Genomic DNA, 114,935 nt, shown 5'->3' with positions numbered 1-114,935 from the left:
CAGACGGCGCTGCCGATGGACGGCGCGGTGCAAGGCGAACTGACCCGCGAAAGCGAACGCGTCACGACCAACGACTATTTTCTCGACAGCTACACGATCACCGGCAATGCCGGAGACCGGGTTGCGATCTCAATGCAGGCCGAATTCGATACACTGCTGGAAGTCGGCCGCACCGTCGGCGGCGAGTTCCAGCAGATGTTCGTGGACGATGATGGCGGCGACGGCCTCAATTCCCGCCTCGTTTTCACCTTCCCGGAAACGGGAACATTCACCGTTCGAGCAAGAACCTTCGGCGCCGACACAGTCGGCGACTACACGATCGAGGTAAGCGAACTCGCCCCGCCACCACCACCGCCACCGCCGATCCGCATTCGTGCCGGTCGAACGGCAGACGGCAGACTGACGATGGACAGCCCGACCTATTCTTCGGACAATTATGGCGGAATGGACCGTCACTATGCGCTCTATGAATTGCGCGGACGGGCCGGCGACACCCGCGTCGTCACCCTCCGGTCGGCCGATTTCGACGCCTTCCTGGAGATTGGCGGCCTGACGCCACTCGGCTTTGCAGTCGTCGAGAGCAACGATGACGGCGCTGCGAATGACGACGAGGAATCGCTGGGGCTTGATTCCCGGCTCACCGTGACCTTCCAGCAATCGGGCATGCTCTTGATCCGGGCGACAACGCTCGGCGGCGGGGCAACGGGCGCTTATTCCCTCAGCGTCGAATAACGCCGCTCCCTTCTCAGAATTTGCCCGGCAGGACTCGCTTCTGCCGGGCTTTTCTTTCTTTACAATCGGTTGGCAGGCAATCGCGGCGGTGCGCCTCTACATCACTACGCCCATTCTTCCCTATACTTCGGAACCATGACACAGGGATTCAGGTCATTTACGCAACAACTCGGGAAAACCTTTCAGAAACCTTGAACTGCGATCAAAAAGCTGACACGAATACAAACAAGAAGACATACAGCTAGGGGGCTTCCACAATGTCAGCCAAATCAAATCATATTCTTTCACTCGCAACTTCTACGGCCTGTGGCGCGTTGGCGCTGGCGCTGGCCGCTCCGGCGCAAGCCATCGTGCCGAATGACAATTTTACGCCTGCGGATATTATCGACGACACCGGCCCAAATGGCGTCGGCATGTTTTTCCGCAATGACGGCTTTGTCTGCACGGGTACGCTGATCAACCCGCGTACGGTTTTATTTGCTGCGCACTGCGTGAACGACCGCCCCGCCACCGACTATGAAACTGGCGGAACCATCTCGTCAGCATTCTCCTTCGACGACAACGCGCTTCCCGGCTTTATTAACTGGATCAACAACGGCTTCAGCAGCAACCCGCAGGCGTTTGTCTACAATATCAGCCAGATCGTATACGATCCGCGCTCGCTTGCCGATCCGAATGCGTTCGGGTTCCTCGAAGCCGATATCGCGATGGCGACCCTCGACACGCCGGTAGCCGACATCCCGACTTGGGCCCTGCTCTTCTCGGCGCTGCCGACCCCCGATGCGATCGACGACACAACCGGTACAGGCTATCATGTCAACGTAACGGGCTATGGCCGTTCCGGCAGCGGAACGACGGGCGCATCGCAGGGCATCGACTGGCGCCGCAGGCTTGCCGAAAACTATATCGGTGCGCTGACCTCTTTCGACGAGCGCAACCAGTTCCTGTTCGGCAATCCTTTCGGTGATCTGCCGCAAAGCCTGTATCGTCTCGATTTTGACGATCCGAACAAGACCAATCCGTTCGACTTTAACCTTTACAAGGACGAGCCGACCACTCGCGAAGCCACGACGGCTGGCGGCGACTCCGGTGGGCCCCTGGTTCTTGACGCGGCGAATAACGATCTGAGCGACGAAGATCTTGTCGTTGGCGTTCTTTCCGGCGGCAGCCGCTTCTTCGGCCCGCAGGTCTTTTCGAGCTATGGTACGGAAAGCTTCTACCAGCCGCTTTATCTCTATTGGGACTATATCGTTGCCAACAGCCCATATCGCTACGTTGGAGCGACCGCTGGCGACGGCAACTGGGAAGATCCCAACCACTGGGTTACCAATCTCGACCCGGCTTTCCGGATTATCGATGCCGACGGTAATGTCGTAAACGGCCTGCCGAGTTCGCCGGGTCTTGGCCCGGAGGGCGGTTCGCCTGATTTCGGCGAAGTATGTTTCGACCCTGAAGGGGCCAATCCGGGCGATGGATGCCAGGATCTCGGAACCGGCGACCCGACGCCGCCGGCACGGGAAATCGGCGATACGCTGGTTTCGGGTATCGGACAGGCTAATATTGACGGCCAGCCGGCCGCAGCCGATGTGGATCAGGCGGCAGACGATTCCGTAGCCGTTGCTCCCAATGCTGTTGCAGCATCGGAGAGTGCACCGGCGGAACAGGTCGCTTCGGCCTCTGCTCCTGGCGCACGCGCTGGCATGATCCTGGGTGCTGAACATCAGGCCCATGGCAATGGCGTGGATTTCGCTATCGAAGCCCCGCACAATGGCGTCGAAATCGCCGATAATCAGGCTCAGGGCGATGGCGCCGAGACGGCGGAAGAACAGCCTCAGGGCATCAGCGGCGGTTCACCGGAATTCGCAGCGGGCCCGAACCCAGCTCCGACGCTGGATAACGGCCTTCCCGGTGCAACCGGTTTCGTCCCCGACAATATCGATCCCGTTGCCGCAGCGGGCACGCCCGGTCGCTATTTCGATGTTTCGCTCACCGCCGATGGCGTAACCACATTGTCGAGCACCGTGACGATTGATCGCCTGACGGTTGGCGGCAATGCGGGTCTCGATGTGGCGGCAGCCGGAGACCTGACTTCGCTGATCGATATCACGCAGGTCGGCGGCGGCATCAATGTCGATGGCAATTTGCGGTCGGTCGGAGACTATCTGCTCATGGGCGGCATCCTGACCGGTACGGGTACAGTACAAACGCCGTTCCTGACCAACATCATGGGCGGCATCGCTCCGGGCGGCGTCGGCACGGTCGGTACGCTGACCGTTGACGGCAGCCTTGTTGCCTCTTCGGGTTCGACCCTGATGTTCGACCTTGGCAATGCGCCGACGTCCGATCTGCTCGCCGTAACCGGCGGCGCAAATCTCGGCGGTACGATCGCCTTTGCCCCGGTAGCCGGCACGACGCCGCTTAACGGCGACGTCTATACGGTCATCACTGCCGCGGGCGGTGTGACGGGCACGTTCGACACCGTCGGTCAGATCAGTGCGATCCTCGGTGCCGATGTGGCTTACAATGCGAACAATGTTCGCATAACTATCGTCGCCGGAAACTATGCCGATGTCGTCGATGGCAGCTCGCAAGTGCAGACATCGTTCGCCAACATCTTCGATGCAAATCGCGGCGGCGCCGGTCTTGGGCCAGTCTATAGCTATCTCGACCTTGCCTCGGCGGCCGAGATTCAACAGGTCTTCGAAAACCTGGCTCCGCTCACGGAATCGACGCGGACCGGCCTGGGCATTGCGGCCTATGAGCAGGCATCGCGCTTCATGCGAGATCGTCTGTCGGCCATTCGCAGCAATGGTTATAATGGCGGTGGCACGATCAGCATGGTGGGTGAACCGGTTCAGGTTGCAGCTCTGGCTTCCAGCGGTGCCGGCAGTGCGCCGTGGCAGAACCAGATTATGTCAGACACTGATGCCGGCGGCAGCTCCATGCATGATCATGGCATTGATGACAGCATGGCGATTTTCCTCGCCGGCGGGTTTATCGATGGCAGCCTCCGCTCTATGCCGGCGGCAATTGCCACTGGCCGTGACCAGTTCGACGGTTATTTCCTGGCTGGCGGCCTCGAACATATGCCGAGCCACAATTCGGTTATCGGTATTTCGGTATCCTACACCGATCTCGATGGTCAGGCATCGGCAGGGCAAACTGCTGAAGGCCAGCTGTTCCAGGGCACGATTTATGGCTCTGTGACGACACCCGGAGGCTTTATCGTCTCGGGTCAGACAAGCCTGGGTTCCTTTGAAAGCAGTGCCCGCCGGACGGTCGCGATTGGACCGAACAACTTCAATCTCGCACTGGAGGATGATGCTCTGACCTTCTCGACCGAGGCAATGGTCGGCAAGGAACTGGGCAGCGGTAACTTCTCGTTGGTGCCGAATGTCGCTCTTCGTTACGGCATGATCGATTTTGACCGGGCCAATGAAACGGGCGGCGCAATTGCGTTGCAGTTCCAGCGTCCGCCGAGCTCGCTGGACAGCTTCCAGGGCCGGTTCGGCTTCGATCTCGGCTTCGGCTCCGCATCGGTGCGTCCGCGCTTCAATGCAACCTATGTCCATGATTTCTCCGACAACCCTGCGATCTTCCAGGCCAATTTCGTCGGCGGTCCGGCAATCGGCAGAGCACCCTTCGCCCTCGGCGTAGGACAGGACAGGGACTGGGTCGAAGTCAGCGGTGGCATTCAGATCACAACCGGCTCGATTGATCTGGACATCGCTGCCGATACGACAGTCTGGCGGAATGATGTGCGTAATCAATCTTATCGCGCCACAGCGACTTTCCGCTTCTAAGCAGAAAGCCTTACAAGAAAGGGCTCCGGCGAATTTCCGCCGGGGCCCTTTTTCTATGGGCCAACCGGGCACGGGAGCAATCAGGCGCCGATGAAGGGCGGCAACCGGTGCAATGCCGTCTTGCCCGGTCCTCGCTGTGCTGCATCACAATAGGCAGGAGCGGGCCACAGTCCTGTCAGGCGAACCTTGCACCGCCATGCAAAAAGGCCCCGGCAATATCCTGCCGAGGCCCCTTGTCTGTTGAAGATCGTTGCTCCGTCCGGCGGAGCGCCAATCGCCGGTGAACTAGTCCTGATTGGGCTCAAGATTCACAGCGGCATGCTTGCCGCGGCGATCGACCTCAAGTTCAAAGTTCAACCGATCGCCCTCATTCAGCGTCGGCATACCCGCCCGTTCGACCGCGCTGATGTGAACGAAAGCATCAGGCTGGCCGTCATCGCGCTGGATGAAACCAAAGCCCTTCATGCTGTTGAAGAATTTAACCGTACCGCTGGCTTTTTCGCCCGTCAGTTCGCGCTGCGGTCCACCGCCACGCCCCTCATTTTCGGGAACCGGCAAAGGGTCGCCATCGATAACGAGATCGCTGGCGGAAACCTTGCCGTTACGATCAACCAGGTTGAAGCTCAAAGGCTGACCTTCGGCCAGGCCGGTCAGGCCGGCCTGCTCGACGGCGCTGATATGAACGAACACATCCTCGCCGCCATCGTCGCGAACGATGAAACCGAAACCCTTCTGGCCGTTGAAAAACTTCACAACGCCCTTGCCTTCGCCGACAATCTGCGCGGGCATCCGGTCGCCGCCACCGCGGAAACCTCCGCCACCGCCGCCGCGGTAACCGCCGCCACCTCCGCCGCGATTGTCGAAGCCGCCCGAATCCTGGCGTCCGCCAAAACCGCTTGGTTCGTTATATCCTTGGTAGTTTTCGTCGCCGAAACTGTCGCGCTTGTCCTTCCGGCGTCCACGCCGGTCTTTGTCGAAACTCATATTTCCTAAAGTCTTCCCGTTCGCCCAAAGCTCTCAATCGAAGACCGTGCGCCGGGCGGGGCGCAACCCCTTCATGGCACGAATCTGCCGTACCGTGATTCGGTATAGCTGAAAAACACCGCTTTCGCGAGCTATTTACACCAACCATGTTCCGGGATTGGGCATCGGCTCACGATTGGACGCGCGGACGAGAGACATGATGGACCGGACGAGCACCCAAATTACCGCCAAAAAGAGCATCGGAATCCCGATCAGCGCCCCGATTATCGTTACGATAAGGATGAAAGAGAGTATCGTGGTTCCCAGCCAGAGCAGGAATGTCAGGATGTGATACTGATAGTGGGACTGCTCCCACTCCTCCCCCGGTTCCGATTTCCAGACCAGCGCCAATATGAACGCGACCAGACCGGTCAGCCCTACCAGAACGCTGGTCAAATAGAGGATGGAAAGGATCATCGGCTTGTTCGTGCCGGTTGCGGCCGCGGCATATCGGCGGGTGCCTGGCTCCGGATTCCCGGCCTGTCCGGAGCGCTGGCCCGGACCGGCTGGCCGGGGGCGCACCGTCTCCCTTTCTTCGGGCGACGGACGCGACATGCTTGGTGGGTCAAATTCCAATTTTCCCCGTCTGCCGCGGCCTTCCCCCATTTTCGTTGCTCCCGTCACCGATAGTGTTGTCATCATGCTTGCACCGCAGCCGCGGTCAAGGCAATGATCGGCACCATGGAAAGCCTGATCGCCGTATTCGCGGATCCCGCCAACATTGCTGCTCTCGTCACCCTGATCGTGCTCGAAGTGGTGCTGGGGATCGACAATCTGATATTCATATCGATCCTCTCGAACAAATTGCCCGAGGGACAGCGCCAGAAAGCGCGGCGTATAGGCATATCGCTTGCCCTGATATTGCGACTTGCCTTGCTGTCGATGATCGCCTGGATCGTGCAGGCCACCCAGACTGTTTTCGATCTTGGCCTGGTTGGCCCGGCGGGAGCATATGGCGAACCGACTTTCGAAACAGCCTTTTCCTGGCGTGATCTTATCCTGATCGCCGGCGGCCTGTTCCTCCTTTGGAAGGCGACAAAGGAAATCCATCACGCGATGGACCCGGAAATTTCCGGCACGATGCTCGACAAAAAGGGCAAGGCGACGATGAGTTTCGCCTCTGTGATCGTGCAGATACTCTTGCTCGACATGGTCTTTTCCGTGGATTCGATCCTCACTGCCGTTGGCATGACCGATCACCTCCCGATCATGGTCGTGGCGGTTGTCGTCGCGATTGTGGTCATGCTGATCGCAGCCGACCCCTTGGCAGAGTTTATCGACCGCAACCCGACCGTGGTGATGCTGGCCCTATCCTTCCTGCTGATGATCGGCTTCGTCCTCATCGCAGACGGGTTCGGTGTGCATATCCCCAAAGGCTATATCTATGCCGCCATGGCGTTTGCGGCCGGGGTGGAGACGCTCAATATTCTGGCTCGCAAGGCACGTCAGAGACGCATCGACGGGGCAAATTCGCAGACGGAGCATAGCGGAAGCCATTGAGCGGCCCGCCCATTGCGCCTATGTGCGCAGGCATGACCGTATATTTCCACGAAGAAGATATTCCCGCAGACGCACTGGGAAGCGGAGCGATCGCCGTCGATACCGAGACGATGGGGCTGCAAACACCCCGCGACAGGCTTTGTGTCGTTCAGCTTTCCGATGGCGGGGACGACGAGCATCTCGTTCGCTTCGCGCCCGACAGCGACTATGCAGCGCCCAATCTGAAAGCCGTGCTGAGCGACCCCGATCGCATCAAACTCTATCATTTCGCGCGCTTCGATCTCGCCGCGATCGAACATTATCTCGGCGTCACCGCGGCGCCCGTTTATTGCACCAAGATCGCTTCACGGCTGGTGCGGACCTATACCGACCGGCACGGCCTGAAGGAGATTTGCCGCGAGCTGCTGGGTGCGGATATATCCAAACAGCAGCAATCATCGGACTGGGGCGCGCCCGAGCTCAGCGATGCACAGAAAGAATATGCCGCGTCCGACGTACGTTTTCTGCACCGGCTGAAAGAGGTGCTCGACACGCGTCTCGAGCGTGAAGGGCGGATGCACCTGGCCCAGGCCTGTTTCGATTTCCTCCCGCACCGTGCGCGCCTAGATCTGGCAGGCTGGCCAGAAATCGACATTTTCGCCCATGTCTGAGGCTGCCCGGGAACGGCTGGGCAAGCGCCAGAGCTGGGCCGCGCCGGGTGGGCGGCATGACCGCCTCGTCAAATATTTGCAGATCATCCTGCCGGTCGCGATCGGCGTACTCGCCGCATTTTTGACCATGGCGCCGCTGCAGAAGAGCAATGAGCTGAGCTTCCTGCTCTCCCGCGACAATGTGGATATCGCACCCGAAAGGCTTCGCGTCGAAGCAGCCCGCTACAGCGGCGCAGACGGAGCGGGCCGTCCATTCGAACTGAACGCGGCATCGGCCCTCCAACGAACCTCGTCGACGCCCATCGTCGAACTTGAGGACCTGTCCGCCCAACTCGAACTGGATGACGGACTCGCCTTCATCGTGGCCAATCGCGGACTTTATGACCTGGAGGAGGAAGTCGTCTCGATCGAAGGCCCCCTCGAATTTCGCGCCGCCGACGGCTACCGGTTGCAGACTAGCAACGTCCTGGTACGGCTGGACCAGCGCGAAATGCGAAGTGCGGGAGAAGTGGACGGCCAGATTCCTCTGGGCGCGTTCAGCGCGGAACGGATGCGAGTCGATATGCCGAGCCGCACAGTTTTCCTGGAAGGGCGCGCGCGCTTGCGCATCGTTCAAGGTCAAGGCAGATAGCAATCATGACCCGATCCTTCCTTTTGCCCGCTGCCGCCGGATTCGCACTGATGATGCTGGCCGCCGTGCCGGCTTCTAGCCAGTCTGCCCTTGGGGGCCTCAACACCAATGCCCCCGTCGATGTGGCGGCCGACCGGATAGAAGTACAGGACAGAGCCGATCGCGCGATATTCTCCGGCAATGTCCAGGTTCGCCAGGGCAATCTCTCGCTTGACGCCGCGCGTATCACGGTCGCCTATTCCGGCAGCGTAACCGGCGGCGTGGAAGTGAGACGGCTCGATGCAAGCGGCGGCGTTTTCGTCCGCAGCCCGAGCGAAACCGCGCGCGGCCAGTTTGGTGTATATGATCTCGATCGGCGACTGATCACGCTGATAGGAGGCGTTGAGCTGAATCAGGGCGGCAACGTCATCCGTGGCGGCCGGCTGGTGATCGATCTCGATACCGGCCGGGCGGTAATCGACGGACGGTCGCAAGGGGGCAACGGTATTGTGACAGAAGGTACGTCGACAGGCCGGGTCACAGGCCGGTTCACGGTACCGCAGCGGAACACCCAACCCGATCAATAGACCGATACAGCCCTGTGGAAACAAGGTCTGCGCTTCCCAACATGCACAGATGATGCCAAAAAGCGATCCGATGAACAAAGCCGAGACAATCGATCCTCCCGAGGCCCATTCCGGCCTCCAAATCGAGACAGAGGGCCTGTCTGTCGTCTCGATTGCAAAATCCTATGACAAAAAGCAGGTTTTGTCGGATGTTTCACTGCATGTGGGGCGCGGCCAGGTCCTCGGGCTGCTGGGCCCGAATGGTGCCGGCAAGACGACATGCTTCTATTCGATTATGGGACTGGTACGGCCGGATTCAGGTCGGATCATGCTTGATGGCGCCGACATTACCGGCCTTCCCATGTATCGCCGGGCGATTCTCGGTCTCGGATATTTGCCGCAGGAAACCTCCATTTTCCGGGGGCTGAGCGTCGAGAAGAATATCGCGGCCGTCCTTGAAATGAGCGAACCCGACAGCGATGCCCGTGCCGAGCGGCTCGAACAATTGCTCGACGAGTTTTCAATCGGTCATTTGCGCGATTCTGCGGCGATGGCCCTGTCAGGCGGCGAAAGGCGGCGCTGCGAGATTGCCCGCGCTCTGGCCGCCAACCCGTCCATCATGCTGCTAGACGAGCCGTTCGCCGGGATTGATCCGATCTCAATCTCCGACATCCGCGATCTCGTTGCCGATCTCAAAAACCGCAATATCGGTGTGCTGATTACCGATCACAATGTCCGCGAGACGCTGGGCATCGTCGATCAGGCCTGCATCATCTATGACGGCAAGGTTCTGTTTTCCGGTTCGCCCGACGATCTGGTCGCCAACGATGAGGTCCGGCGGCTTTACCTCGGCGAAGGGTTCACTCGTTAGGGTGCCGATATGGCACTAGGACCGCGCCTCGACCTCAGGCAGAGCCAGTCTCTGGTAATGACGCCGCAACTGCAGCAGGCAATAAAGCTGCTGGCGCTATCTAATCTCGAAATCGAAGGCTTCATCGCCGAAGAGCTGGAGAAAAACCCACTGCTCGACACAGCTGGCGAAGAGCAGCGCGACGATGGAGCGCCGACCGATAGCGACGGCTCGAACGACTCCCCGGAACCGGCGACCGCAGACAGTCTGCTGCAAAATGGCGGCGCGGAGAATGAAGCCCGGCTCGATATCGAGGACAGTGCCCTTTCCGACGATACCGGATCAGATGCCGGGATGGACGGCGCACTCGGTATGGCGAATATCCAGGGTAGCGGCGGCGAAGCCGGGCCTGAGCTGGATTTGCTCGCCGAGAGCGATATGTCGCTGCACGATCATCTTCTGGCACAGGCAGGCAGCTGCCTTTCCGGACAGGACCTGATGATTGCGGGCCAGTTGATCGAACGGATCGACGAAACCGGCTATTTGCGAGCCGATTTGCTCCGTCTCTCCCGCCAGCTGGGCGTGCCGGTTGCCGCGCTCGAGCAGGGGTTGGAGACCATCCAGAGCTTCGAGCCCACAGGCGTCGGAGCCCGCGACCTTTCGGAGTGCCTTGCGATCCAGGCCCGCGAATCCGACCGCTACGACCCGGCTATGGCGAGGCTGATCGACAATCTGGATCTTCTGGCGCGCGGAGATCTCGGCCGGTTGAAACGAATGTGCCGCGTCGACGATGAAGACATGGCCGATATGATAGCCGAACTGCGTGACTACGACCCGAAGCCCGGCTGCCAATATGGCGGCGATCCGATACAGGCCGTGGTGCCGGATATCTTCGTTGCGCCGGCCAAAAGGGGATGGGCGATCGAGCTCAATAACGCCACACTACCCAAGGTCATTATCAACCGCAGCTATTATCATGAGATGTCCGAGGCGGGGAATGACGCGCAGAGCAAGGCCTGGCTCAACGAATGCATGGCCAACGCCAATTGGCTTACCAAAGCGCTCGACCAGCGCGCGCGGACGATCATCAAGGTTTCGAGCGAAGTCGTGAAGCGCCAGGCGGATTTTTTCCGCAAGGGGGTGACGCATCTCAAGCCCCTCACCCTGCGTGAAATCGCGGACGCAATCGACATGCATGAATCAACGGTGAGCCGGGCGACATCCAACAAATACCTGTCCTGCGACCGCGGGATATTCGAGCTCAAATATTTCTTTACCAGCGGCATCAAATCGGGTGAGGAGGGCGAGGCAGCGTCGTCGGAAGCTGTGAAAAGCCATATCCGAGCCCTTATCGAGGCGGAGGACAAGATTCTCTCCGACGACAAGCTGGTCGCACTGCTGAAAGAGAAGAACTTCGATATCGCGCGGCGCACAGTCGCCAAATATCGCGAAGCGATGGGGATCGGCTCTTCGGTGGAACGGCGGCGCCAGAAGAAACTCGCGAACCGCGCTGCCTAGCGATCTCGCCGAAAGGGCCAACGGGTGCGGGCGTGCAGATAGTAATTGACGATACCCAGGATGAAGGCGCCCACCGACAGGGCGACAAGCAGCATTCCCGATAGCGTATCAATCCGCGGCATGCCGACGGCCGACAAGATACCGGCGGCGGCAAGGCACAGGAACATGCGGATGACGGGCGTCACGATGCCGCTCGGCTATCTTCCGCGTTTTGAACCGCTGAGAAAATACCAGACGACATAGCCGACAAGCAGCAGCGCCAGACCATAGAATACCAGCGATATGATTGACGTGAAAACCTTCACGGCAATGACCAGCAGAACAATCGCGGCGATGACAGACAGGATGATCTTTAACACGAATATTCTCCACTAGGTGTATTACACATATAATACATCAAGCGCGGCTATTCAAGTATCGTCGGAAATGCTGGCCTTGGATCTTTGCGCAAGGAGCTTGTCGATCTTGCGGCCATCCATATCGACAACCTCGAAGTTCCAACCGTCCTTTTCGAACAGTTCGCCGGTTATCGGCAGGCGTTTGAATACGGAAAGCGCAAAACCAGCCACGGTTGCGTAATCGCGGTCGTCCGGCAGGTCGAATCCCAGCTTTTCCGCCATATTGTCTGCCGAGAGCGAACCGGAGAACAGCCAGCTGCCGTCAGCGCGCTCCACAAAGGACGGATCGGTGCCGATTTCCTGATCCGAGACGAATTCACCCGTTATCGCGATCAGCAAGTCGAGAGGGGTCATGATCCCTTCGAAATGCCCATATTCGTCATGGACCAGCGCCATCGGAACATCAGATTCGCGCAGTGCTTCCAGCGCATCCATTGCATCGACCTGGTCGGGCACAATCGGGGCGGCCCGCATAAGTGCCCGCAAATCCAAAGACCGGCCTTCGAATAGTGCCGACACGATATCGCGCGCCTGAACGACACCGATAATCTCGTCGACCGATCCCTCGGCGACGGGCAGCCGGGTATGCGGGGTCGCCAGCAAAGCTTCGCGGATTTCATTGGGGTTCGACGAGGCTTCGATCCAGTCGACTTCGGTGCGCGGGGTCATCACCTCGCGCACGGGGCGATCGGCCAGCCGCACGACGCCGGAGATAATCGCCCGTTCGCTTTCCTCGATCACGCCGGACTTGGTCGCCTCGGCAATAAGCATGTGCAGCTCTTCAGCGGTAACGCGCGATTGCGGATTGCGGCTCAGCCGCATCAGGCGGAATATCAGCGCACTCGTCCGGTCCATCAACCAGACAAGCGGTGCCGTGAACGTCGCGAGCCAGCGCATCGGAAGCGCCACAAACACGGCAACGCGCTCCGGATTGCGCAGCGCCAACTGCTTGGGGACGAGCTCCCCGATGACGAGCGAGGCATAGGTGGTTAGGACAATGACCAGTGCAAAGCCAAGCGTCTGCGCCAGTGCCGGTTCGACACCGACGAACGCGAGACGCTCGCCAACGGGTCCGCCCAGGCTTGCGCCTGAATAGGCGCCGGCAAGAATACCGATCAGGGTGATCCCGATCTGCACCGTCGACAGGAAACGCCCGGGATCGGCTGCCAGATCAAGCGCCGTCTGCGCGCCCGCGCGGCCATCTTTCGCCATTGCCTGCAGCCGCGCCCGACGCGACGATACGATGGCCAGCTCGGACATCGCGAACACACCGTTCAGCAGGACCAATGCAAAAATGATGCAGAGGTCGAACCAGGGAAAGGGGGATAAGTCGGGTGGCATGATCGGGGTTGTTGCCGTCATTTGCCCGCTTTTGATAAGCGGGACAAGCGCATGATCAGCTTCTGTTCACGATAAGTTGGGAACAAGTGGGGTTCGTCAACGGTTAATGGACATATTATTTGTGCGGAGGAAACACGGAATGACAAAACTCAAACAGGTCACAGCCAGGAAGCTTTTGGCGGGATCGGCAATCGTCGGCATGATCGGTGCCACGGCAGCATGCACGACCAATCCGGAAACCGGTAACCAGCGGATATCCCGCGCCGCCATTGGCGGCGTCGCCGGCGCTGTCGGTGGCTATCTGATCGGCGATCTGGTCGGCGGTCGGCGCGACCGTACCGAACGCATCGTGGGCGCAGGGCTTGGCGCTGTCGCGGGGATCGCCATCGGCACCTATATGGACCGACAACAGCGCGAGCTGGAACAGGCAACCGCGGGAACCGACACCAATGTGATTCGCGATGGCGACAATCTCTATCTGCAAATGCCCGGCTCGGTCGCCGAATTCGATGTTGATTCCAGCACCGTGCGCCCGCAGTTTCGCGCTACGCTCGATGAAATCGCGCAAACGCTTAACAGCTATCCGGAAACCTATATCGATATTTACGGTCATACCGATTCGGACGGATCGGACGGTTATAATCTCGACCTGTCAAACCGGCGCGCCCAGTCGGTGGCTGGTTATCTTGCCAGCCGCGGCGTCAACCGGGCCCGGATGGCCACCGAGGGCTTCGGCGAAAGCCAGCCCATTGCAAGCAATGCCACGGCTGCCGGAAAGCAGCAGAATCGCCGTGTCGAAATCCGTATCGTTCCGATTACCCAGCAGGATGTGAACGCCGCGGGCAACTAATCTCCACCGTTGAGGCAGAACGTCATGGGCATGAAAGGGCGTCCGGCGAACACCGGGCGCCCTTTTCAGTCTCGCCGTTCGCGGAAGAAATCCGTCAGCAGCGCCGCAGATCGCTCCTGCCCCATGCCGGAGTAGACATCCGGGCGGTGATGGCAGGTAGGCTGCCCAAAAAATCGCGGACCATGTTCGACAGCACCGCCCTTCGGATCGGGCGCCGCATAATATAGCCGGGCGACCCGGGCATGGGCAATTGCACCGGCACACATGGCGCATGGCTCAAGCGTAACCCAGAGATCGCAGCCGTCGAGCCGACCCGTACCCAGCAAGTCTAGCGCCGCACGAATCGCGCGCATTTCCGCATGATCGGTGGGATCGCCGCTTGCTCGCATCCCGTTGGCAGCCTCGGCTATCTGCCGCTCTCCCTGCATAATGACCGCGCCGACGGGCACTTCGAATGCTTGCGCGGCCTGTTCCGCGAGCGCCAAGGCGCGTTGCATGGGAAGGGGCAGCGGAAAGACCATGGTTCCGCCTAGCCCCTGGCCGACCCTCTAAACAAGATGATTGTAAACTACTGCCGACAGGGTTTCCCGCTAGTTGCGTGCGCCGACCGGCATTGTTCCGGTTGACGAAAGCACATGATCGGGCTATTTGCCCCGCTTTCCGGGCAACCCCGAGATTTCAGGACTAAAGATTATGTCGCGTATTTGCGAGCTGACCGGCAAGGGCCGGATGGTGGGAAACAATGTGTCCCACGCCAATAACAGGACCAAGAAAACATTTCTGCCGAACCTGCAGAATGTGACCCTGATGTCCGAAGCGCTGGAGCGGAGTTTCAAATTCCGGGTCTCGACCACCGGCCTGCGGTCGGTCGAGCATGTCGGCGGACTCGATAACTGGCTTATCAAAACAGCCGACGACAAGCTCAGCGCCAATGCCCGCAAGGTCAAGCGCGAGATCGCCAGCAAACAAGCCGCCGCCTAGTCGTGCGGCTGTCGCTTGCTCTGGCCGCTGCATTATGCATGACGGCCAGTGCAGCGACCGCGCAAACCAGCGCCCGGGACCGGGCGACCGTGCTCATGTCCGAATCGGAGGACATGCGCGCTATCCAGCAGCAGATCGGTTTTAACGACGCCATCGTCACCGATGACGGACATGTCTATTTGTCCGGAATCGTCGTTTCGCTTGCGCCTGGCGACAGCGACATCGAATCGGCCTTTGCCGAGACCTATACCGAAATCGGAACCATCCTCGAACGCGCCGGCGCCGGCTGGGGCGATATTGTGGACATCCTCAGCTTTCACACCGATCTTTCATCCCAGATGGAACCGATGATCGCGGTGCAACAGCGCTATATCGCCGAACCCTTCCCCGCCTGGACGGCGATCCAGATCGAACGACTCATTCCGGATCAGGGTATAACCGAGATCAAGATCGTCGCGCGCATACCGGCGCGCAACTAGCGCCTGGCAACCAGCTCGAACTTGAGCAGCAAGGTCCGCTGGAGCGGATTGAAATTGTCGTCCGACGCCATCCAGACGATCGTGCGGCCATCCTGCTCTTCAACGGCCAGCGCCTCCATATTGTCGATCGTGACTGGCGGATCGAGCCGGGCGACAATTTCGCTCTCCAGAATCGTCCCGGCCACCAATGTGTCCAGCGAGGTGATGGACAGGATTACCGAGACCCCGCCCATGATGCTGAAGTCGCGATTGAGGATCAAAAGCCGCCCGTCCGGCAAAAGCGCGGCGTCGGTAATCCGATGCGCATCCGGCGGACGGTAGCCGAGGCGCAGCGGCGCCAGGCCGCCCTCGACCGGATCGCCGGCGAACAGCAACACTTCGCGCGAATCGCCGGGCCCGTTTCCGGCTTCCGAGAATATGAGGAACCGGCCATCGTCCAGCCTGACCATCGCCTCCGCTCCGCCATTGGAAGGCCAGTCCGCCATCGCTTCCGGTGCAGCGTTGGCCTCGGATCGGTCAAAGGCCCCATCGAACCGCCAGAATCCGTTGGCCCGCTCGAAGGCCACCCAATAACGACCGGTTTCCGGATCTCGCGCCAGCGCCTCGGCATCCCGGTCGCGCTTCCGCACGTCACCGCCATCGTCCGGAATCGGGCCTGCCGGCAGCTCGGCAATATCGGCGCGCATTATCGCGCCAGCATCGTCGAGCGCGAAACGGAACAGTCCGCCAGCATCGCCAATCGCAACAAAACCGTCGCCCTCCAGAACCATGGCGGAGATACCGCCGAAATCGGGATTTTCGCTCGTCAACACCCAGCCGCCGAGATAGTGCAGCCCGCCAATATCGCGGCGGGAGGGATTCCCGCCATCGAGCGCTACCGGTGCGGCATGAATCGCAAATGGCCGATTCGCCGTATCGCCCTGCCCTCCGGAAAGGATCAGGGTCGAACCTGCAATGAGCAGGATCAGCAGCGAGGCAACGATACGGCGGAACATCGCCGCCTTCTATCATTGGCACAACGTTGCGCACAGCCGAAAGACAGCGCAAGCTGAACAACAGACAACAGTATCGTTCAGACGAGGTTCCGCTAACCATCGGCATAAGGGCAATCGGTTGGTGGAAGCCGTTTGGACAGATAGCCCGCCGCACAGGATCTGACACGGGTTTGCAGGCGCTTTGGAGAATTCGAGATGGCATTGAAGAAAATCACATTGGCAGCTCTCGCCGGAGCGATGCTGCTTCCCGCAGCGGCCCATGCTGGGGATCGCTACTATAATGACGGCTATAATGGTGAGCGCTACTACGAAAGCCGGTATGATGATCGCTACGACCGGCGCGAGTATCGGCGCGGCGACTATTATGAAGGTCGCCGTTATCGGCGCGGTGATTATTATGACGGGCGTCGGTACAGCCGCCGGGACCGTCGTCGCGACCGCCGCTATTATCGCGGACGATGCCGGGACAATGGCACGGGCGGAACGATCATCGGCGGCATCGCCGGCGCGCTGCTCGGCAATGAGATCGCCGAGGGGCGCAGAGGCCGGGGCGATGGCACCGCCGGCGCAATCATCGGCGGTGTCGTCGGGGCTCTTGCCGGCCGGGAAATCGACCGCGACTGCTAGAAAGACGCAACACGAATTACATAGTCTAGTCCTCGCGTAGCGTACCGAGGATGAGGGGGTCGGCGCGCGTATCTGCTCCGGCCCCCGAATTTTGTGCCGGCAATTCTATTTTGACGCCTCGTCAAACAGCCCCGCCAACTGCTCGACCATCGTGCCGCCGAGTTGTTCGGCATCCATGATCGTCACGGCGCGCTCATAATAGCGGGTAACGTCATGGCCGATACCGATCGCGCAAAGTTCAACCGGCGAGCGGGTTTCGATCCAGGCGATAACCTGCCGCAAATGCTTTTCGAGATAGCTTCCCGAATTCACCGACAGCGTCGAATCGTCGACCGGTGCGCCATCGGAAATCACCATCAGCACCCGGCGCTCCTCGGACCGGGCCATTAACCGGTTATGCGCCCATAACAGCGCCTCCCCGTCGATATTCTCCTTGAGAAGCCCCTCACGCATCATCAGACCCAGACTCTTGCGCGCGCGGCGCCAGGGCTCATCCGCCTGCTTGTAGACGATGTGGCGCAAATCGTTGAGCCTGCCGGGATGCGCCGGGCGCCCTTCGGCCAGCCACTGCTCGCGGGACTGCCCGCCCTTCCAGGCCCGGGTCGTGAACCCCAATATCTCGGTTTTCACCCCAACCCGCTCGAGCGTTCGCGCCATGATATCGGCGGAGATGGCGGCGATCGAAATCGGCCGCCCACGCATCGAACCGGAATTGTCGATCAGCAGGGTGACGACGGTGTCGCGAAACTCGGTATCGCGTTCGATCTTGTAGGAAAGCGAATGGGCGGGGTTGACGATCACTCGCGAAAGCCGGGCCGCATCCAGCGTGCCCTCTTCCTGGTCGAAATCCCAGGAGCGCAGCTGCTGCGCCATCAGCCGCCGTTGGAGCCGGTTCGCCAGCTTGGTAACCGCGCCCTGCAGATGGACAAGTTGCTGATCCAGATAGGCGCGCAGGCGGGTCAGCTCCTCCTCGTCGCACAATTCAGTGGCGGCGATCTCCTCGTCAAACTGGGTCGTGAACGCGCTATAACTGAACTGCGGCGTCAGATCGCTGAACGGCCGGTTCGGGCGAACGGGGAGCATCCCCTCTTCGCCGTCATCCATTGGATCGCCGTCCATGTCGCCGAATTCGTCGTCCAGCGAATCGCCCTCGCCCTCTTCTCCGGCTTCATCGGACTCTTCGGCGCGCGCATCGACCTGGGACTCGGCGCCGGCGTCGCCTTCTTCCTGATCGTCGGTATCGTCATTCTCGTCGGGGTCTTCCCCCTCATCCTCGTCGCCGCCCTCATCGCCATCGTCTGGCTGAAGATCGCCATCGATCAGCTCGAGATCCTCAAGCAGGCGCGTCGTCAGCTCGGCAAAGCCGCGTTGATCGTCGAGCAGCATCTCAAGCGCATCGAGGTCGGCTCCGCCCTTTTCCTCGATCCAGTCGCGAACAAGATCGAGCCCGGTCTGGGCGCGTTCCGGTGCCACCTCTCCCGTCAGACGCTCGCGCACCATCAGCGCGATGGCCGAAGCCAGGGGGACTTCGTCGCGGTTGCGGGCCTTTGATATCGGATCGGATTTGAGCCGCATATCGAGCGCCTCGGCGAGATTTCCGCGGACTCCAGCATAATACCGCGCGCCCAGAGCCTCGACCCGGGCCTTTTCAACCGCGTCGAAGGCCGAGCGTGCGATCGCGTCCGCCGGCTGGGCAGACGCATGCACGGCATCGTCATGGTGACGCAGCATCAGGGCCGCAGCATCGGCGAAACCCCGCGCCTCGGCCACCTGATCGGGTGGCAGCGCGCGGGACGGCATCGGTACCTTGATATGGCGCCCGTTGGAGATCGGAATATCGGCAGTAAAGGCAAGCTCCACCTCCGGATCCGCCGCCATGGCGCGCGCCGCGCCGGACAGTGCCGCTTTCAGATCGTCGAGAGGATTGGAATCGGCCATCAGTCCGGGTCTATTCAGACGCCCCGACAACGCTCTCCGGCAGGTCCGTACCGAAAACACGCTGATAATATTCGGCAACCAGAGATCGCTCCGCCTCATCGCATTTGTTGAGGAAAGAGAGGCGGAAGGCGAAACCGATATCGCCAAAAATTGTTGTATTCTGGGCCCAGGTAATCACCGTCCGCGGGCTCATGACGGTGGAGATATCGCCGGCCATAAAGCCCTGCCGCGTCAGCTCGGCCACCTTGACCATATCCGCAACCATCTTGTGTCCGGCCTCGGTGTCGAAATCCTCATTCTTGGAGAGGACGATCTTCGCCTCGGTGGCGGCAGGCAGATAGTTGAGTGTGACGACGATATTCCAGCGGTCCATCTGGCCCTGGTTGATCTGCTGCGTGCCATGGTAAAGGCCTGTCGTATCGCCGAGCCCGACCGTATTCGACGTGGCAAACAGGCGAAAATAGGGGTTGGGGCGGATCACTCGATTCTGATCCAGCAGCGTCAACTTGCCATCGGTCTCCAGCACACGCTGAATCACGAACATCACATCGGGACGGCCCGCATCATATTCGTCGAAAACCAGCGCCGTGGGCGTCTGCAACGCCCAGGGAAGCAGGCCCTCGCGAAACTCGGTAACCTGCTGGCCATCGCGCAATACGATGGCGTCGCGGCCGACCAGATCGATCCGGCTGATATGGCTATCGAGGTTGATCCGGATGCACGGCCAGTTGAGGCGCGAGGCGACTTGCTCGATATGCGTCGACTTGCCGGTGCCGTGATAGCCCTGAATCATGACTCGGCGGTTGAAGGCGAAGCCAGCAGCAATGGCAAGCGTCGTATCCGGATCGAAAACATAACTTTCGTCGCGATCGGGAACGCGCTCGTCGGCTTCGCTGAAAGCGGGCACTTCCATATCCGAATCGATACCGAAAAGCTCACGCACTTTCACCATCTTGTCCGGCTCGGCCATGATGGGTTCGGCCCGGCTATCGGGCTGCGTGTTGGCTATGCTGTTCATCGTAATTCCAGTGTCTCGCTTGGGGTTTCTCGATCGTGATGTCCCGACAGCGCTTGCGCCAATCAGGAAAATGCAGGGGTAACCTTGAGTTGCGTATAGGCGTCGATAACACGCTGCAACATCTTCTCATGACTCCGGTCACCGCCATTTTTGTCAGGATGATATTTACGAACCAGCGCGGCATAGCGGCGCCGTAGCGTCTTTCGGTCGGTATTCGCGTTCAGTCCGAGAATCTGCAAATTTTCCCGATCACGGTCGGAAAGCGGTTTGCCATCGTCCCTGGGCGTACGGACGCCGGTTCTGAATCGCGCGCCAATGGCATCCAGCGGGTCGGTAAAATCCGCCCATCGCGGAGTCGGACTGGCACCATTACCGGCAAAAGTACGCGTTTCCCGGTCCCATCCGGACCATGGCCGCTGTTGGCTGTAGATTTCGTCCCGGCTCATGCCATCGAAATAATCATAGCCTGCATTGAAGCGGCGGACATGCTCCAGACACAGCAAGAAATAGTCGCCCGGCCCATCGAAACCGCCGCGGCGATGCCCGGTTTTGGGCGCACGAAACTCTCCCAGTTCGGCGCAGTCGGGATGCTCACACATCCGTTCGCTGTCATCCAGCCGGCCATGAAATTTTTCGTGTCTCGGGTTCGAGGCCAAGGGTGCTCCTTTCGTGCAACATGCCTATATAGGAGCCATGACCCAGGAATCGAAAGGCCCCGTCGCGGCCGAAATTGAAAAGCGACTAACCGAGACCCTCGCCCCCGTGCATTTGCGGGTCATCAACGACAGTGCCCAGCATCGCGGCCATGCTGGGGACGATGGCAGCGGCGAAAGCCATTTCACCGTCGAGATCGTGGCGCGGCAGTTCGAAAATCTGAGCCGGGTCGACCGGCAGCGCGCGGTTAATTCGGCATTGGGCGACATGATGAAAGAGCGCGTCCACGCCATGCAGATTCGGGCGAAGGCTCCAAGCGAGATTGCGAAGTAGCGGAACGCGGCCGCTCCGTTAGAGCAGCCAATCCACCACTGCTCCGTGTGGATGACCGTCGGCAAGATGAAGGTCTTCACCCGATGGCCAGAGCTTCAACCGCAATTCAAACGCCTTCCTCACATCGTCGAATTCGTAGGAAAGCCAGCCAAAAGGCTTATCTTCAGTCGCCCGAGCGGCCGCAGCAGCGATGGCGGCGTGGAATCGGCGTTTTTGATCCTCCGGCAGATATTGAAGAGTGATGGTGTGGAAGATCAGGCGCAACACGCCATCGACCTGCGGTGCAACAAGCTGGTCCTCGACCCAATCACCGGCCTCGCCGGCAACAATCGGCGGCGGGAACGCCCGTGCCAGCGCGATCGCCTCCTCGGCGCGCTCAATGCGATCCGCCTGATCCGGCCAGATATAGGCGATCAACTTCTCGGCGGCTTCCTGCGACCCCAGATAGACCGGGTTGCGGTCCACCCCGCGCTGGGAGATCAAGCTGATCGTGCTGGCCGGCGGCGGCCCACCGATCCAACGCGGGGCAAGCAGAAGGGGCGATGTCGGTTCGCCCGCCTCCACGCCGCCAAGATCGTAGCGATAGCGATTGAGATTCAGGACCAGGCCAGCACTCGACCCGACTTCCAACAAATCGATCGACATGGGATAGCGCGCAGCGGCAACCATCAGCCCGGCCATGACATAGGCCGCCCTTGCTGGCTCATTGGTCTGGGGTGGTGAATCCAGCCAGCCGACCAGCACCTCGTCATAAGCCGCAAGCGATGCGCCCACGGCTTTCGCAAGATCGCCTTCCCCACGATAAGCGGTCGCCAGAACCTCGTCCCGGCCGGATCGGGCCAGCGCATGGAGCCCGCCGGCAAGCCGCAGGGCTACCGCTTCGCCTGCGCCTTCCAGATCGCCCTCCATCGCCATTATCTGCGCGCCCACGCCGCTTTCGGGATCGATGTGTCCGGCAATCGCGTCGAGGATATCTGCTGTAAGCGGCGAGCCATTGTCGCGGCAAAAAATGGCCTGCCGCCCGAAGGCGGTTCGCACACTGGAAAATTTATCGTCCATAGTCCTAGCTTGCCCGCTGCACCGCCCCCAAGTAAAGCGCTCCCGCCATGGCCAAACCGATAATCTTCGCCATCCCCAAGGGACGTATCCTCGATGAAGCGCTACCGCTGCTCGCCGAGGCAGGAATCATACCCGATGCGGATTTCCACAATAAGGACAGCCGCGCGCTGCGCTTCGGCACGAACAACCCGGACATCGACATCATTCGCGTCCGTGCCTTCGATGTCGCAACCTTCGTCGCGCACGGCGCTGCTCAGCTTGGCATAGTCGGCTCCGACGTGTTGGAAGAATATAGCTATTCGGAGATCTACGCGCCGGTCGATCTGGATATCGGCCATTGCCGGCTGTCGGTGGCCGAGCCCGCGGATCTCGCGGCCAGCGACGATATCAGCGAATGGAGCCATGTCCGGATCGCAACCAAATATCCCAATTTCACCCGCCGCCATTTCGAGGCCAAGGGCGTGCAGGCCGAGTGCGTCAAATTGAATGGCGCGATGGAGATCGCCCCCGCGCTGGGCCTTACCCGGCGAATTGTCGACCTTGTGTCGAGCGGCGGAACGCTGAAAGCCAATAATCTAGTCGAAGTCGATATTCTCTGCGAGATCACATCCCGCCTCATCGTCAACCGTGTGGCATTCAAGACACAGCCCGAAATTCGGCCTCTGGTGGAGCGGTTCCGCGAGATTGTAGGCGGCAGCGATGCCGCTTAGGCTGGCCGCTTCCGACAGCGATTTCGAGACCCGCTTTACCGCGCTGGTAGAAGCCCGGAGGGAAACCGATACCGACATAGCGCGCGACGTTGCTGCGATCATCGCCGATGTCCGAGCGCGCGGTGACGACGCGGTCGCGGAATACACAGAGAAATTCGACGGGTTCAGCCTGAACGAGACGACATGGTCCGTCGACCGGGAAGAACGGACCTCCGCTCTTGACCGGCTGGACAAAGATCTTCGCGATGCCCTCGAGCTGGCCGCGGGCCGTATCCGGACGTTCCACGAAAAGCAGCGGCCACAGGACAGCCAGACAATTGATGCGGCAGGCGTGCGCATGGGATCGCGCTGGTCAGCCGTCGAAACGGCCGGACTCTATGTCCCCGGCGGCCGCGCCGCCTATCCGTCATCGCTGCTGATGAACGCGATTCCGGCGCTCGTCGCCGGTGTTGAGCATATTGTAATGGTCACGCCGACTCCAGGAGGCGAGATCAATCCGTTGATCCTGGCCGCCGCCGAGATTGCCGGTGTCGGCGAGATATACCGGATCGGCGGGGCACAGGCTGTCGCCGCACTGGCCTTTGGCACCGACACAGTTCCGAGCGCGGACGTGATTGTCGGCCCGGGTAATGCCTGGGTCGCTGAAGCCAAACGCCAGCTATACGGAACAGTGGGCATCGACATGGTTGCCGGACCTTCCGAGATCGTCGTGATCGCAGACAGGGACAACGACCCGGACTGGATCGCCGCGGACCTGCTGTCGCAGGCCGAGCATGACCCGACGAGCCAATCCATCCTGTTTACCGACTGCGTGGAATTCGCCGATGCGGTCGACAGGGCCGTGGAAACGCAACTTGCCATGCTGACGACGGAGGAAACCGCCCAAACAAGCTGGGCAAACAATGGCGCGATCATCTGCGTCGACACGCTTGACGATGCCCTGCCGCTTTCGGACCGACTTGCGCCGGAGCATCTCGAACTGGCGGTGGCCGATCCCGACGCCCTTTTTTTGCGCGTCCGTCATGCCGGATCGGTCTTTCTCGGCCGCCTGACCCCCGAAGCCATTGGCGATTATGTGGGCGGCCCCAACCATGTATTGCCCACCGGGCGCCGAGCTCGCTTTTCGTCCGGGCTTTCGGTACTCGATTTTATGAAGCGTACGAGTTTTCTTCGCTGCGACGAACAGTCTCTTGAAGCAATCGGCCCGGCTGCCGTGCGACTGGCCGAGGCGGAAGGCCTGCCTGCCCATGCCCGTTCGGTCGCGATGCGGCTACCACGACGAGAACCCGAAAACAGGAGCGACTGATGAGCATTTCGCTGTACGACGCCGTCATCCCGGCCAATCTTCAAATCATCGGCTCTGTATCGGGCCTTCTCGACAAGGCGAAGGCGTTCTGCGCTGCCGAGAGCCGTTCGGAAGAGGATATGCTGCAGGCCAAACTGATCGAAGACATGCTGCCCTTTGCCTATCAGGTGAAAGCGGTCGCCGAACATTCGCTCGGCGCGATCGAGGGCGTGCGAGCGGGTAACTATTCACCCGATCTCAGCGCGCCGCCGGCAAATTTTGCCGGTCTGAAAGCCAAGCTCGCCGCTGCGGCTTCAGCGCTCGAGGCCCTCGACCGGGCTGAAGTCGATGCTTTTGCCGGAAATGATATGCAATTCTCCTTCGGCGAGATGGTTATCCCTTTCCTGGCCGAGAATTTCCTGCTCTCCTTCGCCCAGCCCAATTTCTATTTCCACGCGACCACGGCCTATGACATTTTACGGGCCGAGGGAGTTTCCATTGGTAAGCGCGATTTTCTTGGCCAGCTACGGATGAAAACCGCCTCATGACCCAACGTTCAAAATCCCGTTCCGCCGCCCGACTGGCCGCCGTTCAGGCACTCTATCAACAGGAAATGGAGGGCACACCGCTTGCCCGGCTGCTAAAGGAATTTCACGATTACCGGCTCGGTGCGACGGTCGAGGATGTCGAATTTGCCGAAGCCGAAGTCGATTTTTTCGACGATGTAGTTTCGGGTATCAACAAAAGGCGCGCCGAAATCGATGCCCTGATCGAAGGAAAGCTTGCCAAGGGCTGGTCTCTCGACCGGCTGGATCGCCCCCAGAAACAGATTTTGCGCGCCGGTACCTATGAATTGCTGGCACGGGCCGATGTACCGGTTGCCGCGATCATCGGCGAGTATATCGATGTCGCCGATGCCTTTTACGACAAGCGCGAAAAGGGTTTCGTCAACGGCATGCTCGATGCCATCGCCAAGGATGTTCGCGGCTGACCCGTCTCAACCTTTTGTAGAGATATTGCGCTGAAATCTCTGCTAGCCAGAAGCGTATGACCAGCGAATCGGCCTTTATCGACAAGCTTCGCGCTTTCGCGACCCATCCTGCGGCCCGCGGCTTGACGGACGATGCGGCAACCCTCACCCATGCCGGACGCACCATCGTGCTGACCCATGACACGATCGTCGAAAACGTGCACTTCCTGCCGGGCGATCCGCCCGAAGATATCGGCTGGAAACTGGCTGTCGCCAATCTTTCCGACCTGGCCGCCAAAGGCGCGAAGCCCATCGCCTCGCTGATGGCGTATAGCCTGTCGGGCGACGGGGACTGGGATGCGCGTTTCGCGGCGGGCCTGGGCGAGGCGCTGACCAGATATGGTTGTCCGCTGATCGGCGGCGATACGGTGCGCGTTCCCGAGGGCTCGGCCCGGCACTTCGGCATGACCGCGATCGGCGAAGCGGAATTCGTGCCCGGACGCGATGGTGCATCACCGGGCGACGATCTGTGGGTCAGCGGTACATTGGGCGATGCCGGGGCTGGCCTTGCAATTGCAAAAGGAGAGCTGGAGGGACCGAAGGAATTGCTTCAGGCCTATCGTCGACCGGTGCCGCAGCTCGAACTCGGCCAGAAACTGGCGCCGCTCGTTTCTGCAATGATGGATGTGTCGGACGGCCTGTTGATTGATGCCGGACGCATGGCGGAAGCCAGCAATGTCGCCATTGCGATCGAAAGCATCGATGTGCCGCTTTCTTCCGCCTTTGTCGGCGTACGGGGCGATACGCGAGAAGCCTCGATTGAAGCGGCGACCGCCGGCGACGATTACGAACTGCTCTTTGCGGCCCCGCCCCGGTCCCGCCGTCAGATCGAAACCGTTGCCGAGGGGCTGGACGCTCACATCCAGTGCGTCGGACTTGTCGAGGCAGGCAAAGGCCTTTCCTTGCAGGAAGGGGGACGCCCCCTGCCGCTGCCCGAAACCCTGGGCTGGGAACATTGACGGCAAACGGCCAGAGCCGGTAGCGGCGACGAACCGGCTTGCAAAAACCCCAGCTGTCCCTCTATAGCCAGCTTAACTCCGCTGCGTCCGTTTCGGGCGTATTTTTCTATGCGGAACACGCTTTCAAAGGGGGCTTTGAGCCAAATGACTATTGAACCGATGACGATTGTTGTCGCAGCCATTGTGTGCGGTTTTCTTGCCGTTCTCTATGGCATTGTGACAAGCCGCCAGGTGCTTGCGGCAAGCGCCGGTAACGAAAAAATGCAAAGCATTGCCGGCGCTATTCAGGAAGGCGCGCAAGCCTATCTGGGCCGCCAGTACCGTACGATCGGAATGGTCGGCATTGTTGTCGCCGCCCTGGTCTGGTTTTTCCTCGGGAACCTCTCCGCGATCGGCTTTCTTATCGGCGCTATCCTGTCTGGCGTTGCAGGCTATATTGGCATGAACATTTCGGTTCGTGCCAATGTCCGCACGGCTCAGGCCGCAAGCGACAGCCTCCAGAGCGGTCTTACCGTGGCTTTCCGGGCAGGCGCCGTTACGGGCATGCTCGTTGCCGGTCTTGCGCTCCTCGCCATCTCGGTATTCTTTTACGTTCTCGTCTTTTCGATGGGCATCGAAGCCAATAGCCGCGAAGTGATCGACGCTCTCGTGGCCCTCGCCTTTGGCGCGTCGCTGATTTCGATCTTTGCGCGTCTCGGCGGCGGTATCTTCACCAAGGCCGCTGACGTCGGTGCCGATCTCGTCGGCAAGGTAGAAGCTGGCATCCCCGAAGACGATCCCCGCAACCCGGCCACCATTGCGGACAATGTCGGCGACAATGTCGGCGACTGTGCCGGTATGGCTGCCGATCTTTTCGAAACCTATGTCGTGACGGTTGGCGCAACCATGGTGCTGCTGGCACTGCTGCTCAGCGAAGCGGTTTCCGCCGCTGCCCTCACCAGCCTGATGGTTCTTCCGCTGCTGATCGGCGGCGTGTGCATCATCACCTCGATCATCGGCACCTATATGGTCCGCCTCGGATCGGGAAATTCGATCATGGGTGCGCTTTATAAGGGCTTCCTGACGACCGCGATTCTTTCGATCCCGGGCATCTATTTCGCCACCCAATATACACTTGGCGATATGGGCACGGCCATTGTCTCCGCTTCGGACGGCAGGGTTGGCTTTACCGGCATGGATCTGTTCTGGTCGATGATGGTTGGTCTGGGTGTGACCGGCCTGATCATCTGGATCACCGAATATTACACCGGCACCAACTATCGCCCGGTCAAGTCGATCGCCAAGGCGTCCGAAACCGGTCACGGCACGAACGTGATCCAGGGTCTGGCGATTTCGCTTGAAGCAACGGCCCTGCCGACGCTGGTCATCGTGATCGGCATCGTCGCGGCCTACCAGCTTGCCGGCCTGATCGGCATCGCCTTTGCGGCCACTGCAATGCTGGCGCTTGCCGGCATGGTTGTCGCACTCGACGCCTATGGTCCGGTTACGGATAATGCCGGCGGTATCGCCGAAATGTCCGGCCTGGATGAAAGCGTTCGCGAAAAGACGGATGCGCTCGATGCAGTGGGCAACACGACCAAAGCCGTGACCAAAGGCTATGCCATTGGCTCCGCCGGTCTTGCCGCGCTCGTTCTTTTCTCGGCTTACACAGCCGACCTTGCCGAGTTCTTCCCGGACCTGGCGGTCAGCTTCAGCCTTGAAAATCCCTATGTGATTGTCGGCCTCTTGCTCGGCGCACTGCTGCCTTACCTCTTCGGAGCCATGGGCATGACCGCCGTGGGCCGCGCTGCCGGTGACGTTGTAAAAGACGTTCGCGCGCAGTTCGCTGCCGACAAGGGCATCATGGATGGCACATCGCGTCCCAACTATGCCCGCACGGTCGATCTCGTGACCAAGGCCGCGATCAAGGAAATGATCATTCCTTCGCTGCTGCCGGTACTCGCGCCGATCGTTGTCTACTTCGTAGTCAGCGCTGTTGCTGGTCAGGCCAACGGCTTCGCCGCCCTCGGCGCATTGCTCCTCGGCGTGATCGTTTCGGGTCTCTTCGTCGCACTCTCCATGACTGCCGGTGGTGGTGCATGGGACAATGCGAAGAAGTATATCGAAGACGGCAACCATGGCGGCAAAGGCTCTGACGCCCATCACGCCGCGGTGACAGGCGATACGGTTGGCGATCCTTACAAGGATACCGCCGGTCCGGCCGTGAACCCGATGATCAAGATCACGAACATCGTGGCGCTGTTGTTGCTTGCTGCCCTAGCGGCGGGCGCTGCCTAAACCGAGGTAATGGCAGCCGGAAATTGAGAACCCGTCCGGAACGATCCGGGCGGGTTTTTCTTGTCCATCCGCGATTGTTGCAATTACGGCAAATATGTGACAGCTATCCGGTTCCTGAACCTTGGCCCTGCCGGATTCGTCTGGCGGGGCTTTTTCTTTGGCACCGGGTTTACCCGCGCGAAAATTAACCCTCTCCGCTAACCGCGCCCTTCAAAAATTATTTAACCTCAACCGCGTACTGGTCTGCATATCAGGTACCGGAGAACAAGCGCATGTACGCGGGTGAAACCCATCCAATTCCGACGGAAACGACTCTGGCATCCCGGCGCGCTTTGCTCGGAGCCCGAACTCGTCCGGTCAGCGTTACCGGCAATTCAAAGCTGATCTGTAGTTTTCAGTCGCCCGATGCGCTCTCGGCAAGCATCGCCGCGCAGTGGATGGTACTGGCCGATCAGGCGGCCGAACCCAATTGCTTTGCCGAACGTTGGTTTCTCCAGCCATCGCTTGCCCTCCTCGCCGAATCCGGCGATGTCCAGCTTGCCGTCGTTACATCGCATAGCGGCCTGCTCGTCGGGATGATCCCGCTTACCATCAAACCGAAATATGGTCGGATCCCAGTGGCCAATGTCCAGAACTGGTTGCACCACAACAGCTTCCTGGGTGTTCCGCTGGTCCGCCGGGGAATGGAGACCCAGTTCTGGACGGTGTTGCTCGGCGCACTCGACCAGGCCGATTGGGCCAGAGGCCTGCTGCACATCAACGGCCTGCCGGACAACGGCCGCACAATTCGCGGGCTCCAGGAGGCGGCAGCCACTCTGGGGCGTCCCTGCGCCATCGTCCACCGCACGCGGCGCGCGCTGCTGAAAAGCGCACAGACTCCGCAGGAATATTGGGAAAGCAACGTCCGCAAGAAAAAGCGCAAGGAGCTGAATCGCCTGGCCAACCGGCTCGGCGAACTGGGCACAATCAGTTACAAAACACTCGCGCCCGATGAAGACGCCCGACCATGGATTGCCTCTTTTCTCGCCCTCGAGAAGACGGGCTGGAAAGGCAAGGCAGGCTCAGCAATAGGCTGCGACCCGAAGCTCGTCCGGTTTCTGGAAAATGCCGTGACTGGCGCGCACGCCATCGGCAAGCTCGACTTCCACCGGCTCGATCTCGACGGCAAACCGATCGCCATGCTGATCAACTTCCTTGCCGCGCCTGGCGGTTTTTCTTTCAAGATTGCCTTTGACGAGACCTATGCGCGCTATTCTCCCGGCGTACTGATCGAGCGCTATAATCTTCGCATTCTCGAAAACCGCGACATCGAATGGATCGACAGTTGCGCGGCCGAGGATCATTCGATGATCGACAGCCTGTGGAGCGAACGCCGCGATATTGTGCGCGTGTCGGTTCCACTTGGCGGAGCACGATCCGGCTTACTGTTTCGGGCCTGCCGCGCGGCCGAGACCACTGCGAAGCAAGTGCGCGGAGTAGCGCGGAGAAAAAGGGAACGGAATGATGGATAAAACGGCAATATTCGACGACCGGGCGATCGCGGGATTGACCAGAGCCTATCCCGAAGCGCCCGTTCTGCTCGATCATCGGCTCGGCGATCACCCGCTGCTGACCCATGACGCGCTGATCGATCTCGCGCGCACAATGCGCTCCGTCGATGTCGAATATAACCGGGCCGATCTGCCCGTCGGCGTCGACCCAGTCGACGTGCCGGACAATGGCATGGGTGTTGCCGAAACGATCGAAAACATCGCCACAAATCGCAGCTGGATGGTATTGAAATTCATCGAACAGGTCCCCGCCTACAGGGACTTTCTTCACCAAACGCTGGCCGAAATCGGGCCAGCCGTACGCGCTGTAACCGGCAGGATGCTGAAACTGGAGGGTTTTATCTTCCTCTCCTCGCCGGATGCGGTGACGCCATTCCATATGGACCCGGAGCATAATATCCTGCTGCAGCTCAAGGGCAGCAAGACGATGACAATATTCCCCGCGGACGACGAAGAAATGGCACCAGGCACCGCCCATGAGGCCTTTCACAGCGGCGGACACCGCAATCTTGAATGGCGTGACGACTTCGCGACTCGCGGCCAGGCGTTCGACCTGCCTGCGGGCAAAGCTATCTATGTTCCCGTCAAAGCACCGCACTGGGTGAAGAACGGCCCGGCACCATCCCTTTCCCTGTCGATCACCTGGCAATCGGAATGGGCTTATCGCGAGCAATACGCGCGGGCGATGAACGCCACACTCCGCCGCTTGGGCCTGAACCCCGCCGCGCCCAAACGCTTTCCCCATCAGAATCACGCCAAATCGCTAGCATGGCGGACAATCAACAAGGTTCAGCGGACGATCAGACGGTCCGGCTGATAGCCGAAGCCGGTGCGTAGGCTGCGATATCGGCGTTTCCCTTCCCTTTCCCGAGCTACCCCGCTATGGCAGCGCGAAATTCCGGGATTATATGGACTGTTATGGCTAAAGAAGAACTACTCGAGATGCGTGGGCATGTAATGGAATTGCTTCCAAATGCGATGTTCCGCGTCAAACTTGAAAATGATCATGAAATTCTCGGTCACACGGCCGGCAAGATGCGCAAGAACCGCATCCGCGTGCTGGTTGGCGACGAAGTACTCGTCGAACTGACGCCCTACGACCTGAGCAAGGGCCGTATCACCTATCGCTTCAAGTAAAGCGGGCCGCGCATCGATGCGCCCGATAAAATTGGTCCTTGCCTCGGCCAGCCCACGCCGCCTCGAACTGCTAGCCAGAATCGGCATAGGGCCGACCACGATCGATCCCGCAAACATTGACGAAACGCCGGCACGGGCCGAGTTGCCGCGCGGCTATGCGCAGCGCATGGCAGCGGAAAAGGCGGCTGCCGTCGCGCCGCGCCATCCGGGCGCGCTTGTCCTTGCGGCCGATACCGTTGTCGCAGTTGGGCGGCGCATCCTGCCCAAAGCCGAGACAGAGGACGAAGCGGCCATATGCCTAGCGTTGCTGAGCGGCCGCCGGCACCGCGTCCATTCCGCCGTAACGCTGGTCGATGCGAAAGGCACGGCGCGTCACAGGGTTTCGACAACCATCGTCACCTTCAAACGCCTGACCGAACCGGAAATCGCCGCCTATCTCGCGACTGGCGAATGGGAGGGCAAGGCCGGCGGCTATGCGATCCAGGGCTATGCCGAAAGCTGGGTGCGTTTCCTGTCGGGCAGCCATTCCGGGGTGGTCGGCCTGCCGCTCTACGAAACACGGACGCTGCTCGAAAGCGCGGGCCATCGCCTTGGCTGAGTGGCTGTTCGAAGAGGGCATCGGCGAAGCGCGGGCGGCGCTCGTCGACAATGACGTCATTGTCGCGGCCTTTCTCGAACCGGAACGCAGCGCGGCGCAGCCCGGCGATATATGCCGGGCAAAACTGTCCGAGATCCTTCCCGGCAATGGCGTCGGACGGCTTGAACTGGACGGCGGCGAAGAGGCCCTGCTCGAACCGCTGGCCGGCGGCGTCACCGAAGGCGTCTCCCTGCTCGTCGAGATCGTCCGGAGTGCGATCCCCGAGCCGGGCCGCCGGAAACGCGCCCGTGCCCGGCCCGCCGCCCCAGGACGAAGCGAAGGCCTCGCACCCTCCCTGAAAGAACGACTGACCGCCGGCGATGTACCCATCCGGACTCTCGCCAGCCATGGCAGCGACGTGCTCGAAGCGGCGGGCTGGTCCGAACTCATCGAACAAGCGACAACGGGCTCCATGCCCTTTCCCGGCGGCGCGCTGCGTATCGCACTAACACCCGCAATGACGGTTATCGATGTCGATGGGGTACTACCACCAACCGAACTGGCCCGGGACGGCGCGAAAGCATCGGGCGAGGCGATCCGCAAATTCGATATCGGCGGATCTACGGTGATCGACCTGCCAAGCTTATCGGTAAAGGCGGAGCGGCAGGCTGCGGTCGACGCACTGGATGTCGTTTTGCCCAAGCCGTTCGAACGGACGGCGGTCAACGGATTCGGCCTGCTCCAGATCGTGCGGAAGCGAGCCCGCCCCTCGCTGCTCGAATATGCTCAATATGAAAGCACGGCCACGGCGGCGCGCTCACTGCTTCGCAGGGCGGAACGCGCAGCGGGAGCCGGCGAACGCATCGTAACGGCCCATCCGGGCCTCCTGGCCCAGTATGCCAGCCATCCGGACTGGCTTCCCACGCTGGAACGGCGGATCGGCGCGCCTGTAACCCTCCAGCCCGATCCTGCCCTCTCCCTCTGGGCTGGCCATGTGAGCACCGCCCATCCCGCCTGATGTTTGCGCGCGGTGCATAATGTGCCAACGTGGGGGGAAAGAGAGGGCCTGCCATGCTGACCAAAGGCGACGATTTTCCACTACACCAGACGCCGGAACCGATGGCCTATTCAGGCTCGGACCGGAATTTCTACGATCGCTATTTCTTCAACGGCTATAGCGCGGACGGCAGCCTGTTTTTTGCCGCTGCAATGGGTATTTACCCGCAGCTCGACATTATCGACGCCAGCTTCTGCCTGCTGATCGACGGCGTACAGCACAATATCCGCGCATCCCGGCGGATGGGCTCGGAGCGTCTCGATCTGGAAGTCGGCCCGGTCCGGATCGAGATTGTGGAAGCCCTGCAAAAGCTGCGCCTTGTTGTTTCGGGCAATGAAAGCCCGGTGACAGCCGATATCACTTTCTCGGCCCGCCATGCGCCGATCGAGGAGCCGCGTTTCATCCGGCGCAACGGCCCACGCATGTTCATGGACTATACGCGGATGACGCAAAGCGGCAGCTGGTCCGGCACCATCGGCTGCGACGGCGTGGATCATAGGCTCACGAACGATCGGCATCTCGGAACGCGCGATCGCAGCTGGGGCATCCGTCCGATCGGCGCGCCAGAACCTCAGCCACCGCCCAGCGGTACCCTGCCTCAATTCTACTGGCTCTGGGCGCCACTCAACTTCCCCGACCACGCGACTTTCTTTCACAGCAATGACGATGCGGATGGCAATGGCTGGAACCGGCGGGCCGTTGTCGATGCCCTGGCGGGCAGCCCGGCAGACTATGACGATACGGCCTATGAGGTTCGCTACAAACCCGGCACGAGACGGGTCGAGTCCCTGCAGGTGGAGCTGGCACCGGATGGCAGCGCGCAGCTGCTGGTCGAACCGACCGGCACCGATTTTCACATGTCCGGACTTGGCTATACTCACCCGGTATGGGGTCACGGAATGGATCACGGCGATAGCGAAACCGCTTATGACAGTATCAAGGCCGCTGCCGCGGAACCGCGCGATACGCTCCACTGGCACATCCAGGCCTTTGTCCGGGCCACGCTGACCCTGAACGGCATGCAGCATCACGGCCATGGCATTCTCGAACAGTTGCTGATCGGCCCACATGCGCCCAGCGGCTTTACCGAACTCCTGGATCCGGCTTCCTGACGATGGCAGCAATCCCGACCCGGCCCGAACAATTCACCGCCGACTGGCTGGCGGACAAGCTGGGCGCGCCACCAGGCTCCCTCGCGGGATTCACCGCCAAAGCGATCGGCACCGGGCAGATGTGCGACAGTTTCCGCCTGACGCTCAATTGGGACGGGCATGACGGCCCTGCCTGTATCGTTGCAAAATGCCCGAGCGCGAGTGCCGATAGCCGGCAGATCGCCAAGACGATCCACAATTATACGTTCGAGATCAGCTGGTACAGGGATCTCGCCGACGAAATCCCGGTCGCCTGTCCGCCCTGCTATCATGCCGAGATTGCGGAAAACGAAGTCGATTTCGCGCTCCTGCTCGGCGATATGGCCCCGGCACGGCAGGGGGATCAGCTGGAAGGCGCCACGATCCCGATGATCGAGGTCGCCATTGCCGAGGCGGCAATGCTCCACGCGCCGCTCTGGAACTCGCCCCGGCTGGATGACTATGCATGGTTCGGCTTCGGCGCGGCGAACAAGGCGCTGGTCAGCGCGCTGCTTCCCGGCCTCTACCAGGGTTTCAAGGATCGCTATCGCGGCCGCCTCGATGCTGCCATCCTCGAAATGGGCGATGCCTATATCGCCCGGCTCGACGACCATCTTGACCAGTCGCCGCAAAACCGTACCGTCGTCCATAGCGATTTTCGCATAGACAATCTGCTCTTCCATCCAGACACCGGCGCAGTCACGGTTGTCGACTGGCAGACGGTGGGCATTGGCGCCGGGCCGACCGACATCGCCTATCTGATCGGCACCAGCATTGCCGACCCTGTCCAGCGCGCGGCCGAAGAGGAACGGCTGTTCTCCGGCTATGTCGCCCAGCTTCAGGCGCGGGGCGTGCAGGCCGATGCCGGGCAATGCTGGACCGATTATCGCCGCGGCGCCTTTTCCGGTTTCGTCATGGCGATATTCGCTTCGATGAATGTCGAACGCACCGAACGCGGGGACGAGATGTTTGCCGTCATGGCCGAACGCCCGGCCCAGCAGATACTGGATTTGGATAGCCTGGCGCTGATTTGAGGGGAGCGGGCCAGTGCAGCGCTCAACCTACAGGTTGAGTCTGACAAAATCGAAAAACTTCACAGGCAAAACCAAACGCCCCAACTCCAGCCTTGCCAGCCTGTCCCCCCGCCACATATGGTGCCCTGCATGTCCCCCCCATCCCGATCTAAAGGCTGCCCGGTTTGCGGCGCCGAGCCCAGCGCCGATCAGAAGCCGTTTTGCAGTGAAGGCTGCCGCAATCGCGATCTGTTGCAATGGCTGGGCGATGGCTATCGCGTGCCCGGCCCGCCAGCCGATCCGGAACAGATTATGGGGCGCACAAACGGGCTGGACAGCGACAGTTAACCCGGCCTATAGGCGCTGTTCCCGCACGATCTGCGCCGCATGATCCAGGGAAGTGCCCGGGTAGCTCAGTTGGTAGAGCATGCGACTGAAAATCGCAGTGTCGGCAGTTCGAATCTGTCCCCGGGCACCATTAACTTCGATCAACAGCGCGCAAATTTCCAGCAGCCTCAGGCCGGCTCGAGACGGTCATCGCCTGTCCATGATCTGGCCGTCACAAACCAGACCGCGAATCGGGCCCGGCACCGCCGTGCTGGAAGCGCCCGTACCAGCTCACGATGTCTAGAGAATTGATATCGCTTCGGAAAATAGCGAACAGGCCCGGGCCCCATCCGGACGGCGAGCACGGGCTTCGCGGTCTCCGGGGCCGGGCGGGTTCGTTCTCGCTCGCTGATCGGAAGAAGCCACTCGCTAGACGACGAAAGCCAATCCGCGATACTCTCTGGTCAAAACTCGAAGGAGAGTGTCGCGCCATATGTTCGGGGCGGCTGATAGGTGTTCAGCTGCTGACCAAAAGGCGCAAAGGCCACGATATGGTTGCGGACCAGCTCGTTGCTGAGATTTTGCCCCCAAACGGCCAGCTCCCAGCCGCCATCCGATGACCGGATCGCCAGGCGGGCGTCATACAGCGAATGCCCCTCTTGAACCTCGAGCGGCGTGTTCGAGGCTTCGAAAAAGACGCTCGATCGGTATGACCAGCCGACCCGGCCATACAGATCGATCGCATCGGAAACCGGCACTTCATACTCCGCCGCCAGATTGAACTGGTGCCGGGGCGCCCGGGGCAACCTGTTGCCCGTATGGTCGGCCGTCGCACCGGTTGCGAAACTGCTGAATTCGGCATCGAGCCAGCTATAGCCGCCATTCAGCCTGAAACCCGGCGCCAGCACAGCGATGAACTCCGCTTCGAAACCGTCAATCGTTGCATCCGCCGCATTGCCGATAACGACGCAGCAGAGCGGGACGAGCTGAGACACCTGCAAATCGGTATAATCGGTGTGAAAACCGGCCAGATTGATCTGGAGGCGATCGTTGAAAAGGCGCGATTTCACGCCGACCTCGTAATTCCAGGCATATTCCGGATCATAGGCAATTGCCGCGCTGGCGCCGGTTCCCGCCGTCCCCTGGAAACCGCCGCTCTTGAAGCCGCGCGCAGCGCTCGCATAGACCATGACCTCATCCGAGATATGATATTCGATCGCCGCCCGCGGGGTGAAGGCATTCCAGTTCTGGCTGGCAGTGATGTCATAGGGTGCTGACAATGGCGGAGGCAGACCCGGCCCCGCCACCAGAACGCCCTGCAGATGGGCATTTTTCGATTCCCAGGTCATCCGGGCGCCGGCGGTAAGCGTGAGCCGGTCGGTCACTTCGAAATTGACCTGCCCGAAAATGGCATAGCTTTCGGAATCGACATCCTGCGGGAAGGATCCGATGCCGGTTACGACCGCCACGGGGAATGTCTGTTCGAGTATTTCGTTGCGCCGTATATCCTCGTTCAGGATATACAGCCCGACCACACCGTTCAGCCGGTCATCGAACATGTTGAAGGCTAGGCGCAGTTCCTGGCTCAACTGTTCGGATTGTTCGCGATTCTCATTGATCGATTCGATCTGCGCCGGCGGATTGATCGGATTGCTGAAAAAGGCGTCGCGATGCGAATAATTGGCTTTGCGATAGGCGGTGATCGACGTCAGTTCGCCGAAAGGTGCATCAACCGTGACATTCAGGGTTACGCCGCCCACTTCGCGGCGCAGGAAACCGTCATCCACCGCATTGACGATGCGCGGATCGGGATTGACGCCGACACAGTGAACACCGCCTGCCAGCGTCGCATCGCACACATTGTCGCGCGGCTGGCCGCGCTGGTCCTGATCGGTAAAGTCGCCGGTGAGCACGACATCGACCACAGAGCTTGGACGCCACCGCAGAGACAGACGACCGCCCATGGAGCCTTCGTCGTCCACATCGTTGCCGGTCGTTTCGTTGAAGGTATAGCCGTCGCGCTCCACACGGTTCAGCGCGCCGGAAATCGCGAAACTGTCACTGACCGCATAGTTGAAGCGCCCAAGCAGTTCGAGCCGGTCAAAATTGCCATAGGTGATGGTTCCGCCGACAAAATTGTCGCCGAGATCCGGGCGCCGACTCACCAGACTGATCGCACCGCCCACCACATTCTTCCCGAACAGCGTGCCCTGCGGCCCACGCAACACCTCGACACGCTCAAGATCGTACAGCTCGAGATTGGAACCGCCCCCGCGGCCGATATAGACACCGTCGACGAACATCACGACGGAAGCATCTCCGCCGGCGTTCGAGTTGATGCCTTCGGTGCCGATACCGCGTATCGCAAAATTGGGTTCGCCCGGATTGACTTCGGTCGCCGTAAAACTCGGCGTCATCGATGCAATGTCGCGGAGCGATGTCGCCCGGCTGTTCTGCAACTGCTGCGCACTGAAGGCGGTGACGGCCACAGGAACGTCCTGTAGATTTTCTTCAACGCGCTGCGCCGTCACGACGATAACGCCCAGGCCGCTTGCCGCAGGATCCGTCTCGCCCTCCGCCTGCGCAAACGAAGGCGCTGCTGCGCAAAGCCCGGCAATCGCCGTGGATATCGAAAACCCGCGTAAAATGTCTTGAACTGCCATTTGAACCCTCCCCAGTCAGCCGGTCGTTTCAACCGTGCACGAACGAACTATTGCACAATTTTAGTTAGCTGTCTAAGTATTTGTCAACCGGAGCGTGACCACCATGAGTTTTGCCTGAAAAATCAGGAACCAGATGCAATAGGGGAGAGAGAAATGCTGGAAAGCCGGGCAATGTGCACCGTTTCCATCGAGCTGGAAGACGAAGCGCCGATCGTTATCGGCCCGTCGCCCTGGCGCAATCGCCGGGTCAGTCATATTGTAGGGGGAACCATCGCCGGGGAACGGCTTACCGGGCGGGTCATGTCTGGCGGCGGCGACTGGTCCGAACTCGGCATGGACGACAATGGCGATGCACTGACCCTGCTCGATGTGCGTTCGCTCTGGAAAACGGATGACGGCGCGTTGATCTATGTTGCCTATCAAGGCAGACTTGTCATTCCCAAGGATGTGCTCGGTATCTTCAGGGAACCCGAGAAGGTGGAAGAGCTTCCTGCAGACCGCTATTATTTCCGCATCGCGGCAACGTTCGAGACCGCCGATCCGCGCTATGTACGGCTGAACCGGATTGTGGCCGCGGGCGTCGGGCGGCGAACGGCTAAGGGTGTCGACTATGATATTTTCGAACTTGCCTGATATGCGCCCGTGACCGCCACCCCGCCGCAGCGCCCAGCCGACACCAATCCGCCATGGCCCAATCCGGGCTATGCTTGGTACGTCGTCGTCATTCTGCTGCTCGCCTATACCTGTTCCTTTATCGACCGGATGATCCTGACCCTGCTGGTCGCGCCGATCCGCGCGGATCTCGGGATCTCGGACACCCAGATGAGCCTGCTCGTGGGCTTTGCTTTTGCCGTGCTCTACACGTTGGCCGGCCTACCGCTCGGTTACGTCGCCGATCGCGGCAATCGCAAAAAACTGATCATGGTCGGTATCAGCCTGTGGAGCGCAATGACTGCTGCCTGCGGGCTTGCGCCCAATTATGCGCTGCTTTTCCTGGCGCGGATCGGTGTCGGCATCGGCGAAGCCACACTGTCGCCCGCCGCCTATTCGCTGATGTCCGACTATTTCCCGAAAGACAAACTCGGCCGCGCCGTAGCCGTCTATTCGATCGGCGTACCGCTCGGCTCGGGCATCGCGCTGGTGCTGGGAGGCTTGATCGTGACCCTTGCCACCGAAGCGCCGGCGATATCGTTACCCGGCATCGGGGAAGCTGCACCCTGGCGGCTGGTCTTTTTTCTTGTCGGCCTGCCCGGCCTCGCCATCGCCTTGCTGATGACAACCGTCCGCGAACCCTTTCGCCGCGGGCTGGGCCAGACACAGCAGGCCGGCACCGTCCGGTTTCGCGACGCTTTTACCTTTGTATTCTCGCATGGCCGCACCTTCGTACCGCTCTTTGCCGGCCTCGCCCTTTATGCACTCGTCATGTACGGCCAGATGACTTGGATCCCGACTTTTTTCGCCCGCACCTATGCCATGGCGCCAGCCAGCGCGGGATTCTATTATGGCATCATCCTGGCCATAAGCGGGGCTGCAGGCCTCATTCTCGGCGGCGTCCTCGCCGATCATTGGTTCGGCAAGGGCAAGAAGGATGGGCATGTGCTCACGATTCTTGTCGCGATCACCGGCTCGGCGCCCTTCCTGATTTTCGGGCCGCAAATGCCGACACCGACACTGGCCTTTGCCTGCATCTTTATCGGCCAGCTGGTCTCCGCCATGTATGCAGGCGTCGCCGGAGCTTCTCTGCAGATCATCACTCCCAACCGCTATCGGGGGCAGGTTATCGCCCTCTATTTCTTCACCGCAAACATGATCGGTTTCGGTATCGGCCCTACCGCCGTTGCCATGATCACGGATTTCGGTTTTGGAGACGATGGCGCGCTGCGCCATTCTCTCTCGCTCGTTGCCGCAATTGTCCTGCCTGTAGCAATAGGCAGTATCATGCTCAGCCGCGCGCCCTTCCGCGGCAGCGTCGCCAGCCTCGAAGCCGAGGATGCCGCACTGGCGACATAGCCAAGGGCCCTAGGGCTCCTCGGATATCTTCACGATGAGCTTGCCATCATGCCGGCCGCTGAACAGCAGTTTCAGCACGTCCGGCGCATGTTCCAGGCCTTCGCGGACATCGACGCGATACTGCAGCGCGCCGATCCTGAGCCAGTGCCTGATCGCAGCGAAGGCTTCAGGATAACGGCGTAGGAAATCGCTGACGATAAAGCCGCGAATGGTTGCGCGTTTCATCAACACGTTTCGATACATTTTTGGCCCCTGCCCACCCTGTTCGAGATCGTTATAGGTCGAGATAAGACCGCAGGTCGCAATACGGGCATTGAGATTTATCAGGGTGAGTGCCGTGTCGAGAATTTCCCCGCCGACATTGTCGAAATACACGTCAATCCCATTGGGGCAGGCCGCTTCAAGCGTATCGTATATGGATCCGCTTTTGTAATTAACGCTGGCATCGAAGCCGAGATCATCCGTCAGCCAGGCGCATTTTTCATCGGACCCCGCGATGCCCACAACATGGCAGCCCATCAGTTTCGCGATCTGGCCGACCAGGGAGCCGACGGCGCCGGCGGCTGCCGAGACGACAACCGTTTCGCCGGGCCGAGGTTTGCCGATCTCCAGCAAGCCGAAATAGGCGGTTGCCCCGATATTTCCGAGCGGCCCCATATAGGCCGTAAGCGGCAGGCCCGATGCAAGCTCGATCTTGCGCACCATGCGGGCAGACAGGGCGCAATAATCCTGCCAACCGCCCTGGCCGGTTACGATATCGCCAACCGAAAGGCGCGAAGACCGCGTTTGTTCGACTACGCCGATCGTTCCGCCGCGCATGACGTCGCCCAGCTCGACCGGATCCATATACTGGTCGATATCCGACATCCATATCCGGTGCGTCGGATCGATCGAGAGATAGACATTCCGCACCAGGATCTCGCCATCGGCAATCTCAGGCAGCCCCTCCCTGTGCAGCCTGAGATTGCCGTCTGCCGGATCGGAATCCGGGCGACGATCGAGGCGCCAGCTACGGTTAGTATCAGGGGATCGGCCAGTATCGGTCATCGGATTCCTTTGCGAGTCAGCTTCGGGTTGCGTCACGTGATTTTACCTAGAATACTAACTATGCAATAGGAACCCAATGGCTGAAAATCGGCCGAAGACGCTGCGAGAAGGAAATTCAGTGATGCGAATATTGCCCGGACATTACCCCGCACCTCGCAGCCGGGACGCGGCATGAATGCTGTCGATGCGGCTCAGGAAACGCCCGGGAGCGCCTCGACCGGAATAGTCGTGCCGGGCCGTATCCTCGGCGTCGGGCTGCTAACGCTGGTCTATATTCTCAACTATATGGATCGCCAGATCCTCGCGGTCCTGATCGAACCGATCAAGGCGGATATCGCGCTGACCGACACACAGGTCGGCCTTCTGACCGGTACATTGTTTGCCATTTTCTATGGCTTTATCACGATCCCGATTGCCATGCTGGCGGATCGCACCAACCGCGTGCGCATCGTCGCGATCGGGTGTTTTCTCTGGAGCATCTTTACCGGCGTTTCCGGCCTCGCGATGAGCTTTCTCGCGCTGGCGATCGCCCGGATCGGCGTCGCCTTTGGCGAAGCTGGCGGTGTTGCGCCTTCTCTGTCTGTTCTCGGCGATTATTTTTCGCCACGCCGCAGAGTGTTCGCGATCGCCCTGTTCACCTGCGCCTCGCCGATCGGTATTCTGGCCGGCGTAATGATCGGCGGGCTGGTGGCCGATGCCTATGGATGGCGGGCCGTATTCATCGGTGCCGCGATTGTCGGCCTGCTGCTGGCGCCGCTGCTCCTCAAATTCGCACCCGAACCGCCACGCGGCAATTTCGAGCCGCTTCCCGATCCTGACGCCAGGCAGCCCTCCTTCGGAGCGACCCTGCTCCTGTTCATTCGCCGCCCGACCCTTGTCTGGATGGCCATATCCTGCGGCTTGTTCGCGATGATCGCCAATGGCCTCATCACTTGGGTGCCCGCCCTGCTGATGCGAGGTTATGGAGCCAGCGTTCGCGATGTCGCCCTCTACTACGGACCGGTAGTCGGCATCTCCCTGGCCATCGGCCTGTTCTCGAGCGGGGCAACGATCACCTGGTTCGCCAAGCGCTCGCTGCGCGCCTATACCCTGATACCGGCCGCCGCGATGCTCCTTTGTGCGCCGCTGTTCGCGGGCGCGCTCAGCGCGGGAAGCTGGCAAATGGCGCTCGTCTGGATGGCCCTGCCGCTGGCCCTGATCAACTTCGTCGTCCCGCCTGCGCTGACCCTGGTGCAGAATCTGGCACCGGCCAATGTACGCAGCACTGCATCGGCGATTTTGATGCTCGTGCTCAACCTTGTCGGGATCGGTCTGGGGCCGCTGGTGGTTGGCGTAGTCAGCGATATGCTGACCCCGACCATGAGAACGGATGGCCTACGCTATGCGATGATGGTTACAATGGTGCCGATCGCCGTGCTGACATCGGCGTCCCTGCTTATCGCCACACGCTATATTGTGCGCGATCATGAGCGCGTCGCAACCAATTCGGTGCCGGGCGAAGGAACCTGACGGCAACTGTTTTGAAAAGCGCCCTTCGACCGGATCGAGCCAACCGGGTTCAGCCTATTTTCCGGCAGCCTTTGCGCCGGCGCCGAACGCCCGGGCACCATTGGCAGCCAGCAGCGCTTCGATATCGTCGCCTGAATAGTTGGGATCGGCGGACGCGCCGAATGCCGCCAGCATCTCATCGGCCTGTGCCTCAAGCAGCGGCTTCCATTCCGGATGCGTGAATATGTAGAATTCATCACCCAATATGGCCTGGACAACGCGCTCGCCAATAGCGTCGGGGGACATCCCCGTAGCAAGGACACCCTCCATCGCTCTGGAGGTTTCGGCCGCTTGCCCGGTTTCCGATCCGCCGGGCCGTAGATTGCGGGTTGTGACGACATTGTTGGTCGCCGACATGCCCGGCAGCAAAAGGGATAGGGCGACATCGCTGTCCGCCAGTTCGTTGCGGAGCGCCATGGCAATACCGACCGTCGCGAATTTCGAACTGATATAGGCAACCGAAACCGGTGGTGGCGTGATACCTACCATCGAACCGGTAATGAGCAGATGCGCGCCGCCCCGCTCCTTCATCCCGCCAAGGAAGGTCCGGCAGGCATAGAGATGCGCATGAGCGTTGACCGCATAATTCCAGCGCCAGACATCGGCATCATAGGCCTCGAACGCGCCGCTGCCGCCACCCACCCCGGCATTGCTGCACAGGATGTCCACCGCGCCGAAAGCGTCGGCGGTTTTCAGAGCTTTGTCCCAATCGCCTTCTTCGGCCACATTGAACGCCACCGTCGCGACCTCCGCGCCGACAGCTTCCAGTTCGGCGGCGGCAGCGGCCAGACGGACTTCATCGATGTCAGACAGGATCAGGCGCGCACCCCGCGACGCCATGGATTCCGCCATAGCCAGGCCGATGCCATTGGCCGCACCCGTGATGAAACAGGTTTTTCCTTCGATGGCAGTCATGCCGGCTTCCTCTCTGAATGCGCTTTTTCTGCCGCGGCGCGTGCGGACTCGTGAAGATTGTCACCGAACAGATTGGACCACTGCTCTTCGGTCAGAACCGGCCGGGCGCTGGACAGGTTGGATGCGTTTTTCACACCCGTTCCGCTCTGCACGGCGGGCCTTATGGCGATTTTCTCGAACCAACTCTCTGTCGCCGGAAAATCGGCTAGGTCGAGATCGATCGCCCGGATCGCGCGCGTCCAGGGCCAGGCGGCAATGTCTGCTATCGAATATTCCCCGGCGAGATAGTCGGCCTCCGAAAGCCGCCTTTCGAGGACGTTCAGAAGGCGCACCGTTTCCTTGCGATACCGTTCGACCGGATATTCCTGTCCTTCGGGCGCATAGCGGATGAAGTGATGGGCCTGGCCCTGCATCGGTCCGTAGCTCGCCATCTGCCACATCAGCCATTGCTGAGCGAGCGAGCGAGCGCGCGGATCCTCGGGAAGCAGCTTTCCGGTCTTGTCTGCCAGATATAGCAGGATCGCACCCGATTCCATGATCGCCAGCGGAGCGCCTCCACCGATTGGATCATGATCAACAATCGCAGGCAGGCGACCATTGGGATTAACCTGTCGATATTCCGGCGTAAGATGGTCTCCGGCCAGCATGTCCATCTTGATCAGCGTATGCGGAAGCCCGACCTCCTCGAGCATGATCGAAACCTTGTGTCCGTTCGGCGTTGGCGTGAAAAATACGTCGATCAAAACCGGTCTCCCTGTTGCCGTTCCAAACCGCCATGGCGAAAATCGGCCGCGTAATATTCAACGATACCGCCTATCCGCCTGGCACCGGCCCGCATCATGCGTCTGCGTGTTCGGCTCGCGCTTTCTTCGCGAAAAGCCGCAACAGCTGGATACCGCCGCTGTCAGTCGCGATGATTTTCTCGCGAAACTGGGGCCTGATGTCGGCCTCGTAGACAGTTTCAATATCCTCCAACACCCGCCGGTCCTCGTCAAAAGCCTTGGCGGCAACGGCCCGCGTTTCCTCCTCGACCGCCGGATCGTCGATCCCGACATCGCGCGCAACGCCCCAGAAATAGTGTGTGGAGGTGCGGGTTTCCGGAGTTGGATAGTGAACAATATAGCGGACGGATGTCTTTTGCGGATCCGAGGAATCGGTATAGATTGCCTTGCCCAGATGAATGGCCGGGGTCGGCACGATCTGTTCGCTGAGCCGATCAATCGGCGCGGTCATTTTCGCCACGGACGCAAAGGCCGGGCCGACGACAACGTCGCGGTGCATGACGGCGGATTTGACCATGCCATCCACAACCTCGAACTTCGGCCTGGACTCGGCATGTTCAGGCTTGCCGAGCGCGGCCCCGTGAACAAAGGGGAAATGGCTGAGATCGAGCAGATTTTCATGCAGGCCGAGATACCCTGCCTTCATCGGGAAATAGCCGGCGACATGAGCCCAGTCAGGCTCGGTAAACCAGGGCTGTGCAACCAGCTTGTCCCTGTCGACCTGATCCGGTGCACCAGTCCAGATCCAGACGAACGACCCCTGCTCGACAAGCGGATAGGCCTGGACGCACATGGCCTCGGGAACGGTTTTCTGAGACGGTATCCGCGCACATCGGCCATCCGTTCCAAATTCCATGCCGTGATAGGGGCAGACAATATTATCGCCGTCGAGATACCCTTTTGACAAAGGGTAGGACCGATGCGCGCAGCGGTTCTGCAATGCGATCGCCCGCCCCTGGGTGTCGCGATAGAACACGATATCCTGCTCCAGGATCGTACGGCGGAGCGGCTCCCGCGTAATCTCATCGGCGAGAGCCGCTACATACCATTCGTTGCGGATCAGCGGTGTGTTGCGATCGGCGAGATCGACCGGAGATTTGCTGCCGGCGGCGGTGCTCACGACGCTACACTCGACATCGGAAACATAAGCGCCCCGCCTTCTCTAAAATCTGAACCCTGCTTCGACAGCGAGGCTGCGCGCCGGTTCCAGATAATGGATCGAACGGGTCGCATCCGTGATCGGGAAAGGAAGCCGGAACGAGCTGCCAGCCGACAGAACGTTGGTCAGGTTGCGTCCGACAAAGGCGAGGTGCCAGCGACCATCCGGATCGCCGACCTGAACGCGCATGTCGATCTTGGCATAACCTTCCTGATAGCCGAACGCCGGATCCTGATTGTCGGAATTGAAATACCCCGAACGCGCCGAGACGACACCGGTTACATCGAGCTGCAGATTCTCCGACAGTGGATGGCTGAAATGCCCCTGCATGCTGCCTGACCAATTGGAAACATAGGGTAGCGGCGAGCCGGCAATATTGTTCGCCGCGATGCTGGCCGGGCTCGATGCGTCGCACTCGCTGACCGGCTGCGTCGCCAGACAGGCGGCACCCGGATAGTCCAGATATCGGGTATCCTGATAGGCACCCGATGCCCGCAGATCGAAATGTTCGGACGGAGCCCATATCAGGGTTGCCTCGATACCGGTCGATGCAGCGCTTGCTGCGTTGCCCGTCTGATAGGTCGAGATGGTCGGATTATAAACCGAGACCTGCAGATTCTTGAAGCTGGTGTCGTAAACGGACACGTTGAGCGTGAAATCATCGAATGTGGAGCGGATGCCCACCTCCCAGTTCTCCGAACGTTCCGGCTCGTACTGGAAGGTCGAATCAACCGTGCCATAGGTGTTGCTGACAAAACCGCCCGACTTGGATCCGCGACCATAAGTTGCATAGACCATGACATCGTCGCTGATATCATATTGTGCGGTTATCGACGGATCGACATTGTTCTCGGATCGCGAACCCGACGCCTGGGTCAGGGGCCGCAACGGGAATGGGCCGTAGATCAGCTGGCCGTCGAAGGTGGCGTCTTTCGACGTGTGCGTATAGCGCAGGCTGCCGATGAAGCGGAGGGAATCACTGACATTCAATGTGGCCTGGCCAAACAGCGAATAGGATTCCGTTTCCTGGTCGAAGACGGTGTTCAGCAGCCCGAAATAATTGAGTACGGCATTGCTGAGGTTGAACCCGCCAAACTGATCGAGATGATAGTCGGACGTGTCATAATAGGCGCCGACGATGAATTCGAGCGGTCGTCCGGTCGGGGAAAGGAGGCGGATTTCCTGGGAGAATTGATCGAAATTCTCCGGGTAACTGTTATACACATTGTTCGGCACATTACCGCCCGTAGGCAGGGACTGATCGAAGCCGTTGACGATGTTCGAATCGAACCAGGAATAGCCGGTGATCGAGGTCAGCGTATAATCACCAAGCTGGATATTGGCCGTACCGGAAACGATCAGCGTTTCGCCGTCGATTCCCTCTTCGCCAAGCGCTGCATCTTCCAGGAAACGCCGCTGACGGAGGTTCGGCCGCCGATCAACAAAGTCCGAAACGGTTATGCCGCCACGGATCTCCTGATTGCCATATTCGGCCCGCAGCGTGAAATCGAAATTCGGGCTTGGTTCCCATAGAGCGGTGAGGCGAAGCAGCTGCTGCTGTGTCTGGGGATTGCGTTCACCCGTCGCAGCATTGGCAATATAACCATTATTGTCGACAAGCCGGCCGGCGAGGCGGACGCTCAACGTGTCCGTGATCGGCCCGGAGACATGGCCCGAAAACTCGAAACCTTCATATTCGAAGTCATAGCTGCCGGTCAGGGATGCGGAGAATTCATCCGTCGGCCCCGCCGAAACGATGCTGATGGCGCCGGCCGCCGTGTTCTTGCCAAACAGCGCGCCCTGCGGACCGCGCAGCACCTCGACCCGTTCGATATCGAAGAAAGGCGCCTGGGCCTGACGGCTGCGTCCGGCATAGACCCCGTCGATATAGAGGCTGACAGCCTGATCGAACGAGAAGTTGGAGGGCGGAGAGCCGAAGCCGCGAATATAGATGACGTCATTGCCTGCCGTCGTCTCGACCGCGACATTCGGCACATAAGCCGACATCGCCTGGAAATCGTTGACGTTGAAATCCGCCAGGGTTTCGCCAGACACCACTTCCATGGAAATCGGAACGTCCTGAATACCCTGCTCACGCTTTTGCGCGGTAACGATGATCGGCGCATTGCCACTGCGCGTTTCCGGCACATCGCTGTCATTTGTCTGCGCGGCCGCCGGTGTAGCCACACCGAGCATGAGCGCTGAAGCGGCAACGCCGGATTTGAATATGCAGGTCGCGGTCGATTTCATAATTGTCTCCCCTATCTTCCGTTTCTGACGGAAATTCGCCGCAAACTTGACGCGAGATATTTCCGCTGTCAATCACTTAGTTATCTAATTAATATTATGTGGTAATATGGCATGATCCGGAGAAGCGGCATGATAGAAGAGCATCTTTGCACCATCGACTTCCACGTTGAAGGTGGCCTTTTGGCGCTCGGCCAGTCGCCATTCGGGGAGCAGCGAGTCGGCTATATTTCGGGCGGCACTTTCGAAGGCCCGAAACTTTCCGGTATCGTCTTGCCGGGCGGAGGCAACTGGTCGAGAGCCGGGCGCCTCGCATCTGGTGAAGCGGTCGGGACTTTCGATGCCCGTGCGGTTTTGCAAACCCATGACGGCGCGCGGATATATATGACCTATGCTGGCCGGAGCGTCGTGCCTGACGATGTACGCGCCGAATTCGGCGACCCGGACAAGGCCGGACGGGTCGACCCCGCACGCTATTATCTGCGAATCGCCCCGGTGTTCGAGACGGCGAGCCCGGAATATGACTGGCTCAACGGCATTCTTGCCATTGGCAAGGGCGAACGCACCGATCTGGGCGCGCGGCAACATCTCTATGCCGTCCGTTGATCAGGGTCGACGCCGCAACCATTCACTCTCCAGGAGGCCCGGATGATTACGCTTTGTGGAGGGCCAACGCCCAACGCCCGGAAAATTGCCATCGCCCTGCTGGAAATGGACCTGCCCTGGGAGCTGCACAATATCGATATATTGGAAGGCGAGCAGCTTACCCCGGAATTCCTCAAGTTGAATCCTAACAACAAAACTCCGGTGATCGTTGACGATGACGGCCCGGGCGGTAGCCCACTCACCTTGTGGGAAACCGGTGCGATCTTGCTCTACCTCGCGGAGAAAACCGGCCGGTTCGTCCCGGACTCGCCGATCGCACGGGCCACCTGCTGGCAATGGCTGATGTTCCAGGTTTCAGGCGTAGGCCCGATGTTCGGCCAGGCTATCCATTTTACCCATTATGCGAAGGACAAGCATCCTTATGCGATTGGCCGCTACACGCGCGAAGTGGACCGGTTGTTGATGGTCCTGAACGGCAGGCTCGCCGGGGCCGAATGGCTGGCCGGGGATGAATACAGCATCGCGGATATGGCAACCCTCCCCTATCTGCGCCGGATACTTCTCGAAAAGGCTGGCGACTATCCGGGGATCGAGCGCTGGGCCGCCGCCATGAACGAACGGCCGGCCGTCCAGGCAGGCATGGCGGTCGGGATCGCACGCAAGGAAGTTGTTGAAGGCGGTCTGCAAGGTTTCACCGACAGGCACCGGGAAATTCTCTGGGGCGATCGTCAGCATGTAGAGCGCTGAGCCGAGCGCACCTCAATCGACTGCGCCGTGCATCCTGTCGCCGAACATGTTGGACCATTCCCGTTCCGACAGTTTCTGCGTTCGACCGAGATATCTGCCGGGCGCGGCGAGATCCGGGTGTGTCATCACCCTTTCCACGGCGGGCCGAACACGGACAGCTTCGAACCAGCGATGGATGGCCGGATACGTCTCCAGTCCGATGCCGACAACGAACGACGCCGCCCGCCCCGGCCAGATCGCCATGTCGGCAATCGTATAATCAGGGCCGGCGACATAGGCGCTCTCCTCCAGCCTTTTGTTGAGCACCCGCAACAAGCGGTCCAGCTCCCGGCGATACCGTTCGATGCCATATTCCTGGCCCGGCGGCGCGTAGCGGAGGAAGTGGCTGGCCTGCCCGCCCATCGGGCCGAGGCCGGCGACCTGCCAGGTGAGCCACTGGATCGCGGCGCTGCGCTCCCGGCCGCGAGGCGCTAGAAATGCGCCATATTTGTCGGCGAGATATTGAAGGATAGCGCCGGACTCGAACACGGTAATCGGCCCGGCTCCGTCGTCCGGTTCACGATCGACGATCGCGGGAAGTTTGTAATTTGGATTTATCCTGCCGAATTCCTCGGTCAGATGATCGCCCTCGAAAATGTCGTACGGAGTGACGCGGTAGGAAAGGCCGAGCTCTTCCAGCATGATCGCGACCTTCTGGCCGTTGGGGGTCGCGGAATAATGGAGGTCGATCGCGCCCTCGGCCCTTGTTGGCACAGCCCCGCCGCCCGCACGATCAGTCGAACGTCTTGCGAAAGGCGGCGACATGAGCCGAATCCAGATATTCGTCCAGCCGGGCGATCTTTCCGTCGCGCAGTCTGCAAATGATAATCGCCGGCATCTCCAGGCGCGCGCCGTCCTTGCGTGTTCCCCTCAACACATGTTGCTGAACAAATCCGCCCTCGAACGTTTCCACACGGCGATCGCCATAGTCACGGTCGCTGATCCGCGTGACCATGCCGCGCAGCGTATCCAGATTTTCTTCGCGGCTCTGCTCGGCATTGTCGAAATTGTGCCAGATGATCGCGTCTTCGGTATAGCAACTCGCGACCGTTTCCACATCGGCCTGTTCAATCGCATCGAAGAAGCGCTTTGCAAGATCGCGAACGGCGGGCTCATTCATACATCATCTCCCCAATTTTCGGTTTGCCGCTAGCATAGCATATATCTCTTAGTCTTCTAATCTTTTTCTAAGCGACGATGCGGTGCGGTTGCATGCATCGCGCCGGCACGGCCTGCCATATCGTTGAAGGCTGGCGAAAACTGACTAGGCTGATTGACTGAAATCAACGATTCCGATATACTTCGTAATCTAAGGAGATTGAGATGTCCAAGTCCCAAAATAAGGAATTCGAGCTGCTCGGTGTAAACCATCTGGCTCTTGTGTGTCGCGACATGAAGAAAACGGTGGAATTCTACCGGGACATTCTCGGTATGCCGCTTATCAAAACCATCGACCTGCCACGCGGAATGGGGCAGCATTTCTTCTTCGATGTGGGCAATGGCGACGCCCTCGCCTTTTTCTGGTTTCCGGACGCCCCAGAGGCGCAGCCAGGTATCGCCGCTCCCGAAGCCTTGCCGACCCGGGGGTCGTTCGTTTCCGCCCATGGTTCCATGAACCATATTGCGTTCAACGTGGCGGCGGACAAATTCGACGAATATTATGATCGACTGGTGGCAAAGGGCATCGACGTCACCCCGCCGCTCAACCACGACAATTCGCCGACCGGATCGACCCCGGACCCCAATGACGAAGATGTCTATGTCCGCTCCGTCTATTTCTTCGATCCGGATGGCATCTGCCTGGAATTCGCGGCCTGGACGCGCGAACTGGACGAAAGCGACGTTCGCCATGAACCGAAATCGGTAGAATCCGTACCCGCCTGATCCGCGACAATACCGGGTAGTGCTGTCCGGCGCCGTTGGGCGGGATTGCGCTACCCCGTTAATCGAAACCCAGTTTCCCGCCAACATTGAGCAGGCTTTCGACAAGGCCTGTAATCAGCTGCCTGGGCAGCGCATCGACCAGTGCGTCGTCTTCAAAAGCCTGATGGGCGGAAGGAATGGCGACCTGTTCCGGCACGACCAACATCTGGACCGTGCCGAGGATCTGGCGCAGATGGGCCAGGCTGCGAAGGCCCCCAAAAGGGCTTAGCGAGGCCGACATGATACCAGCCGCCTTGCCCCGGAAAGCGCTCAGCGCAATCAGCGATTCGCCGTCGGTAGGTCGCGAAGCCCAGTCGATGGCATTTTTCAGCAGACCGGTGACCGAGCCGTTATATTCCGGGCTGGCGAAAAGGATCGCATCCTGCGCCTGGAACAGCGCTTTCAATTCGATCGCAGCAGCCGGAAAGGCATCGAATTCGATTTCATGCGCATAGATCGGCAGCTCAAAGTCGCGCAGGTCTATATCGGTGACCTCCGCTCCCGCTGCGCGCGCATCCGCTGAGGCAATCCTTGCCAGTCGGCGATTATAGGAACCCTGACGCGTACTGCCTGCAACAATTCCGATTTTCGTGGTCATCCCGCACCTCCATTTAGTTAGATTACTAATTATCTATGGAGGATTCAGCAAGCCCGTTCGGCCCCACCATGCCCGGATTTTTCAAACGCGCGAAGCGGCAGGAGGCAATTTCTCGCTTTCCTCGGCGAGATTGTCGATCGTGGTTTTGAGGAGCGCTTGTAATTGTTCTATATCCCGATCGCTCATGCTCCGGGTCGCCATATCCTGCACTTCGGCCACGCAGGGGCCCAGAACATGCTCAAGTCGCTTGGCTTCTTTCGTAAGATGGATGTGGATCTTGCGGCGATCGACCTTGCTTTTCTTGCGTGTAACCAGCCCCGCTTTTTCGAGGCTTCTTATCGCGATCACCGTGGTCGGTTCCCGCAGCCCAACTTTCTCGCTCAGCTCGCGCTGGGTGATACCGTCGTTCAGCCACAATTGGCGAAGAAAACGCCACTGCCCTGCCGACACGCCATGCTGCAATGTTCTTTGCTCAAGCAATCTCGAGAAAGATCGAAATGCGACCCGCGTAAGATAGCCGATGCTGTTATTCGGATCCGAATAATATTCGGCCTGCTGACGGTTCTTTTGTTCTGTCATACGCCCCACATTCGATATCAATCCAAATAGTATTGAATCTTTCTCCAAACACATCTTATCCGTTCCGCATCACTAGGGCCAGAGCCAGGCAATGCCTCCCCTTGATACCGCCAGCCTTTTCATCCGGATATGTGCTTCATGCTCGAACCTTTCAGAATCAATGCCCGGCAACTCCGTCCTGTTCTCGGTCGCCCAGCCAATCGACTATCGATTGTGCGACATAGCCCGGGGCTTCCAATGGTATCACATGCCCGCAATCGGCAATGCTGAGACTGGTTGCGCCGGCAATGGCCGATGCCATGACATTCTGGTGATCCGCGGAGGTGATGGCATCGGACTCGCCGCGCAGAACAAGCGCCGGGCAGCGGAAGGCCGAAAGGGATGATGTGCTGTCGACCCGGTTCAGGATCGCCATTTGCTGCCGCAAGAAAGTCGCCGCGCCGGTAGCCCGGGCCATCGCTCGTATCGTGGCGACCGTTGCATCGTCACGCTGCGCGCGTCGGCCAAGCAGGATCGGGAGGCGCTGTTCGACAACGGCATCGAAATTTCCCGCCTTCACCATCGTCGAATAACCGCTGCGCCGTTCGCGCTGCACGTCTGTATCGGCTTCGGCCAGGGTGCTTATGAGAATGACCGACCGGACACGCTCGGGCGCGCGGCGCAGAACTTCGAAGGCGACAAAGCCGCCCATCGCAAAGCCGACCAGATCGAACCGTGCGGGCATGGACCGGAGCAATCGTCCGGCCATTCCCCCGATGCTATCGTCCTGCGAAACATCCGCAAATCTGACATCGGTGCCGGGCGGCAATAGCCGCACGATCGGGTCCCATAGCTGCCGGGTCATCAACTGCCCGGCAACAAGCACCAGAGGACAGACGGAACAGGGCGGTTCAACCGACACGGTGCAGAAGTTCCTCGCCCGCGGCAATGCGCCTGCTGTTTTCGAAGGCCATGACAAGACTTCGCCTGAGCGTCTCGGGCGTCAGCCAGGCCATGTGCGGCATGACGACAATATTGGGTAAAGCGAGCATTCGGTGTTGCGGATCGACCGGCTCTTCGCCGAAAACATCCAGGCCCGCACCGCGCAGCCGGCCGGATTCCAAGGCGTTGACCAGGGCTTCCTCATCGATCAAGGGGCCGCGCGCCGTGTTGATGATGATAGCGCCCGGTTTCATTTTCTCAATAGCGCCGCCATCGATCATCTGTGTGGTTTCATCCGTCAGCGGCACATGGAGCGAGACGATATCGGAACGCTCCAGCAAAGTATCGAGATCGACCTGGCTCGCATGTTCGCTTTTTTGCGGCGACCGGGCAGTGAAGAGTATATCCGCACCCATTGCGTCAAGAATAGGCGCCAAAAGCCTTGGAACTGCGCCAAAACCGACAAGACCTATGGTGCGCCCGGCTATCTCGCCAACCCCGTCCATAAGCGCGAGATCCGGCTCCCAGCCCCTTCCCGACCGTGTCAGCGGATCGAGATAGGTCACCCGGCGCAGCACGGCGAGCATCAGAGTCAGCGCCATCTCGGCGACAGCCCGGCTGTTCGTACCCGGCATGTTGGCAACCGCGATTCCGGCAGCGTCCGCTGTATCGAGATCTATCGTGTTTACACCTACGCCGATTTTCTGGATCAATTTGAGCCTTGGTCCGCTGGCTATCATCGCGGCCGTTACCGGTTCCAGCACGTGCAACAGGACATCGGTGTCGGGAAGCTCGCGGGCCAGCAATTCCGTATCCGCTTCGCCGACGACGACGAGTTCGATTCCCGTGGGCGCAGCCTCCTCCAGCATCGCTCGAAATCCGGCACTGGCCCGATAATGCAGCAGGAGTTTCACCATGCCTTCTCCTTTCCTACGCGCCGGGGCAGGCCGCCGGCACCGGCGAATTCCGCATTAGAGCCCAACGCCTCTTCGATCCTCAGCAGCTCATTCCATTTGGCCATTCTTTCGGATCGGGCGAAAGACCCTACCTTGATCTGACCCGCGTTCCAGCCGGTCGCAAGATGGGCGATGGTAACGTCCTCGGTTTCTCCCGAGCGTGCCGAAACTATGGTTGCCCAGCCGAGCTCCCGTGCCGTCTCCAGCGCCGCCCTGGCTTCGGTCAGCGTGCCCGCCTGATTGACCTTCACCAACACCGCATTGCCGGCCGCCGCCTCGGCCGCCTTCGCGACCCGACCGGCATCGGTGACCAGAAAATCATCGCCGATTATCTGGACCGTCTCGCCGATCCGCGCAGTGATATTCGCCATGCCAGCCGTATCATCCTGACCAACGGGATCTTCGACCGACAGGATCGGATAGTCTTCGGACCAGCGCACAACGCGGTCGACAATCTCATCGCTGGACAGTTTTTCTCCATCCAGGTTCAATTGATAGCCTGTGCCGCTGCGCAGTTCGTTGGCGGCGATGTCGAGCGAAATGAACACATCTTCGCCCGGCCGGTAGCCCGCGCGCTCGATGGCCGATACCAGCATCGACAATGCTGCTTCATTGGAATCGAAATTGGGCCACCAGCCGCCTTCATCGGCGGTACCGGCAAGCAGGCCCGCATCCTCCATCGCTGCACCGGCGGCGTGATAGACATTGCCGGTGATTTCCAGCGCGCGGCGGATCGAGCCGGCCTGGGGGGCCATGATCATGAAATCCTGAACGTCCGTGCGCCGCCCGGCATGCGCGCCGCCTCCGAAAATCTGAATCTCGGGAAGCGGAATGCGGACATGCCGATCACCCGCTAGCAGACGCCATAGTGGTAAACCTTCAGCATCCGCCACGGCGTGCGCAACCGCCATCGACACGGCGACCGTCGCGTTACCACCAAATACGGACTTGTTGGATGTGCCATCGCCTTCGATCATGCGGGAATCGACAAGAGCCTGGTCGCGCGCATCTACAGCCTGTAGCGCTTTGGCAATCGGACCGTTGACGGCATCCACGGCGCGTCCGACGCCCTTTCCTCCAAAAGCAATCCCACCATCCCGCAGATCGATCGCTTCATATTCGCCGCGCGAAGCACCGGCCGGAGCTGCAGCCCGGCCCGAAGCGCCGCTGGCGAGAGTGACCTCCGCCTCGACCGTCGGGCATCCACGCGAATCCCAGATCTGTCGCGCAAATACCGATGCAATTCCTGTCTTCATTCCTCGTCCTTTCTTTGTTTCCAGTCAGCGATCAGCGCGTCCGGCGATTCCGGTGGAGTGCCAAGCCATGCAAGCGCGGTCCGCCGCGCCTTTGCCTGCGCGGCCTGATCAAGATATTCGACCGGTGATTTTCCATCGACCCGGGCGAGCATCAGGGCGGCCATCAGATCGACGGCGTGTCGGGCCGTGGCTTCGGCGGTCGCGACATCTACATCTGCCCGTGCCTCCAGATAGCTGCTCACAAAGACTGCTGCGTCCATGGTCAAGGCGTCGAAAGCCTGAAACTGCCACAGCGATTTGAGCAGCAGATGGGTGGCGCAAAAAGCCAGATCGAACGCCGGATCGCCATAGGTCGCACATTCGGCGTCGAGAATTACAGGCCCCTCAGGACCGCAAAGAATATTCTTCGGGCTGAAATCGCCATGGACTAACGCCCGCCTTTCGCCGCGGGTTCGCTCGGCAAGCGTCACAAGCCGGTCCGCATGGTCGGGATGTCGACGCGCACAATGGAGAATGAAGGGATCGATACGCAGCGCCTCGAACAGCGCGCCATTGTCGAAATCTGTCGCGATTTCCCGGGAATTGGCGGTCCCGTTGTGCATCAGCGCCAGCACCTTGCCTACCGCAGCGGCGAAATCCGGGTCGGCATGCCCCTGCGCCAACCGCGCTTTCCAAACATGATGCGTTTCCTCTGGAAAAAACGTCATGACAAAAAAGTGATTCTCCGGCTCCTCGAACAATACTGTGGGAGCGGGAACGCCCAACCGCCCGGCCTCGCGAAGCCACATCGCCTCGACATGCGAGCGATCTGGAGAAACCCGCCAGTCCGCCGCTACGCGCAATTGCGGAAGTGCCTGTTTTACGCAGACAGCGCCGCCCTTCAGCGCTACCTTGAAGACGTCGCAGGAGACCCCGCCCCCGCAAGGTTCGAACGTCACTGCTTCGCCTTCGGCGGCCAGCCCCTGTTCGATCAAACAGCGTGTGATGCGATTTTCGTCCACCATAGCAACCCTCTACTTAGTATTCTAACTATTGTCGACCCGATGAGCCCTCCCAGCCTTGAAGGAAATTAATTAGTATTCTAGGGAGTTTGAAAAACGGCGTACCGAAACGCCCGAATCAGGAGGGATTTCATGATAGCCATAATCGCGACTCTTACCGCAAAGGAGGGCAGCGCGCAGAAGGTTGAAGATGCGCTGGCCGCTGCCGCACCGGCCGTCCGTTCGGATGCCGAACCGGATTGCCATTATTACCAGCCAACGCGCGTCGCGGGGGAACCCAACGTCTTCAAGGTTTTTGAAGTCTATGAGGACAAAGCCGCGCTTGCAGCCCATAGTGCGACCGCGCATTTCGCTCCGTTGAAAGAGCTTTTTGCCACCGAATTGTCGGTACCGCCGGTGATCGACATTCTCGACGTTTTCGGTTGAACCAACCACCTAATCTGGGGAACGATTTTAATGCTGGACGAAGCACATATTGTTGAAAAAGTGGACCGGCGGTTTGTCGGCATGGCATCGCCGACCGCTCCGCGCATCCAAGCGGGCGGACATCCCTGCCAGGGGCTGTACTGGACGCCGAAAGGCAATCCCGCGCCCAAAGTCGCGGTTATCGCAACCCATTATAATGTCGACTTCACCGAACATTATATTGCCCCCTATTTCGCGGCCCGGGGATATGGGTTTCTGGGCTGGAACACCCGGTTCCGGGGTTTTGAAGACCTGTTTCTGCTCGAACATGCGCTGATCGACATCTCGGTCGGCATGCAATGGCTGCGCGACCACGGCGTCGAGAAAATCGTGACCCTGGGCAATTCCGGCGGCGGATCGCTGATGGGGGCCTATCAGGCGGAAGCGCTCGCTCCCTCCCTCGCAGCCGATTTTTCAGGGTCCGGCGTCGACAGGCTGGCCGCCCTTCCCGCAGCGGATCTCTATATTGCGCTCAATGCCCATCAGGGCAGGCCGGAAGTGCTGACCAACTGGATGGATGGGTCCGTCGTGGATGAGAATGATCCGACGCTGACCGACGAATCGCTCAATCCGTTCAATCCCGACAATGGCCCACCCTATTCCGACGAATTCATCACGCGCTACCGGGCCGCCCAGCGCGCCCGCAACCAGCGGATCACGGACTGGGCGAAAGCAGAGCTGGAGCGGCTCAACGCTGCGGGCATTCCGGACCGGCTGTTTCCGCTGTTTCGCGTGTGGGGCGATCTCAGATTCATGGATCCGGCGATCGATCCGTCCGAACGCAAACCCCAGCATTGCTATCGCGGTCATCCGGAACCGGCCAATAAGAGTCCGAGCATCGGCCGGGCCAACATGCTGAAGACCTGGCTCTCGATGTGGAGCCTGGAAACCTCGAAATGCCAGGGCGGTGAGCAGCTCGCCAAATTCACAATGCCGGCGCTGGTCGTCCAGAGCCTTGGCGACGCCGGTGTGTTCCCGAGCGATGCGCATGCCCTTCACGATGCCATCGGTTCCGCGGACAAGGGCCTCGAGTTCGTGAAAGGTCAGCATTATTTCGAAGACAGCGTCGAAGAGCGCGACACCGTCGCCGATCTGATGGCCGGCTGGATCGCCGAGAGAATTTGATCGCCCACCACAAACGAAGGAAACACCCTCATGCCACGTCTGAAACAGGTCTCACGCGCCGAAGCGGATGAGAGCGTTCTGCCTTATTATGACCTGCTGTTCGGCGATCGCGACCCGGTTGCCGAACCGGGTACGGCGACCGGAACCCCGGGCGACTGGTGGACGACCTATGCGCTGGTGCCGGCAATCTTCAAACATGCGACATCCCATTTCGGCATGTTCGGCATGTTCTCCGACACCGCCGTCAGCACACTGGCCGGGGATGTTCGCGAACTCGGCATTCTGCGCGCCGGCTATACGGCAGGAAGCCAGTTCGTCTTCTCCCAGCATTGCAAGGCGGCGCGGCGCAACGGACTAGCCGAAGAGAAGATTGCGGCGATTGCCGAATGGCCGGCATCCGACGCCTACAGCCCGGACGAGCGCGTTCTCCTCGGCTATGTCGATTGCCTTGTCCTGGAGCGCGGGCGCGTGTCGGACGGCCTGTTCGCAGCGCTGAAAAAGATCCTCAGCGACGAGGATATTCTCGAATTCACCTACCATGTCGTCGGCTATGTCAATCACGCCACCATATGCCGCGCGCTCAAGCTGGAATTCGACAATGTCCCGGAACGGATCGCCGAAGTGCCCGCACCCGAGGGCGGCGAACTGACCGCCGATTGGGCCGGCAAGGCATGGGACGATTGAACCACAGCAAGGGAACATCGCCATGAAAGCGCTCATGCAGGATTATGCACTGACGCTCGACAAGCTGTTCGACCATGCCGCGAAATGGCATGGCGGCCGAGAGATCGTCTCGCGGCTGAACGACGGCCAAATCGTGCGCTCCACCTATGCCGCCCTGCACCGCCGCGCGAAGCAATTTTCCAATGCGCTGCTTGAAGCCGGGATCGGCGTTGGCGACCGGGTCGCCACCATGGCGTGGAATGGCTCGCGGCATTTCGAGATATGTTACGGCACCCTCGGCATCGGCGCGATCCACCACACGCTGAACCCGCGGCTCTTTCCCGAACAGATCGTCTATATCATCAATCATGCCGCAGACCGGATGATCATCGCCGATGCCGCCTGCGTGGACCTGCTCGAAGAAATCCTGCCGCAATGCCCGACCGTCGAGACGGTCATATTCCTCACCGATGAAGCCGGCATGCCAGAGACGAGCTTCGCCGCGCGGCCCTACGAAAGCTGGATTGCGGATCAATCGGAAACATGCCCATGGGGCGGTTTTTCCGAAGAGGAAGCGGCCGGGCTTTGCTATACGAGCGGCACGACCGGCAACCCGAAAGGGGTGCTCTATGGCCACCGGTCCAACTATCTGCACGCGCTGATGACGCTGCAGCCGGACGCGCTGAACCTGTCGAAGCGCGATACGGTGCTGCTGGTCGTTCCCATGTACCACGCCAATGCCTGGGGCGTTGTCTATTCGGCGCCGATGGTCGGCGCGAAGCTCGTCCTTCCGGGCCAGCATATGGACGGCGCCTCGATCCACGAACTGATCGAAAGCGAGGGCGTCACCTATTCAGCCGCAGTACCGACGGTCTGGCAGATGCTTCTCGATCACATGAAAGAGGCCGGCGCCGGTTTCACCACCCTAAAGCGCGTCACCGTCGGCGGCGCGGCCTGCCCGGAATCGCTGATCCGCACCTTTCACGACGATTACGGAGTGGACGTTATCCAGGGCTGGGGCATGACCGAAACGTCGCCGCTCGCGACCGTCGCCTCTCCCACGCCCTCAATCGCCGAACTTCCTTTCGACGCGCAGGTGCCCTTCAAGCTCAAACAGGGGCGGCTGCTGTGCAATATCGATCTCAAGATTGTCGACGATGCGGGCCAGCGCCTGCCGCATGACGGCGAAACTCCGGGCCGGCTGATGATCCGCGGGCCGGCCATTGCCTCGGACTATTATGGCGAGGAGACGGACGCGCTCGACGAGGAGGGGTTTTTCGATACCGGCGACGTGTCGACGCTTACCGAAGACGGGATCATGCAGATTACCGACCGCGCCAAGGATGTCATCAAATCGGGCGGCGAGTGGATCAGCTCGATCGATATCGAGAATATCGCCGTCGGCCACGCCAAGGCGCAGCTTGCCGCCGTTATCGGCGTAACCCATCCCAAATGGGACGAGCGGCCGGTGCTGCTTGTCGAGCTCAAACCCGGTGAAAAGGCCGAAGCGCAGGAGTTCCTGGATTATCTGGATGGCAAGATTGCGCGCTGGTGGATGCCCGATGCAGTCGTGTTTGTCGATGAAATCCCGCTCGGGCCGACTGGCAAGATCGACAAAAAACGCATTCGCGAACGCCTGAAGGATTACGATCTGCCGCCGCCCGCGGTGATTGCCGGGCCGCGAGACTGAACCGGGAGAGAGACAGTGGATATTTCGGGTAAAGCGGCGCTGGTGACGGGCGCGGCAAGCGGTATCGGCAGAGCAACCTGCGAGGCTTTGGCGGCAAAGGGAGCATCCCATATCCATCTCGTCGACCTCAACGACGAAGGCTGCCGGGAAACCGCCCGCCTGTGCGGCGCGAATGTCGGCACGACGGTGCACCCGTGCAATGTCGCCGATCTGGGTGCGCTGGAGGCGGTCTTCGCCGCTGCCGCGGAGGAAACCGGGCTCGACATCGTGTTCAACAATGCCGGTATGGTGACGGGAGCCGATATGTTCCCGGATACGCCGAACGCCCGGATCGAACTTATCGTCGCGGTGAATATATCGGCGGTATTCGCCGGCACGAACTTTGCCGTCAAACATATGGCAGACAGGGGCGGCGTGGTCGTGAACACCGGGTCGACCTCATCGCTTCACGACCGGTTTATCGACATATTGTACAGCGCCACCAAGGCGGCGGTCCTTCAATTCACCCAAGGCTGCGGCAAGCTGATGGAGAGCCATGGCGTGCGGGTCTGCGCGATATTGCCGGGGCTGGTGGACACGCCGATCGTCGACACGACCGGCGGCGACACACGCGCCGACTGGATGCAAAAGATCCTCGACGACAATGTGGCGATGCCGCCGGCCGCTCTCGCCGCCGGCGTCGTCGCGCTGATCGAGGATGACAGCAATGCCGGCGGCCATTCCATTGTCGCGGACGAGGCGCAGGTCGAAGCGGTTTCCGGATAACCCGCCCCGCAACCTCTCAGATCAGGAAACTCTCGAACGTCTCCTCGGCAAACAGCTCTTCCGGCTGGAGCCGGCGCGATGACAGCCCCTGTTCGTGGTGATAGCGCAGGAAGGTGTCGATCGCCGCGCGATTGCGGGAAAACCCATAGGGCCACCAGTCCTCGCCGAGCAGCGCGACAGTTTCCTCCACGGCCGCAATTTGCCAGGGCAGCATCGTCTTGAGTGATGCGGTGATTAGTAGCTCGTCATACAAGCGGCGCTGTGCTTCGCAAAAAGCCTTGAAGAGGGATCGGGCGATCCAGCGATTGGCCTCATACACTTCGCGCCGGAGCGCGACGACATGCATGATCGGAAATATGCCGGTCCGCGTATAATAGTCTTTTTCGACCGGCACGAAATCGGGAAAGAGGCGCCGTACGGCGTCAGGCTCGGAATAGAAGGTGCTTGGCGTGCGGGCGGTGTGCAGCGCATCGATCTCGCCATCGGCCAGCATGCGAGAAAGCGTTTTGTCCGGGCTGATCGGCTCGAGACGAAATTTCTCGGGCAGGTCGAGCTTGAGTTTTTCTTCGCGTCCAGGCTGTTCCTCTCCACCGGTAAAATAGGTAACGCTCGCCGGATCGACGCCATATTCGTCCTGCAGGATTCCGCGGATCCAGACCGGTGCCGTCATCTGATATTCGGGCACGCCGATCCGCTTGCCCACCAGATCTTCCGGTCGTTCGATCCCGCTTTGCGCCGACACGAAGATGCAGCTGTGGCGGAACAGCCGCGAGGGAAAAACCGGAATCGCGACAAAGGGCGGGTTGTCTCGCGCCAGCGTCACGCAATAGGACGACATCGAAAGTTCCGCCGCATCGAATTCATGATGGCGCAACATCCGGAAAAACGTCTCTTCGACTTCAAGGGCCTGGAAGTTGAGATCGATGCCTTCGGGGCGCACGGACCCGTTGGCCAACGCTTCGGTGCGATCGTAATTCCAGCAGGCAAGGGACAGGGGAAGCAGGGACATGGAAAGCCTTTTCGGGTTAATGGGACTCGGACACTATTTCGTCGAGCATGACCTCGCGGCCCTCATCGCCTGATCGCAAGATCGCGTGGCAGCATGCCAGCGTGTGCAGGCCCCAAGCCCCGTCGAATATCGGAGCCTCGCCGTCGAGGACGCAGGCGGCGAACGCTTCGCCGATATTGGTGCGCCGGGTCTCGGGCAGGGGCGCGGCCAGTTCCTCGCGCGATGTATCGCCGTGCAGGATCACGCCGCTTGTGGTGAGTTCGACATCGGCCTGTTCGCAGCTCGCCAGAACGAAGCCGAAATGCTCATGAGCGACCGGAGGTTCGGCGGTATTGGAAGCCGGGCCGGCAAAGCCTCTCGCCTGTTTTTGGGCGGCTTCGTCGGTACCGGCCAAGCGGCTGCGCGCCCGGGCATGGGTTTCGCGCGCTTTGGGCCTACCCATCTCGCCTATCCAGCCGAGCAACGCGTCGCTGTCATAATGGGCGTATCCGGAATAGCCGAGCGTTGCCGTGGCGCCGTTCTCGAAAAAGAGAAAGGCGGAAAAGGCGCCGTCTGCCGGCCGCTCGGTATCCCAGTCGAAAAGCTGCGCCCGGATGCTGCGCACTTTGCTGCCCGCAAGACGGCGAACGATATCGATTTGGTGGGTGGCCTGGCTGAGCACAACGCCCCCGCCCCGCTCGCGATCGAGTTCCTCGGGCCTGCGGGGCCGCAACAGGAAATCGGTATAGTTGAACGCCTGGATCATCCGGGCCCGGCCGATATTGCCCGAGGCGATGATATCGGCCGCAAGGGAGACGGGGCCGTCAAAACCATGGCTCGGACCGACCATCAGGCAGGTTCCGCTCTCCGCCGCCGCGTCGGCCATGGCGCGCGCTTCGGCAATCGACACCGCCATCGGTTTCTCGACCAGCACATGCTTGCCGGCGCGTGCCGCCGCTATGGCCTGCGACGCATGATGCCCGTGGGGCGAAGCGATATAGACGGCATCGAGACCGGGATGGGCGATCAGGTCTTCAAAACTCTCATACGCTCTCACGCCATAGGCGCGGCGCAGGCCCAGCCGGGGCTCGCGGGATGGATCGAAGCCCGCAACCAGTTCGATGCGCGCATTGGCAGCCAGGCCGGGAACCGTAAGCATGGCCCCCCGTCCCAGGCCGGAAATACCCAATCGTAGCTGCGCCATCTTGCCCCTTTTCCAATGGTGGAATTAGCCGCGCATGCCTTGAATTGCAAATTACTTCGTATTAGAAGTATTTTACCGAAGCCGAACCGTGGCGGACGAATTTCTCGCTAAGAAACCAAAATGACACCCAAACAAAATGACATTCTCTGCCGGGTCGAGGGCGATGCCCCGATGGGAGCCCTGATGCGCCAACACTGGATACCGGCCTGTATGAGCGAAGAGGTGGTGGAGCGTGACGGCACGCCGCTGCGTGTGCGGTTGCTGGGCGAAGACATGGTCGTGTTTCGCGATACGGAAGGCCGGATCGGTATCTTGGACGAGCAATGCCCGCATCGCCGCGCATCGCTCGCGCTTGGCCGCAACGAGGAGAGCGGACTGCGCTGCCTTTATCACGGATGGAAGTTCGACGTAGACGGAAACGCCGTCGAGATGTCTTCGGAACCGGTCGACGCCAAGATTTGCGCGACAATGAAAACAAAGGCCTATCCGGTTCACGAAGCCGCAGGATTTGTCTGGGTCTGGATGGGCGACCCCAAACAGGTCGACAGCTTCGATCCACCGGCCTGGTCGGCGGCGCCCGACGACAAGATCGCCATCGTCAAGATGCATGCGGCGTGCAACTGGGCGCAGGTTCTGGAAGGCGCTATCGATTCCGCGCACAGCTCCAGCCTACACTCTTCGAACATGCCGACGGCCGGCAATGTCAGCGGTTCGACGGCAACCGATGAGCACTGGCTGCGCCCTTCGGCCGACAAATCGCCGCGGCTCGACGTCGAACGGACGGATTACGGTTTCCGCTATGCCGCGATACGCAAGCCCGTGCAGGAGCCCGACAAGCAGGACTATGTCCGCACCACGCTTTTCATCGCACCGTTCACGGTCATGATCCCGCCGAACAATCGCTACAAGCTCATCCAGATGCTGGTGCCCATAGATGACACCAACTGCATGTTTTACTGGATCGCCTGGCATGAAACCGAAGGCATCAGTCAGGACGAATGGCGCAAATTCTGCGGAGCCGTACCCGGTGTCGACGTCGATCCGGTGACATTCCGGAAATTCCGGAATGCAGAGAATAATTACTGCCAGGATCGCGAGGCCATGAAGGCCGGGGATTTTACCGGAATCAGCGGCATCCCGATCCAGGACATGGCGATGTGGGAGTCCATGGGAGCGATAGCCGATCGCAGCCATGACAAGCTGGGCTCGAGCGACAAGGCTATCATCGAATTTCGCAAACAGATGTTCTCGGCCGCCAACGCCGTTGCCCGCGGCGAGCCGGCGATCGGCACCGGCAAAGACCGGATACCGCACGCACAGCTTTCCAATTACGAAGGCATGGTCGGCAAGGATGAGGACTGGCGCGACAGAATGTAGATCCGGGTCGGGGATCTAACCGACGGTCCGGTCCATATCCTGCCAATGCCGGTCGCGCAGCTCCCGGCGCAAGACCTTGCCTGACGCGTTGCGCGGCAACTCCGCGACAAACTCTATCGATTTGGGAACTTTATACCCGGCGATCCGGTCCTTCGCCCAAGCGATAACGGCATCGGCCTCGACCGTCATACCGGCTACCGGGACTATGACCGCCCGGACCTCTTCTCCCCAGCGTTCGGAGGGAACGGCAATGACGGCGACATCGCTGACACCGGGACAGCTGGCAATCGCATTCTCGACCTCCGCCGGATACACATTCTCGCCGCCGCTGACGACCATATCCTTGATCCGGTCATGCACGAACAGGTAACCATTCTCGTCGGCATAACCGGCATCGCCCGTGTGCAACCAACCGTACCGGATGGTCTCGGCGGTCGCCTCGTCCCGCCGCCAATAACCGGGCGACACGGTCGGGCCGCTGATGACGATTTCGCCCACTTCCCCAACTTCGGCATCGCAGCCGTCTGGCCGCATGATCTTCGCCTCAACGCCAGGCCAGCTTTTGCCGCAGGAGCGCAGCAGCTCCGGGCGATGGTCACGCGGCGCGAGATAGGTGCCCGAGCCGGATGATTCGGTCATGCCGTAATATTGGGTGAACTGACAGCCCATGCGCGCCTGGGCGGCGGCGAGCAGGGATTCAGGGATCGGTGAAGCACCATAACCCACGGTTCGCAGGCTCGACAGGTCGGCTCCGTCGATCCCGGGCGCTTCCAGCAACATCCGGATGAGCGTCGGGGCCAGGAAAACCTGCGCCACGGATTCCTGCTCGATCAATTGGAGGACACGGGCGGGATCGAAGGCCGGTTCAACGATGACCCGGCACCCATGCGCAAGCCCGGCAAGTGACACATTGGTACCCGCGACATGAAAGAGCGGCATGACGATCAGGACAGTTTCATGGGATTCATAATCGAACCCTTCCACCCGAGGGCTGTATCGCAGGAAAGCCTCGTAATTGCCGTTGGTCAGCCGGACGCCTTTGGGCCGCCCGGTCGTGCCGCTGGTATAGAGCTGGAAAATATCGTCGTCCGCCCGGAATTCGGCGGGGGCACGCTGATCGCCAGTCAGCGCCAGCCTGTCATGCTCTGGATGATCAAACCCCAGGGTCACCATTCGCGGCGGCGTTTTCAACCGCGAAACCGCCGCATCGGCCAGCGCGGATTCGCCGGGGCCCACTAACAGCAAGCGGGTGCCGCTATCCTCCAGCATATAGGCGATTTCGGCCGGATTGAGGCGAATGTTCAGCGGCATGAAGCAGGCGCGCAAACCGATGACCGCAAAAAACGCCTCGAACCATTCGGTTCCATTGGCGCCGATCCAGGCGATGCGGTCCCCGGGTTCGACCGATTCGCGCGCCAGGGCCGCCATGGTCATGCCGACCTGGTCGGCCAGTTCGCGATAGCTGGATTCCCGCGCCCCGCTCTTGAGCGCGAGGGAGTCGGGCCGGGCTCTTCTCTGGGCCTCGGGAATGTGGCCCATGAAACGGATGGTATCGTGATCAATCATAGGTCGCCCTTTTAATATTAGATTACTAAGTATAGCAAGGGCCGCCGACCCACAACGGCGCGGCCCGTCCGGCCAAATTTACCGCAGCATGACGCGAAACAGGTTGACCTATGCGCCCCTCCTCCAATAATTAGATTGCTAAGCAATAAGGAGCCTTGCCTGTGACCCCTCTACCCGGACTGCCCCTGCTTCCGACAACCATCGTGGGAAGCTATCCGCAGCCCGACTGGCTGATCGATCGCGAAAAGCTGGGCGCCCGCCTGCCGCCCCGGGTGCGCGCGGACGAGCTGTGGCGTATCGAACCCGCCCAACTTGCCGATGCGCAGGAAGCGGCCACCCTTGTCGCAATCAGCGACCAGAAGCATGCGGGGCTCGATATTATCGGCGACGGCGAAATGCGCCGGGAAAGCTATTCCAACCGCCTCGCCAACGCCTTTGACGGCATCGATATCGACAATCCAGGTACCGCCATCGACCGGACGGGCGCAGCCAATCCCGTCCCGCGCGTCGCCGGCCCGATCCGCCGCAACCGCCCGATCGAAGCGCAGGATGCGGCCTTTTTCAAGGAGCGGGCGGAGCGTTGTGTGAAGCTCACTCTACCCGGCCCCTTCACACTGACCCAGCAAGCCCAGAACGATTATTACGACGACAATGAAGCATTGGCGATGGACTATGCCGATGCGCTGAACGCGGAAATCCGCGAACTGTTCGAAATCGGCATCGACATCGTCCAGCTCGATGAACCGTATCTTCAGGCGCGGCCCGAAGAAGCGCGGCGCTATGCTATTCCGGCGATCAACAGGGCGCTCAAGGATCTGGACGGTCTGTCGGCGCTCCATATCTGTTTCGGCTATGCGCATGTGCATGGCGGCGCGGAAAAACCGGGCGGCTACGACTTTCTTGCCGAGCTCAACGATTCGCGCATCGATATCATCTCGATCGAAGCCGCCCAGCCAAAGCTAGATCCCGCTATCCTCTCCGAACTGCCCGACAAGCGGATTATGTACGGCGTGCTCGACCTGAACGATCCCACCATCGAAACGCCGGAGCTGGTCGCCGAACGCATTCGCGAGGCGCTGCCCCATATCGATGCGGAGCGGCTGATAATCGCACCGGACTGCGGCATGAAATATCACAGCCGCGCCGATTCCTTCGCGATGCTGAAGGCGATGGCCGACGGGGCAGCCATTGTGCGGCAGGAACTCGGCTGAACCGGCGGCTAGGGAAACAGCGGCGCTTTCGATACCATCGCAGGCAGGTCTCTCTCCATCACGCCGGAAAGCCAGCGCGAAGCGTCGATCGCCCGATCGAGGTCCATGCCCGTTGAAACACCGCTTTGTTCGAGCATATAGACCACATCTTCGGTCGCCACATTGCCCGCAGCACCCGGCGCGAACGGGCATCCGCCCAGCCCACCCAGTGAAGAATCGACGGTGGAGGCACCTGCCTCGACCGCCGCCCAGACATTGGCTATCCCCGTATTGCGCGTGTTGTGGAGATGGATACGCACCGGGATCGGGGCGATAGCTTCAGCGATCTCGGCAACCAAATCCCCAACCTGGGCGGGAACGCCGACTCCGATCGTATCCGCGAGCGCGATCTCGCGCGGTGACGTTTCGGCAAGCCCGCGCGCCATGTCGACGATCCTTGCCGCAGGCACTTTCCCTTCGAACGGACAGCCAAAGGCGGTGGCGATAGTCACCTGGCCCGATAGTCCTGCCTCCCTGGCGCGGCGGACGATACTGCCCGCGACCGCCACCGATTGATCTCGGTCCTGCCCCTGGTTGCGAATGCCGAACTCGTCGCTGGCGACGCAAACGGCACCCAGTTCGTCTACGCCCGCCGCAATCGCCCGTTCGGCTCCGCGACCGTTGAGCACCAACCCGATATAGGTCACATCGTCGCGCACCGGCAGCAGGCCCATCAGCTCCTCCGCATCCGCCATTTGCGGGACTTTCTTCGGATTGACGAAACTCGTTACCTCGATGCGGCGGGCGCCCATGGCAATCGCCTGTTCGACAAGGCGAAGCTTTTCGGCAGTGGGGATCTGGCGCGCCTCGTTCTGCAGCCCGTCCCGCGGCGCAACTTCGACAATCTCGACAGTTTTGCGGGGCATTTCGCTATCCAATCCAGCCTCCTTCTAGTCATTGCTACGCTACGGTCGGCCATGCCGCCAGCCGGTGAAAGACCGATCCCGATGGGGCCGCTCAGATGATGTTCCTGTCGGCAAGCTCGACGCGCCGCGCCGCGTCGATACCCAGGGCCCCGAGGATTTCGGCATTGTCGGCGCCGGCCTGCACCGGTGCGGTCCGGCGAATCCGTCCCGGCGTGCGGGAGAGTTTCGGGAAAACCGATTGCATCTGCAGCGGACCATGTTTCTCGGTCATCACGGACACAATGGCTTTGCGGGCCTTGAAATGCGCATCTTCCATCATGTCTTCGGCGGTGTAGACGCGGCCGGACGGCACGGCATTGTCCACCATCAATTGTTCAAGATCTTCGAGCGTCTTGGTGCTCGTCCATGCGGCGATTATCCCGTCGAGTTCTGCCTGATGCGCACCGCGCGCGGCATGGTCGGCAAAGCGGGGATCGTCGGCAAGGTCTTCCCGCCCCATTGCCTTTGCAAGCCGCGCAAAAACGCCATCATGATTGGCGGCGATCAGGAAATCGCCGTCGCGGCACGGATAGACGTTGGACGGCGCGATACCGGGAAGAATGGCGCCGGACCGTTGGCGGATGAATCCGGAAGCGTCATATTCCGGCACCAGGCTCTCCATCATCTGGAGAACCGCCTCATACAGCGCGGAATCGACAATCTGGCCCTTTCCGCTGACATCCCGCTCGCGCAGCGCGGCCAGCGCGCCCAACGCCCCGAACGTGCCGGCAAGGCTGTCGCCGATCGACACGCCCATTCGCGATGGCGGCTCGTCCGGGCTGCCGACAATGCCGCGCCAGCCGCCCATGGCCTCGCCAATCCCGCCGAAGCCCGCGCGCTGCGCATAGGGGCCGTCCTGCCCATAGCCCGATATGCGCACGGCGATGAGCCCGGGATTTTCCTCCATCAGCCGATCTGGCCCCAGATTCCACCTTTCCAGCGTCCCGGGGCGGAAATTTTCCACCACGATATCGGCATCGGCAATCAGCTTGCGGGCAATTTCCTGCCCTTCCTCTTCGCGAAGGTTGAGCGAAACCGATCGCTTGTTGCGCGCGATAACCTCCCACCAGACCGGTGGATCGCCGCGCCCCCATTGGCGCATGGGATCACCCGCGCCCGGCGGTTCGACCTTGACGATATCGGCACCCATATCGCCCAGAAGCTGGGCGCAGAAGGGCCCGGCGATCAACTGGCCAAGTTCGACCACCCTAAGGCCGGCTAATGGTCCCGACACGCACTTCCCCTTCCCGATATCGACGATTGTCTCCTGAGCCATATACTTAGAGCACTAAGTTTTTACATCAAGAGGATTTTCGCCCCCGGAAAGGCAGCCTATCATAAATGGCGGGGAGCGGCCTCATCGCTCCTCGCCAGCCCGAACCGCTCGGCACTGGCGAAAGCGGTGCGACAAGGCCTGCAATCAGGCGCCTTCGACGCGGGCCGCCAGCGCACCCAGTGCGCGGTAGCAGGGAAGCACCCTGGCCACACTTGCATTGGGCTCGCGACCTTCCCGGATCGCGGCAATGAATTCGCGGTCCTGCAGTTCGATGCCATTCATCGAAACATCGACATCCGAGACGTCGATCTGCTCCTCCTTGCCGGTGAACAAATCGTCATAGCGCGCAAGATAGGTGCCATTGTCGCAGATATAGCGGAAGAAGGTGCCGAGCGGTCCGTCATTGTTGAATGAGAGCGCAAGCGTCAGAATCTGGCCTTTCACGCTCTTCATCTGGATCGACATGTCCATCGCGATGCCGAGTTCCGGATGGAGAGGCCCCTGGAGGATATTCATTTCCGCAACATCCGCGCCAGTCATATATTGGAAGATATCGACCGTATGCGCGGCATGGTGCCAGAGCAGGTGATCGGTCCAGCTGCGCGTCTCGCCCTTGGCATTCATATTCTGGCGGCGGAAGAAAAAGGTTTCGACATCCATCGACTGGATGGCGATTTCGCCCGCATCGATCCTGTTTTTCACCCATTGGTGAGACGGGTTGAAGCGCCGCGTGTGGCCGACCATGCAAATGCGGCCGGTTTCCTGGCTCTTGGCGAGTACGGCTTCGGCATCGGCAAGGCTGTCGGCGAGCGGAATCTCAACCTCGACATGCTTGCCTGCATCCATGCAGGCGATCGCCTGCGCCGCGTGCATCTGGGTCGGCGTACACAGGATGACGGCATCGATCTCGGCCCGCGCCAGCATCTCGTCGAAATCTGTCGTCGCATGGCCAATGCCATATTTCTCGGCCATCGCCTGTGTGGGTTCAAGCCTGCGACCGACCAGCGAAACCACCTCGACGCCGTCGATTTTCGCTAGGCCGTCCAGATGTTTTTCTCCGAATGCGCCGCCGCCGACGAGTGCAATCTTCATGGATTTATCCTCATATCTTGTCCTCCCTTCGCCGGGAGATGGAGTGAATTCAGGGAGTGGCGGACCGCTGCCGGTCGCTGCCGCTCATGTCGAAACCTTCGCCATTGTCCGGGCGCAAAACCATATGGCCGATCGCCGTGTTGCTGCACGGCACATGATAATGGCGATGCAGCGCCTTTGCCGCTGCGCCAAGCGCACCGCGCATGATCAGCCACATGACAAGCTCTATGCCCTCGGAGCCCGCTTCCCTGAGATAGTCTATATGCGGAATATGGCGCAGATCGTCGCTGTCTCCGGCCAGCCGATCGAGGAAGCTGTTGTCCCACTCGGCATTGATCAGGCCCGCGCGCGGCCCCTGGAGCTGGTGGCTCATGCCGCCGGTACCCCAGATCTGGACGTTGAGATCCTCCGGGAAGCTTTCGACCGCCTTGCGGATCGCTTCGCCGAGCGCCCAGCAGCGATTGCCCGAAGGCGGCGGATAGGTGACGACATTGACCGCCAGCGGCACGACCTTGCAGGGCCATTTTTCGGGCTTCCCGAACATCATCGACAGCGGCACGGTAAGGCCGTGATCGACGGCCATCTCGTTGATGATGGTCATGTCGAACTCATCGAGAATCAGGCTCTGTGCGATATGCCATGCAAGATCGGGATGCCCGGCCACATCCGGCACGGGCCGCGGTCCCCAGCCTTCGTCGGCGGGCTTGTAACGCTCCCCGCATCCGATCGCGAAGGTCGGTATCACCGTCATGTCGAAGGCCGAAGCATGATCGTTGTAGACGAGGATTATCACGTCGGGCCGTTCGGCCTCCATCCATGTGCGCGTCCAGTCGTAACCGGCGAAGATCGGGCCGAAATATTCGTCCCTGTCCTTGCCCTGGTCGGATGCGACGCCAAGCAGCGGTACATGGCTAGAGGCGATACCGGCGGTGATACGGGCCATGGCTAACGCCCTTCCCGGATCGAGCGCTGGCCGTCGGGCGAGCGGCCGCCCGCCGCCATCATTTTTCGATAACTGTCGAAATCCATTCCGGTCATCGTGCTGACCGCTTCGGCAAAGGATATCCCGTCGGTCGCAAAGAGCTTGGACAGGAAGTAGATGTTACCGCCAAGATCGAGACAGCGATTATAATCCCGATCGAGCACCGCCTGTTTCTGCGCCTCGCTCATCGGCCATGCGTCGAGATAGGCGCGCTCGTCCCGCGTGAACCGGACCCGGCTCTCTTCCGACATCAGGCTCATCGCGAACTGGTTCAGATGATAGCCCTGACGCGCCCGTTCGGCGGTGAAGACGCGGGTGCCGGGAATATCCTCCAGTTCGGCGAGATAGGCGTGGATGTCCCGCGTCACAGCCCCCTCGCTTTCAGCCGGGCGTCGAGCCGCGGATAGACCCGGCGGACATTGCCTTCATAGATGGCGTGCCGCTGTTCCTCCGTCAGGCCGAGCGCATCGACATAGCGTTTGGTGTCGTCAAAATACTGGCCTGTCTTGGGATCGATCCCCCGCACCGCGCCGACCATTTCGGACCCGAATAGGATATTCTTCGTGTCGATCACTTCCGCCAGCAGATCTACACCCGGCTGGTGATAGACGCAGGTATCAAAAAACACATTGTTCATCACATGGCTGGCGAGGTCTGGTTGTTTCAGCATGTCGGCGAGACCGCGATAGCGCCCCCAATGATAGGGAACAGCGCCGCCGCCATGGGGGATGATGAACCTGAGATCGGGGAAGTCGGCAAACAGGTCGCCCTGGATCAGCTGCATGAAGGCGATGGTGTCCGCGGCGATATAATATGCGCCGGTCGCGTGCATGGCCGGGTTGCAGCTGCCCGAGACATGGATCATCGCGGGCACATCAAGCTCGCACATCTTCTCGTAGAAGGGATACCAGTAGCGATCAGTGAGCGGCGGGTGCTCGAATTTCCCGCCGCTCGGATCGGGATTGAGGTTGCATCCGATAAAGCCGAGTTCGGTAACGCAGCGTTCAAGCTCGGCTATCGATCCGGCCATGTCTGCCTTGGGCGACTGGGGGAGCATACACACCCCGACAAAGGTTTCGGGGTATAGGTCTACGACCCGCTTGATCAAATTATTGCACTTCTCGGCCCATGGGCGCGCGACGCTCTCATCCCCGATATGCGGCGCCATGGCCGAAGCGCGCGGCGAAAAAATCGTCATATCGGCGCCCCGCTCCCGAAGCAGTTTGAGCTGGTTCTCCTCGATGGTTTCGCGGATCATATCGTCGGATATCGCCGGATAAGCGGGCGGGGCAGCGCCCGCTTCGAACGCCGCCACCTGCGCCTCTCGCCATGCGCTGTGCGGCGCGGGAGCCGTTGTATAATGGCCGTGGCAATCGATGATCAGCGTCATGCGGCCACGTCCCCGCCATTCGCATCGCCGGCCTGCTCGCGCTGCCGGGCCGCGGTGGCCCGCGTCATGACCGGATCGATATCGACGGCTTCGAGCATCGCGATTGCCTCGTCCATTTCGGCGGCTCTGCGTCGCCCATGCTCGCGCATTCGGCCCATATTATAGGCGGCGCGTTGCTTCCACCCGGCCTCGCGTTCGGAACGGTCAAGCGATTCAAGCACATCGTCCGTAACACCCAGCCGCCCGGCCGCCATCATCATCTCTCCGGTCAGCGCCTCAATGCCCTTGACCATGATCGAGCGAACCAGCTTGATCGCCGAAGCCCGCCCAACCTGCCGCCCGGCAAGCGACACATTGGTGAACCCGCATGTTTTGAGAAGCCCCGCCGCATTCTCGGCCGCCGCCCCCGAAACCAGCAACGGAACATCCAGCGCCGCAGGCCTCACGGGCGCCAGTATCGCCACATCCACATAATGTTTTCCTGCGGAAACGCAGACCGCTTCCGCCGCTGCTTTCGTGGCCGGAGCCACCGAATTCATATCGCAGAAGATCGCATCCTCGCGGAGGAACGGCGCAGAATCGGTTGTCACCTGAAGAGCAGCATCCGCCGTAACCAGCGAAAGCGCCAAGGGCGCGTCGGCTAGCGTCTCGCCCAGTGTTGCACATGCGGATACGCCCGCCTTTCGCATGACCCCCCGGCGCTCTGGTGCGATATCATAGGCCCGCGCCTGCGCGCGCCACCCCGCCGCTTCGGCAAAAGTCGATCCGGCCTCTCCGAAGCCGACCAGGGCAATTGGCATATCCAACATGGGTCATCCCTGCCGCCAATCAGGCCCGGCTGGCCAATCGAATGACTGCCATGGATATAAGTTTTTGCGAATTATTCTGAGGCGAACCCTTTCAGTTCGGCAACGCATGCCGCTTGGGTTGCGGTCGGGCGCCAGCCCGATCGGGTGATAATGCCAATCGTCCGGGAGACGGGAACGGGCGGTGCACACCACCCTAGCAGGCCTCCTTCGATCTCCACCCGGAGCTGATCGGTGGACAGCAAGGTCAGGGCATCGCTCGATAGCAGCAGTTCGCGAATCGTCAGGACGGATCCGCATTCGATGGCGACATGGGGCGGCTCGACATCGAGGCTGCGCAGCATCGCTTCCCAATAGGTGCGCAGCGGCGTCGAGCGACCGGGCAGAATCCATGGGTATTCGAGAAGAGTGCCGGGGTTTGGCGGCCCCGGCTTCTCCAGCAAGGGGTGATCGGCGCGCATGATGATGGCCGGGCGATCTTCGAAAACGGGTTCCTGGACCAGATCGGCCGCGTCGCTATCTGCGCGCAGCGCGCCGAGCATCATATCGACTTCTCCATCTCTCAATGGACCGCTGAGTTCCGCATAGCTGCCTTCGATAATTGCAATATCGACGCCGGGATGTTCCCGACCGAACCGCGCGATCGCCGCTGGCAGCCAGCGGGCTCGCGAAAGGGGCATCGCGCCAATGGCGATCTGCCCTTCGGCTTCTCCTTTCCACTGAGCCACCTCGGCAAGCCCGGCCCTGAGCTCCGCCTTTGCAAGGCCGAAACGGCGCGCAAGGCGCTGTCCGGCGGGGGTCAGCATGATGCCCCGGCCGCGCCTTTCCACAAGGCGATGACCGACGGCGTCCGAGAGACCGGATACCGCGCGGTGGAGAGAGGCGCTGGAAAGCCCCATATTCGAGGCAGCCATGGCATAGCTGCCGGCCCGGGCCAGTTCGAGAAACGCGCTGAACTGCGTTCCCGTGACCCGCGTGCTACCGATCTGGTCGATTACCTCTTCTGCCCGCCGCGCGAGAAGCAGCCCGGGCTCGGTCGCGATCATGCCGTCCGGCCTGCGTTCGAACAGGGCGCAGCCGAGATCGTCTTCGAGCCGCCTGATCGCCTGAGTAAGGGCCGGCTGTGTCAGGTTCACGGCCTTCGCAGCGCGAGTCAGGCTCCCATGGCGGACGGTTGCCGCCAGTGCCGCATAATGGCGCAGGTTGAAATGGCTGGTCACTGCCACCCACCATTAGCCTTTTATTATAACTCGAAACAACTTTGCATTTGCCCCGGCTCCGCAAATATCCTCAGTCTATTGCCTTTGCCATCGGAGCATGGGCATGAGCGGAATTGTCGTCCAGAATATCAAGCGTGTCGATCCGGCCCTGATAGACGGCCTGGCGCGATGCGGGGTCGCCACCGTCCATGAGGCGCAGGACCGAACCGGCCTTCTCGCCAGTCATATGCGCCCCATCTATCGCGGCGCGCGGATCGCCGGCAGCGCGGTGACGATCAGCGCTCCGCCCGGCGATAACTGGATGCTGCATGTCGCCATCGAACAGGTGCAGGATGGCGATATTCTGGTCCTCGCACCGACCAGCCCCTGCGAAGACGGCTATTTCGGCGACCTTCTGGCGACATCGGCCCGGGCCCGCGGATGCCGGGGGCTCGTCATCAATGCCGGCGTCCGCGATATTCGCGACCTGACGGAAATGCGGTTCCCGGTCTGGTCGAGGGCGGTTTTCGCACAGGGCACGGTCAAGAACACCCTGGGATCGGTGAATGTGCCGATCGTGTGCGCCGGGACCGCTGTCAATCCAGGCGATGTTGTCGTGGCGGACGATGACGGAATATGCATCGTCGGGCGGATGCGAGCCGCCGACGTGCTGGAACGGGCCCGGGCGCGGGAGGCCAATGAAGAGGAAAAGCGGCGGCGGCTGGCCGATGGCGAGCTCGGGCTCGACATGTATGCCATGCGGGGCAGGCTGGAACAGGCGGGCCTGAAATATGTCTGACCCGGCGCCTTCGAACCATGGCGTTCCCGTCATGTGGATGCGCGGAGGCACATCCAAAGGCGGATATTTTCTCGCGAAAGACCTGCCAGCCGATAATGCTGTGCGCGATTGCTTCCTGCTGCGCGCCATGGGCTCGCCCGACCCGCGCCAGATAGACGGGATGGGCGGCGGCGACACGCTGACCAGCAAAGTCGCCATTGTCCGCAAGTCGACGCGCCCTGGCATCAATGTCGACTATCTTTTCCTGCAGGTCTTCGTCGATCAGGCGCTGGTGAGCGACGCGCAGAATTGCGGCAATATTCTTGCCGGAGTCGGACATTTCGCGATCGAGCGCGGGCTTGTCGCGCCACAGGGCGACCGGACCCGTGTCACTATCCATATGGAAAATACCGGGCAGATAGCAATCGCGACCCTTCCCACGCCCGGAGGGAAACCGGCCTATGGAGGCGATGCGCAGATCGATGGCGTGCCCGGCACCGCCGCCCCCGTCGCGCTCGAGTTCCGCGATACAGCCGGGTCCAGCTGCGGCGCTCTGTTGCCCAGCGGAAAGGCGGTGGACGTCATCGAAGGCGTGGCCTGCACGCTGATCGACAATGGCATGCCATGCATCGTGATGCGCGCCCAGGATGTTGGCGCGACGGGATATGAAAGTCGCGACGCGCTCGACGCCGCAACCGATCTGAAAGCGCGCGTCGAAGCCATTCGGCGGGCCGCCGGCGCGCGTATGAACCTTGGCGGCGTTGCGGAAAAAACCGTCCCCAAGATGATGCTCATCGCCCCGCCGCGAATGGGCGGAGCGATCACCGTACGCAGCTTCATCCCCCACCGCGCACATGCCTCGATCGGGGTCTTCGGTGCGGTGAGCGTCGCCACGGCCTGCCTGACAGAAGGATCCCCGGCCGCCGCCATTGCCGAGATAGATGAAGGGCGAAAGCTGACCCTTTCGGTCGAGCATCCGACCGGCGAAATGAGTTGCATCATGGAGCGGGACGAAAGCGGTACCGTGATCGGCGCGGGCCTGTTGCGCACGGCGCGCAAACTTATGGACGGAACGATTTTCGCATGACCCGGCGCATTACAAGCTGGCACACCAGCCCTTCCAGACCGCGTTACGCACCGCCGCCCGGCGCGGTCGATGCGCATTGCCATGTGTTCGGGCCAAAAGCCCGGTTTCCGTTCAGCCCGAAGGCCAAATATCTGCCAGCAGATGCCGGCCCCGACGCGCTGCTTGCCTTGCGCGACTATCTGGGGTTTGAACGCAATGTGATCGTCCAGGCGAGCTGCCACGGAACAGACAATGCAGCGACCCTGAATGCCATTGCGCGCTCGAACGGCAAGGCAAGGGGAATCGCGGCCGTCGATCCGGCGATTGACGGGGCGGAACTGGACACCCTGCACGCTGGTGGGATTCGCGGCGTGCGCTTCAATTTCCTGAAGCGGCTTGTCGACGATGCGCCCAAGGATCGGTTTCTGGAGATCGCGAGACGCATCGCACCGCTCGGCTGGCACGTGGTTGTCTATTTCGAGGCGGATATACTGGCAGAGCTTCGGCCCTTTATCGACGCCCTTCCGGTTCCGGTCGTGATCGATCATATGGGGCGGCCGGATGTTTCGCAGGGCCCGAACAGCCCAGATATGCACGCCTTTCGCGCCCTGATGGAAAGCCGCGCGGATATTTGGACCAAAGTCAGCTGCCCCGACCGGCTCGATCCGGCTGGCCCGCCCTATGCCGATTTCGTGCGCGCCGTCAGGCCGCTGGTCGAAGACTATCCGGACCGGATACTCTGGGGGTCGGACTGGCCGCACCCCAATCAGCAGGCCGTGCTGCCCGACGATGGCACACTGGTCGATGTGATTCCGGAAATCGCGGTAACCGAGGCGCTGCGGAAGAAGCTGCTCGTCGATAACCCGATGCGACTATACTGGCCGGAATACTGACAGGCGGCACCCCTCGGCAACCCGCGGCACTGCCCGGAACATGGCTGGCGCTGCTGATCGCCACATGATCGGAATGGCAGGACAATTCTATTATTGAACGATAGCGTACATTTAATCGTTGCGGATTGAATCCGAACATGACAGAGACGAGATGCCATTCTCGAACTGATTGCGGACTGCCAGACTGTGACGAGACTTTCCCGGTTCCTGATACTGATGCCGCTCACCGCGGCGCTGGCGGGCTGCGCCGATTTTTCGCCGCCCCAGCAAATGCCGGCACCCGTATCCCGGCTGCCGGCCGATTTCGGCGAATCGCCAGCCGATGGGGCGCAGTCCTCCCTCAACTGGTGGCATGCGTTCAACGATCCCACGCTAAACCGCCTGGTCGAGGAAGCGCTTATTGCCAATCTCGACATTGCCGAAGCGGCTGCGCGGGTCGATGAGGCGCGTGCCCAGGCCCGGATCGCGGGTGCATCGCGCTTTCCCAGCGTCAACGGATCGGCCGGCGCGAATTATTCCGATTCGCCCCTGGCCGGCACCAGCTTCGGCAATTTCGGCGGCGGCGCCTCGCGGTTAACCAACGAAACCTATTCGACAGGCCTCAACTTTGCCTATGAGCTAGATTTCTGGGGGCGCATTCGCAACGATGCCCGCGCGGCGCGGGCCGACCTTTTCGCCGCAGAAGCCGATTTGCGCACCGCGCGGCTGGGCGCCCTGGCGAACACGATCTCGACCTATTTCGAGGTCGTCGACCTGCGCGCACAAATCGCCCTGTCCGTCGGCACGATCGATGTTCTGCAGGACCGGGTCGAGAATACCGAGCGCCGCTACGATCGCGGCCTCGCTTCCTCCTTCGAACTGTATCAGGTCCGCCAGGATTATCGCAACATTCAATCCGCCCTGCCCCAGCGTGAGAGCCAGCTGACGGCCGCCGAAGGAAGGCTGGCCGTGCTGCTCGGGCGTTATGCCGGAACGCTGCGCGAAGAAATGGGCGACCGGCTGGCTCCGCAGCTGGTGTTCGAGCCCATTCCCGCCGGCCTGCCCGCCCGGCTCCTCATCCAGCGGCCCGATGTTGCCGCCGCCGCCCAGCGTTTCGAGGCCGCGCGTTTCCGCGTCGGCGCGCGCCGGGCCGAACTGTTTCCCTCGCTCTCGCTGTCGAGCACGCTCGGCACCCAGAGCGGCGCGCCTTCCGGCATCTTCGACATATTGGACAATTGGGTCCTGAATCTCGGGGCGAGCCTCACCGCTCCGCTTTTCCAGGGCGGGCGGATCCGGGCGAATATCGATGTTGCCGAAGCCCGCTATGCCCAGCAGACGGCCAGCTATGCCCGGACGGTGCTCACCGCCTATCGCGAAGTGACGAGCGCGCTCGAAGATTACGAAGAACAAAGGCAGCGCTATACGCTGATTTTCGGCCAGCTGCAGGAAGCCCGGGCATCGGCCAATCTCCAGGCCGAGCGCTATCGCGCGGGCGTGTCGGCCTTTACCGATTATCTGGACGCGCTGCGCACACTCTATCAGGTCCAGTCGTCGCTTTCGGCCGCGGGGCGGGATGTCGCGCTGGCGCAGCTCGCCGTGCATCGCGGGCTCGGCGGCGGCTGGACGGAAGATGCGGCAGCGCCCGACGTACCGCTGGTGGACCGGCCTGTAGAAGATTCGTCCGATGGAGACTTTGATGGTTCCTGATACAAGAGCGGAGACAAGGGCGTGACCCGAAACAGACTTATCGCGATCGGCATCGTGCTTGGCGCGCTCCTGATCGCGGCGCTCCTCATATTGGCGCGCCCATCGCCCGACGAACGCCCGCCCGACCAGCGGGCCCAGCTGGTTCAGGTCGTACCCGCGGAGATTCGCAGCGGACGGCTGACCGTCAGCGGTGCCGGCACGGTGCGCGCCCATGAGGAACTGGTACTGGCGGCGGAAGTGCCCGGAAAGCTGGTTTATGTAAGCCCGAACCTGATTGAGGGTCGGGCCGTGAGCCGGGGCGAAGTCCTGTTCCGTATCGATCCAACCGACTATCGCAACCAGGTGGCAAGCGCGCGCGCTGATGTCGCGCAGCAGGGCGTTTCCGTCCTTCAGGCGCAGGAAGAGGCAACGCTTGCCCAACGCGAATATGAGCGATTCCAGCAGCGCGAAGCGCGGCGGGCGCCCAATCCTTTTGCCAGCGTCGATGCCGACGACTTTGCCGCGCAGATCCTGCCGCCCAGCCTGTTGGCCGCCGACTCTGCCCCGGCCCGCGCCGATGCGCCCTCCGCCGACGAAGCGAGCAGTCTCACATTGCGCGTCCCGCAATTGCAGGCCGCCCGGGCCGCCCTGCAACGCGCGCGCGCGCAGCTCGGCGATGCCCAGGTCGCGCTCGGCCGGACGACGGTTCGCGCACCCTTTTCCGGGCTTGTCCGCTCGGAAAGCGCGGCGCTCGGCAGCTATGTTTCGCCGGGCCAGTCGCTGGCTCAGATAGTGGCGAGCCAGACCTTTGATGTCATCGTGCCGCTCACCCAGCGAGAGGCCGCCCTCATTCCCGGACTGTGGGGACAGGGTGGAAGCCGGACCGAGGCGTCCGTCTACGCAGAATATGGCGGTCGCCGCTATCGCTGGCAGGCCTATGTCGATCGCGCCGATCCGGTGCTCAATCCCGAGACGCGCACCATCGACATATTTCTGCGGGTACCCAACCCCATGCAGCGCGGCCAGCTCGCGGCCCGGCAAACCGACGGCGAAGCGGGTGCGGACAGCCCCGACGGCACCCAGGGCCCGCCGCTCTTGGTCGGCAGCTTCGTACAGGCCGAAATCGATGGCCTAGCGCTGACCCAATATGCCGCCATTCCCGTCGCCGCCCTTCGCCCGGGAAACCAGGTCTGGCTGGCCCGTGACGGCAGGCTGCGGATCGTGACCGTGCAGGTAATCCAGCGCAGCGACAGCGAGATATTCGTGCGCGCAGAGCCTTTAGGGGCCGACCCGATGGTCATCGTCGGCGATATCGGCGTCGCGACGGACGGCATGCGTGTGCGCACGTCGGATGAGGATGAGGACGAGAGCCCCACGGCTGAAACGGACGCTGCCTCATGAGCGCCGACCCGCCTCCCGGATCCGGCCATTTCGACATCACGAAAGGCGGCGGCGCTGTAGGCTATATGGCGCGCAATGGCGTCGCGGCGAACCTGCTCGCCATCTTCCTGCTGATCGCGGGGATCATGGCCTATGGCGCCATCGTTCAGGAAGTTTTCCCGGAGAGCAGCCTCGATACGGTTTCGGTCAGTGTCGTCTATCCCGGCGCAACGCCCGAAGAGGTCGAGGAATCAGTTATCCAGAAGATCGAAGAGGCCGTGGAAGGCGTCGAAGGTGTGAAGGAAATCCGGTCGAATGCGACCGAAGGGGGAGGCTCGGTGTCGATCGAGCTTGAGCTCGGCACCGATATCGACCGGGCGCTCGACGATATCAAAAGCGAAGTCGACCAGATCCAGACCTTTCCGGCCGATGCCGAAGAACCCGATGTCCGGGAACTGACGACACGGCAAAGCGTGATGCAGATCGCGCTTTACGGCGATGTCAGCGAAGATGCGCTGAAACGGCTTGCCTATCAGCTGGAAGACCAGCTCTCCTCCCTCTCCGAAGTATCCTATGTCGAGACCAGCAGCGTGCGCGACTATGAGGTATCGATAGAAGTTCCGCAGGATACACTGCGCGCCTATGGCCTGTCGCTCACCGATATCAGCCGGGCTGTGGCGGCGGACAGTCTCGATAGTCCGGCCGGCTCGATCGATACCGATTCCGAAGAAGTCCGCATCCGTACTATCGGCCAGAATTACGGCCAGCACGATTTCGAGGAAATCGTCCTGATCAGCCGGCAAGACGGCACCAATATCCGCCTTGGCGATGTCGCAACGGTAGTAGATGCATTTGAAGACAATGATCTGAGTGCCTTCTACAACGGGACGCCAGTCGCCTTTGTCGAGGTCTTCAGGACCAGCGACGAACGCGTACTCGACATTGCCGAACAGGTAGAGCGCTATCTTGCGGACGAATTCGCGCCAACGCTTCCGGAAAACATCTCCTACGCGATCTGGAACGACGATTCCGAAGTGTTCGAAGACCGGCTCAGTCTGCTCCTGAAAAATGCGGCGATCGGCCTGACCCTGGTCCTTATCGCCCTGACCCTGTTCCTCAACATTCGCCTAGCCATGTGGGTCGCGTTCGGGATTGCGATCACATTTGTCGGCGCAATGGCCGTACTCAATACCGTCGGCTCCAGCATCAACATGTTCTCGCTGTTCGGGTTCATCCTGGCCCTGGGCCTGGTGGTCGACGATGCAATCGTTGTCGGCGAAAATATCTACGCCGAACGGGAGCGGGGAAGACGAGGCCTGTCCGCCGCGATTATCGGCGCGAGACGCGTCACCGTTCCAGTGATTTTTGCCGTATTGACGACGGTCGCCGCTTTCTCCCCGCTGTTCGCGATCGGCGGCGTTTTCGGCAAACTGCTTTTCGATATCCCGCTCGTTATCGTAATCGTTCTGGCGCTTTCCCTGATCGAGAGCCTGCTTGTCCTTCCCAACCATCTGAGCCATTTGCCGCCGCCTGGCCATGAAGCACAGTCGCGCCTGGCCAAGTTTTTCGATCGCGTACAGAAAGCCGTCGACGCGCGTTTCCAGCAATTCGTCAACGGACCGCTGGACAAGGCGCTGCGCTTTGCGGTCGATGCCCCGGCGATCATCCTTGCCGGGGCGCTTGCCCTGGTCATCATCTTCATGTCGCTCGTTCCGGCCGGCATATTGAAAGTGCAGTTCTTTCCGGATGTCGAAGGCGATATCGTGAGGGCTGTGCTGGAAATGCCAGCGGGTACGCCTGTCGAACGCACGGAAGAGATTGCCCGTTTCCTCGAGGCACGTGGCCGCGAAACCATGGCCGAGATCGAAGCCGGACGCCCCGAAGACGCACCCGATCTCGTTCGCGGCATCTACACAACCATCGGACAAACCACAGCCGGCGGCGGCCCCGACGGCAGCAGGACGACCACCGGTGCCAACCGCGCGGCCGTGCAGTTCAGCCTGTTGCCGGGCGATGAGCGCGATATTTCCGCCGCAACATTCGAAGATGCGTGGCGCGACGCCGTTGGGCCCATGCCGGAGGCGCGATCGCTGGTCTTCGCCTCCGACCTGTTTTCCGCCGGGGCACCGGTGAGCGTCGAGCTCTCGCATCCCGATACCGCAACCTTGACCCGGATATCCGAGCAGCTGATGCGCGACCTCGCCCGCTTCGAGGGCGTGTTCGATATCGAAACCGATCAGGATGCCGGGCTGCAGGAGATCCAGCTTCGCCTGAAACCCGCCGCGCGCACATTGGGCGTAACGCTTCAGGATGTGGCCGGTCAGGTTCGCGCCGCCTTTTTCGGCGACGAAGCCGTGCGCGTGCAACGCGGGCGCGAAGATGTGCGCGTCTATATCCGTTTGCCCGAGGAAGAGCGCAATTCCATCGTCGATGTAGAAGGGTTTCAGGTGCGCGTTCCGGGAGGTCAGGTGGCGCTGAGCGAAATTGCCGATGTGTCGTTCGGGGAATCGCCGTCCATCATCCGGCGGCAGGATGGCAGGCGCGTCGTGACCGTCAGCGCCAATGTCGACACGACCGTGGTGACGGGTCAGGAAATATCCCGCCAGCTCGAGGAAGAAGTGCTCCCGGTGCTCCAGCGCGATCATCCACAATTGCTCTTCTCGTTCGGCGGGGAACAGGCCGAACAACAGGATTCCTTCGGCGATCTCGGCATGGCATTCATGGCCGCAATCCTGATGATCTACATCCTGCTCGCGGTGCCGTTTCGATCCTATGTCCAGCCGCTCATCATCATCGCGGCCATCCCTTTCGGCATAATTGGCGCGCTGATGGGGCACCTCATCCTCGGCCTGTCGGTCGGCATTTTGAGCATGTTCGGCATTATCGGCCTGTCGGGCGTGATCGTGAACGGGTCGCTGATCCTGATCGACTTCATCAACGAACGATTGCGCGAAGGCGACGATATCAAGACGGCGATCATCACCAGCGCCAAATCGCGTTTCCGCCCAATCGTCCTGACATCGGTCACGACGTTTCTCGGTGTCGCTCCGATCACCTTTGAAACGAGCCTGCAGGCGCAATTCCTGATACCGATGTCGGCCAGTCTCGGCTTTGGCGTCCTTTTCGGAACGGTGCTTCTGATGCTGCTGATCCCGGCGCTCGCGATGCTCCAGTATCGGGCCAATCAGCGGTTCAAAAGATATTTTTCGAAGGACAGCCCGGCCGAAGCCGCCCCGGCCGATTGATCCGGCTGAGACCCACCCGTTTCGTTGCAGGACGAGGGATTGAAGAGCCTAGTTGGCGACGCCGTTTTGAGGATTTCCGCTGAGGGCGGCACTGGGGCGTGCAGCCACGCGCGCACGCCATGCATGGAGATTGGCGAGTTCCGCCGGAGCGCTCTGGCCGACCGTGCTGCCAAATTCGACAAAACAGAATAACAGGATATCGGCAAGCGTGAAACGATCGCCAACCAGATATTCCCTGCCCGCCAGCATCGCATCCGCCTGCTTCAGGCCATCCTGCGCATAGGCCTTGTTGCCATCGGCCGCTTCAGGGCAGCAGAAGAGACGGTCCTTGAACATCGGCAAGCCCTCGGCACTGCGGAAACCGTTCGTCAGCGGTACAACAATATTCTGATCGACAATTCGCGTAGTCTGACGGGTTGCAGCGCGTTCCTCCGGCGTGAACCCGAGCAGCGGACTGGCCGCATGTGTTTCGTCCAGATATTCGCAGATCGCCACGCTTTCCGAAATCTTCGTTCCATCATCGAGCACGAGCAGCGGCGTGCCGCCATGCGGATTCAGCGCGAGATAGTCTGGCTGGCGGTTTTCGCCGACCCGAATATCGAGAAACTGGCGTTCAATCTCCAGGCCCTTTTCAGCGATGAACATGGTGGCAACGCGCGGATTTGGTCCGATGGACTGGTAAAGTTTCACCTGTATTTTCTCCCGGAATAATGCGCTAATGATAAAGCGGATATGGCAAAGGATAGTCGTACCCAGAGGGCGTGAAAACCAAGAAGGGGGTGGGCGTGATCAAGAAAATCTTGCTGGGCATTCTGCTGGTTGTTGTAATCGGCGGCGGTGTCGCCTGGTTCAACCGGCAAGCGATCATCCTCTACTATGTGACGAATAGGGGGAAGACGGATGTTGCCCCCAATCGCCCGATTGAGTGGGCGAACGGCCCTGCCGAAGCCGATATGGCGCCTGCCGAACGACCGCCCAATATCGTCTTCATCCTGGCCGACGATCTTGGCATCAATGACATTTCCACCTTTGGCGGCGGCATCGCCGGAGGCAGCGTGCCAACACCGAATATCGACCGGCTTGCGGCCGAAGGCATGATCTTCAGCCAGGCCTATTCGGGCACTGCCACCTGCGCGCCGAGCCGCGCGATGCTGATGACCGGGCGCTATCCCACCCGCACCGGGTTCGAGTTTACACCGACGCCGGACGGCATGGGCCGCATCCTCAACATGGTCGCCGATCCGGAGAGCAGCGGCCTGCCGCCCCCAGATTGGGACCGCGCCCGGTCTGAAACTGCGCCGCCTTATGCCGAGCAGGGTTTGCCGGGTTCAGAAATCACGATTGCCGAAGTGCTTGGCGATGCCGGCTATCATACGGTTCATATCGGCAAATGGCATCTTGGCCGGGGCGATGAGTTCGGACCCAACGCGCAGGGTTTCGACGAAAGCCTGCTCATGGCAAGCGGGCTGTTCCTGCCCGAAGACCACCCCGATGTCGTCAATGCGCGGGTCGATTTCGACCCCGTCGACATCTTCCTCTGGGCGCGCATGCAGTTCGCCGCATCCTTCAACGGCAGCGACTGGTTCGAGCCGGGCGGCTACCTCACCGATTATTGGACGGACGAGGCGGTCAACGTCATCCGCGCCAATCGCAACCGCCCCTTCTTCCTCTATCTCGCGCATTGGGGCGTACACACGCCGCTTCAGGCGACCCGCGAGGACTATGAAGCGGTCGGTGATATCGAACCGCACCGCGAACGCGTCTATGCCGCCATGATCCGTGCGCTCGATCGCAGCGTAGGCACGGTCATGGACGAGCTGGAAGCCCAGGGCCTGGCCGACAATACGATTATCGTCTTTTCCAGCGACAATGGCGGTGCGGGCTATATCGGCCTGCCGGAAATCAACGCACCCTATCGCGGTTGGAAAGCCACATTTTTCGAAGGTGGCATTCGTGTGCCCATGTTCCTGCGCTGGCCGGCCCGCATCGCAGCGGGATCACGTAGCGAAAACCCCGTCGCCCATATCGATGTCATGCCGACGCTGGCCGCTGCCGCCGGGGCCAGCCTGCCGCAGGGAGTTGCAATTGACGGGGTGAACCTGCTCCCCGTCGCAGCCGGGGAAGGCGAGGTGAGCCGGGCCGACGATGCGATCTTCTGGCAGAGCGGCTATTACCGCGTCATCCGCCAGGGCGACTGGAAATTGCAGGTCAGCGAGCGTCCGGACCGCGCATGGCTCTACAATCTGGCCGAGGATCCGACCGAGCAGACCAATCTGGCCGAGCGGATGCCGCAGCGCGTTGCCGCGATGCGGGCCCTGCTCGACGCACACCGGGCCGGTGGCCGTGAACCGCTCTATCCCTATACTATTGAAGGCCCTGTCGCCGTCGACCGGTCGCTCGCTGAACGCGTCGAAGAGGGCGACGAGGTGATATTCTGGCCGATCTGACCCGTGGCGCACGCAGGTTAGGAGGACCGGTTACGGCTCGATCTGCGTAAGCGTACGCGCGAGCATGTCACCGGAGAGAGGTTTTTTAAGCACCTTGTCCCCACTGTCGATAAAGTCGATCTGGTCACGGTTATAGGCGGTGATGAATACGAACGGGATGCCCCGGCTGCGCAGCGTTTCCGCCACGGGTTGCGAAGTTTGTCCCGAGCCAAGATTGACATCGAGAAAGGCGATATCGATGTCCTGTTTTCTGGCGATGGCTTCTGCATCTTCTAGGTGAATGCTTGGGCCGACAATTTCAAAGCCCATATCTTCCAGAAGATCCACCATCTCGAACGCAACCATAATTTCGTCTTCGACGATGAACACGCGGCGCACTGAATCGGTCATCTCAATCCTGTTTTGCTTTGGCGAGCGGTGCGATCAGCTGCCAGGTCAAACCGGTCGCCGGATATTCGATTGTAACGGAGCCCTGAGTCTCCATCGCAAGGGCGCGCTTGATGATAAACGTCCCGAATCCCTTGCCTTCAGGTTCAACGGTTACCGGGCCACCATGTTCCATCCAGTCGATCTGTAGCATCGGGTTCGGCTCTTCCGTCACCGACCATATAAGTTCGACAGTGCCATCGTCCACGGACAAAGCCCCATATTTGAATGCGTTGGTAGACAATTCGTACAAAGCCATGGACAGTGCAAGCGCCTGTTTTTCCGGCAGTTCGATATCGGGGCCGGTTGACCGGACCCGACCTTCCTCCAATTGCTGCCCCAGGGTCTTGTGAACGATCCCCGCGATCGTTGAATTTTTCCATTGTCGTCCCACAAGCCCGGCATGGGCCGCCGCATAGGCATCGAGGCGCCGGTCGATGGTCTCGCGCAACCCTTCAGGTACGCCGTCCTTGCGCAACGACTGGCTTACGATCGACTTGACAACCGTGAACGCATTTTTGACCCGATGATCGAGTTCCCCAATCAGAATTTCCTGTTGCCGCTGCAGTTGCCGCTCTTTTTCGATATCGATCAGAGCAACCGCCGCCGCCAACATTTCACCGTCATTATCTCTGATCGGCCGGCCCACGATCTTCATCCAGAAACGCGCCCCGTCGCCACGCTGGTAGTGGACATCGAGCTCGGCATATTCCTCTCCGTTCCGGATCACCCGGGAGAGCGGGTATTCGTGACTTTCAACCTGCTTGCCATCGGGATGGAATGATACCCATTCGCCGTAGGAGTCCGTATCTTCGGACTTGAGAACCGGGTGGCCGACCAATTCTTCGACACGTGAATTGCCCAGAAAAATTTCGCCGCTGGGCGCTTCGGCCAGAACAATGCCCACGGGAACAGTTTCCAGCGCGGCGCTGAGGATTGACGATTGCCGGGCTTCGTTCTTCGCCTGCTCTTCATGGTGGGCGCTACTGGCGAGTGCATCTGTCAGCTGCTGCCGGAGTTCGGCATTCTCCGCCGTCAGTTTTTTGTTCAATGCTTCCACCGGACCCCTCCGCTACAGGCCGATCGGCCAACTGACCTTCTTGAAAGTCTTTCTTTGCCAACCTGTTATGGCCGACTAGAGCATGCGGCAAAGCGATTGTCGATTCCAGATGTGTCGGTCGAGTTGGCCCCAAAAACTTGCGACTAGTCTCCCAGGCTTGCTGAAAGCCTTTCAAAAGCCTCGGCAAATTCTTCCTTGAACTGCTGGACAACCTGGCCTGAAGATAGCGGCTGGTTCATCAGACCAACCCCCTGGCCAACCCAGTAGGTGGCCAAGTCTTTCGCACCCTGATGACCGCTTTGACTGAGCTTGTCGATCTGGCGCAATGCCGGTTCGCTGACCATCGATTGCAGCGGCATGGGAAGCGGTTCCGGCGCGTCTTCCCCTTCCCACGCATCGGTCCAGGGAGAGCGGAGCTGGCGGGATGGCTTGCCCGTGCGGGACCGAGACCGGACGGTATCGCGTGAGCTGGCGGCCAGCATCTTTTCTTTCACTACCGGATTCGTCTCCGCTTCCGCCGTGGTCAGCCAGACGGACCCGCACCACGCCCCGGCGGCGCCCATCGCTATGGCGGCAGCCATCTGCTCCCCCGTCGTGATGCCGCCGGCAGCCAATATCGGGGTATCGGCGCCAACCTCTTTCAACGCTCGGGCCACTTCGGGAATCAGAACCATCGTCGAGACATCGCCGCAATGCCCGCCCGCCTCGCCGCCAGCCACAACCAGAATGTCAACACCGGCATTGACCTGCGCGACGGCATGCTCTTTCGCACCGACCAGAGCTGCGACCGGCACGCCGTGCTGCTTGCCCAGGTCAAGCATCACCTGCGGCGGCACACCGAGCGCATTGGCAATCAGCTTGATCGGGTATTCGAAGGCCACCTCCAGGCTGCTCGCGGCGCCCTCTGCGCGCAGGTTCCTGGCAAAATTGCCGGATATGCCCCGCGTCCTGTCCAACTCATCGGTTGCAATGTCATGCTCGGCCAATATGCCCGAGGCGAAATCCTTATGTTCCTGCGGAATGGAATCGATGAGCCTGCCGGTATCGAGTTTCTCCCCCTTCCCGGCGAACTTGTTGGGAACGATCAAGTCGACGCCATAGGGTTTTCCATCCGCATGGGCGTCGATCCAGTCAAGCTCCTCGCGCAACCGTTCTGGTGACAGATTGACGGCGCCAAACACCCCCATGCCGCCGGCTTTCGAAACCGCAGCGACGACATCTCGGCAATGCGAAAAGGCAAGCAGCGGAAACTCGATATCCAGCATCGAACAGATTGGGGAATTCATCATGCAGATATCTCCTGTTTCGACCACCATATCCGAGCGCGACTACCGCGCAAGCCATCCGTGGTTTCTCTCTAAAAGAGCCGTTGAAACCGCGCCGGACTCGGCTAGGAAGTTCCGATGAGCAAGAAAGTTGATATCGCGATAGTCGGTGCGGGGCATGGCGGGGCGCAAGCCGCTATCATGCTGCGACAACAGAAATTCGAAGGATCGGTCGCCCTGATCGGCGACGAACCCGAATATCCCTACGAGCGCCCGCCGCTTTCGAAAGATTATTTTGCCGGGGAGAAACCGTTCGAACGGATCATGATCCGGCCAGAAAAATTCTGGGAAGAGCGCGATATCACGATGATGCTCGGCCGGCGCGTGATGAAGGTAGCCCCCGAGGCCCACCTGCTGACCTTCGAAGGCGGCGATACACTGGCTTACAGAACTTTGATCTGGGCAACCGGCGGCACGCCGCGCCGTCTATCCTGTCCGGGCAATGATCTGGCCGGAGTTCACGCAGTGCGGACGCGCGCGGATGTCGACGCGATGATGGCCAAGCTCGACACGATCGAACGCGTTGCGATTGTTGGTGGCGGGTATATCGGTCTGGAAGCCGCCGCGGTCCTCACCAAGCTGGGCAAGAAAGTGGCCCTGCTCGAAGCGCTGGACAGGGTGCTGGCGCGTGTCGCGGGCGAGGAACTCTCTCATTTCTACGAGGCCGAGCATCGCGCCCAGGGCGTCGACCTGAGAACCGGGGTCGACGTAACGCGCATCACGGGCGAAGATGGCCGGGCAACCGGCGTGGAACTGGCAGATGGCGAGATTGTCCCGGCCGACATGGTGATCGTCGGGATCGGCATCGTCGCCGCGGTTGAGCCGCTGCTCGAGGCGGGCGCAGAAGGCGGCAATGGAGTGGTCGTCGACGAATATTGCCGCACGACCCTGCCCGATATCTATGCGATCGGCGATTGCGCTGCCCATGCCAACAGCTTCGCGGATGGTGCGACGATCAGGCTGGAATCGGTCCAGAATGCCAACGACCAGGCGACGACGGCAACAAAAGCGATACTGGGCAATCCCGCTCCCTATGACGCCATTCCCTGGTTCTGGTCGAACCAGTATGATCTCAAGCTTCAAACGGTCGGGCTTTCGACTGGATATGATATGACCGTCATCCGCGGAAACCCTGCCGACCGCAGTTTCTCGATCACCTATCTCAGACAGGGACGGGTTATCGCCCTCGACTGCGTCAATGCGACCAAGGATTATGTGCAGGGGCGCAAACTCATCATCAACGGTATCAGTCCGGATATGCAAAAACTTGCCAACGCTGCGGTTCCGCTCAAGGAACTGCTCGCCTGATCGGCGCACAATATCAAAGGGAGCATGAAGTTGAGCACAACCAAAACCGGCCCGCTGGCCGGATGCAGGATTGTCGAGTTTGACGCGATCGGGCCAGTTCCGCTTGCCGGCATGATCCTTTCGGACCTCGGCGCAGATATTGTACGGATCGGCCGCCCGGGCAAGGCGGGTGTCGATGCGCCGGGCGACAAGATACTGTTGCGCGGGCGGAACAAGATTGCGCTCGACCTCAAGGATCCGGAACAGCGCGATCAGGCGATGGCGCTGGTCAGCAAGGCCGACGCCCTGCTCGAAGGTACGCGGCCGGGCGTGATGGAGCGGCTGGGGCTCGGCCCCGAAGACTGTTTTGCCCACAACCCCAAGCTTGCCTATGGCCGGATGACCGGCTGGGGCCAGGAAGGCCCGTTATCGCAAAGCGCAGGCCACGATCTCGACTATATCGCCATCACCGGTGCGCTTGGCGCGATGGGCCGCAAGGGCGAACCGCCTTCCCCGCCCCTCAACCTGGTTGGCGACTATGGCGGCGGCACGATGTTCCTTGCGCTGGGCATTGTCTCGGCGATCCTTTCGGCACGGACGACCGGCAAGGGTCAGGTGGTCGATGCCGCAATGACCGATGGTGCAGCTGTGCTCATGAGTATGTTCTACGCGTTTCACGATGTCGGGATGTGGAAGGCCGAACGCGAGGCCAATTTGCTCGATGGCGGGACGCCTTTCTACCGCTGTTACGAAACCGCAGATGGCGGCTATATGGCCGTCGGCGCGCTTGAGCCGCAATTTTTTGCCGTCCTGCTCGAGAAGCTGGAGATCGATGCGGCGGATTTCCCGCAATATGACCGCGCGCGCTGGGGCGATATGGTGACGGCTTTCGAAACCAGATTCGCATCGCGAACGCGCGATGAATGGGCCGCGCATTTCGAGGGCAGCGATGCCTGTGTGGCACCTGTCCTGTCCATTGCCGAAGCCCCCGCGCACCCGCACAATGTGGCGCGCCAGACCTTCGCCGAACGGGACGGCACGATGCACCCCATGCCCGCCCCGCGTTTTTCGGGAACGCCGGCAGCCATCGGCAACAGCAGCGACCTCGATATCGAGGAAGCGCTGGCGCTATGGGAGTAACCCCGGCCTAGCTTTCGCGTTTGAATGTCAGCCCGGCATTGGCCTGCAGCCGCTCGATCAGCGGCGCTGCCATAACCGCCCCCGGCGTCAATATTCCGCCCGGGGCATCTGGCACATCGCGCACAAGGCAAATTGCGCTTTCGGCGATCATCTTTGACGTCGAGCCGTAGCCGGGGTCCTTGTCGCCCGTGACACCCACCATGATGCGCGCGCCATCGTCGCCCTCGGCGACAAACATAATGTCGTAAAAACCCGCCTCGCGCTCTTCCTTGCTCGGGCCTTCGCCGGGTTTGGGGCCGTCCTCGCCGCCAAGGGACGTGTCCCCGGCCACCGCATTGGCCGCCGCTTCGCCGCCATCGCCCGGGCCCGTCAACACCATTTCGTCATAGACGAAATCCTCGCCATAGGGGTGGCCCAGCAGGAAATTGGTACGATGGACATTGCGCGTGTTGATCGCCGCCATGATGAACGGAGCCACCCAACTGTCGAGATCGGCTTCGAAATCCACCGCATTCCCGGCCGGCTGCTCAACCCCCGCGAAACCCGGCGCAAGCGAATAGGGATTCATCAGCAACTTGATGATCTCCGGATCCTTCGCGGCAGCCGCCATCGTCGCCTTGAGACTGGCCGCCGTGCCGCCCGAGAATGTCCCCTGCATGGCCCGGACACGGCCCTTGATCCGGTTCGATGGTGCGCCGAACGTTTCCTCGGCCGACTGCTGGGCAAACCAAACGCCAAGGTCGAAGGGGATGGAGTCGAAACCGCAGGAAAAAACGATCCGCGCGCCGCTTGCCTTCGCCTGATCGCCGTAACTATCAATCATCTGCCGCATCCAGGCGGGTTCGCCGCACAGATCGACATAATCGGTTCCGGCGGCCGCGCAGGCCGCCAGCAGGGATTCGCCGTAAAGCTGGTACGGGCCTACCGTCGTGGCAACGCATTTGGTGCGCGCGACCATCGCCGCTACCGAATCCTCATCGTCCGCATCGGCAACCACCAGCGGGGTATCGGCCTGCGCGCCGATTTCGTCGCGAACGGCGGCAAGCTTCTCGGCGCTGCGCCCGGCCATCGCCCAGCGCAAATCTCCGCTATAGTTTTTGGCCAGATATTCGGCGACGAGACGCCCGGTATAGCCCGTGGCTCCATAGACGATGACATCGAATTCGCGTGTGTCGGTCATGAGAAATCTCCCAGATCAGTTGGTCGCGGGCAGGCCGCAAAGGGGGTAATTGTTTCGACGCTATTGTTTCCGGCCGTACGGACGAAAAAGGGCGCCGCGTCAAACGCAGCGCCCCAATTCCGTCCAGTCTTTCGCTCTAGAAATTGAAGCCGGCGGCGATGCCGTAGCGACGCGGTTCCAGAGTGAAGATATTCGTGAACAGGCCCGAGGACGGGTCGGTCACATATTGGCCGGTGGTCGCATTGTTATCGAAGATGTTCTGCACGAACGCCCGGATATACCAGCGGTCATCGGCACCGTTCAGCCGAACCTGCGCGTTGGCGATGCCATAGGGTGCGATCCGGTCAATCGGGCTGTTGAAAACCCGTGAATACTGACCGCCGGTAAAGGCATAGTCACCGCGAAGCACCAGGTTCATCCCGTTGTTGAAGTCATGGGTGTATTGACCGCCGACCGACCATTTCCAGTTCGGTGCCTGCGGCAGGTTGTTGCCCGTGACGTCAACCTCTGCGCCTTCCGCTACCGAGAATGCGCCAAAGCTGTTCAGCAACGGTTGCAGGGCAGCCAGTGCGGGGTTGAACAGGCCAATGTTGCCAGCAGCCGCGGCCGACAAGGCCGAGCAGAAGGCATAGGCGCCGGTCGTGCTTGTACCGGGAACCGGCACCGGACCCGGAAGCCCCAGTGCGCCGTTGATCGTGCCGACGAACGAATTGGCTCCGACCGCATTGCCTGCAGTTTGCGGGATAACCGCACAGTTGGATGCGTTATCGAGGCTCTTGATGATAACTGTGTCGCTGCGGCCTCCCGAGGGATCACGCGTATCGATGACACTCAGGCTGCTGATGCTCGTTTCGAGAACACTGGCCGAGAAGTTGAACATCCAAGCAGGATCAGGCGAAACGATCGCCTCCAGCTCAAGCCCGTAAACTTCTGCATCGGTGTTGGTGTTGATCGATGTCCGGGCCAGAATCCGGCTCAGCTGCAATCCTCCATAATCATAGTAGAAGAGCGAGGCATTGAGCTGCACGGCGCCGCCGGCGAGCGTGTTCTTCGACCCGATTTCGAATGCGTTGATGATCTCGGGCTCGAACGTGTTCGGTACGCTCGGGAACTGGGTCGGATCCACAGGCGGGTTCAGACCGCCCGATTTATAGCCGCGCGACCAGGACGCATAGAGAAGATTGTCGGGCGACCATTGCCAATCGAGCACGATACGACCGGTTACCTCGTCAAAGGAGGCGGTTTCCTCGCGATAGATTTGCTGACCGGGTGTCGATGGATCGCCGTCGAACACCGTGCCGAGGAACGTGTTCACGTCCGCCGTTCCGACAGGAACCTGGGTCGACAGCAGGGCCGAACGCGCCCGGATGAATTTCGAGTCGTTCGAATAGCGGGCTCCGGCGGTCAGCCGCAGATTGTCCGTGATGTCGACATAGACTTCGCCGAACAGACCATAGGATTCCAGCGTGAAACGGTCCGTCTCACTGTTGAACATCGATGGTCCCTGATAGGTTGCCGGTATTGCGGCAACCGCAGCGGCAATCTGTGCCGGCGTGGCGCCGGCAGCGGTCAGCGCCGCTACAGTAGCCGCAGCCGTACCTGCACCGGTCGCTCCGCCAAGAACGCCGGCCGCATAATCAAGTCCGAATGCGTTGACGAAATAGTCGCCTCGCTGGGTGTGATCGAAATAGATGCCGCCAAGCAGGAAGTTGAAGGGCCCGTCGAAATCAGACGTCAGGATCGCTTCAATCGACCATTGCCGTGAATCGCTGGTCGAACGGTCGAACTCGGTGCTGTTATTGGCACAGCCGCCAACATCGCCGCCGAATACGCCAGCATAGCTGATTGTCGCGTCGGACACACAGGCAGTGCCGCCCGGACCGCCGGGGAACAGCGCATTGAAGGACGGTGCGAAGAATTGCGCCGTTCCTGGATTGGCCGCGAAACCGGCATAGGTGGCGATGGCCGTCCGGGCGGTTAAATCGAACGCGGGCGCCGCCGTCAGGTTATAATCGGAGCGCGAGTCAATCGATCGCTCCTGCCAACCGCCATTGATCGACAGAGCAACCGGGCCGAAATCATGCTCAAGGCGTGCCTGGACGTACCATTCGTCCGCGAAATAGGTCGGGGCGAAATCAATATTGACCGTGCGAACATCTTCAGGAACGACCACGCCGGAATAGGTGTCCGGCCCGAAAAGGCTGGTCAGCCCAAGCGGTGCAAAAGCCGGGGAAACGGCAATCGCGAGGAACTCCTGAGCGGCGAATATCGATGCCAGGGTGGCATTGCCATTGACCGGTTCGGCGCGCAGCGCATTTGGCGCACAACCGAGAACCCCGGTTGGGTCGCGTGCGCAAAGCTGCTTCTGGATGCGCGAACGATCATCATCTTCTTCGAAGAAGTAACCGGAAATATCAATCGTCGTGTCGGGACCGGGCTCAAGCCGCAAAGACCCGCGAATGCCATACATGTCGCGGCCGTCGATATCACTGCCGTCGAACAGGTTGGTCGTGTAACCGTCGCGGTTCAGATAGAAGCCCGCAACGCGGATACCGGCCCAATCGGAAAGCGGCACATTGACCATGCCTTCCGCGCGGATCGAATTGTAATTGCCATATTCGATTTCGCCGCTCGCCGCGAAATCGCTCAGATCGGGACGCGCGGTAATGGTGTTGAGGACGCCGCTGGTCGCGTTGCGCCCGAACAGGGTGCCCTGCGGTCCGCGCAGCACTTCGATCCGTTCGATGTCGAAATATTCGGTTTCGAACAGGTTGGTGGAAAGAACCGGCATACCGTTGATGTGGATGCCGAGCGCACTGTCGCACGAGAAGCCCACGCACAGATTGCCGACGCCGCGAATGGCGAGGCTCGAGCCAGTAAAGTTGCCCTTGGAGAAGGTCACATTGGGCAGGGTGAGCATCAGATCGCTGACATTTTCGATCTGCTGGCTTTCAAGCGCTTCAGCGTTGAAAGCCGACACCGCGATCGGCACTTCGTTCAGCGTCTGTGACTGACGTTGTGCGGTGACGATAATCGGCGCGTTGGACGTCCGGCCCGCACTTTGGGCGGTATCACCAGTTTGCCCGACGGCAGGCGTAACCAGCCCGGCCCCGAGTGCTGTAGCTATCAACAACTCAACTTTTTTCACGGCATTCTCTCCCCATTATTGAACCGGTTTTTCCGGCTTTTTTTCTCGGCAAGGCTTTGCGCCAATCCCGGTTATTCAATCAGAATGTCTGTGGGGAGACATACATCGGCGATGCTGAAATCGAACGCCAATGGCATCTTTCTTATTCCCGCAGGCACCTTCTCCGACTTATTATTTTCTTTTGAAGCTAAGCCTCGACAGAAATTGCGTCAACCGCAATTGACGTAAAGGGAACGCAAGAAGGGGTCGGTGTGCATCGTTGCAACAGTCGATTTTTGGGGAAATACAGGGTTTCCGTTACGTAATGCTGAGGTCAGGCCATTTCTGCCGCTATCTTTTCGGCGATCATGATAACCGGCGCATTGGTATTTCCGCCGATTAGCGTGGGCATGATCGAGGCATCCACGACCCGCAGACCTTCCATTCCCCGCATTTTCAGCGACCCGTCCAGCGGCGACTCGTCATCTGCACCCATCCGTACCGTGCCGACCGGGTGATAGATTGTTTCGGCGGACTCGCGGACATACCCGTCAATCTCCTCGTCGGTCATGACTCCCGGCCCCGGAACCAGTTCCGGTCCGCGAAGCGATGCCAGTGCCGCTTGCTCACAAATGGTCCGTATCATCTTTACCGACTCCCGCATGACGCGTTTGTCTTCCTCGCTGTCAAGATAATTGGGGTCGATCCGGGGAGTTGCGAAGGGGTCGGCGGAATGGATGCCGACTTCGCCGCGGCTTTCCGGCCTCAACTGGCAGGCATGGACGGTGAAGCCGTCCTTCTTCACTTCCTGGAACCCATGCTCGATCATGATCGCGTTCACGAGATGGAGCTGGATATCGGGACGGTCGAGCCCGTCCCGCGATTTGAGGAACGCACCGGTCTGGAGGAAATTGTCAGTGCCCGCGCCTTTCCGCCGCAACAGGAAATCGAGGCCCACAAACAGCTTCTTGAGGCCCGCCTGTTTAGAATGAGCGGAAAGCTTTTGTGTCATCTCGTGCGCGACCACGACATCGAGATGATCTTGCAGATTCTTCCCGACCTGCGGCGAAGCATGAGTGACCTCAATCCCGTGCTTCCTCAGTTCTTCCGGATCGCCGATACCGGATAACATCAGCAGTTGCGGCGATTGCACGGCCCCGGCACAGACGATCACCTCGCGCCGGGCCTTTATGGTTCGTTTCTCCTGCCCCTTACCGGCCACCGCCTCGACGCCGGTAGCGCGCCTGTTCTCGACAAGAATTTTCGTCACCAGGCCGGTCGAGAGAATGGCAAGATTGTCGCGCTTGCCGGCTATCGGGTGCAAATAGGCTCGTGCCGCGCTGAACCGCTCGCCATCGGCAATGGTGCGCTGATAGGGGCCGAGCCCTTCCTGCTGCTCACCGTTGAAATCGTCGGTTGTCGGATAGCCTGCTGCCGCTCCCGCCTCCACGAACTTGCCATATACCGCATCGCGCATTTCGCTATTGGTGACGCCGAGCGGCCCGTCGCGGCCATGATAGGCGTCGTCTCCCTCATCATAGCTTTCCGATTTCTTGAAATAGGGCAACACATCGTCATAGCCCCATCCGGTCAGGCCGGTCTGGCGCCACTGGTCATAGTCGCGCGCATGGCCGCGAATATAGATCATGCCGTTGATGCTGGACGAACCCCCCCACCCCTTGCCGCGCGGCCAGTAGAGCTTGCGATTGTCGAGATGCTTCTGTGGCTCGGTCCAGAAGAACCAGTTTTGCGGATTGGGTTCCTTGAGAAGCGCCCCGACACCGGCCGGCATCTTTACGAGCAGGCTCGTGTCTTCCTTGCCGGCCTCGATCAGGCAAACCGACACCGACGGATCCGCCGACAAGCGGTTCGCCATCACACAACCGGCGCTGCCCGCGCCTACGATAACATAATCGAATTCGTTGGTTTCAGTCGCCATGTCAGATACTCCGGCCGATAACTTCTTTCATGATCTCCGATGTGCCGCCATAGATGCGCTGGACCCGCGCATCCCGCCACAGCCGCGCAACCGGATATTCATTCATATAGCCCGCACCGCCATGCAGCTGCAGCGCGGCATCGCAGGCGCGCCATTGCAATTCGGTATGCCAGAGCTTCGCGGCCGACCCTTCATCGGCGGTCAGTTCGCCGCGCAAATGCCGAGACAAGGCCCAATCGATATGCGCCCAGCCGACCTGAAGCTGCGCCGCCAGATCGGCCAGTGTGAAGCGGGTATTCTGGAAATCGAAGATGCGCTGGCCGAACGCCTTGCGGTCCTTGGTGAAGCTTACCGCCTCGTCGAAGGCGCGCTGCGCGCCGGCTTGCGCACCGATCGCAATGCTGAGCCTTTCCTGGGGGAGCTGGTTCATCAGATAGATGAAGCCGCGCCCTTCTTCGCCGAGGCAATTGGTGATGGGAACGCGGACATCGTTGAAGAACAGTTCCGACGTATCAGCAGAATGCTGGCCGATCTTGTCGAGGTTCCTGCCCCGCGCAAAGCCTTCGCGATCCGCTTCGACCAGGATCAGCGATACACCCTTCGCGCCCTGAGTCGGGTCGGTCTTGGCCACGACGATGACGACATCGGCGTTCTGGCCATTGGTGATATAGGTTTTGGAGCCATTGATGACATAATGATCGCCATCCTTTTTGGCGGTCGTTTTAATGCCCTGCAGGTCCGAGCCCGTGCCCGGCTCGGTCATCGCAATAGCCGATATGGCTTCACCCGATACGAGCTTCGGAATCCAGTGCTTCTTTTGCTCCTCCGAACCATAGGCCAGGAAATAGTCGGCCGTGATATCCGACTGCAGCGTGATCCCGGCCGACGATCCGGCATAGGCCAGCTCTTCGTCGATCACCCCGTTGAAACCGAAATCGAGGCCGAGGCCGCCATATTCCTCGGGCATGGTCGGGCACAGCAGCCCGGCTTCACCGCAGGCTGTCCAGAAATGTCGGTCGACAATCTCTTCCTTTTCCCAGCGGTCGAGATGGGGATGCAACTCCTTATCGAAGAATTTGCGGACCTGATCGCGGAAAAGCTCGTGATTCTCGTCATAGACGGAGCGGTTGGCTGTTTGGAGCATTGTAATTTCCTTTCGTCCCGACGGCACTCCGCGCGAGAATCCATCCTTGTCGATCTTGCCAGTCGCGTTCCGTGATATGCAGGTTGACGCGAACGTCAACCTTATTGCACAAGGGTCGGCGAATGCGGGCCCCCCCGACTCACGAAAAACGAGGAGAATAAAGATGGCAGCTGCCTATATAGTTGATGCAGTGCGAACAGCCGGCGGACGCCGCGGCGGCAAGCTGGCCGGTGTGCATCCGGTCGATCTCGGTGCAGCAGTTTTCGACGCGATCGCCGATCGCAACGATTTCGATCCCGCAGCGATCGAAGATGTCATTACCGGCTGCGTAATCCAGGGCGGCGAACAGGCGATGGATGTCGGCCGTAACGCCGTGCTCGCCTCCAATCTTCCCGACTCGATCCCCTCGGTTTCGATCGACCGGCAGTGCGGATCATCCCAGCAGGCCATGCAGTTCGCGGCGCAGGGGGTAATGAGCGGCACCCAAGACATGGTTCTGGCCAGCGGTATCGAGAGCATGACGCGCGTGCCGATGGGCTCGACCGCCACGCTCTACATGAAAGAGGGCATGGGCAATTATAAAAGCCCGCGGCTGGAAGAAAAATATCCGAAGATGATGTTCAGCCAGTTCATGGGCGCCGAGATGATCGCCAAGAAGCACGGTTTCACCAAGGAACAGCTCGACCAGTTCTCACTCGAGTCTCACCAGAAGGGCGCCCGCGCTACCGAAGCCGGCGCGTTCGACAACGAGATCGTCCCGATCGAGGTGGAAACGCCCGAAGGCATGGTATCCCACAAGACGGACGAAGGCATTCGCGGCGATGCGACGCTCGAGGGCATCCAGTCGGTCAAGCTGATCCAGGAAGGGGGCGTTATAACCGCCGCCAATGCCAGCCAGATCTGCGACGGGGCATCCGCCGTACTGATCGTGAGCGAACAGGCATTGAAGGATCATGGCCTCACGCCGCGCGCGCGCATCCACAATGTTACCGTAACAGCCGGCGATCCGGTCATCATGCTCGAAGAACCGCTGTTCGCCACTGACCGGGCCCTACAACGCGCCGGGCTCAGTATCGGCGATATCGATCTTTACGAGGTCAACGAGGCCTTCGCCCCGGTGCCGCTCGCCTGGCTCAAACATACCGGCGCGGAAGCGGACAAGCTCAACGTTCATGGCGGCGCAATTGCGCTAGGCCATCCGCTCGGCGCTTCGGGCACAAAATTGATGGCAACCCTGCTCAACGCCCTTGAACAGCGTGCAGGCAAATATGGTCTTCAGACGATGTGCGAAGGCGGCGGCCAGGCCAATGTCACGATCATCGAGCGGATGGCCTAGTCCATTCGAGCAGGTATAGTTTCCGTTCGGGCTGAGCGTGTCGAGGCCCTGCCTTTTCTTTCCCGGCAAAGAAAGAGAAGGCCGATTCTTCGACAGGCCCGGGGCCAACGGCTTCAATTGAAAGGAAATACATAATGGAACTCAATGAAAACATCTCCGCCGTTGTCACCGGCGGCGCATCCGGACTCGGCGCGGCAACGGCCCGCCTGCTTGCATCCAAAGGCGTGAAAGTCGCACTGTTCGACCTGCAGGAAGAAAAGGGCACCGCCGTCGCTGCAGAAATCGGCGGCACCTTTTGCGAAGTGAATGTTACGGACGACGCCAGCGTCGATGCCGGCTTCGCCAAGGCCCGCGAAGCCCATGGCCAGGAACGCATCCTCGTCAATTGTGCGGGCACGGGCGCGGCGATGAAAACCGCCAGCCGCTCCAAGGAAGACGGCTCGATCAAACATTATCCGGCCGACGCCTTTAACTGGCTTATCCAGATCAACCTGGTCGGCACCTTCCGCTGCATCGCCAAATCGGCGGCCGGCATGATGACGCTCGACCCGCTGACCGAAGGCGGCGATCGCGGCGCCATCGTCAACACCGCTTCGGTTGCCGCCGAAGACGGCCAGATGGGCCAGGTCGCCTATTCGGCCTCCAAGGCCGGTGTCGTCGGTATGACGCTGCCGATCGCGCGCGACCTTATGAGCGAGAATATCCGGATCAACACGATCCTGCCCGGCATTTTCGATACGCCGCTGCTGATGGGCGCGCCGCAGAAAGTTCGCGATGCGCTTGCCGCTTCCGTGCCCTTCCCCAAGCGCCTCGGCCAGCCGGAAGAATATGCTCATCTGGCGCTGGCAATGATCGAAAACGGCTATTTCAATGCCGAAGACGTCCGCCTCGACGGCGCGATTCGCATGGCCCCTCGTTAAATCTCGGGCGGCCGCATGAATCCGGGATAGACCGGACTGTCTTTTCGAGACGGCGAGCCCTTCCTCCGCAAGGAGGGAGGGCTTTTGCTATCCGGCCTTCGCGTCTTTCCAATATTCGTCGCGCAACAGGCGCTTGTAGAGCTTGCCTGTCGGGTGCCGTGGCAGTTCCTCGAGAAAATCGACCTGGCGGGGAACTTTCACACCCGACAGATGATGCCGCATCCAGGCGATCAGTTCCTCGCCGAATTCCGGCGTGGCGTCCGCCATGTCCAGCGGCTGGACAATCGCGACCACACGCTCGCCAAAATCCTCGTCGGGCGCGCCGATCACGGCCGCATCGGCAATCCTGTCATGGGTGATCAGCAGGTTTTCGATCTCCTGCGGATAGACGTTCACACCGCCAGTGATGATCATGAAGCTCTTACGGTCGGTAAGATAGAGGAACCCGTCCTCATCGACCCAGCCGACATCGCCAAGCGTTGTCCAGCCATGTTTGTTGGTCGCGTCGGACGTCTTCTCGGGATCGTTATGATAGGTGAAGGGGGAGCCGCCCTCGAAATAGACCGTGCCCTCCGTCCGCGGTGGAACTTCATCGCCATTCTCGTCACAGATGCGGACAATGCCTAGCAGGGCCGTGCCGACCGATCCCTTATGGGTCAGCCAGTTCTCCGAATCGATAGCGGTGAAGCCGTTGCCCTCGCTGCCGGCATAATATTCCCGGAGCACCGGCCCCCACCATTCGATCATCTTTTCCTTGATCGGAATGGGGCACGGTGCCGCGGCATGTACCGCGCTTTTCAACGATGAAACGTCATACCGCAGCCGGACCTCATCGGGCAACTTGAGCATCCGAACAAAGTGTGTCGGCACCCATTGGCTGACATCCACCTTATATTTCTCGATCAGCGCCAGCGCATTTTCCGGATCGAATTTTTCCATCACGACCACGGTCCCACCAAGCTTGTGCACGGTGAGGCTCCATCGGAGCGGGGCAGCATGGTACAAGGGCGCGGGCGAAAGATAGACGCTGTCGCCGCTGAATCCGAACACCCCGGTTGCCAGCATGACCAGCGCATTTGATTCCGCGATCCCGGGATTTTCCGGAAGCGGTATCCGCACGCCCTTGGGCTGGCCGGTCGTCCCCGAACTGTAGAGCATGTCGACGCCCGCCCGTTCATCGGCGACCGGCGTATCGGGCAATCCCTCTAGCGCCTTATCGAGATTGCGATACCCGGCATGTTCGCTCCCCACGATGAAGCGCTCGAGTGGCGGACCGAAATCGGCCAGCTGGTCCAGCGCCTTGCCGATATAATCCGATGTAAACAGAGCCTTGGCACCGCTATCCTCAAGGATATAGGCGATCTCGGGAGCCGTCAGCCGGCAGGAGATGGCGATATAGATTTGGCCGGCCCGCTGTGCCGCCCAGACAAGATCGAAAAACCGCGCCCGATTGTCCATGCAGATTGCAATCGGATCTCCATGGCCGAGGCCGAGCTGGCGGAACAGATGGGCTATCCGGTTCGAATTCTTGTCGAGCTGGTCATAGCTCACCGTCTCTCCGCTCGCCGCCATGATGATTGCGGGTTTGTCAGGGTTATCTTGCGCATGAACGCTAGGGTGCATCGGGGCCTCTCCATATTCTCGTTTCTTACAGGTTTACGCGAACGGAAAGCGGAAAGCGAGAGGGCCTTTTACGAAGACTTCGCCCTAGAAAAACGCAAAACGCAGACCCGCCCAAAAGGTCTGCGGCATCGCCCGCTCGATCAGACCGGCACCGGATATTCCGGCTTCGACGCGCGTATTGAAAATATTCTCGGCGCGAATCTCCGCCTTTAGCGGTCCGTAAAGAGGAATCAGGGCCCGAGCGCCCACAGTCAGCGCGTCGTTCAATTGTCGCTGGTTGAGATCGTCTTCGAAACGGCCGCCGATATATCGCACGGTGACGGCCGCCTCGCCGCCCAGATCGCGCGCATAGGCAAGCGTCGCCGCGCCATTGTGCCGCGCGACCTGAACCGGCCGCAGCCCGTCCAGCGCGGCTGCGGCGCCCGAAGATTCCACTTCGGCATCCGTATAGGCATAGGAAAGCGCGATGCTCCATTCGGCGAATTGTGCCCGGGCGTCGAGTTCGATGCCGGCCGCCTCGATCGCATCGAGATTCTGCCTTTGCCTGGCGAGACCGCCACCGGGCACGAAACCGATACCCGGGAAAAAGCCCGGGCCCTGCCCCACGGTCACATTGGCGATCGCATCCTCGAGCCGGTTGTAGAATATCGTCCCGCTTAGATTGAGAATCGAAGCCGGCGAATATTCGACGCCTATTTCGACGCCATCCAGGCTTTCGGGACGCAGCATGGCATTCGCCCCTGTGACATCGCTGCCCACGCGGAACGGGCGAAACAGTTCGTTCAGCGTCGGCAACCGCCAGCCGGTATAGCCTGCCGCCCTGATCGTCAGGGGATTGGCCGGCTGCCAGGCCAGTCCGGCGCGGCCGGTAAACCGCCAGTCGCTGCGATCCGGATACAAGGTCTGGTCATTGAGCGGCCCGCCCAGATCGCCCTGCCGGAAAAACCCGTTTTCGATCCACCAGCGATCGACCCGGGCGCTTCCGGTCAGCGTCAGGCCGGGCGCGGCGCGCGCCGTCAGCTCGGCGAATCCGCCGGCCGTGCGCGTCACGCCGCCAGCTTCCCGTTCCCGGGTCGGTGCGCCAGCGACAAAGAAGAAACGTTCTTTGGTTCGACCTTCGGTTTCACGATAGTCGCCGCCAAGCCGCACTTCGACCGCATCGCCCGGCAGGGCGGGGCGTATTTCAAAACGCCCGCCATAGCCCGTGGAAGGAACGCTATACTGGTCCAGCACCTGCGTCGCCGTGGTCCGCGCGGCATCGACGCGCGCAAAACTGTTCCGGAAACCCCGATCCTGATAGTAGAACAACGCTTCCCATTGCCAGGCGCCCCGCCCGACGAGCCTAACGCTACCATCGATACCGCGCGTCCGGTTGCCGCTGAACGGTATGCCGCGACTACGTTCATCGTGAAAAAAGCGGCCGCCGACCTGTATTTCGCTGCTGCCGATAGGAGCCGCCAATCGCACGGCCCCGCCATATTGCTCGTAACCGGCGGGCTCATCCACTGAGCCGCGTTGCGATCGGATAACCGGAATGAAGCCGTCGCCGCTCGCATAATGGCCCGACACATCGAGCAGCGCGTTCTCGCCCGGGGGCAGCATGACCCCGAATCCCATCTCGGTCGCATCGCGGCTGCCATAAGCGATACTGGCACGGGCCGGCTGAAAATTCTCCGTCGACAGGCTTTCCAGCTCAATCGTGCCCGCCAGGGCGCCGGGCCCGAAGGCCCCGCTACCTCCGCCCCGCGTTACGCGAACCCGGCCCAGATTCCGGGCATCATAGCCCGGCCAGCTGATCCAGCCGCCAAAAGGGTCACTTTGCGGAATCCCGTCCAGGATCAGCAGGGCCCGGCTCGAAGCATTGCCGCCCAGTCCGCGAAGTGTAGCGCCCTGACTGGTTGGATTGGCCGATCGCGAGTCCGACACGCGGAAGAGCTGGAACCCGGCGACGCGGCCAAGGATATTCTCCAGCCGCCCGCTCGGATCGCGGGCAATGTCCTCGGCGCCCAAATCAACGATATTATAGGCGACTTCGCCAACCGGATCTTCAAGGCCGCTTGCGGTTACGACAATAGGCGCGCCCTGGGCCAGAGCCGGAGTAGCCGTCGCGGAAAGGAGCAGGACAGTAAGTATTCGCATGAAGTTACTCAAACACAGAAAGGGGACCGGACGCACTAGTCAATATGGTCGGGATGCGCCGCCTGAAAGGCCGCCAGTCTATTCGCTCGCGCATCATAGTCCAGCAATGTGGGAAAATCGTCGAGAGAAATATCGAAGCGGCGGGCATTATAGATTTGCGGCACGAGGCAGAGATCGGCGAGACCCGGCAGGTTTCCGGACAGAAATTCCTTTCCATGGCGGGCTGCAAGCTGCTCGAGCGCTACGAACCCTTCTCGCACCCAATGGGCATACCACCGCGCGCGCGTTTCCTTGTCGTGGCCAAGATTGTCGGTCAGATAATGGAGAACGCGCAAATTGTTGAGCGGGTGAATGTCGCTCGCAACGACCTGCGCCATTGAACGAACATGCGCCGCTGCAACAGGATTGGCGGGCACCAGGGGCGGTTCGGGACGGGTGCGATCGAGATAGTCTATGATACTGAGGGACTGGGTGAGCTGCGCTCCGTCCACTTCCAGCATCGGGACCAAGCCCTGGGGATTGCGCGCGCGATACTCATCGCTCTTCTGGCCATTTTCGAGCAGATTCACGGCGACCCGCTCATAATCGAGCTCTTTGAGATTGAGCGCAATCCGGACGCGGTAGCTCGCCGAAGACCGGAAATAGTCGTAAAGACGGATCATGGATTATCCCTCCACTGTTTTGGACGCTTGCAGCTTTTCGCGAATCTCCTCGCCATGCTCATCGACCCGCGGCGCCGGGCCAATCTCCGGATCAGGCCGCGCGGAAAACCGCACAGGCGGCTGCATTTCGAAATAGCCGCCTTCGCTGGGATGTTCCTTACGCTTGAAGAAACCCACAGCCTGTAGATGGGGGTCTTCCATGATTGTGAGAATATCCCGGGCCGGCATGAACGGAATATTGGCTTCGGTAAACAATGCCGCCCATTCCGCATTCGTTTTCGCCGGTGCCAGCGCGTCGATCCGTTCGAACATTTTTCCCTGATTGCGGAAACGCGTGACCGGCGTATCCAGACCCTCGCGTTCGAGAAAACCCGGATCGCCCATGATTTCGAACGTCTTCTGCCAATTCGCATCGACATAGGGAACGATGCTCATATGCCCGTCCTTGGTCGGCGACGGTTGGCGGTCGGGATCGATCTGACGCTTGTACAGGATGGATTCCTGCGGCGGATCGAATGTCGCACCGAACAGGTGCTCTTCAAGCAGGAAGCCGGTAAAGGCTTCAAACATCGGGACTTCGACAAACTGGCCCCCACCGGTGCGCAATTTATGAATGATCGCCGCCATCGTTGCATAGGCACCATGGAGCCCAGCCACCTTGTCAACGATCGCCGAAGGCACATAGCGGGGTTTCGGATTGCCATCGGCAAGCGGCATCAACGATGTCAGCCCGCTGGCAGCCTGCACGACATCGTCATAGCATTGGAGCGGTTCATAGGGCCCGCCCGATCCGAAGCCCGTACAATGGACATAGATAATATCCGGCTTCAGCTCTTTTACTGCGTCAAAGCCAAAACCAAGGCGTTCGATACCAGCCTTGCGGACATTGTGAATGAACACATCGGCGGTCTCGATAAGATCGCGCAACACTTCGGCATCCTCGTCTTTCCGGACATCCAGGGTTATCGCGCGTTTCCCGCGATTGAGTGTCATATGGCAGGCACCCATGCCCCTGGTATTCACCGGTTTGCCTGCGCCCCGAAAAAAATCCCCCTGCGGAGATTCGATCTTGATCACGTCTGCGCCGCAATCCGCCAAAATCTGGGTTGCGTAGGGCCCGAAAATCACACTCGTCATATCGACGACGCGGATACCCTCAAGCAGCTTCGGGGTGTTCATATGCGTCTCCTTTTTGGGAAGTGCATATCTGAGCCGAAAACAATCCGCTATGGGCAAAATCGCTCCAATGGCGTTGCCGCGCCATCGATGGTCGTTTCACGCAACAAACAATGGCAGGGTCGATTATAAATTCAATTCTTAAGAATAACTCAACTAATAATTAACCAAAATTTAACTAAACACTCCCTTTGACAATATTTTTTATGAAAGTTCGGAACTTTACGACTTCCCGATGGTTGTAGTTCTTGCATATTAAAGGAGGAGAGTGTAATGTTGAACGAAACCGGCTTCACCGAGTTCACGACCATTTCACTTTCCGAGACGCCACCCAAATCGCCGGATCGCAGGGAGGGGCAGCGCTATATGAGCGTCCTCCAGGCGGGCAAGATCATCACCGACACGATCCAGGAACTGTGCCTCATCCGGAACATCTCCTCCAAGGGGATCATGGCGGAGATATTTGCTCCGCTCGAAGCCGATGTGCCGGTTGAAATAGAGTTCAAGGCCGGAGCAAGCGTTTGTGGCATGGTCCGCTGGGTAAAGGATGGCCGCGCAGGCATCGAATTTGACGAAGCGATCGACGTGCACGCCGTATTGGCTCCGAATGGCGGGCGCATGACACCCCGTTCGCCCAGACTCAGCATAGACAGTATGGCGCGCGTGGTGGCCGGGGATGTCCGCGAAAGACTGCAGATCTTCGACATTTCCCAAGGCGGCGTGAAAGTCGATGCCGGCATGACACTCGAACCCGGTCTCGATGTGGTTGTCGAGATTGAAGGCCTGCCGGTCCGGGCAAGCGTCGTCCGCTGGGTCAGCGGTGACCATGCCGGCATATCGTTCAATCGCGTGATGGCGCTCGACCAGGTTGCCTATTGGGCGGCACAGCAGGGCCTCCATGCCGGTGATCTGGGCGCGGTCAGCAAAAAACGCGCTATAAGCGGCTAATCTGGAATTCGATTACGAGGCGACTGCTTCTCCCGCATAATCCGGCAACATCGCATCCCCGTCACCGGGGTGCCATTGGTTCAGCCTTACCATCGCCGCGGCAAACAGCGCCGATTCCAGATGCCGCGCAAGCCATGCCTGCAGGTTCGGTACCGCCTGTCCATCGAACCATTGACGGTCCGTCGCGGCGAATTGTCGCACAAAGGGAAAAAGCGCGATGTCGGCCAGAGCGCGCTCGTCCGCGAACAAATTTTGCCGGCCCGCCAGGCGCCGGTCTAGGCTGGCCAATATCATCATTCCCGCATCGCGATGCTCGATCGGATCGCAATCATGGCGAGACGCATATTTGTAGCGATCGAGATGATATTTGAACGGCCCGTCATTCTCCGCAATCAACGCTTCCGTGTCTTCCGCGCCCTTGCCCAGCCAACCTTCGGGATCATGCTTAGCGAGCGCCCAGCGCATGATATCAAGGCTCTGATCGATCACCCCTCCCTCTGGCAGCACCAGTACCGGAACGGTCGCTTTGGGCGAGGCTTCGATCATCGCCTCGGGCTTGTCGCGCAACAGGACTTCGCGAACCGTGCAGCGTTGGCCGCTCACCAGCAGGGCCATGCGCGTACGCATCGCATAGGGGCAGCGGCGAAAGCTGTAGAGAATCGGCAGATCAGCCATCGCCAGACGGCTCTGCACCGATATGAGTCTCGCCCCGCGCCGCGGCCAAAGTCGCCTGACGCTGGCGTTCGGCATAACCACGCCTTTGCGCCTCGGTACGCGTTCCGTGGCAGGCCGGGCAGCCGACCCCCTCCTCATAGAGCGGAGATGCCCGATCGGCTTTGCTGACAGGCATCCGGCACGCTCGGCACAGTGCATGGCTGCCACGCTCCAGTCCATGAGTTACGGTCACCCGCTCATCGAAGACAAAACACTCGCCATTCCACCGGCTGTCTTCGGGATCGATATTTTCCAGATATTTGAGGATCCCGCCCTTGAGGTGATACACCTCATCCAATCCTTCGGACTTAAGCAGGGCCGTTGCCTTTTCGCAGCGTATACCGCCCGTGCAGAACATCGCGATGCGCGGCTGTTCCCGGCCCTCCAAGAGCTTTTCGCGATTGTCGCGAAACCATCCCGGGAAATCTCGAAAACTTGGTGTTTGGGGATCGATGGCGTTTTCGAACGTCCCAGCGGCCACCTCATATGCGTTGCGCGTATCGATCAGGACCGTATCGGGATCGGCGATCAGCGCGTTCCAATCTTCCGGCGATACATAGGCCCCCACGCCGCGCACCGGATCGATATCGGGCTCCCCCATCGTCACGATTTCGCGCTTGATCCGCACCTTCATGCGGTAGAAGGGCATTTCGGCGGCCTCCGAATATTTCACTTCGATCGCCGCGCACCGGGGCAACGTCCGGATATAGGCAAGCACCGCTTCAATCCCGGCAGGCGCTCCTGCGATGGTGCCGTTGATCCCCTCCGGGGCGAGCAGGATCGTACCCCTGATCCCGGCCTCGTTGCACCTGGCTTGCAGGTCGACCTGCAAGGCGGCGCAATCCTCGAAAGGTGCAAATTGATACAGCGCGGCAACGCGAAGGGTGGTGTCCGTATCGGTCATCGGATCATCAACAGCGGGATTGTACCGCAGACGCAAGAGTTTTTGACCGGGAAACGATTCTCAAAGCACCGTCGCATGGTCAGGCCTCGGATATCGCCTTAGGAGGTGGCCAGCATCCCGTTCACTTCATCCTTAAGCTCCAGCCGCCGCTTCCTGAGATCGATGGTGCGCTCATCCGTCGCAGCTTCCACACCGCTTTCGATCCGGTGAATTTCGCGATTGATCTGATGATATTCCTCGGCGAGCTTCGCGAAATGGCCGTTTTCCATTTTCAAGTCGTGAAGCTTCTCGATCTGGTCCGGAAATTCTTCGGCCAGTTCATGGGGAACATGCGACATAGAGGGATTCTCCTGCTGGTTTCGGGCAAGTGCCCTGTGATTCGACTACCTCGATAGTGCAGCGCGCCGACCCAAATATTGATTTCGCGCAAATCGCCGCGCGAACGATTGGCGCGCCTACCTAAAGCGGCTCCATCAGGTAGCAGAGGCAATCCTGCCTAATGATGTCCAGATCATGGGTGATCATTGCGGGGATTGCCGAACGCGCGAGCCGGATATCTTCCCCGGCATGGGCGAAGAATTCCGAGGTCAGGTCATGGTCATGCTCGTCGATCACCCGGAGCGGGTTTCGGGACAATGCCGTTGTCGCCCATTTCGTGCCGGGATCCAGTTCCGAAAAGTTCAGCGCCTCCAGATCGGGCCGGAGGTTGAGCGCAGCCCCGTGTTCGCCAAAAGCAAAATCGCATGCCGGATCGACCAGTACCGAACCGAGCGTGCGATAGAGACGCACAGCGCCGGGCGGAGGAGCCGTTTCTGGGAAACTCTCAAGATGCAGCACCCGCTCAACCAGATCGAGAGCGCGCGCAATGCCCGCCCGGTCTCCGCTCTGGCCGCATTCCACCGTCACCGAGGGACAGAACTGGGAAAAGGCGATGGATTGGGTTGTGCTGGGGTTGCGGTAATAAACACCCAGACTGGCGAACATGGCAGCCAGATGAAGGTCGGCCGGCCGCCTTACATTCACGCAGCCATAATGCGGGTTGTTGCCGCTGTTATTGTGAATATCGATACTGGCGAAAGGGCATTGCGTCCGCGCCTCCTCCACGACCTCCTGCACCAGGTGGTGACAGGCGGTATCGCCCGCTGCCCAGATCCGATTGAAATCCGGCTGGTCGGGAAGGTGGCGGACGCCGGACGCCGTTGCCCGGACATTGCCGACAAAAATCGTCAGGCTCCTGGGCAGCGGCCGGTGCCGGTATTTTTCGGCCAGCGCGCGCAACACGAAAAAGCTGGTCGTCTCATTCCCGTGCAGCAGGGTCGTAAGCCAGAGCGGCGGGCCTCGCTCCCCTGCCAGAGTGATCAGCGCCGGATTGGGAAAAATGCTCAATATGTCCGTCGGCTTCGCGCCGATCAGGCCCGCGGGCAGGCAGTCCAACCGATCGAGCGTGTACGGCGCCGGCGAGGCCATCATATCGTCCATTTGTGCACCGGCTCACCCTGCGCCTGCAATTCGACGTAACGCTCGGTCAGAGCCTGGAAGTTCCGGCCCTTTTCCCGGTAGTAACGCCGCTGCCACTCCGCCCCCGTCCGGCCCGACTTGATCCTTTCATGCAGCACACCATCGAAATAGTGATCGAGGCTGTCCAGATTGAGCCCCTCCGCAGCCAGCGCCGTTTTGGCGGACGGCAAGAGTTTTTCCAGAAGCAGGGCTTGCATATCGATGGTCTTTCCCGACCAGTCGACCCGCGCGGCCAGCCCCTCCCTGGCACAGGCATAGAAATTCGCGCGCGCGGTCTCGAACGGCATTTGTGATTCAGCTGGCGTCGACGAGCGGGCCAGCGCGAGTGCGAGCCCGTAATAAAGTGCCAGATTGGCGACCATATCGGTGACGGTGGGGCCGGACGGCATCACTCTCTGTTCGACGCGCAAATGGGGTTCGCCGCTGTCCTCGAATCCGATAATCGGCCGGTTCCAGCGCCAGATCGTGCCATTTTGCAGGCGCAGGTGCGGCAGCGTCTCCACCGCCTCCACATGCGTGGGCAGCAAGATCGGATAACTTAGATTTTCGAGGAACAATTCGAGCAGGGAATGCCGGACATATCCGGTTCCCAGCGTAACACGCAGGACATCGCGGCCCGCCAGATCGGGAAAGCCGTGAATTTTCGTCGATTGCTCAAAAGCGGGAATGCGCGTCTCCGACCAGAGCGAATGGCCATAGAGAAAGGGCGAATTGGCGCTCGCAGCAACAAGCGGTGCCGACGCGATGACCGATGCATTGTAGAATCGCGCGGCATCGTCCTGATTGACCTTCAGATGGGCCTGGAGGGAAGTGCAGGCTGCTTCGAGCATGATATGGTCGCACCGATAATCGAGCTGGTCTTCGCCATCGATGCAGATATGCAGCGGTTCCGATTGCCGGGCGCCGATAAGCGCCTTGTTGAGCGCCTTGTACCTGTTGGTGCTGGACATCCAGGCTGGCTGCAGCATTTCGTCGCGCACGGTTGGGAGTATTCCCGTGGCCAGGGGTCGCAAACTCAGCGTTTCGCCGGCGCGAACGCAGCGTTCCCAAAGGGCGGAAACGTCGCTCGACATCCGGTCGAGACAATCGCCGCGCAATGGCCCCGGATCTGCATTGAGTTCGAAATTGAACTTGGAGAGCTCCGGGACAATCCGCGCATCATTTGCAGTGGCGATAAATTCTTCGGCCTGGGGCGTTGGCAGGCAATTCCCGTCGACGAGCCAGGCCTCAATCTCCAGACCCGTTGTGAAGGTGTCGGATGCATCGAACCGGCGCTCGTCGAACCATCGTTTGAGCGTCTTCGTCTCATCACGTAGACGGGCACGGAAAGCCTCGAAATCGGACCGATCGAATTCGGATTGCCCGATATCCTCGCCCATGCCGTTCCCCCATCCTGCAGGCCTGTCGACCGGCCCATCCAGTCTAATCGCCTTCGCGTTCGACCGTATGGAGATTAGCATTGGAGAGGCCCAGCGGTTTGATCCGTATCAAACGCAAAAAAGCCCCGCCGATCAAAGCGAGGCCTGGTTAGGCAGATCCGTTGGAAATGTTGGTTGCGGGGGTTGGATTTGAACCAACGACCTTCAGGTTATGAGCCTGACGAGCTACCGGGCTGCTCCACCCCGCGCCAACTTGGGCCGGTGAGGCCGAAAGCCTTTGATCATCGTAAATGGGTTATCCCTGACCTTTTTCCTACGCCAGCTTCAAAGCCTGGCGGCGACCTACTCTTCCGCGTCTTAAGACGAAGTACCATCGGCGCAATCAGGTTTCACGGCCGAGTTCGGGATGGGATCGGGTGGGTCACTGACGCCATAGCCACCAAGCTATGGAGCTGGCGTAGAAAAGGGAAAGAAATCGATACCCGTCATGGGCTGCGACTAAGATTATCCATACAATCGCGGACAATGCACGGCACTGTCGTTGATGGTGGGACTCTCGAAGTGTAATAAGAGCTATTAGTACCGGTCAGCTTCACGCATTACTGCGCTTCCACATCCGGCCTATCAACGTGGTGGTCTTCCACGGCTCGATGATATCTTATCTTGAGGGAGGCTTCCCGCTTAGATGCTTTCAGCGGTTATCCCGTCCATGCATAGCTACCCTGCTGCACCGCTGGCGCGATGACAGGTCCACCAGAGGCATGTTCACCCCGGTCCTCTCGTACTAGGGGCAACTCCTCTCAAATATCGACGCCCACGGCAGATAGGGACCAAACTGTCTCGCGACGTTCTGAACCCAGCTCACGTACCACTTTAATTGGCGAACAGCCAAACCCTTGGGACCTGCTCCAGCCCCAGGATGTGATGAGCCGACATCGAGGTGCCAAACAACCCCGTCGATATGAGCTCTTGGGGGTTATCAGCCTGTTATCCCCGGCGTACCTTTTATCCGTTGAGCGATGGCCCTTCCACGAGGGACCACCGGATCACTATGACCGACTTTCGTCTCTGCTCGACCTGTCGGTCTCGCAGTCAGGCAGGCTTATGCCATTGCACTCTCGCAGACGGTTTCCAACCGTCCTGAGCCTACCATCGCGCGCCTCCGTTACTCTTTAGGAGGCGACCGCCCCAGTCAAACTACCCGCCACAGAGGGTCCCTGAACCGGTTTCACGGTTCTAGGTTAGACATCAAAAAACAATAGGGTGGTATTTCACAGGTTGGCTCCACTCGGACTGGCGCCCAAGTTTCAAAGCCTCCCACCTATTCTACACAATTCTTTTCTAATGCCACTCTGAAGCTGCAGTAAAGGTGCACGGGGTCTTTCCGTCTAACCGCGGGTACTCCGCATCTTCACGGAGAATTCAATTTCGCTGAGTTGGTGTTGGAGACAGTGGGGAAGTCGTTACGCCATTCGTGCAGGTCGGAACTTACCCGACAAGGAATTTCGCTACCTTAGGACCGTTATAGTTACGGCCGCCGTTCACCGGGGCTTCAATTCGGAGCTTGCACTCCTCCTTTTAACCTTCCGGCACCGGGCAGGCGTCAGACCCTATACGTCGTCTTGAAGCCGACTTAGCAGAGCCCTGTGTTTTTGATAAACAGTCGCTACCCCCCAGCTTGTGCCCCCTGCAAAAAGTTGCCTTCATGCAGGGCCTCCTTCTCCCGAAGTTACGGAGGCAATTTGCCGAGTTCCTTCAACACCATTCTCTCAAGCGCCTTGGTATACTCTACCTGCCCACCTGTGTCGGTTTCGGGTACGGTCTATATGGTGGGGCTATTTCCTGGAACTGCTTCGCAGCCTGTTCAATCCAATAAGAACAAACAACTTACGCAATCCGTCACATCCCACCAGGCCCACGAATATTAACGTGGTTCCCATCGACTACCCCCTTCGGGCTCGTCTTAGGGGCCGGCTTACCCTGCTCAGATTAGCTTTAAGCAGGAACCCTTGGGCTTTCGGCGAGAGGGCATCTCACCCTCTTTATCGCTACTCATGTCAGCATTCGCACTTCCGATACGTCCACGGTCCATTACCAGACCGCTTCAACCGCCTACGGAACGCTCCGCTACCGCATGATCCGAAGATCACACCCTAAGCTTCGGTACATATCTTTAGCCCCGTTACATCTTCGCCGCAGGAACCCTTATTTAGACCAGTGAGCTGTTACGCTTTCTTTAAAGGATGGCTGCTTCTAAGCCAACCTCCTGGTTGTTTTGGGATTCCCACATGCTTTCACACTTAGATATGATTTGGGGACCTTAGCTGTAGGTTAGGGCTGTTTCCCTTTCGACGACGGACCTTAGCACCCGCCGTCTGTCTCCCGGATAGTATTCTTGGGTATTCGGAGTTTGGTTAGGTTTGGTAGGTCTCGCGACCCCCTAGCCCATCCAGTGCTCTACCCCCCAAGATATTCATCCGAGGCACTACCTAAATAGTTTTCGCGGAGAACCAGCTATTTCCCGGCTTGATTGGCCTTTCACCCCTAAACACAGCTCATCCGATAATTTTTCAACATTATACGGTTCGGTCCTCCAGTGCATGTTACTGCACCTTCAACCTGGCCATGCCTAGATCGCCGGGGTTCGGGTCTAATGCATCGAACTCAGTCGCGCTATTCACACTCGCTTTCGCTTCGCCTCCGCCTAACGGCTTAAGCTTGCTCGATACATTAAGTCACTGACCCATTATACAAAAGGTACGCTGTCACCCCCAAAGGGGCTCCAACTGAATTGTAA

105 protein-coding genes, 2 tRNA genes and 2 rRNA genes (2 of these 109 only partly in view) are annotated in these 114,935 nt (G+C 60.4%); 53 read left to right on the top strand and 56 right to left on the bottom strand.

What is annotated here, in order from left to right; all coding sequences use genetic code 11:
• Positions 1–732, top strand: the 3' portion of a protein-coding gene (locus tag DFR46_RS12175; RefSeq protein ID WP_116236682.1) for a hypothetical protein. It extends 72 nt beyond the left edge of the window; 732 of the gene's 804 nt are visible here — the last part of the coding sequence; the start codon falls outside the window, past its left edge; it ends in the stop codon at positions 730–732.
• Positions 733–989: 257 nt separating this feature from the next.
• Complete coding sequence (locus DFR46_RS12170) at positions 990–4,535, top strand: autotransporter domain-containing protein (protein WP_116236681.1); 3,546 nt, start codon at positions 990–992, stop codon at positions 4,533–4,535.
• Positions 4,536–4,820: 285 nt separating this feature from the next.
• Here DFR46_RS12170 and DFR46_RS15010 read toward each other — a convergent pair whose 3' ends face one another.
• Both DFR46_RS15010 and DFR46_RS12160 read right to left on the bottom strand, forming a co-directional pair.
• The gene (locus tag DFR46_RS15010) at positions 4,821–5,519 is read right to left on the bottom strand and encodes a cold-shock protein (RefSeq protein WP_116236680.1); all 699 of its coding nucleotides are present in this window, start codon (positions 5,517–5,519) and stop codon (positions 4,821–4,823) included.
• 135 nt (positions 5,520–5,654) lie between these two features.
• Positions 5,655–6,080 carry a DUF4870 family protein gene (locus DFR46_RS12160; protein ID WP_147297682.1) on the bottom strand — a complete coding sequence of 142 codons (426 nt, stop codon included), beginning with the start codon at positions 6,078–6,080 and terminating at the stop codon, positions 5,655–5,657.
• Positions 6,081–6,227: 147 nt separating this feature from the next.
• On the opposite strand from DFR46_RS12160, the gene DFR46_RS12155 reads away from it, so the two are divergent.
• The 6 genes from DFR46_RS12155 (at position 6,228) to rpoN (ending at position 11,252) form a co-directional block, all read left to right on the top strand.
• Complete coding sequence (locus DFR46_RS12155; RefSeq protein ID WP_425453138.1) at positions 6,228–7,058, top strand: TerC family protein; 831 nt, start codon at positions 6,228–6,230, stop codon at positions 7,056–7,058.
• A gap of 32 nt (positions 7,059–7,090) precedes the next feature.
• Positions 7,091–7,708: a ribonuclease D gene (locus DFR46_RS12150; protein WP_116237329.1), complete on the top strand. Its 618-nt coding sequence runs from the start codon at positions 7,091–7,093 to the stop codon at positions 7,706–7,708.
• A complete protein-coding gene (locus DFR46_RS12145; RefSeq protein ID WP_116236677.1) occupies positions 7,701–8,339 on the top strand; it encodes an LPS export ABC transporter periplasmic protein LptC in 639 nt (212 codons plus the stop codon). The genes DFR46_RS12150 and DFR46_RS12145 overlap by 8 nt, the downstream gene beginning before the upstream one ends.
• Before the next feature lie 5 nt (positions 8,340–8,344).
• On the top strand, positions 8,345–8,905 hold the full coding sequence (locus DFR46_RS12140; RefSeq protein WP_116236676.1) for an LptA/OstA family protein: 561 nt from the start codon (positions 8,345–8,347) through the stop codon (positions 8,903–8,905).
• 70 nt (positions 8,906–8,975) lie between these two features.
• Positions 8,976–9,755, top strand: coding sequence for an LPS export ABC transporter ATP-binding protein (gene lptB / locus DFR46_RS12135; RefSeq protein WP_211306426.1), 780 nt, complete (start codon positions 8,976–8,978; stop codon positions 9,753–9,755).
• A 9-nt stretch (positions 9,756–9,764) separates the two neighbouring features.
• Positions 9,765–11,252: an RNA polymerase factor sigma-54 gene (rpoN, locus tag DFR46_RS12130; RefSeq protein WP_116236675.1), complete on the top strand. Its 1,488-nt coding sequence runs from the start codon at positions 9,765–9,767 to the stop codon at positions 11,250–11,252.
• On the opposite strand, the gene DFR46_RS14705 is transcribed toward rpoN, so the two are convergent.
• Genes DFR46_RS14705 through DFR46_RS12125 form a run of 3 tightly spaced genes read right to left on the bottom strand, consistent with a single transcriptional unit; the run spans position 11,249 to position 13,012 of the window.
• Positions 11,249–11,437, bottom strand: coding sequence for a hypothetical protein (locus tag DFR46_RS14705; RefSeq protein ID WP_147297681.1), 189 nt, complete (start codon positions 11,435–11,437; stop codon positions 11,249–11,251). The two genes, rpoN and DFR46_RS14705, sit on opposite strands and share 4 nt — an antisense overlap.
• Before the next feature lie 12 nt (positions 11,438–11,449).
• A complete protein-coding gene (locus tag DFR46_RS14855) occupies positions 11,450–11,611 on the bottom strand; it encodes a hypothetical protein (RefSeq protein ID WP_162843472.1) in 162 nt (53 codons plus the stop codon).
• 51 nt (positions 11,612–11,662) lie between these two features.
• Entirely contained in the window at positions 11,663–13,012 is a 1,350-nt protein-coding gene (locus DFR46_RS12125; protein ID WP_425453137.1) for a hemolysin family protein, read from the bottom strand.
• Between the two features lie 178 nt (positions 13,013–13,190).
• Between DFR46_RS12125 and DFR46_RS12120 the strand changes: the two genes are divergently transcribed.
• Positions 13,191–13,841 (top strand): YiaD family glycine zipper/OmpA-like lipoprotein, encoded by a 651-nt coding sequence (locus tag DFR46_RS12120; protein ID WP_484237543.1) that lies wholly within the window; start codon positions 13,191–13,193, stop codon positions 13,839–13,841.
• Positions 13,842–13,906: 65 nt separating this feature from the next.
• Here the strand turns inward: DFR46_RS12120 and DFR46_RS12115 are convergent, their stop codons facing one another.
• Positions 13,907–14,362 (bottom strand): nucleoside deaminase, encoded by a 456-nt coding sequence (locus DFR46_RS12115; protein WP_116236672.1) that lies wholly within the window; start codon positions 14,360–14,362, stop codon positions 13,907–13,909.
• 172 nt (positions 14,363–14,534) lie between these two features.
• Between DFR46_RS12115 and rpmB the strand changes: the two genes are divergently transcribed.
• Together rpmB and DFR46_RS12105 are read left to right on the top strand one after the other, a co-directional pair.
• The gene (gene rpmB, locus DFR46_RS12110; protein WP_116236671.1) at positions 14,535–14,822 is read left to right on the top strand and encodes a 50S ribosomal protein L28; all 288 of its coding nucleotides are present in this window, start codon (positions 14,535–14,537) and stop codon (positions 14,820–14,822) included.
• 38 nt (positions 14,823–14,860) lie between these two features.
• Complete coding sequence (locus DFR46_RS12105) at positions 14,861–15,301, top strand: Rid family hydrolase (RefSeq protein ID WP_147297680.1); 441 nt, start codon at positions 14,861–14,863, stop codon at positions 15,299–15,301.
• Here DFR46_RS12105 and DFR46_RS12100 read toward each other — a convergent pair.
• Positions 15,298–16,296, bottom strand: coding sequence for an esterase-like activity of phytase family protein (locus DFR46_RS12100; protein WP_245953843.1), 999 nt, complete (start codon positions 16,294–16,296; stop codon positions 15,298–15,300). The genes DFR46_RS12105 and DFR46_RS12100 overlap by 4 nt on opposite strands.
• 195 nt (positions 16,297–16,491) lie before the next feature.
• On the opposite strand from DFR46_RS12100, the gene DFR46_RS12095 reads away from it, so the two are divergent.
• Positions 16,492–16,923, top strand: a complete 432-nt coding sequence (locus tag DFR46_RS12095; protein WP_425453136.1) for a glycine zipper 2TM domain-containing protein — start codon at positions 16,492–16,494, stop codon at positions 16,921–16,923.
• A gap of 105 nt (positions 16,924–17,028) precedes the next feature.
• Here the strand turns inward: DFR46_RS12095 and cobT are convergent, their stop codons facing one another.
• From cobT to DFR46_RS12080, 3 genes are all read right to left on the bottom strand, one after another.
• Positions 17,029–18,861, bottom strand: a complete 1,833-nt coding sequence (gene cobT, locus DFR46_RS12090; RefSeq protein ID WP_116236669.1) for a cobaltochelatase subunit CobT — start codon at positions 18,859–18,861, stop codon at positions 17,029–17,031.
• Between the two features lie 10 nt (positions 18,862–18,871).
• Positions 18,872–19,879: a cobaltochelatase subunit CobS gene (gene cobS / locus DFR46_RS12085; protein WP_116236668.1), complete on the bottom strand. Its 1,008-nt coding sequence runs from the start codon at positions 19,877–19,879 to the stop codon at positions 18,872–18,874.
• A 62-nt stretch (positions 19,880–19,941) separates the two neighbouring features.
• Positions 19,942–20,478, bottom strand: a complete 537-nt coding sequence (locus tag DFR46_RS12080) for a J domain-containing protein (RefSeq protein WP_116236667.1) — start codon at positions 20,476–20,478, stop codon at positions 19,942–19,944.
• A 94-nt stretch (positions 20,479–20,572) separates the two neighbouring features.
• On the opposite strand from DFR46_RS12080, the gene DFR46_RS12075 reads away from it, so the two are divergent.
• The gene (locus DFR46_RS12075) at positions 20,573–20,866 is read left to right on the top strand and encodes a BolA family protein (protein ID WP_116236666.1); all 294 of its coding nucleotides are present in this window, start codon (positions 20,573–20,575) and stop codon (positions 20,864–20,866) included.
• An 18-nt stretch (positions 20,867–20,884) separates the two neighbouring features.
• Here the strand turns inward: DFR46_RS12075 and DFR46_RS12070 are convergent, their stop codons facing one another.
• Entirely contained in the window at positions 20,885–21,925 is a 1,041-nt protein-coding gene (locus tag DFR46_RS12070) for a DUF2332 domain-containing protein (protein ID WP_116236665.1), read from the bottom strand.
• 47 nt (positions 21,926–21,972) lie between these two features.
• Between DFR46_RS12070 and hisG the strand changes: the two genes are divergently transcribed.
• The 15 genes from hisG (at position 21,973) to DFR46_RS11995 (ending at position 35,128) form a co-directional block, all read left to right on the top strand.
• Positions 21,973–22,635, top strand: a complete 663-nt coding sequence (gene hisG, locus DFR46_RS12065; protein WP_116236664.1) for an ATP phosphoribosyltransferase — start codon at positions 21,973–21,975, stop codon at positions 22,633–22,635.
• Positions 22,625–23,941, top strand: coding sequence for a histidinol dehydrogenase (hisD, locus tag DFR46_RS12060; protein ID WP_116236663.1), 1,317 nt, complete (start codon positions 22,625–22,627; stop codon positions 23,939–23,941). The genes hisG and hisD overlap by 11 nt, the downstream gene beginning before the upstream one ends.
• The gene (locus DFR46_RS12055; RefSeq protein ID WP_116236662.1) at positions 23,941–24,468 is read left to right on the top strand and encodes a DUF1993 domain-containing protein; all 528 of its coding nucleotides are present in this window, start codon (positions 23,941–23,943) and stop codon (positions 24,466–24,468) included. Before hisD ends, DFR46_RS12055 begins: the two co-directional genes overlap by 1 nt.
• A complete protein-coding gene (gene nusB, locus DFR46_RS12050; protein WP_116236661.1) occupies positions 24,465–24,911 on the top strand; it encodes a transcription antitermination factor NusB in 447 nt (148 codons plus the stop codon). Before DFR46_RS12055 ends, nusB begins: the two co-directional genes overlap by 4 nt.
• A 56-nt stretch (positions 24,912–24,967) precedes the next feature.
• On the top strand, positions 24,968–25,909 hold the full coding sequence (gene thiL, locus DFR46_RS12045) for a thiamine-phosphate kinase (protein ID WP_116236660.1): 942 nt from the start codon (positions 24,968–24,970) through the stop codon (positions 25,907–25,909).
• 159 nt (positions 25,910–26,068) lie between these two features.
• Complete coding sequence (locus DFR46_RS12040; RefSeq protein ID WP_116237325.1) at positions 26,069–28,186, top strand: sodium-translocating pyrophosphatase; 2,118 nt, start codon at positions 26,069–26,071, stop codon at positions 28,184–28,186.
• A 272-nt stretch (positions 28,187–28,458) separates the two neighbouring features.
• Positions 28,459–29,697: a GNAT family N-acetyltransferase gene (locus DFR46_RS12035; protein WP_116236659.1), complete on the top strand. Its 1,239-nt coding sequence runs from the start codon at positions 28,459–28,461 to the stop codon at positions 29,695–29,697.
• Positions 29,687–30,553, top strand: coding sequence for a cupin domain-containing protein (locus DFR46_RS12030; protein ID WP_116236658.1), 867 nt, complete (start codon positions 29,687–29,689; stop codon positions 30,551–30,553). The genes DFR46_RS12035 and DFR46_RS12030 overlap by 11 nt, the downstream gene beginning before the upstream one ends.
• Positions 30,554–30,654: 101 nt before the next feature.
• The gene (infA, locus tag DFR46_RS12025; RefSeq protein ID WP_116236657.1) at positions 30,655–30,873 is read left to right on the top strand and encodes a translation initiation factor IF-1; all 219 of its coding nucleotides are present in this window, start codon (positions 30,655–30,657) and stop codon (positions 30,871–30,873) included.
• A 25-nt stretch (positions 30,874–30,898) separates the two neighbouring features.
• Positions 30,899–31,471, top strand: a complete 573-nt coding sequence (locus tag DFR46_RS12020; protein WP_116237324.1) for a Maf family protein — start codon at positions 30,899–30,901, stop codon at positions 31,469–31,471.
• On the top strand, positions 31,464–32,468 hold the full coding sequence (locus DFR46_RS12015) for a ribonuclease E/G family protein (protein WP_116236656.1): 1,005 nt from the start codon (positions 31,464–31,466) through the stop codon (positions 32,466–32,468). Before DFR46_RS12020 ends, DFR46_RS12015 begins: the two co-directional genes overlap by 8 nt.
• A 53-nt stretch (positions 32,469–32,521) precedes the next feature.
• Positions 32,522–33,619, top strand: a complete 1,098-nt coding sequence (locus DFR46_RS12010) for an Rv3169 family protein (RefSeq protein ID WP_116236655.1) — start codon at positions 32,522–32,524, stop codon at positions 33,617–33,619.
• Positions 33,620–33,621: 2 nt separating this feature from the next.
• Positions 33,622–34,671: a phosphotransferase family protein gene (locus tag DFR46_RS12005; protein WP_116236654.1), complete on the top strand. Its 1,050-nt coding sequence runs from the start codon at positions 33,622–33,624 to the stop codon at positions 34,669–34,671.
• A 129-nt stretch (positions 34,672–34,800) separates the two neighbouring features.
• Positions 34,801–34,998, top strand: coding sequence for a DNA gyrase inhibitor YacG (gene yacG / locus DFR46_RS12000; RefSeq protein ID WP_116237323.1), 198 nt, complete (start codon positions 34,801–34,803; stop codon positions 34,996–34,998).
• A gap of 54 nt (positions 34,999–35,052) precedes the next feature.
• Positions 35,053–35,128: transfer RNA gene (locus DFR46_RS11995), tRNA-Phe, on the top strand.
• Between the two features lie 313 nt (positions 35,129–35,441).
• On the opposite strand, the gene DFR46_RS11990 is transcribed toward DFR46_RS11995, so the two are convergent.
• On the bottom strand, positions 35,442–37,640 hold the full coding sequence (locus DFR46_RS11990) for a TonB-dependent receptor (protein ID WP_116236653.1): 2,199 nt from the start codon (positions 37,638–37,640) through the stop codon (positions 35,442–35,444).
• 153 nt (positions 37,641–37,793) lie between these two features.
• Here DFR46_RS11990 and DFR46_RS11985 point away from each other — a divergent pair, with 153 nt between their 5' ends.
• Together DFR46_RS11985 and DFR46_RS11980 are read left to right on the top strand one after the other, a co-directional pair.
• Positions 37,794–38,273 carry a DUF3237 domain-containing protein gene (locus tag DFR46_RS11985; protein ID WP_116236652.1) on the top strand — a complete coding sequence of 160 codons (480 nt, stop codon included), beginning with the start codon at positions 37,794–37,796 and terminating at the stop codon, positions 38,271–38,273.
• A gap of 9 nt (positions 38,274–38,282) precedes the next feature.
• Positions 38,283–39,650, top strand: a complete 1,368-nt coding sequence (locus DFR46_RS11980; protein ID WP_116236651.1) for a spinster family MFS transporter — start codon at positions 38,283–38,285, stop codon at positions 39,648–39,650.
• Between the two features lie 9 nt (positions 39,651–39,659).
• Here DFR46_RS11980 and DFR46_RS11975 read toward each other — a convergent pair whose 3' ends face one another.
• A complete protein-coding gene (locus DFR46_RS11975; protein WP_116236650.1) occupies positions 39,660–40,697 on the bottom strand; it encodes an NADP-dependent oxidoreductase in 1,038 nt (345 codons plus the stop codon).
• Positions 40,698–40,868: 171 nt separating this feature from the next.
• On the opposite strand from DFR46_RS11975, the gene DFR46_RS11970 reads away from it, so the two are divergent.
• Positions 40,869–42,206 (top strand): spinster family MFS transporter, encoded by a 1,338-nt coding sequence (locus DFR46_RS11970; protein ID WP_116236649.1) that lies wholly within the window; start codon positions 40,869–40,871, stop codon positions 42,204–42,206.
• 54 nt (positions 42,207–42,260) lie between these two features.
• On the opposite strand, the gene DFR46_RS11965 is transcribed toward DFR46_RS11970, so the two are convergent.
• From DFR46_RS11965 to DFR46_RS11950, 4 genes are all read right to left on the bottom strand, one after another.
• The gene (locus DFR46_RS11965) at positions 42,261–43,160 is read right to left on the bottom strand and encodes an SDR family NAD(P)-dependent oxidoreductase (protein ID WP_116236648.1); all 900 of its coding nucleotides are present in this window, start codon (positions 43,158–43,160) and stop codon (positions 42,261–42,263) included.
• The gene (locus DFR46_RS11960) at positions 43,157–43,903 is read right to left on the bottom strand and encodes a glutathione S-transferase N-terminal domain-containing protein (protein WP_116236647.1); all 747 of its coding nucleotides are present in this window, start codon (positions 43,901–43,903) and stop codon (positions 43,157–43,159) included. Before DFR46_RS11960 ends, DFR46_RS11965 begins: the two co-directional genes overlap by 4 nt.
• A gap of 94 nt (positions 43,904–43,997) precedes the next feature.
• Positions 43,998–45,062 carry an aromatic ring-hydroxylating oxygenase subunit alpha gene (locus tag DFR46_RS11955; RefSeq protein ID WP_116236646.1) on the bottom strand — a complete coding sequence of 355 codons (1,065 nt, stop codon included), beginning with the start codon at positions 45,060–45,062 and terminating at the stop codon, positions 43,998–44,000.
• Positions 45,063–45,104: 42 nt separating this feature from the next.
• Entirely contained in the window at positions 45,105–47,351 is a 2,247-nt protein-coding gene (locus DFR46_RS11950; protein WP_116236645.1) for a TonB-dependent receptor, read from the bottom strand.
• Between the two features lie 129 nt (positions 47,352–47,480).
• Here DFR46_RS11950 and DFR46_RS11945 point away from each other — a divergent pair, with 129 nt between their 5' ends.
• Both DFR46_RS11945 and DFR46_RS11940 read left to right on the top strand, forming a co-directional pair.
• On the top strand, positions 47,481–47,954 hold the full coding sequence (locus tag DFR46_RS11945) for a DUF3237 domain-containing protein (protein WP_162843471.1): 474 nt from the start codon (positions 47,481–47,483) through the stop codon (positions 47,952–47,954).
• Between the two features lie 42 nt (positions 47,955–47,996).
• Positions 47,997–48,701 (top strand): glutathione S-transferase family protein, encoded by a 705-nt coding sequence (locus tag DFR46_RS11940; RefSeq protein ID WP_116236643.1) that lies wholly within the window; start codon positions 47,997–47,999, stop codon positions 48,699–48,701.
• 12 nt (positions 48,702–48,713) lie between these two features.
• On the opposite strand, the gene DFR46_RS11935 is transcribed toward DFR46_RS11940, so the two are convergent.
• Entirely contained in the window at positions 48,714–49,454 is a 741-nt protein-coding gene (locus DFR46_RS11935; RefSeq protein ID WP_211306425.1) for a glutathione S-transferase N-terminal domain-containing protein, read from the bottom strand.
• Positions 49,455–49,473: 19 nt separating this feature from the next.
• Positions 49,474–49,860, bottom strand: coding sequence for a nuclear transport factor 2 family protein (locus DFR46_RS11930; RefSeq protein WP_116236641.1), 387 nt, complete (start codon positions 49,858–49,860; stop codon positions 49,474–49,476).
• Positions 49,861–50,063: 203 nt separating this feature from the next.
• On the opposite strand from DFR46_RS11930, the gene DFR46_RS11925 reads away from it, so the two are divergent.
• Positions 50,064–50,624, top strand: coding sequence for a VOC family protein (locus DFR46_RS11925; RefSeq protein ID WP_116236640.1), 561 nt, complete (start codon positions 50,064–50,066; stop codon positions 50,622–50,624).
• A gap of 58 nt (positions 50,625–50,682) precedes the next feature.
• Here DFR46_RS11925 and DFR46_RS11920 read toward each other — a convergent pair whose 3' ends face one another.
• The 6 genes from DFR46_RS11920 to DFR46_RS11895 all read right to left on the bottom strand — a co-directional run bounded on the left by DFR46_RS11920 (position 50,683) and on the right by DFR46_RS11895 (position 55,977).
• Positions 50,683–51,261 carry an NADPH-dependent FMN reductase gene (locus tag DFR46_RS11920; protein WP_116236639.1) on the bottom strand — a complete coding sequence of 193 codons (579 nt, stop codon included), beginning with the start codon at positions 51,259–51,261 and terminating at the stop codon, positions 50,683–50,685.
• A gap of 81 nt (positions 51,262–51,342) precedes the next feature.
• Complete coding sequence (locus DFR46_RS11915; RefSeq protein ID WP_245953842.1) at positions 51,343–51,888, bottom strand: MarR family winged helix-turn-helix transcriptional regulator; 546 nt, start codon at positions 51,886–51,888, stop codon at positions 51,343–51,345.
• Between the two features lie 109 nt (positions 51,889–51,997).
• A complete protein-coding gene (locus DFR46_RS11910) occupies positions 51,998–52,741 on the bottom strand; it encodes an alpha/beta fold hydrolase (protein WP_116236637.1) in 744 nt (247 codons plus the stop codon).
• Positions 52,731–53,678 (bottom strand): NAD(P)-dependent oxidoreductase, encoded by a 948-nt coding sequence (locus DFR46_RS11905; protein WP_116236636.1) that lies wholly within the window; start codon positions 53,676–53,678, stop codon positions 52,731–52,733. Before DFR46_RS11905 ends, DFR46_RS11910 begins: the two co-directional genes overlap by 11 nt.
• Positions 53,672–54,973 carry a phosphopyruvate hydratase gene (gene eno, locus DFR46_RS11900; protein ID WP_116236635.1) on the bottom strand — a complete coding sequence of 434 codons (1,302 nt, stop codon included), beginning with the start codon at positions 54,971–54,973 and terminating at the stop codon, positions 53,672–53,674. Before eno ends, DFR46_RS11905 begins: the two co-directional genes overlap by 7 nt.
• Complete coding sequence (locus tag DFR46_RS11895) at positions 54,970–55,977, bottom strand: phosphotransferase family protein (protein ID WP_116236634.1); 1,008 nt, start codon at positions 55,975–55,977, stop codon at positions 54,970–54,972. Before DFR46_RS11895 ends, eno begins: the two co-directional genes overlap by 4 nt.
• 129 nt (positions 55,978–56,106) lie before the next feature.
• On the opposite strand from DFR46_RS11895, the gene DFR46_RS11890 reads away from it, so the two are divergent.
• From DFR46_RS11890 to DFR46_RS11870, 5 genes are read left to right on the top strand one after another with little or no spacing between them, the layout of a single operon-like run.
• A complete protein-coding gene (locus tag DFR46_RS11890; RefSeq protein WP_116236633.1) occupies positions 56,107–56,400 on the top strand; it encodes a putative quinol monooxygenase in 294 nt (97 codons plus the stop codon).
• A 30-nt stretch (positions 56,401–56,430) separates the two neighbouring features.
• Positions 56,431–57,564: an alpha/beta hydrolase gene (locus DFR46_RS11885; protein WP_116236632.1), complete on the top strand. Its 1,134-nt coding sequence runs from the start codon at positions 56,431–56,433 to the stop codon at positions 57,562–57,564.
• A gap of 30 nt (positions 57,565–57,594) precedes the next feature.
• Positions 57,595–58,248: a carboxymuconolactone decarboxylase family protein gene (locus DFR46_RS11880; RefSeq protein WP_116236631.1), complete on the top strand. Its 654-nt coding sequence runs from the start codon at positions 57,595–57,597 to the stop codon at positions 58,246–58,248.
• 22 nt (positions 58,249–58,270) lie between these two features.
• A complete protein-coding gene (locus tag DFR46_RS11875; RefSeq protein ID WP_116236630.1) occupies positions 58,271–59,917 on the top strand; it encodes a long-chain-fatty-acid--CoA ligase in 1,647 nt (548 codons plus the stop codon).
• Positions 59,918–59,932: 15 nt separating this feature from the next.
• Complete coding sequence (locus DFR46_RS11870; protein ID WP_116236629.1) at positions 59,933–60,682, top strand: SDR family NAD(P)-dependent oxidoreductase; 750 nt, start codon at positions 59,933–59,935, stop codon at positions 60,680–60,682.
• Positions 60,683–60,698: 16 nt separating this feature from the next.
• Here the strand turns inward: DFR46_RS11870 and DFR46_RS11865 are convergent, their stop codons facing one another.
• Both DFR46_RS11865 and DFR46_RS11860 read right to left on the bottom strand, forming a co-directional pair.
• Entirely contained in the window at positions 60,699–61,691 is a 993-nt protein-coding gene (locus DFR46_RS11865) for an ABC transporter substrate-binding protein (protein WP_116236628.1), read from the bottom strand.
• Between the two features lie 16 nt (positions 61,692–61,707).
• Positions 61,708–62,874 carry a Gfo/Idh/MocA family protein gene (locus tag DFR46_RS11860; protein ID WP_116236627.1) on the bottom strand — a complete coding sequence of 389 codons (1,167 nt, stop codon included), beginning with the start codon at positions 62,872–62,874 and terminating at the stop codon, positions 61,708–61,710.
• Positions 62,875–62,994: 120 nt separating this feature from the next.
• Here DFR46_RS11860 and DFR46_RS11855 point away from each other — a divergent pair, with 120 nt between their 5' ends.
• Complete coding sequence (locus DFR46_RS11855; RefSeq protein ID WP_116236626.1) at positions 62,995–64,251, top strand: Rieske 2Fe-2S domain-containing protein; 1,257 nt, start codon at positions 62,995–62,997, stop codon at positions 64,249–64,251.
• 15 nt (positions 64,252–64,266) lie between these two features.
• Here the strand turns inward: DFR46_RS11855 and DFR46_RS11850 are convergent, their stop codons facing one another.
• Positions 64,267–65,817 carry a class I adenylate-forming enzyme family protein gene (locus DFR46_RS11850; protein WP_116236625.1) on the bottom strand — a complete coding sequence of 517 codons (1,551 nt, stop codon included), beginning with the start codon at positions 65,815–65,817 and terminating at the stop codon, positions 64,267–64,269.
• A gap of 161 nt (positions 65,818–65,978) precedes the next feature.
• Here DFR46_RS11850 and DFR46_RS11845 point away from each other — a divergent pair, with 161 nt between their 5' ends.
• Positions 65,979–67,028 carry a 5-methyltetrahydropteroyltriglutamate--homocysteine methyltransferase gene (locus DFR46_RS11845; protein WP_245953841.1) on the top strand — a complete coding sequence of 350 codons (1,050 nt, stop codon included), beginning with the start codon at positions 65,979–65,981 and terminating at the stop codon, positions 67,026–67,028.
• A gap of 8 nt (positions 67,029–67,036) precedes the next feature.
• Here DFR46_RS11845 and DFR46_RS11840 read toward each other — a convergent pair whose 3' ends face one another.
• From DFR46_RS11840 to DFR46_RS11805, 8 genes are all read right to left on the bottom strand, one after another.
• The gene (locus tag DFR46_RS11840) at positions 67,037–67,933 is read right to left on the bottom strand and encodes a hydroxymethylglutaryl-CoA lyase (protein ID WP_116236623.1); all 897 of its coding nucleotides are present in this window, start codon (positions 67,931–67,933) and stop codon (positions 67,037–67,039) included.
• A 91-nt stretch (positions 67,934–68,024) separates the two neighbouring features.
• A complete protein-coding gene (locus DFR46_RS11835) occupies positions 68,025–69,248 on the bottom strand; it encodes a CaiB/BaiF CoA transferase family protein (RefSeq protein ID WP_116236622.1) in 1,224 nt (407 codons plus the stop codon).
• 144 nt (positions 69,249–69,392) lie between these two features.
• Positions 69,393–70,340, bottom strand: coding sequence for a Gfo/Idh/MocA family oxidoreductase (locus tag DFR46_RS11830; RefSeq protein ID WP_116236621.1), 948 nt, complete (start codon positions 70,338–70,340; stop codon positions 69,393–69,395).
• 49 nt (positions 70,341–70,389) lie between these two features.
• The gene (locus DFR46_RS11825; protein ID WP_116236620.1) at positions 70,390–71,283 is read right to left on the bottom strand and encodes a class III extradiol dioxygenase subunit beta; all 894 of its coding nucleotides are present in this window, start codon (positions 71,281–71,283) and stop codon (positions 70,390–70,392) included.
• A gap of 2 nt (positions 71,284–71,285) precedes the next feature.
• The gene (gene ligA / locus DFR46_RS11820) at positions 71,286–71,690 is read right to left on the bottom strand and encodes a protocatechuate 4,5-dioxygenase subunit alpha (RefSeq protein ID WP_116236619.1); all 405 of its coding nucleotides are present in this window, start codon (positions 71,688–71,690) and stop codon (positions 71,286–71,288) included.
• On the bottom strand, positions 71,687–72,712 hold the full coding sequence (locus DFR46_RS11815; protein WP_116236618.1) for an amidohydrolase family protein: 1,026 nt from the start codon (positions 72,710–72,712) through the stop codon (positions 71,687–71,689). Before DFR46_RS11815 ends, ligA begins: the two co-directional genes overlap by 4 nt.
• On the bottom strand, positions 72,709–73,521 hold the full coding sequence (locus DFR46_RS11810) for a DUF1932 domain-containing protein (protein ID WP_245953839.1): 813 nt from the start codon (positions 73,519–73,521) through the stop codon (positions 72,709–72,711). Before DFR46_RS11810 ends, DFR46_RS11815 begins: the two co-directional genes overlap by 4 nt.
• A 71-nt stretch (positions 73,522–73,592) precedes the next feature.
• Positions 73,593–74,744 carry a LysR family transcriptional regulator gene (locus DFR46_RS11805; RefSeq protein WP_245953838.1) on the bottom strand — a complete coding sequence of 384 codons (1,152 nt, stop codon included), beginning with the start codon at positions 74,742–74,744 and terminating at the stop codon, positions 73,593–73,595.
• A 97-nt stretch (positions 74,745–74,841) separates the two neighbouring features.
• On the opposite strand from DFR46_RS11805, the gene ligK reads away from it, so the two are divergent.
• The 6 genes from ligK (at position 74,842) to DFR46_RS11775 (ending at position 83,744) form a co-directional block, all read left to right on the top strand.
• On the top strand, positions 74,842–75,516 hold the full coding sequence (gene ligK, locus DFR46_RS11800; RefSeq protein WP_116237320.1) for a 4-carboxy-4-hydroxy-2-oxoadipate aldolase/oxaloacetate decarboxylase: 675 nt from the start codon (positions 74,842–74,844) through the stop codon (positions 75,514–75,516).
• The gene (locus tag DFR46_RS11795) at positions 75,509–76,582 is read left to right on the top strand and encodes a 4-oxalomesaconate tautomerase (RefSeq protein WP_245953837.1); all 1,074 of its coding nucleotides are present in this window, start codon (positions 75,509–75,511) and stop codon (positions 76,580–76,582) included. The genes ligK and DFR46_RS11795 overlap by 8 nt, the downstream gene beginning before the upstream one ends.
• Positions 76,579–77,454: an amidohydrolase family protein gene (locus DFR46_RS11790; protein ID WP_116236616.1), complete on the top strand. Its 876-nt coding sequence runs from the start codon at positions 76,579–76,581 to the stop codon at positions 77,452–77,454. Before DFR46_RS11795 ends, DFR46_RS11790 begins: the two co-directional genes overlap by 4 nt.
• Before the next feature lie 186 nt (positions 77,455–77,640).
• Positions 77,641–79,140: an efflux transporter outer membrane subunit gene (locus DFR46_RS11785; RefSeq protein WP_147297679.1), complete on the top strand. Its 1,500-nt coding sequence runs from the start codon at positions 77,641–77,643 to the stop codon at positions 79,138–79,140.
• 21 nt (positions 79,141–79,161) lie between these two features.
• A complete protein-coding gene (locus tag DFR46_RS11780; protein WP_116236614.1) occupies positions 79,162–80,520 on the top strand; it encodes an efflux RND transporter periplasmic adaptor subunit in 1,359 nt (452 codons plus the stop codon).
• The gene (locus tag DFR46_RS11775) at positions 80,517–83,744 is read left to right on the top strand and encodes an efflux RND transporter permease subunit (RefSeq protein ID WP_116236613.1); all 3,228 of its coding nucleotides are present in this window, start codon (positions 80,517–80,519) and stop codon (positions 83,742–83,744) included. The genes DFR46_RS11780 and DFR46_RS11775 overlap by 4 nt, the downstream gene beginning before the upstream one ends.
• A gap of 48 nt (positions 83,745–83,792) precedes the next feature.
• Here DFR46_RS11775 and DFR46_RS11770 read toward each other — a convergent pair whose 3' ends face one another.
• On the bottom strand, positions 83,793–84,434 hold the full coding sequence (locus DFR46_RS11770) for a glutathione S-transferase family protein (protein WP_116236612.1): 642 nt from the start codon (positions 84,432–84,434) through the stop codon (positions 83,793–83,795).
• Positions 84,435–84,529: 95 nt separating this feature from the next.
• On the opposite strand from DFR46_RS11770, the gene DFR46_RS11765 reads away from it, so the two are divergent.
• Entirely contained in the window at positions 84,530–86,191 is a 1,662-nt protein-coding gene (locus DFR46_RS11765) for a sulfatase (protein WP_211306424.1), read from the top strand.
• Between the two features lie 30 nt (positions 86,192–86,221).
• On the opposite strand, the gene DFR46_RS11760 is transcribed toward DFR46_RS11765, so the two are convergent.
• The 3 genes from DFR46_RS11760 to DFR46_RS11750 all read right to left on the bottom strand — a co-directional run bounded on the left by DFR46_RS11760 (position 86,222) and on the right by DFR46_RS11750 (position 88,966).
• Positions 86,222–86,581 carry a response regulator gene (locus DFR46_RS11760; RefSeq protein WP_116236611.1) on the bottom strand — a complete coding sequence of 120 codons (360 nt, stop codon included), beginning with the start codon at positions 86,579–86,581 and terminating at the stop codon, positions 86,222–86,224.
• A gap of 1 nt (position 86,582) precedes the next feature.
• Positions 86,583–87,677 carry an HWE histidine kinase domain-containing protein gene (locus tag DFR46_RS11755; RefSeq protein WP_211306423.1) on the bottom strand — a complete coding sequence of 365 codons (1,095 nt, stop codon included), beginning with the start codon at positions 87,675–87,677 and terminating at the stop codon, positions 86,583–86,585.
• A gap of 143 nt (positions 87,678–87,820) precedes the next feature.
• Positions 87,821–88,966 (bottom strand): NAD(P)H-dependent flavin oxidoreductase, encoded by a 1,146-nt coding sequence (locus tag DFR46_RS11750; RefSeq protein WP_245953836.1) that lies wholly within the window; start codon positions 88,964–88,966, stop codon positions 87,821–87,823.
• Positions 88,967–89,080: 114 nt separating this feature from the next.
• Between DFR46_RS11750 and DFR46_RS11745 the strand changes: the two genes are divergently transcribed.
• The gene (locus tag DFR46_RS11745; protein WP_116236610.1) at positions 89,081–90,310 is read left to right on the top strand and encodes an NAD(P)/FAD-dependent oxidoreductase; all 1,230 of its coding nucleotides are present in this window, start codon (positions 89,081–89,083) and stop codon (positions 90,308–90,310) included.
• Positions 90,311–90,334: 24 nt separating this feature from the next.
• On the top strand, positions 90,335–91,429 hold the full coding sequence (locus DFR46_RS11740; protein WP_116236609.1) for a CaiB/BaiF CoA transferase family protein: 1,095 nt from the start codon (positions 90,335–90,337) through the stop codon (positions 91,427–91,429).
• Positions 91,430–91,436: 7 nt separating this feature from the next.
• Here the strand turns inward: DFR46_RS11740 and DFR46_RS11735 are convergent, their stop codons facing one another.
• The 4 genes from DFR46_RS11735 to DFR46_RS11720 form a co-directional block, all read right to left on the bottom strand.
• Positions 91,437–92,609: a saccharopine dehydrogenase family protein gene (locus tag DFR46_RS11735; protein WP_116236608.1), complete on the bottom strand. Its 1,173-nt coding sequence runs from the start codon at positions 92,607–92,609 to the stop codon at positions 91,437–91,439.
• A gap of 136 nt (positions 92,610–92,745) precedes the next feature.
• Positions 92,746–95,757, bottom strand: a complete 3,012-nt coding sequence (locus tag DFR46_RS11730; RefSeq protein WP_116236607.1) for a TonB-dependent receptor — start codon at positions 95,755–95,757, stop codon at positions 92,746–92,748.
• A 313-nt stretch (positions 95,758–96,070) separates the two neighbouring features.
• Positions 96,071–97,675, bottom strand: coding sequence for a choline dehydrogenase (locus tag DFR46_RS11725; protein ID WP_116236606.1), 1,605 nt, complete (start codon positions 97,673–97,675; stop codon positions 96,071–96,073).
• A 1-nt stretch (position 97,676) separates the two neighbouring features.
• Positions 97,677–98,819 (bottom strand): acyl-CoA dehydrogenase family protein, encoded by a 1,143-nt coding sequence (locus tag DFR46_RS11720; RefSeq protein ID WP_116236605.1) that lies wholly within the window; start codon positions 98,817–98,819, stop codon positions 97,677–97,679.
• Between the two features lie 163 nt (positions 98,820–98,982).
• Between DFR46_RS11720 and DFR46_RS11715 the strand changes: the two genes are divergently transcribed.
• Both DFR46_RS11715 and DFR46_RS11710 read left to right on the top strand, forming a co-directional pair.
• Positions 98,983–100,155: an acetyl-CoA C-acetyltransferase gene (locus DFR46_RS11715; RefSeq protein WP_116236604.1), complete on the top strand. Its 1,173-nt coding sequence runs from the start codon at positions 98,983–98,985 to the stop codon at positions 100,153–100,155.
• A 134-nt stretch (positions 100,156–100,289) separates the two neighbouring features.
• Positions 100,290–101,075, top strand: coding sequence for an SDR family NAD(P)-dependent oxidoreductase (locus DFR46_RS11710; protein WP_116236603.1), 786 nt, complete (start codon positions 100,290–100,292; stop codon positions 101,073–101,075).
• A gap of 87 nt (positions 101,076–101,162) precedes the next feature.
• Here DFR46_RS11710 and DFR46_RS11705 read toward each other — a convergent pair whose 3' ends face one another.
• From DFR46_RS11705 to DFR46_RS11690, 4 genes are all read right to left on the bottom strand, one after another.
• Complete coding sequence (locus tag DFR46_RS11705) at positions 101,163–102,698, bottom strand: acyl-CoA synthetase (RefSeq protein WP_116236602.1); 1,536 nt, start codon at positions 102,696–102,698, stop codon at positions 101,163–101,165.
• Positions 102,699–102,782: 84 nt separating this feature from the next.
• Positions 102,783–104,837, bottom strand: coding sequence for a TonB-dependent receptor (locus DFR46_RS11700; protein ID WP_116236601.1), 2,055 nt, complete (start codon positions 104,835–104,837; stop codon positions 102,783–102,785).
• Between the two features lie 35 nt (positions 104,838–104,872).
• Entirely contained in the window at positions 104,873–105,499 is a 627-nt protein-coding gene (maiA, locus tag DFR46_RS11695) for a maleylacetoacetate isomerase (RefSeq protein WP_116236600.1), read from the bottom strand.
• 3 nt (positions 105,500–105,502) lie between these two features.
• Positions 105,503–106,678, bottom strand: a complete 1,176-nt coding sequence (locus DFR46_RS11690) for a CaiB/BaiF CoA transferase family protein (protein WP_116236599.1) — start codon at positions 106,676–106,678, stop codon at positions 105,503–105,505.
• Between the two features lie 270 nt (positions 106,679–106,948).
• Here DFR46_RS11690 and DFR46_RS11685 point away from each other — a divergent pair, with 270 nt between their 5' ends.
• Entirely contained in the window at positions 106,949–107,623 is a 675-nt protein-coding gene (locus tag DFR46_RS11685) for a PilZ domain-containing protein (RefSeq protein ID WP_116236598.1), read from the top strand.
• 12 nt (positions 107,624–107,635) lie between these two features.
• Here DFR46_RS11685 and DFR46_RS11680 read toward each other — a convergent pair whose 3' ends face one another.
• From DFR46_RS11680 to DFR46_RS11645, 8 genes are all read right to left on the bottom strand, one after another.
• Complete coding sequence (locus tag DFR46_RS11680) at positions 107,636–108,298, bottom strand: glutathione S-transferase (RefSeq protein ID WP_116236597.1); 663 nt, start codon at positions 108,296–108,298, stop codon at positions 107,636–107,638.
• On the bottom strand, positions 108,291–109,241 hold the full coding sequence (gene trhO / locus DFR46_RS11675; protein WP_116237316.1) for an oxygen-dependent tRNA uridine(34) hydroxylase TrhO: 951 nt from the start codon (positions 109,239–109,241) through the stop codon (positions 108,291–108,293). The genes DFR46_RS11680 and trhO overlap by 8 nt, the downstream gene beginning before the upstream one ends.
• A 98-nt stretch (positions 109,242–109,339) precedes the next feature.
• Positions 109,340–109,579 carry an HP1242/YdcH family protein gene (locus DFR46_RS11670; RefSeq protein WP_116236596.1) on the bottom strand — a complete coding sequence of 80 codons (240 nt, stop codon included), beginning with the start codon at positions 109,577–109,579 and terminating at the stop codon, positions 109,340–109,342.
• Positions 109,580–109,700: 121 nt separating this feature from the next.
• Positions 109,701–110,720, bottom strand: coding sequence for a M14 family metallopeptidase (locus tag DFR46_RS11665; RefSeq protein WP_116236595.1), 1,020 nt, complete (start codon positions 110,718–110,720; stop codon positions 109,701–109,703).
• Complete coding sequence (locus DFR46_RS11660; RefSeq protein ID WP_116236594.1) at positions 110,708–112,138, bottom strand: glutamate-cysteine ligase family protein; 1,431 nt, start codon at positions 112,136–112,138, stop codon at positions 110,708–110,710. The genes DFR46_RS11665 and DFR46_RS11660 overlap by 13 nt, the downstream gene beginning before the upstream one ends.
• Positions 112,139–112,309: 171 nt before the next feature.
• Positions 112,310–112,386 (bottom strand) — tRNA-Met (locus tag DFR46_RS11655).
• Positions 112,387–112,467: 81 nt separating this feature from the next.
• Positions 112,468–112,582 (bottom strand): 5S ribosomal RNA (gene rrf, locus DFR46_RS11650).
• Between the two features lie 112 nt (positions 112,583–112,694).
• Positions 112,695–114,935 (bottom strand): 23S ribosomal RNA (locus DFR46_RS11645) (it continues 550 nt past the right edge of the window).

The organism is Parasphingopyxis lamellibrachiae, assembly GCF_003385775.1.
Lineage (GTDB): Bacteria > Pseudomonadota > Alphaproteobacteria > Sphingomonadales > Sphingomonadaceae > Parasphingopyxis > Parasphingopyxis lamellibrachiae.
The sequence above is the reverse complement of the archived record's forward strand: the minus strand, read 5'-3'. Positions and strand labels throughout refer to the sequence as shown.

What these genes read in the sequence shown, in the direction of transcription:
- DFR46_RS11745 (WP_116236610.1), top strand. Translation starts at nt 89,081, where the DNA reads ATGAGCAAGAAAGTTGATATCGCGATAGTCGGTGCGGGGCATGGCGGG.
- DFR46_RS11750 (WP_245953836.1), bottom strand. Translation starts at nt 88,966, where the DNA reads ATGATGAATTCCCCAATCTGTTCGATGCTGGATATCGAGTTTCCGCTG.
- rpmB (WP_116236671.1), top strand. Translation starts at nt 14,535, where the DNA reads ATGTCGCGTATTTGCGAGCTGACCGGCAAGGGCCGGATGGTGGGAAAC.
- eno (WP_116236635.1), bottom strand. Translation starts at nt 54,973, where the DNA reads ATGAAGACAGGAATTGCATCGGTATTTGCGCGACAGATCTGGGATTCG.
- DFR46_RS12030 (WP_116236658.1), top strand. Translation starts at nt 29,687, where the DNA reads ATGATGGATAAAACGGCAATATTCGACGACCGGGCGATCGCGGGATTG.
- DFR46_RS11920 (WP_116236639.1), bottom strand. Translation starts at nt 51,261, where the DNA reads ATGACCACGAAAATCGGAATTGTTGCAGGCAGTACGCGTCAGGGTTCC.
- DFR46_RS11930 (WP_116236641.1), bottom strand. Translation starts at nt 49,860, where the DNA reads ATGAATGAGCCCGCCGTTCGCGATCTTGCAAAGCGCTTCTTCGATGCG.
- DFR46_RS11890 (WP_116236633.1), top strand. Translation starts at nt 56,107, where the DNA reads ATGATAGCCATAATCGCGACTCTTACCGCAAAGGAGGGCAGCGCGCAG.
- DFR46_RS11970 (WP_116236649.1), top strand. Translation starts at nt 40,869, where the DNA reads ATGAATGCTGTCGATGCGGCTCAGGAAACGCCCGGGAGCGCCTCGACC.
- DFR46_RS11680 (WP_116236597.1), bottom strand. Translation starts at nt 108,298, where the DNA reads ATGGCTGATCTGCCGATTCTCTACAGCTTTCGCCGCTGCCCCTATGCG.
- DFR46_RS11700 (WP_116236601.1), bottom strand. Translation starts at nt 104,837, where the DNA reads ATGCGAATACTTACTGTCCTGCTCCTTTCCGCGACGGCTACTCCGGCT.
- DFR46_RS11975 (WP_116236650.1), bottom strand. Translation starts at nt 40,697, where the DNA reads ATGACCGATACTGGCCGATCCCCTGATACTAACCGTAGCTGGCGCCTC.
- infA (WP_116236657.1), top strand. Translation starts at nt 30,655, where the DNA reads ATGGCTAAAGAAGAACTACTCGAGATGCGTGGGCATGTAATGGAATTG.
- DFR46_RS15010 (WP_116236680.1), bottom strand. Translation starts at nt 5,519, where the DNA reads ATGAGTTTCGACAAAGACCGGCGTGGACGCCGGAAGGACAAGCGCGAC.
- DFR46_RS12105 (WP_147297680.1), top strand. Translation starts at nt 14,861, where the DNA reads ATGACGGCCAGTGCAGCGACCGCGCAAACCAGCGCCCGGGACCGGGCG.
- DFR46_RS11850 (WP_116236625.1), bottom strand. Translation starts at nt 65,817, where the DNA reads ATGATTGATCACGATACCATCCGTTTCATGGGCCACATTCCCGAGGCC.
- DFR46_RS11940 (WP_116236643.1), top strand. Translation starts at nt 47,997, where the DNA reads ATGATTACGCTTTGTGGAGGGCCAACGCCCAACGCCCGGAAAATTGCC.
- DFR46_RS12075 (WP_116236666.1), top strand. Translation starts at nt 20,573, where the DNA reads ATGACCCAGGAATCGAAAGGCCCCGTCGCGGCCGAAATTGAAAAGCGA.
- DFR46_RS12070 (WP_116236665.1), bottom strand. Translation starts at nt 21,925, where the DNA reads ATGGACGATAAATTTTCCAGTGTGCGAACCGCCTTCGGGCGGCAGGCC.
- DFR46_RS11670 (WP_116236596.1), bottom strand. Translation starts at nt 109,579, where the DNA reads ATGTCGCATGTTCCCCATGAACTGGCCGAAGAATTTCCGGACCAGATC.
- DFR46_RS11885 (WP_116236632.1), top strand. Translation starts at nt 56,431, where the DNA reads ATGCTGGACGAAGCACATATTGTTGAAAAAGTGGACCGGCGGTTTGTC.
- DFR46_RS12115 (WP_116236672.1), bottom strand. Translation starts at nt 14,362, where the DNA reads ATGGTCTTTCCGCTGCCCCTTCCCATGCAACGCGCCTTGGCGCTCGCG.
- DFR46_RS11715 (WP_116236604.1), top strand. Translation starts at nt 98,983, where the DNA reads ATGGCAGCTGCCTATATAGTTGATGCAGTGCGAACAGCCGGCGGACGC.
- DFR46_RS12010 (WP_116236655.1), top strand. Translation starts at nt 32,522, where the DNA reads ATGCTGACCAAAGGCGACGATTTTCCACTACACCAGACGCCGGAACCG.
- DFR46_RS11690 (WP_116236599.1), bottom strand. Translation starts at nt 106,678, where the DNA reads ATGAACACCCCGAAGCTGCTTGAGGGTATCCGCGTCGTCGATATGACG.
- DFR46_RS11705 (WP_116236602.1), bottom strand. Translation starts at nt 102,698, where the DNA reads ATGCACCCTAGCGTTCATGCGCAAGATAACCCTGACAAACCCGCAATC.
- DFR46_RS11830 (WP_116236621.1), bottom strand. Translation starts at nt 70,340, where the DNA reads ATGAAGATTGCACTCGTCGGCGGCGGCGCATTCGGAGAAAAACATCTG.
- thiL (WP_116236660.1), top strand. Translation starts at nt 24,968, where the DNA reads ATGACCAGCGAATCGGCCTTTATCGACAAGCTTCGCGCTTTCGCGACC.
- yacG (WP_116237323.1), top strand. Translation starts at nt 34,801, where the DNA reads ATGTCCCCCCCATCCCGATCTAAAGGCTGCCCGGTTTGCGGCGCCGAG.
- cobS (WP_116236668.1), bottom strand. Translation starts at nt 19,879, where the DNA reads ATGAACAGCATAGCCAACACGCAGCCCGATAGCCGGGCCGAACCCATC.
- DFR46_RS11840 (WP_116236623.1), bottom strand. Translation starts at nt 67,933, where the DNA reads ATGCCCCGCAAAACTGTCGAGATTGTCGAAGTTGCGCCGCGGGACGGG.
- DFR46_RS11810 (WP_245953839.1), bottom strand. Translation starts at nt 73,521, where the DNA reads ATGTTGGATATGCCAATTGCCCTGGTCGGCTTCGGAGAGGCCGGATCG.
- DFR46_RS11950 (WP_116236645.1), bottom strand. Translation starts at nt 47,351, where the DNA reads ATGAAATCGACCGCGACCTGCATATTCAAATCCGGCGTTGCCGCTTCA.
- DFR46_RS11875 (WP_116236630.1), top strand. Translation starts at nt 58,271, where the DNA reads ATGAAAGCGCTCATGCAGGATTATGCACTGACGCTCGACAAGCTGTTC.
- DFR46_RS11685 (WP_116236598.1), top strand. Translation starts at nt 106,949, where the DNA reads ATGTTGAACGAAACCGGCTTCACCGAGTTCACGACCATTTCACTTTCC.
- DFR46_RS12125 (WP_425453137.1), bottom strand. Translation starts at nt 13,012, where the DNA reads ATGACGGCAACAACCCCGATCATGCCACCCGACTTATCCCCCTTTCCC.
- DFR46_RS11790 (WP_116236616.1), top strand. Translation starts at nt 76,579, where the DNA reads ATGACCCGGCGCATTACAAGCTGGCACACCAGCCCTTCCAGACCGCGT.
- DFR46_RS11965 (WP_116236648.1), bottom strand. Translation starts at nt 43,160, where the DNA reads ATGACTGCCATCGAAGGAAAAACCTGTTTCATCACGGGTGCGGCCAAT.
- DFR46_RS12140 (WP_116236676.1), top strand. Translation starts at nt 8,345, where the DNA reads ATGACCCGATCCTTCCTTTTGCCCGCTGCCGCCGGATTCGCACTGATG.
- DFR46_RS11710 (WP_116236603.1), top strand. Translation starts at nt 100,290, where the DNA reads ATGGAACTCAATGAAAACATCTCCGCCGTTGTCACCGGCGGCGCATCC.
- DFR46_RS12170 (WP_116236681.1), top strand. Translation starts at nt 990, where the DNA reads ATGTCAGCCAAATCAAATCATATTCTTTCACTCGCAACTTCTACGGCC.
- rpoN (WP_116236675.1), top strand. Translation starts at nt 9,765, where the DNA reads ATGGCACTAGGACCGCGCCTCGACCTCAGGCAGAGCCAGTCTCTGGTA.
- DFR46_RS11825 (WP_116236620.1), bottom strand. Translation starts at nt 71,283, where the DNA reads ATGGCCCGTATCACCGCCGGTATCGCCTCTAGCCATGTACCGCTGCTT.
- DFR46_RS11660 (WP_116236594.1), bottom strand. Translation starts at nt 112,138, where the DNA reads ATGGGCGAGGATATCGGGCAATCCGAATTCGATCGGTCCGATTTCGAG.
- nusB (WP_116236661.1), top strand. Translation starts at nt 24,465, where the DNA reads ATGACCCAACGTTCAAAATCCCGTTCCGCCGCCCGACTGGCCGCCGTT.
- DFR46_RS12120 (WP_484237543.1), top strand. Translation starts at nt 13,191, where the DNA reads ATGATCGGTGCCACGGCAGCATGCACGACCAATCCGGAAACCGGTAAC.
- DFR46_RS12145 (WP_116236677.1), top strand. Translation starts at nt 7,701, where the DNA reads ATGTCTGAGGCTGCCCGGGAACGGCTGGGCAAGCGCCAGAGCTGGGCC.
- DFR46_RS11880 (WP_116236631.1), top strand. Translation starts at nt 57,595, where the DNA reads ATGCCACGTCTGAAACAGGTCTCACGCGCCGAAGCGGATGAGAGCGTT.
- DFR46_RS11860 (WP_116236627.1), bottom strand. Translation starts at nt 62,874, where the DNA reads ATGGCGCAGCTACGATTGGGTATTTCCGGCCTGGGACGGGGGGCCATG.
- maiA (WP_116236600.1), bottom strand. Translation starts at nt 105,499, where the DNA reads ATGATCCGTCTTTACGACTATTTCCGGTCTTCGGCGAGCTACCGCGTC.
- lptB (WP_211306426.1), top strand. Translation starts at nt 8,976, where the DNA reads ATGAACAAAGCCGAGACAATCGATCCTCCCGAGGCCCATTCCGGCCTC.
- DFR46_RS11795 (WP_245953837.1), top strand. Translation starts at nt 75,509, where the DNA reads ATGTCTGACCCGGCGCCTTCGAACCATGGCGTTCCCGTCATGTGGATG.
- DFR46_RS11735 (WP_116236608.1), bottom strand. Translation starts at nt 92,609, where the DNA reads ATGACCGACACACGCGAATTCGATGTCATCGTCTATGGAGCCACGGGC.
- DFR46_RS11925 (WP_116236640.1), top strand. Translation starts at nt 50,064, where the DNA reads ATGTCCAAGTCCCAAAATAAGGAATTCGAGCTGCTCGGTGTAAACCAT.
- DFR46_RS12150 (WP_116237329.1), top strand. Translation starts at nt 7,091, where the DNA reads ATGACCGTATATTTCCACGAAGAAGATATTCCCGCAGACGCACTGGGA.
- cobT (WP_116236669.1), bottom strand. Translation starts at nt 18,861, where the DNA reads ATGGCCGATTCCAATCCTCTCGACGATCTGAAAGCGGCACTGTCCGGC.
- DFR46_RS11760 (WP_116236611.1), bottom strand. Translation starts at nt 86,581, where the DNA reads ATGACCGATTCAGTGCGCCGCGTGTTCATCGTCGAAGACGAAATTATG.
- DFR46_RS12080 (WP_116236667.1), bottom strand. Translation starts at nt 20,478, where the DNA reads ATGTGTGAGCATCCCGACTGCGCCGAACTGGGAGAGTTTCGTGCGCCC.
- DFR46_RS11725 (WP_116236606.1), bottom strand. Translation starts at nt 97,675, where the DNA reads ATGGCGACTGAAACCAACGAATTCGATTATGTTATCGTAGGCGCGGGC.
- hisG (WP_116236664.1), top strand. Translation starts at nt 21,973, where the DNA reads ATGGCCAAACCGATAATCTTCGCCATCCCCAAGGGACGTATCCTCGAT.
- DFR46_RS11835 (WP_116236622.1), bottom strand. Translation starts at nt 69,248, where the DNA reads ATGGCTCAGGAGACAATCGTCGATATCGGGAAGGGGAAGTGCGTGTCG.
- DFR46_RS12100 (WP_245953843.1), bottom strand. Translation starts at nt 16,296, where the DNA reads ATGTTCCGCCGTATCGTTGCCTCGCTGCTGATCCTGCTCATTGCAGGT.
- trhO (WP_116237316.1), bottom strand. Translation starts at nt 109,241, where the DNA reads ATGACCGATACGGACACCACCCTTCGCGTTGCCGCGCTGTATCAATTT.
- DFR46_RS12155 (WP_425453138.1), top strand. Translation starts at nt 6,228, where the DNA reads ATGATCGGCACCATGGAAAGCCTGATCGCCGTATTCGCGGATCCCGCC.
- DFR46_RS11905 (WP_116236636.1), bottom strand. Translation starts at nt 53,678, where the DNA reads ATGGTGAAACTCCTGCTGCATTATCGGGCCAGTGCCGGATTTCGAGCG.
- DFR46_RS11865 (WP_116236628.1), bottom strand. Translation starts at nt 61,691, where the DNA reads ATGTCCCTGCTTCCCCTGTCCCTTGCCTGCTGGAATTACGATCGCACC.
- DFR46_RS11665 (WP_116236595.1), bottom strand. Translation starts at nt 110,720, where the DNA reads ATGGACGATATGATGGCCTCGCCGGCGCCGTACACGCTCGATCGGTTG.
- hisD (WP_116236663.1), top strand. Translation starts at nt 22,625, where the DNA reads ATGCCGCTTAGGCTGGCCGCTTCCGACAGCGATTTCGAGACCCGCTTT.
- DFR46_RS12040 (WP_116237325.1), top strand. Translation starts at nt 26,069, where the DNA reads ATGACGATTGTTGTCGCAGCCATTGTGTGCGGTTTTCTTGCCGTTCTC.
- DFR46_RS11985 (WP_116236652.1), top strand. Translation starts at nt 37,794, where the DNA reads ATGCTGGAAAGCCGGGCAATGTGCACCGTTTCCATCGAGCTGGAAGAC.
- DFR46_RS11855 (WP_116236626.1), top strand. Translation starts at nt 62,995, where the DNA reads ATGACACCCAAACAAAATGACATTCTCTGCCGGGTCGAGGGCGATGCC.
- DFR46_RS11775 (WP_116236613.1), top strand. Translation starts at nt 80,517, where the DNA reads ATGAGCGCCGACCCGCCTCCCGGATCCGGCCATTTCGACATCACGAAA.
- DFR46_RS12005 (WP_116236654.1), top strand. Translation starts at nt 33,622, where the DNA reads ATGGCAGCAATCCCGACCCGGCCCGAACAATTCACCGCCGACTGGCTG.
- DFR46_RS12035 (WP_116236659.1), top strand. Translation starts at nt 28,459, where the DNA reads ATGTACGCGGGTGAAACCCATCCAATTCCGACGGAAACGACTCTGGCA.
- DFR46_RS11815 (WP_116236618.1), bottom strand. Translation starts at nt 72,712, where the DNA reads ATGACGCTGATCATCGATTGCCACGGCCATTATACAACGGCTCCCGCG.
- DFR46_RS12055 (WP_116236662.1), top strand. Translation starts at nt 23,941, where the DNA reads ATGAGCATTTCGCTGTACGACGCCGTCATCCCGGCCAATCTTCAAATC.
- DFR46_RS11895 (WP_116236634.1), bottom strand. Translation starts at nt 55,977, where the DNA reads ATGGTGGACGAAAATCGCATCACACGCTGTTTGATCGAACAGGGGCTG.
- DFR46_RS11945 (WP_162843471.1), top strand. Translation starts at nt 47,481, where the DNA reads ATGATAGAAGAGCATCTTTGCACCATCGACTTCCACGTTGAAGGTGGC.
- ligK (WP_116237320.1), top strand. Translation starts at nt 74,842, where the DNA reads ATGAGCGGAATTGTCGTCCAGAATATCAAGCGTGTCGATCCGGCCCTG.
- DFR46_RS11740 (WP_116236609.1), top strand. Translation starts at nt 90,335, where the DNA reads ATGAAGTTGAGCACAACCAAAACCGGCCCGCTGGCCGGATGCAGGATT.
- DFR46_RS11720 (WP_116236605.1), bottom strand. Translation starts at nt 98,819, where the DNA reads ATGCTCCAAACAGCCAACCGCTCCGTCTATGACGAGAATCACGAGCTT.
- DFR46_RS11990 (WP_116236653.1), bottom strand. Translation starts at nt 37,640, where the DNA reads ATGGCAGTTCAAGACATTTTACGCGGGTTTTCGATATCCACGGCGATT.
- DFR46_RS12095 (WP_425453136.1), top strand. Translation starts at nt 16,492, where the DNA reads ATGGCATTGAAGAAAATCACATTGGCAGCTCTCGCCGGAGCGATGCTG.